Annotated in this window: 103 protein-coding genes, 1 tRNA gene and 1 pseudogene (2 of these 105 only partly in view); 23 read left to right on the top strand and 82 right to left on the bottom strand. The window is 70.6% G+C overall.

The window, feature by feature from the left end; all coding sequences use genetic code 11:
• From ACFQ7C_RS07040 to ACFQ7C_RS07025, 4 genes and pseudogenes are all read right to left on the bottom strand, one after another.
• Positions 1–1606 (bottom strand): annotated as a pseudogene (locus ACFQ7C_RS07040) (HAD-IC family P-type ATPase) (it extends 814 nt beyond the left edge of the window).
• A 79-nt stretch (positions 1607–1685) separates the two neighbouring features.
• Complete coding sequence (locus ACFQ7C_RS07035) at positions 1686–2663, bottom strand: carbohydrate ABC transporter permease (protein WP_378898790.1); 978 nt, start codon at positions 2661–2663, stop codon at positions 1686–1688.
• Positions 2663–4006, bottom strand: coding sequence for a carbohydrate ABC transporter permease (locus ACFQ7C_RS07030; RefSeq protein ID WP_378898789.1), 1344 nt, complete (start codon positions 4004–4006; stop codon positions 2663–2665). Before ACFQ7C_RS07030 ends, ACFQ7C_RS07035 begins: the two co-directional genes overlap by 1 nt.
• A 91-nt stretch (positions 4007–4097) precedes the next feature.
• A complete protein-coding gene (locus ACFQ7C_RS07025) occupies positions 4098–5438 on the bottom strand; it encodes an ABC transporter substrate-binding protein (RefSeq protein WP_378898788.1) in 1341 nt (446 codons plus the stop codon).
• A 243-nt stretch (positions 5439–5681) separates the two neighbouring features.
• Here ACFQ7C_RS07025 and ACFQ7C_RS07020 point away from each other — a divergent pair, with 243 nt between their 5' ends.
• Positions 5682–6731: a LacI family DNA-binding transcriptional regulator gene (locus tag ACFQ7C_RS07020; RefSeq protein WP_378898787.1), complete on the top strand. Its 1050-nt coding sequence runs from the start codon at positions 5682–5684 to the stop codon at positions 6729–6731.
• 77 nt (positions 6732–6808) lie between these two features.
• On the opposite strand, the gene ACFQ7C_RS07015 is transcribed toward ACFQ7C_RS07020, so the two are convergent.
• The 7 genes from ACFQ7C_RS07015 to rplJ form a co-directional block, all read right to left on the bottom strand.
• Positions 6809–7915, bottom strand: coding sequence for a Gfo/Idh/MocA family protein (locus ACFQ7C_RS07015; protein ID WP_378898786.1), 1107 nt, complete (start codon positions 7913–7915; stop codon positions 6809–6811).
• Complete coding sequence (locus ACFQ7C_RS07010; RefSeq protein ID WP_378898785.1) at positions 7912–9768, bottom strand: DUF6807 family protein; 1857 nt, start codon at positions 9766–9768, stop codon at positions 7912–7914. The genes ACFQ7C_RS07015 and ACFQ7C_RS07010 overlap by 4 nt, the downstream gene beginning before the upstream one ends.
• Before the next feature lie 202 nt (positions 9769–9970).
• Complete coding sequence (locus ACFQ7C_RS07005) at positions 9971–11311, bottom strand: ABC transporter substrate-binding protein (RefSeq protein ID WP_378898784.1); 1341 nt, start codon at positions 11309–11311, stop codon at positions 9971–9973.
• A gap of 94 nt (positions 11312–11405) precedes the next feature.
• Positions 11406–12329 (bottom strand): carbohydrate ABC transporter permease, encoded by a 924-nt coding sequence (locus tag ACFQ7C_RS07000; RefSeq protein WP_378898783.1) that lies wholly within the window; start codon positions 12327–12329, stop codon positions 11406–11408.
• The gene (locus ACFQ7C_RS06995) at positions 12316–13242 is read right to left on the bottom strand and encodes a carbohydrate ABC transporter permease (RefSeq protein ID WP_378898782.1); all 927 of its coding nucleotides are present in this window, start codon (positions 13240–13242) and stop codon (positions 12316–12318) included. Before ACFQ7C_RS06995 ends, ACFQ7C_RS07000 begins: the two co-directional genes overlap by 14 nt.
• A 310-nt stretch (positions 13243–13552) precedes the next feature.
• Positions 13553–13942: a 50S ribosomal protein L7/L12 gene (rplL, locus tag ACFQ7C_RS06990; protein WP_159842404.1), complete on the bottom strand. Its 390-nt coding sequence runs from the start codon at positions 13940–13942 to the stop codon at positions 13553–13555.
• 42 nt (positions 13943–13984) lie between these two features.
• Positions 13985–14500, bottom strand: a complete 516-nt coding sequence (rplJ, locus tag ACFQ7C_RS06985; RefSeq protein ID WP_109211493.1) for a 50S ribosomal protein L10 — start codon at positions 14498–14500, stop codon at positions 13985–13987.
• A 401-nt stretch (positions 14501–14901) separates the two neighbouring features.
• On the opposite strand from rplJ, the gene ACFQ7C_RS06980 reads away from it, so the two are divergent.
• The 3 genes from ACFQ7C_RS06980 (at position 14902) to ACFQ7C_RS06970 (ending at position 18376) form a co-directional block, all read left to right on the top strand.
• Positions 14902–16527 carry a M28 family peptidase gene (locus tag ACFQ7C_RS06980; protein ID WP_378898781.1) on the top strand — a complete coding sequence of 542 codons (1626 nt, stop codon included), beginning with the start codon at positions 14902–14904 and terminating at the stop codon, positions 16525–16527.
• Positions 16528–16697: 170 nt separating this feature from the next.
• Positions 16698–17918 (top strand): formaldehyde dehydrogenase, glutathione-independent, encoded by a 1221-nt coding sequence (gene fdhA, locus ACFQ7C_RS06975; protein WP_378898780.1) that lies wholly within the window; start codon positions 16698–16700, stop codon positions 17916–17918.
• A 53-nt stretch (positions 17919–17971) separates the two neighbouring features.
• Positions 17972–18376 (top strand): heme-binding protein, encoded by a 405-nt coding sequence (locus ACFQ7C_RS06970; protein ID WP_378898779.1) that lies wholly within the window; start codon positions 17972–17974, stop codon positions 18374–18376.
• Between the two features lie 96 nt (positions 18377–18472).
• On the opposite strand, the gene ACFQ7C_RS06965 is transcribed toward ACFQ7C_RS06970, so the two are convergent.
• The 3 genes from ACFQ7C_RS06965 to ACFQ7C_RS06955 form a co-directional block, all read right to left on the bottom strand.
• Positions 18473–19108: a 4a-hydroxytetrahydrobiopterin dehydratase gene (locus tag ACFQ7C_RS06965; RefSeq protein ID WP_378898778.1), complete on the bottom strand. Its 636-nt coding sequence runs from the start codon at positions 19106–19108 to the stop codon at positions 18473–18475.
• 70 nt (positions 19109–19178) lie between these two features.
• Positions 19179–20564 (bottom strand): FAD-binding oxidoreductase, encoded by a 1386-nt coding sequence (locus ACFQ7C_RS06960; RefSeq protein ID WP_378898777.1) that lies wholly within the window; start codon positions 20562–20564, stop codon positions 19179–19181.
• A 139-nt stretch (positions 20565–20703) separates the two neighbouring features.
• A complete protein-coding gene (locus tag ACFQ7C_RS06955; RefSeq protein WP_378898776.1) occupies positions 20704–22296 on the bottom strand; it encodes an HD domain-containing phosphohydrolase in 1593 nt (530 codons plus the stop codon).
• 90 nt (positions 22297–22386) lie between these two features.
• Here ACFQ7C_RS06955 and ACFQ7C_RS06950 point away from each other — a divergent pair, with 90 nt between their 5' ends.
• Entirely contained in the window at positions 22387–23094 is a 708-nt protein-coding gene (locus ACFQ7C_RS06950) for a YqaJ viral recombinase family protein (protein ID WP_378898775.1), read from the top strand.
• Between the two features lie 26 nt (positions 23095–23120).
• Here the strand turns inward: ACFQ7C_RS06950 and ACFQ7C_RS06945 are convergent, their stop codons facing one another.
• The 6 genes from ACFQ7C_RS06945 to ACFQ7C_RS06920 form a co-directional block, all read right to left on the bottom strand.
• Positions 23121–23624, bottom strand: a complete 504-nt coding sequence (locus ACFQ7C_RS06945; protein WP_378898774.1) for a 2'-5' RNA ligase family protein — start codon at positions 23622–23624, stop codon at positions 23121–23123.
• A 161-nt stretch (positions 23625–23785) separates the two neighbouring features.
• On the bottom strand, positions 23786–25693 hold the full coding sequence (locus ACFQ7C_RS06940; RefSeq protein ID WP_378898773.1) for a dipeptide ABC transporter ATP-binding protein: 1908 nt from the start codon (positions 25691–25693) through the stop codon (positions 23786–23788).
• Positions 25690–26553 (bottom strand): ABC transporter permease, encoded by an 864-nt coding sequence (locus ACFQ7C_RS06935; protein WP_378898772.1) that lies wholly within the window; start codon positions 26551–26553, stop codon positions 25690–25692. The genes ACFQ7C_RS06940 and ACFQ7C_RS06935 overlap by 4 nt, the downstream gene beginning before the upstream one ends.
• Positions 26550–27506, bottom strand: a complete 957-nt coding sequence (locus ACFQ7C_RS06930) for an ABC transporter permease (RefSeq protein WP_378898771.1) — start codon at positions 27504–27506, stop codon at positions 26550–26552. Before ACFQ7C_RS06930 ends, ACFQ7C_RS06935 begins: the two co-directional genes overlap by 4 nt.
• Positions 27507–27581: 75 nt before the next feature.
• The gene (locus tag ACFQ7C_RS06925; protein ID WP_378898770.1) at positions 27582–29231 is read right to left on the bottom strand and encodes an ABC transporter substrate-binding protein; all 1650 of its coding nucleotides are present in this window, start codon (positions 29229–29231) and stop codon (positions 27582–27584) included.
• A gap of 35 nt (positions 29232–29266) precedes the next feature.
• A complete protein-coding gene (locus ACFQ7C_RS06920; protein ID WP_378898769.1) occupies positions 29267–31012 on the bottom strand; it encodes an amidohydrolase in 1746 nt (581 codons plus the stop codon).
• 165 nt (positions 31013–31177) lie between these two features.
• Between ACFQ7C_RS06920 and ACFQ7C_RS06915 the strand changes: the two genes are divergently transcribed.
• The gene (locus tag ACFQ7C_RS06915; protein ID WP_378898768.1) at positions 31178–31864 is read left to right on the top strand and encodes a TetR/AcrR family transcriptional regulator; all 687 of its coding nucleotides are present in this window, start codon (positions 31178–31180) and stop codon (positions 31862–31864) included.
• A 128-nt stretch (positions 31865–31992) separates the two neighbouring features.
• Here the strand turns inward: ACFQ7C_RS06915 and ACFQ7C_RS06910 are convergent, their stop codons facing one another.
• Positions 31993–32952, bottom strand: coding sequence for a hypothetical protein (locus ACFQ7C_RS06910; RefSeq protein ID WP_378898767.1), 960 nt, complete (start codon positions 32950–32952; stop codon positions 31993–31995).
• A gap of 385 nt (positions 32953–33337) precedes the next feature.
• Between ACFQ7C_RS06910 and ACFQ7C_RS06905 the strand changes: the two genes are divergently transcribed.
• Together ACFQ7C_RS06905 and ACFQ7C_RS06900 are read left to right on the top strand one after the other, a co-directional pair.
• Positions 33338–35092, top strand: coding sequence for an MDR family MFS transporter (locus ACFQ7C_RS06905; RefSeq protein WP_378898766.1), 1755 nt, complete (start codon positions 33338–33340; stop codon positions 35090–35092).
• Positions 35093–35103: 11 nt separating this feature from the next.
• On the top strand, positions 35104–35568 hold the full coding sequence (locus ACFQ7C_RS06900) for a MarR family transcriptional regulator (protein ID WP_116197037.1): 465 nt from the start codon (positions 35104–35106) through the stop codon (positions 35566–35568).
• An 11-nt stretch (positions 35569–35579) separates the two neighbouring features.
• Here ACFQ7C_RS06900 and ACFQ7C_RS06895 read toward each other — a convergent pair whose 3' ends face one another.
• Positions 35580–35876: a Dabb family protein gene (locus ACFQ7C_RS06895; protein ID WP_378898765.1), complete on the bottom strand. Its 297-nt coding sequence runs from the start codon at positions 35874–35876 to the stop codon at positions 35580–35582.
• 184 nt (positions 35877–36060) lie between these two features.
• Here ACFQ7C_RS06895 and ACFQ7C_RS06890 point away from each other — a divergent pair, with 184 nt between their 5' ends.
• On the top strand, positions 36061–37086 hold the full coding sequence (locus tag ACFQ7C_RS06890; protein ID WP_378898764.1) for an NADP-dependent oxidoreductase: 1026 nt from the start codon (positions 36061–36063) through the stop codon (positions 37084–37086).
• 55 nt (positions 37087–37141) lie between these two features.
• Here the strand turns inward: ACFQ7C_RS06890 and ACFQ7C_RS06885 are convergent, their stop codons facing one another.
• The gene (locus ACFQ7C_RS06885; protein WP_378898763.1) at positions 37142–38035 is read right to left on the bottom strand and encodes a LysR family transcriptional regulator ArgP; all 894 of its coding nucleotides are present in this window, start codon (positions 38033–38035) and stop codon (positions 37142–37144) included.
• 68 nt (positions 38036–38103) lie between these two features.
• Between ACFQ7C_RS06885 and ACFQ7C_RS06880 the strand changes: the two genes are divergently transcribed.
• Complete coding sequence (locus tag ACFQ7C_RS06880) at positions 38104–38859, top strand: LysE/ArgO family amino acid transporter (protein WP_378898762.1); 756 nt, start codon at positions 38104–38106, stop codon at positions 38857–38859.
• 15 nt (positions 38860–38874) lie between these two features.
• Here ACFQ7C_RS06880 and ACFQ7C_RS06875 read toward each other — a convergent pair whose 3' ends face one another.
• Positions 38875–39228 (bottom strand): iron chaperone, encoded by a 354-nt coding sequence (locus ACFQ7C_RS06875; RefSeq protein ID WP_378898761.1) that lies wholly within the window; start codon positions 39226–39228, stop codon positions 38875–38877.
• 62 nt (positions 39229–39290) lie between these two features.
• Between ACFQ7C_RS06875 and ACFQ7C_RS06870 the strand changes: the two genes are divergently transcribed.
• Positions 39291–39566: an acylphosphatase gene (locus ACFQ7C_RS06870; protein ID WP_378898760.1), complete on the top strand. Its 276-nt coding sequence runs from the start codon at positions 39291–39293 to the stop codon at positions 39564–39566.
• Positions 39567–39571: 5 nt separating this feature from the next.
• Here the strand turns inward: ACFQ7C_RS06870 and ACFQ7C_RS06865 are convergent, their stop codons facing one another.
• The 10 genes from ACFQ7C_RS06865 to ACFQ7C_RS06820 form a co-directional block, all read right to left on the bottom strand.
• A complete protein-coding gene (locus ACFQ7C_RS06865) occupies positions 39572–40387 on the bottom strand; it encodes an amino acid ABC transporter ATP-binding protein (protein WP_378898759.1) in 816 nt (271 codons plus the stop codon).
• Positions 40374–41042 carry an amino acid ABC transporter permease gene (locus tag ACFQ7C_RS06860; RefSeq protein ID WP_378898758.1) on the bottom strand — a complete coding sequence of 223 codons (669 nt, stop codon included), beginning with the start codon at positions 41040–41042 and terminating at the stop codon, positions 40374–40376. The genes ACFQ7C_RS06865 and ACFQ7C_RS06860 overlap by 14 nt, the downstream gene beginning before the upstream one ends.
• A gap of 71 nt (positions 41043–41113) precedes the next feature.
• Positions 41114–41914, bottom strand: a complete 801-nt coding sequence (locus ACFQ7C_RS06855) for an amino acid ABC transporter substrate-binding protein (protein ID WP_378898757.1) — start codon at positions 41912–41914, stop codon at positions 41114–41116.
• Between the two features lie 121 nt (positions 41915–42035).
• Positions 42036–43082: an NAD(P)H-dependent flavin oxidoreductase gene (locus ACFQ7C_RS06850; RefSeq protein ID WP_378898756.1), complete on the bottom strand. Its 1047-nt coding sequence runs from the start codon at positions 43080–43082 to the stop codon at positions 42036–42038.
• 181 nt (positions 43083–43263) lie between these two features.
• Positions 43264–43956, bottom strand: coding sequence for a 50S ribosomal protein L1 (rplA, locus tag ACFQ7C_RS06845; RefSeq protein ID WP_378898755.1), 693 nt, complete (start codon positions 43954–43956; stop codon positions 43264–43266).
• A 14-nt stretch (positions 43957–43970) separates the two neighbouring features.
• Complete coding sequence (gene rplK / locus ACFQ7C_RS06840; protein WP_378898754.1) at positions 43971–44402, bottom strand: 50S ribosomal protein L11; 432 nt, start codon at positions 44400–44402, stop codon at positions 43971–43973.
• Positions 44403–44556: 154 nt separating this feature from the next.
• Complete coding sequence (nusG, locus tag ACFQ7C_RS06835; RefSeq protein ID WP_378898753.1) at positions 44557–45672, bottom strand: transcription termination/antitermination protein NusG; 1116 nt, start codon at positions 45670–45672, stop codon at positions 44557–44559.
• Between the two features lie 83 nt (positions 45673–45755).
• Positions 45756–46028 (bottom strand): preprotein translocase subunit SecE, encoded by a 273-nt coding sequence (secE, locus tag ACFQ7C_RS06830; RefSeq protein ID WP_045300625.1) that lies wholly within the window; start codon positions 46026–46028, stop codon positions 45756–45758.
• 90 nt (positions 46029–46118) lie between these two features.
• Positions 46119–46191 (bottom strand) — tRNA-Trp (locus ACFQ7C_RS06825).
• A 173-nt stretch (positions 46192–46364) separates the two neighbouring features.
• Positions 46365–46802, bottom strand: coding sequence for a pyridoxamine 5'-phosphate oxidase family protein (locus ACFQ7C_RS06820; RefSeq protein ID WP_378898752.1), 438 nt, complete (start codon positions 46800–46802; stop codon positions 46365–46367).
• A 64-nt stretch (positions 46803–46866) separates the two neighbouring features.
• Here ACFQ7C_RS06820 and ACFQ7C_RS06815 point away from each other — a divergent pair, with 64 nt between their 5' ends.
• Entirely contained in the window at positions 46867–47481 is a 615-nt protein-coding gene (locus ACFQ7C_RS06815) for a hypothetical protein (protein ID WP_378898751.1), read from the top strand.
• Between the two features lie 88 nt (positions 47482–47569).
• On the opposite strand, the gene ACFQ7C_RS06810 is transcribed toward ACFQ7C_RS06815, so the two are convergent.
• The 5 genes from ACFQ7C_RS06810 to gabT all read right to left on the bottom strand — a co-directional run bounded on the left by ACFQ7C_RS06810 (position 47570) and on the right by gabT (position 54236).
• On the bottom strand, positions 47570–48931 hold the full coding sequence (locus ACFQ7C_RS06810; protein WP_378898750.1) for an NAD-dependent succinate-semialdehyde dehydrogenase: 1362 nt from the start codon (positions 48929–48931) through the stop codon (positions 47570–47572).
• A gap of 41 nt (positions 48932–48972) precedes the next feature.
• Entirely contained in the window at positions 48973–50538 is a 1566-nt protein-coding gene (locus ACFQ7C_RS06805) for an APC family permease (RefSeq protein ID WP_378898749.1), read from the bottom strand.
• A complete protein-coding gene (locus ACFQ7C_RS06800) occupies positions 50538–51419 on the bottom strand; it encodes a universal stress protein (protein ID WP_378898748.1) in 882 nt (293 codons plus the stop codon). The genes ACFQ7C_RS06805 and ACFQ7C_RS06800 overlap by 1 nt, the downstream gene beginning before the upstream one ends.
• Positions 51416–52777, bottom strand: coding sequence for a flavin monoamine oxidase family protein (locus ACFQ7C_RS06795; RefSeq protein WP_378898747.1), 1362 nt, complete (start codon positions 52775–52777; stop codon positions 51416–51418). Before ACFQ7C_RS06795 ends, ACFQ7C_RS06800 begins: the two co-directional genes overlap by 4 nt.
• A gap of 97 nt (positions 52778–52874) precedes the next feature.
• Positions 52875–54236 (bottom strand): 4-aminobutyrate--2-oxoglutarate transaminase, encoded by a 1362-nt coding sequence (gabT, locus tag ACFQ7C_RS06790; protein WP_378898746.1) that lies wholly within the window; start codon positions 54234–54236, stop codon positions 52875–52877.
• A 93-nt stretch (positions 54237–54329) separates the two neighbouring features.
• Here gabT and ACFQ7C_RS06785 point away from each other — a divergent pair, with 93 nt between their 5' ends.
• Together ACFQ7C_RS06785 and ACFQ7C_RS06780 are read left to right on the top strand one after the other, a co-directional pair.
• Entirely contained in the window at positions 54330–55865 is a 1536-nt protein-coding gene (locus ACFQ7C_RS06785; protein WP_378898745.1) for a PucR family transcriptional regulator, read from the top strand.
• A 398-nt stretch (positions 55866–56263) separates the two neighbouring features.
• Complete coding sequence (locus ACFQ7C_RS06780) at positions 56264–57682, top strand: NAD(P)/FAD-dependent oxidoreductase (RefSeq protein WP_378898744.1); 1419 nt, start codon at positions 56264–56266, stop codon at positions 57680–57682.
• A gap of 58 nt (positions 57683–57740) precedes the next feature.
• Here the strand turns inward: ACFQ7C_RS06780 and ACFQ7C_RS06775 are convergent, their stop codons facing one another.
• Positions 57741–59219, bottom strand: coding sequence for a helix-turn-helix domain-containing protein (locus ACFQ7C_RS06775; RefSeq protein ID WP_378898743.1), 1479 nt, complete (start codon positions 59217–59219; stop codon positions 57741–57743).
• Between the two features lie 287 nt (positions 59220–59506).
• On the opposite strand from ACFQ7C_RS06775, the gene aceB reads away from it, so the two are divergent.
• A complete protein-coding gene (gene aceB / locus ACFQ7C_RS06770) occupies positions 59507–61147 on the top strand; it encodes a malate synthase A (RefSeq protein WP_378898868.1) in 1641 nt (546 codons plus the stop codon).
• 58 nt (positions 61148–61205) lie between these two features.
• Positions 61206–62801 (top strand): isocitrate lyase, encoded by a 1596-nt coding sequence (locus ACFQ7C_RS06765; RefSeq protein ID WP_378898742.1) that lies wholly within the window; start codon positions 61206–61208, stop codon positions 62799–62801.
• A gap of 72 nt (positions 62802–62873) precedes the next feature.
• On the opposite strand, the gene ACFQ7C_RS06760 is transcribed toward ACFQ7C_RS06765, so the two are convergent.
• From ACFQ7C_RS06760 to ACFQ7C_RS06740, 5 genes are all read right to left on the bottom strand, one after another.
• A complete protein-coding gene (locus ACFQ7C_RS06760) occupies positions 62874–63506 on the bottom strand; it encodes a response regulator (RefSeq protein ID WP_378898741.1) in 633 nt (210 codons plus the stop codon).
• The gene (locus ACFQ7C_RS06755) at positions 63503–64768 is read right to left on the bottom strand and encodes a sensor histidine kinase (RefSeq protein ID WP_378898740.1); all 1266 of its coding nucleotides are present in this window, start codon (positions 64766–64768) and stop codon (positions 63503–63505) included. The genes ACFQ7C_RS06760 and ACFQ7C_RS06755 overlap by 4 nt, the downstream gene beginning before the upstream one ends.
• A 72-nt stretch (positions 64769–64840) precedes the next feature.
• On the bottom strand, positions 64841–65605 hold the full coding sequence (locus tag ACFQ7C_RS06750) for an ABC transporter permease (protein WP_378898867.1): 765 nt from the start codon (positions 65603–65605) through the stop codon (positions 64841–64843).
• Between the two features lie 98 nt (positions 65606–65703).
• Positions 65704–66597, bottom strand: a complete 894-nt coding sequence (locus tag ACFQ7C_RS06745; protein WP_378898739.1) for an ABC transporter ATP-binding protein — start codon at positions 66595–66597, stop codon at positions 65704–65706.
• A gap of 121 nt (positions 66598–66718) precedes the next feature.
• Positions 66719–67054: a hypothetical protein gene (locus tag ACFQ7C_RS06740; RefSeq protein ID WP_378898738.1), complete on the bottom strand. Its 336-nt coding sequence runs from the start codon at positions 67052–67054 to the stop codon at positions 66719–66721.
• 151 nt (positions 67055–67205) lie between these two features.
• Here ACFQ7C_RS06740 and ACFQ7C_RS06735 point away from each other — a divergent pair, with 151 nt between their 5' ends.
• Positions 67206–68408 (top strand): pyridoxal phosphate-dependent aminotransferase, encoded by a 1203-nt coding sequence (locus ACFQ7C_RS06735; RefSeq protein ID WP_378898737.1) that lies wholly within the window; start codon positions 67206–67208, stop codon positions 68406–68408.
• 129 nt (positions 68409–68537) lie between these two features.
• Here the strand turns inward: ACFQ7C_RS06735 and ACFQ7C_RS06730 are convergent, their stop codons facing one another.
• From ACFQ7C_RS06730 to ACFQ7C_RS06705, 6 genes are all read right to left on the bottom strand, one after another.
• Entirely contained in the window at positions 68538–69674 is a 1137-nt protein-coding gene (locus tag ACFQ7C_RS06730) for a UDP-N-acetylmuramate dehydrogenase (RefSeq protein ID WP_378898736.1), read from the bottom strand.
• Positions 69675–69677: 3 nt separating this feature from the next.
• Positions 69678–70091 carry a MaoC/PaaZ C-terminal domain-containing protein gene (locus ACFQ7C_RS06725; protein ID WP_378898735.1) on the bottom strand — a complete coding sequence of 138 codons (414 nt, stop codon included), beginning with the start codon at positions 70089–70091 and terminating at the stop codon, positions 69678–69680.
• Complete coding sequence (locus tag ACFQ7C_RS06720) at positions 70088–70537, bottom strand: MaoC family dehydratase N-terminal domain-containing protein (protein ID WP_378898734.1); 450 nt, start codon at positions 70535–70537, stop codon at positions 70088–70090. The genes ACFQ7C_RS06725 and ACFQ7C_RS06720 overlap by 4 nt, the downstream gene beginning before the upstream one ends.
• 9 nt (positions 70538–70546) lie before the next feature.
• Positions 70547–71386 carry a sulfite exporter TauE/SafE family protein gene (locus ACFQ7C_RS06715; protein WP_378898733.1) on the bottom strand — a complete coding sequence of 280 codons (840 nt, stop codon included), beginning with the start codon at positions 71384–71386 and terminating at the stop codon, positions 70547–70549.
• On the bottom strand, positions 71383–72237 hold the full coding sequence (locus ACFQ7C_RS06710; protein ID WP_378898732.1) for a DUF2510 domain-containing protein: 855 nt from the start codon (positions 72235–72237) through the stop codon (positions 71383–71385). Before ACFQ7C_RS06710 ends, ACFQ7C_RS06715 begins: the two co-directional genes overlap by 4 nt.
• A gap of 172 nt (positions 72238–72409) precedes the next feature.
• Entirely contained in the window at positions 72410–74593 is a 2184-nt protein-coding gene (locus ACFQ7C_RS06705; protein WP_378898731.1) for a heavy metal translocating P-type ATPase, read from the bottom strand.
• 156 nt (positions 74594–74749) lie between these two features.
• Between ACFQ7C_RS06705 and ACFQ7C_RS06700 the strand changes: the two genes are divergently transcribed.
• A complete protein-coding gene (locus ACFQ7C_RS06700; protein WP_378898730.1) occupies positions 74750–76132 on the top strand; it encodes an alpha/beta fold hydrolase in 1383 nt (460 codons plus the stop codon).
• 21 nt (positions 76133–76153) lie between these two features.
• On the opposite strand, the gene ACFQ7C_RS06695 is transcribed toward ACFQ7C_RS06700, so the two are convergent.
• The 8 genes from ACFQ7C_RS06695 to ACFQ7C_RS06660 all read right to left on the bottom strand — a co-directional run bounded on the left by ACFQ7C_RS06695 (position 76154) and on the right by ACFQ7C_RS06660 (position 83314).
• On the bottom strand, positions 76154–76648 hold the full coding sequence (locus tag ACFQ7C_RS06695) for a GNAT family N-acetyltransferase (protein ID WP_378898729.1): 495 nt from the start codon (positions 76646–76648) through the stop codon (positions 76154–76156).
• Between the two features lie 69 nt (positions 76649–76717).
• Positions 76718–78358 (bottom strand): CDP-alcohol phosphatidyltransferase, encoded by a 1641-nt coding sequence (locus ACFQ7C_RS06690; RefSeq protein ID WP_378898728.1) that lies wholly within the window; start codon positions 78356–78358, stop codon positions 76718–76720.
• Positions 78355–79110 (bottom strand): RibD family protein, encoded by a 756-nt coding sequence (locus ACFQ7C_RS06685; RefSeq protein WP_378898727.1) that lies wholly within the window; start codon positions 79108–79110, stop codon positions 78355–78357. Before ACFQ7C_RS06685 ends, ACFQ7C_RS06690 begins: the two co-directional genes overlap by 4 nt.
• Entirely contained in the window at positions 79107–80063 is a 957-nt protein-coding gene (locus ACFQ7C_RS06680) for a lysylphosphatidylglycerol synthase domain-containing protein (protein ID WP_378898726.1), read from the bottom strand. The genes ACFQ7C_RS06685 and ACFQ7C_RS06680 overlap by 4 nt, the downstream gene beginning before the upstream one ends.
• Positions 80048–80881 carry an SAM-dependent methyltransferase gene (locus tag ACFQ7C_RS06675; protein WP_378898725.1) on the bottom strand — a complete coding sequence of 278 codons (834 nt, stop codon included), beginning with the start codon at positions 80879–80881 and terminating at the stop codon, positions 80048–80050. The genes ACFQ7C_RS06680 and ACFQ7C_RS06675 overlap by 16 nt, the downstream gene beginning before the upstream one ends.
• Positions 80878–81894: a glycosyltransferase family 4 protein gene (locus ACFQ7C_RS06670; protein ID WP_378898724.1), complete on the bottom strand. Its 1017-nt coding sequence runs from the start codon at positions 81892–81894 to the stop codon at positions 80878–80880. Before ACFQ7C_RS06670 ends, ACFQ7C_RS06675 begins: the two co-directional genes overlap by 4 nt.
• Positions 81891–82286, bottom strand: a complete 396-nt coding sequence (locus ACFQ7C_RS06665; protein WP_378898723.1) for a 6-pyruvoyl tetrahydropterin synthase family protein — start codon at positions 82284–82286, stop codon at positions 81891–81893. The genes ACFQ7C_RS06670 and ACFQ7C_RS06665 overlap by 4 nt, the downstream gene beginning before the upstream one ends.
• On the bottom strand, positions 82283–83314 hold the full coding sequence (locus ACFQ7C_RS06660) for a zinc-binding alcohol dehydrogenase (protein WP_378898722.1): 1032 nt from the start codon (positions 83312–83314) through the stop codon (positions 82283–82285). The genes ACFQ7C_RS06665 and ACFQ7C_RS06660 overlap by 4 nt, the downstream gene beginning before the upstream one ends.
• A 20-nt stretch (positions 83315–83334) precedes the next feature.
• Here ACFQ7C_RS06660 and ACFQ7C_RS06655 point away from each other — a divergent pair, with 20 nt between their 5' ends.
• A complete protein-coding gene (locus ACFQ7C_RS06655; RefSeq protein ID WP_378898721.1) occupies positions 83335–84087 on the top strand; it encodes a CDP-alcohol phosphatidyltransferase family protein in 753 nt (250 codons plus the stop codon).
• A gap of 4 nt (positions 84088–84091) precedes the next feature.
• Positions 84092–84514, top strand: a complete 423-nt coding sequence (locus ACFQ7C_RS06650; RefSeq protein ID WP_378898720.1) for a hypothetical protein — start codon at positions 84092–84094, stop codon at positions 84512–84514.
• Between the two features lie 55 nt (positions 84515–84569).
• On the opposite strand, the gene ACFQ7C_RS06645 is transcribed toward ACFQ7C_RS06650, so the two are convergent.
• The 5 genes from ACFQ7C_RS06645 to ACFQ7C_RS06625 all read right to left on the bottom strand — a co-directional run bounded on the left by ACFQ7C_RS06645 (position 84570) and on the right by ACFQ7C_RS06625 (position 88131).
• A complete protein-coding gene (locus ACFQ7C_RS06645; RefSeq protein WP_378898719.1) occupies positions 84570–85940 on the bottom strand; it encodes an MFS transporter in 1371 nt (456 codons plus the stop codon).
• 170 nt (positions 85941–86110) lie between these two features.
• Positions 86111–86344 carry a hypothetical protein gene (locus ACFQ7C_RS06640; protein ID WP_378898718.1) on the bottom strand — a complete coding sequence of 78 codons (234 nt, stop codon included), beginning with the start codon at positions 86342–86344 and terminating at the stop codon, positions 86111–86113.
• A gap of 75 nt (positions 86345–86419) precedes the next feature.
• On the bottom strand, positions 86420–86626 hold the full coding sequence (locus ACFQ7C_RS06635; RefSeq protein ID WP_378898717.1) for a hypothetical protein: 207 nt from the start codon (positions 86624–86626) through the stop codon (positions 86420–86422).
• 59 nt (positions 86627–86685) lie between these two features.
• Positions 86686–87516: a zinc-ribbon domain-containing protein gene (locus ACFQ7C_RS06630; RefSeq protein WP_378898716.1), complete on the bottom strand. Its 831-nt coding sequence runs from the start codon at positions 87514–87516 to the stop codon at positions 86686–86688.
• Between the two features lie 93 nt (positions 87517–87609).
• Complete coding sequence (locus ACFQ7C_RS06625; RefSeq protein WP_378898715.1) at positions 87610–88131, bottom strand: SRPBCC domain-containing protein; 522 nt, start codon at positions 88129–88131, stop codon at positions 87610–87612.
• Between the two features lie 102 nt (positions 88132–88233).
• Here ACFQ7C_RS06625 and ACFQ7C_RS06620 point away from each other — a divergent pair, with 102 nt between their 5' ends.
• Complete coding sequence (locus ACFQ7C_RS06620) at positions 88234–88710, top strand: winged helix-turn-helix transcriptional regulator (protein ID WP_378898714.1); 477 nt, start codon at positions 88234–88236, stop codon at positions 88708–88710.
• Between the two features lie 47 nt (positions 88711–88757).
• Here ACFQ7C_RS06620 and ACFQ7C_RS06615 read toward each other — a convergent pair whose 3' ends face one another.
• The 6 genes from ACFQ7C_RS06615 to ACFQ7C_RS06590 all read right to left on the bottom strand — a co-directional run bounded on the left by ACFQ7C_RS06615 (position 88758) and on the right by ACFQ7C_RS06590 (position 96831).
• On the bottom strand, positions 88758–91502 hold the full coding sequence (locus ACFQ7C_RS06615) for a Tat pathway signal sequence domain protein (RefSeq protein WP_378898713.1): 2745 nt from the start codon (positions 91500–91502) through the stop codon (positions 88758–88760).
• A 208-nt stretch (positions 91503–91710) separates the two neighbouring features.
• Positions 91711–92394 (bottom strand): hypothetical protein, encoded by a 684-nt coding sequence (locus tag ACFQ7C_RS06610; protein ID WP_378898712.1) that lies wholly within the window; start codon positions 92392–92394, stop codon positions 91711–91713.
• A gap of 10 nt (positions 92395–92404) precedes the next feature.
• Positions 92405–93307, bottom strand: coding sequence for a carbohydrate ABC transporter permease (locus ACFQ7C_RS06605; protein ID WP_378898711.1), 903 nt, complete (start codon positions 93305–93307; stop codon positions 92405–92407).
• Positions 93304–94266, bottom strand: a complete 963-nt coding sequence (locus ACFQ7C_RS06600) for a carbohydrate ABC transporter permease (protein ID WP_378898710.1) — start codon at positions 94264–94266, stop codon at positions 93304–93306. Before ACFQ7C_RS06600 ends, ACFQ7C_RS06605 begins: the two co-directional genes overlap by 4 nt.
• A gap of 61 nt (positions 94267–94327) precedes the next feature.
• Positions 94328–95650 (bottom strand): ABC transporter substrate-binding protein, encoded by a 1323-nt coding sequence (locus ACFQ7C_RS06595; RefSeq protein ID WP_378898709.1) that lies wholly within the window; start codon positions 95648–95650, stop codon positions 94328–94330.
• Positions 95651–95763: 113 nt separating this feature from the next.
• A complete protein-coding gene (locus ACFQ7C_RS06590) occupies positions 95764–96831 on the bottom strand; it encodes a substrate-binding domain-containing protein (RefSeq protein ID WP_378898708.1) in 1068 nt (355 codons plus the stop codon).
• 90 nt (positions 96832–96921) lie between these two features.
• Here ACFQ7C_RS06590 and ACFQ7C_RS06585 point away from each other — a divergent pair, with 90 nt between their 5' ends.
• Positions 96922–98916, top strand: a complete 1995-nt coding sequence (locus tag ACFQ7C_RS06585) for a DUF2264 domain-containing protein (protein ID WP_378898707.1) — start codon at positions 96922–96924, stop codon at positions 98914–98916.
• Entirely contained in the window at positions 98913–99920 is a 1008-nt protein-coding gene (locus tag ACFQ7C_RS06580) for a hydroxyacid dehydrogenase (protein ID WP_378898706.1), read from the top strand. The genes ACFQ7C_RS06585 and ACFQ7C_RS06580 overlap by 4 nt, the downstream gene beginning before the upstream one ends.
• Before the next feature lie 66 nt (positions 99921–99986).
• Here the strand turns inward: ACFQ7C_RS06580 and ACFQ7C_RS06575 are convergent, their stop codons facing one another.
• From ACFQ7C_RS06575 to ACFQ7C_RS06520, 12 genes are all read right to left on the bottom strand, one after another.
• Positions 99987–101285, bottom strand: a complete 1299-nt coding sequence (locus ACFQ7C_RS06575; RefSeq protein ID WP_378898705.1) for a cytochrome P450 — start codon at positions 101283–101285, stop codon at positions 99987–99989.
• A gap of 6 nt (positions 101286–101291) precedes the next feature.
• A complete protein-coding gene (locus ACFQ7C_RS06570) occupies positions 101292–102473 on the bottom strand; it encodes a zinc-dependent alcohol dehydrogenase (protein ID WP_378898704.1) in 1182 nt (393 codons plus the stop codon).
• A 244-nt stretch (positions 102474–102717) separates the two neighbouring features.
• Entirely contained in the window at positions 102718–103341 is a 624-nt protein-coding gene (gene hxlA / locus ACFQ7C_RS06565; protein WP_378898703.1) for a 3-hexulose-6-phosphate synthase, read from the bottom strand.
• 23 nt (positions 103342–103364) lie between these two features.
• Positions 103365–103937, bottom strand: a complete 573-nt coding sequence (gene hxlB / locus ACFQ7C_RS06560) for a 6-phospho-3-hexuloisomerase (protein ID WP_378898702.1) — start codon at positions 103935–103937, stop codon at positions 103365–103367.
• A 14-nt stretch (positions 103938–103951) separates the two neighbouring features.
• Positions 103952–105220 carry a Glu/Leu/Phe/Val dehydrogenase gene (locus ACFQ7C_RS06555; protein ID WP_378898701.1) on the bottom strand — a complete coding sequence of 423 codons (1269 nt, stop codon included), beginning with the start codon at positions 105218–105220 and terminating at the stop codon, positions 103952–103954.
• Between the two features lie 132 nt (positions 105221–105352).
• Positions 105353–106678, bottom strand: coding sequence for a flavin-containing monooxygenase (locus ACFQ7C_RS06550; RefSeq protein WP_378898700.1), 1326 nt, complete (start codon positions 106676–106678; stop codon positions 105353–105355).
• 183 nt (positions 106679–106861) lie between these two features.
• The gene (locus ACFQ7C_RS06545; RefSeq protein ID WP_378898699.1) at positions 106862–107506 is read right to left on the bottom strand and encodes an amino acid ABC transporter permease; all 645 of its coding nucleotides are present in this window, start codon (positions 107504–107506) and stop codon (positions 106862–106864) included.
• On the bottom strand, positions 107506–108147 hold the full coding sequence (locus ACFQ7C_RS06540; RefSeq protein WP_378898698.1) for an amino acid ABC transporter permease: 642 nt from the start codon (positions 108145–108147) through the stop codon (positions 107506–107508). Before ACFQ7C_RS06540 ends, ACFQ7C_RS06545 begins: the two co-directional genes overlap by 1 nt.
• A 1-nt stretch (position 108148) precedes the next feature.
• Positions 108149–108934 carry an amino acid ABC transporter ATP-binding protein gene (locus tag ACFQ7C_RS06535; RefSeq protein WP_378898697.1) on the bottom strand — a complete coding sequence of 262 codons (786 nt, stop codon included), beginning with the start codon at positions 108932–108934 and terminating at the stop codon, positions 108149–108151.
• 229 nt (positions 108935–109163) lie between these two features.
• Entirely contained in the window at positions 109164–110006 is an 843-nt protein-coding gene (locus ACFQ7C_RS06530) for a substrate-binding periplasmic protein (RefSeq protein WP_378898696.1), read from the bottom strand.
• Between the two features lie 109 nt (positions 110007–110115).
• Complete coding sequence (locus tag ACFQ7C_RS06525) at positions 110116–110838, bottom strand: SDR family NAD(P)-dependent oxidoreductase (RefSeq protein ID WP_378898695.1); 723 nt, start codon at positions 110836–110838, stop codon at positions 110116–110118.
• A protein-coding gene (locus ACFQ7C_RS06520; protein ID WP_378898694.1) for an SDR family NAD(P)-dependent oxidoreductase crosses the window boundary here: on the bottom strand, positions 110835–111034 show its 3' portion. 517 nt of this gene lie beyond the right edge of the window; the window shows 200 of its 717 coding nt (coding positions 518–717); its start codon lies beyond the right edge, outside the window — the gene reads right to left on this strand; its stop codon occupies positions 110835–110837. Before ACFQ7C_RS06520 ends, ACFQ7C_RS06525 begins: the two co-directional genes overlap by 4 nt.

The following is a 111034-nucleotide window of genomic DNA, read 5'->3' as shown; positions in this document are numbered from 1 at the left end:
ACCCGCCCGAACACGACGTTCCGTTCGAGCACGTCCGCCAGCTCGGCGTCGTCCTCCGGGAGGCCCCGAGCGTCGAACCCGTCCGCGACGTCGAGGCCGACCTCGCGGGCGATCGCGGCGACCGTGCGGGGATTGTCGCCCGAGATGACACGGATGCCGACACCCTGGCGCGAGAAGTACTCCAGCGTCTGCGCGGCGTCGGGGCGCACCTGCTCCCGGAAGGTCACGACGGCGGCCGGCGTGAGCGCCGCCGGCAGCCGCTCCCCCTCGACGTCCTGGTCGTGCAGCACCGACGGGGCGTACGCGAGGACCAGCGTGCGGCGACCGGATGATGCGAGCGCGACGATGGCGCGGCCGAGGTCGGTGGCGGCATCCGTCGCCGTGTCTCCGAACACCATCTCGGGGGCGCCGAGCACCCAGGTCCCGACGGGGCCGGTGGGGAACGAGACCGCGCTCCACTTCCGGGCAGAGGAGAACGGGATGTACGCGGACGCATCCAGCGAGACTGCGCCGGGAAACGGCCCACGCAGGCAGCGGGCCGTCGCGTTCGCATCCGGCGCCGCGCCGAACCAGGCGAGTGCCTCGTCGACGCCCGCAGCGGCGTCGGGCATGCGGTCGATCGCGTCGAAGGCGATGTCGCCGGCGGTCAGCGTCCCCGTCTTGTCGAGACAGATCATGTCCACCCGCGCGAGCCCCTCCACCGCCGGCAGCTCGTTGACGAGCACCTGACGGGCGGCGAGCTTCGCCGCGCCGACCGCGAACGTGATCGAGGTGATCAGCACCAGGCCGAGCGGGATCATCGCCGTCAGCGCCGCGATCGTGTTCACGACCGCCTGCACCCAGCCGCCGTTCCCCCACGCCTGCGCCCAACCGCCCGCGACCATCATCTGCGCGTTCAGCACGAGGAGCCCCACCGGCCCGATGATCCAGCTCATCCACTTCAGGACGCGGTTCACCGACGCCCGCACCTCGGAGGCGACGAGCGAGAAGCGCTTGGCCTCCCCGGCGAACCGGTTCGCATAGGAGTCGGCCCCCACCGTGAGACCCGCGCGGATCCCTCCCCCGAGACGACGATCGACCCCGAGAGGACGTCGTCGCCGGGCTTCTTGTCGACCGCGTCGGACTCGCCCGTGAGCATCGACTCGTCGATCTGCAGCGCCCGTGTCCGGACGACGACCGCGTCGGCCGGCACCTGATCCCCGGCGCGGAGCACCAGGATGTCGTCCAGCACCACGTCGGGCGGGGCGATGTCGGCCTCGATGCCGTCGCGGCGCACCCGCGCGAGAGGCGCGTTCAGCAGCGCGAGCCGGTCCAGCGCGGCCTTCGCCCGGAACTCCTGCACGCAGCCGATGATCGAGTTCGCGAACGCCGCGAGACCGAACAGGGCGTCCTGCCACCGCCCGAGCACGAACAGCACGAAGAAGCACGCGAAGACGATGCCGTTGAAGAGGGTGAACACGTTCGCACGGACGATCGTCCAGACGCTCCGGCTCGTGTCGGCGGCGTAGGCGTTGGTACGCCCGTCGGCCGTCCGGCGGGCGACCTCCGCGGTGCTCAGCCCCGCGTCGACGTCGGGCAGGGGCGGAGCGTCGGCGGAGGCATCCATGCGATCAGGTTAGCGACACGGTCCCGGACGAACGGATGCTGCGGCCCGCCGCCGGGCCGCAGCATCCGTGTTCCGGCTGTCAGCCCTTCGTCGCACCGGCCATGAGGCCGCGCACGAAGAACCGCTGCAGTGCGAGGAACACGATGATCGGCACGAACAGGACGAGGAACGCACCCGCCGACACGAGGAACCACTGGTTGCCCCACGTGCCGGACAACGAGTTGAGTGTCTGCGTCATCGGCAATGATGTGGTCGGAGCGAAGATCGTCGCGACGAGCAGATCGTTCCACACCCAAATGAACTCGAGGATGGCGAACGACGCGAGTGCCGGCGTCGCGAGCGGCAGGATGATCCGGAAGAAGATCTGTCCGTGTCCTGCGCCGTCCACGCGCGCCGCCTCGATGACATCCGACGGGATCTCGGCGATGAAGTTGTGCAGCAGGAAGATCGCCAGCGGCATCGCGAAGATGACGTGGGCGATCCACACGGTCGCGAAGCTGTGGTCGACCTCCCGCATCTCGAGGCCGGGGAAGATCTGCACGTCGCCGATCTCGAGACCCCTCGAGAACAGGCTCAGCAGCGGGACCAGCGCCATCTGGATCGGGACGATCTGGAGCGCGAACACCGCGACGAACAGGAATCCGCGGCCCTTGAAGTCCATCCACGCGAACGCGTACGCGGCGAGCGACGCCACCGCGAGTGCGAAGATCGTGACCGGGATCGTGATCGCGAGCGAGTTGAGGAACGACTCGCCGAGCGTGAGGGCGGTCCCGCCCGATGTGAGCGCCGCCTGATAGTTGCCGAGCGTGAAGTCGGGGTTGGTGAAGACCGTCCACCAGCCCGTCGTCGCCGAGTCCGCGCCGGGGCGGAACGACGTGATGAGCAGGCCGAGCGTCGGGATCGTCCACAGGAACGCGATCGCGACCGCGATCACGGTGGCCAGGGGCGACGTCAGCCGCTTGTGCGCCAGCGCCTCGTTGCGACGCGTCTCGCGCGCGACCCTTCGCGCCTCGGCCTTGTCGATGCGGGGCGGCGTCTTCGAGTCGACGGCGGTCATCACCGCACCTCCCTCTGCTTGCGCAGCTGCAACACGTTGTAGATGATCAGCGGCGTCACGAACACGAAGATCAGCACGGCGAGCGCTGCGGAGTGGCCGTAGCTCTGGAAGCGCTGCTGCTGGTTCACCATCTCGAAGCCCAGCACCGTCGAATTCGCGCGACCGCCCGTCATCACCGCCACGATGTCGTACAGCTTCAGTGCCGCGATCGTGACGGTCGTCAGGACGACGATGATCGAGGTGCGGATGCCCGGCACCGTCACATTGATGAACCGCTGCCATGCCGAGGTGCCGTCGAGCTGGGCCGCTTCGAGCTGCTCCACCGGCACCGCCTTCATCGCGGCCGAGAGCACCACCATGGCGAATCCGGTCTGCGCCCAGACGAACGCGAACAGCAGGCAGAACGTGTTGACCAGTGGCCAGATGTCGAGCCACGGCACCGGCTGGCCGCCGAACGCCACGATGATCGCGTTGAGTGTGCCGATCTGCTCGCCCTGGCGGTAGTCGTAGACGAACTTCCAGATGAGGCTGATGCTCACCGGCGCGATCGCGAACGGCATGAACACCAGCAGCTTGAGCAGCCGTTCACCACGCGCCCTCTCCATGAAGGCGGCGTAAGCCAGCCCGACGACAGTCGCGAAGATCGGCGCGAAGATCGCCCAGATGAGCGTGTTGATGATCGACCAGAATCCCTGCGGGTTCGTGAAGGCCCAGACGTAATTCTCCATACCGACGAAGTTCTCGCCGGTCTTGTCGTAGAACGACTGGATGATGGTCGCGATGCTCGGATAGACGAGACCGACGAGGATCGCGATCGCGGCAGGCGCCATGAACAGCGTCAGCTGGTACAGGTAGCCGGCGCCCTGGCTCGCTCGTAAGTCGGCCCAGAAGAGCAGACCGCCGGCGACGAGGGCGATCGCGATCACGTAGACGACCGCACCCTGGTACGGGCGCAGCAGCATGAACGCGAGGAACGGGATGGCGAAGCAGGAGATGAGCCGCAGCCAGAAGTAGCCCTTCCCGGCACGCGGAGCGAACTCGATCAGCACCAGGAGGATGCCGACGACGGCGGCGAAGACCACCACGATGATCGGGATCTGGACGATGGGCCCCAGATTTCCCAGCCATTGGAAGAACGAGTTGTACGAGAATCCGAGCGATACGGGTCTCGCGTCGGGGTTGGGAGGGCTCAGCAGGAGGAACACCACGAGCGCCGCGATCAGGATGAGCCCGATCGTGACGACCAGCCGGGTCGTCCGCCGTGACGGAGGCTTTCTTCCTCCGCGTTCCGGCGGTGGCGTCCCCTGCGCCTCATCGGCCGCCGATGTTGTGGTCTGAGACATGTCCTGCCTTCCCCCGTCGACGTCGACGGATGAATCACCCCGGTGCCGGGGCCCGCTCGGCGAGCGCTCCCCGGCACCGGGATGCGGTGCGTCAGTCCTCGTAGCCGGCCTGGATGTCGCTCAGGACCTGCGGCGTGGGCTTACCGTCGATCCAGTCGACCATCCCGCGCCAGAACGATCCCGAGCCGACGGTCGCCGGCATCAGGTCGGAGGCGTCGAAACGGAACACGGTGTTCGGGTCCTGCACGATCTCCATCGCCTCGGTGAGGAACGCGCTCGAGGCCAGGGACGGATCGGCGCCGGTGTTGGCCGAGATCGCGCCGCCCAACGACACGCGCGCGTCGGCGAACTCGGGCGTCGACATGTACTCGAGCACCGCCTGCGTGGCAGCGTCATCCGAGAACGGGGTGACGAACTCGCCGCCGCCCTCGACCGCGAGCTCTCCCGCCTCCGGTCCGGGGAGGATGAACGCGTAGATGTCGCCGTCCGGCTCAATCGTCGGCGTCTGTCCGTCGGCGGTCTGCGCCGTCAGGAAGTTCGCCGTCAGGAACGAGCCCTGGTGCGTGAGCGCGCAGGTGCCGTTCGCCACCGCTGCGGCGATCGGGTCGCCGAACGCCGTCGGGTTGATGCTCTTGACGTCGCCGAACCCGGCGTTGACGTAGTCGGGGTTCAGCAGGATCTCGCCGACCGAATCGAACGCCGCCTCGATGTCGGGGTCGGTGAACGGGGTGTCCCCGGCTGCCCAGCTGTCGTACACCTCGGCGCCCGCCTGACGCAGGACGAGGTCCTCGACCCAGTCGGTGCCCGGCCATCCCGATGCCGCCTCGGAGAAGAACCCTGCACACCACGGGGGCTCGCCGGTCTTCTCCCGGATCGTGTCGGTGAGCGTGATGAGCTCGTCCCAAGTCGTCGGCACCTCGACGCCCCACTCCGCGAAGCTCTGGGGCGAGTAGTACACGTAGCCCTTCAGGTTCGCCAGCATCGGCGCCGCGTAGAAGACGCCGTCGAGCGAGCCGTACTCCTTCCAGGCCGGGGCCCAGTACTCGTCGACATTCGCCTCGACCTCCGCGGTGCCCTCCTGGACCTCTCCGGTCTCGATGAGGGAGCGCAGCAGACCAGGCTGCGGCACGATCGCGATGTCGGGTGCGGATCCTCCCGCGACCTTCGTGACGATGTTGCCTTCGAAGCCCTTGTCGCCCGTGTAGTTGACCGTGATGCCGGTGTCTTCCTCGAACTGCTCGAACGCCTTCTGGAGGTTATCCGCCTCCGAGCCGGTGATGCCGCCGGCGATCTCGACGGTCTCGCCCTCGACCGAGCCGTCGTCGCTGCCCTCGTCGCCGCCTTCGGCGCATCCGGCGAGCGTCAACGCCGCTATGGTCGCCACTCCCAGTGCGATGTAGCCGTGTCGACGGCGGGATCGCAGTGCAGTCATGGTGTCTGCCTCCTCTTCGAGTTCGGAGCCACGCCTCTCGGGCTCCGCTGATGCGAGATCGGGAACCGATTCCATGCTCAAACTAGGGGATGCCGCCAGAGCGCACAATGACCGGGGGTCACAACTCGGTAAACACGTGCACCCGGGCTGGCGCGCGGAAAGCGTTCACGGCATGATGACCTCTGGAACCGGTTCCAGAATCCCGGGTGACGTCGGCGTCCCTGGGGGCGCGAGGAGGACCCGATGGCGGGCATCGCCGATGTTGCGCGGGCGGCAGGCGTCTCGAAGTCGACGGCCTCGCGTGCGCTCACCGGTTCGGGATACGTCTCCGCTTCCACCCGCCAGCGCGTGAGGGATGCCGCGGCCGCCCTCGGCTACGTTCCGACGACGAGCGCCGTGAGCCTGGTGACCGGACGCACGCAGACCGTCGGCGTCGTCATGCCGTCGCTCGACCGCTGGTTCTTCGCCCAGGTGCTCGAAGGGATCCAGGACGCGCTGCTGGAGCGCCGCTACGACCTCGCGCTCTACGGGGCGCCGCCCGAGTCGGCCGCGCGGCGCGAGATGTTCGAGCATTTCCTCGCCCGCAAGAGGTTCGACGGCCTGATCGCCGTCGGCATCGAGCCGAACGCGCGCGAGCTCGAGCGGCTCGTCGCGTTCGGCAAGCCCGTGGTGGCCGTCGGCGGCTACGACATCGGCACGAACGCCGTCACGATCGACGACGAGGCCGCGGCGCGCATCGCGACCGACCACCTCATCGGCCTCGGACACCGCGAGATCGTCTTCCTCGGCGGCGACCCCGACGGGCGTCGCACCAGCTTCGGCGACGGGCGGCGGCTCGACGGGTACCGCTCGGCGATGCGGGAGGCCGGGCTCGAGGCATCCGCCCGTCATATCCACTCTGAGGTCACGCTGCCCGGCGGCTACAGCGCCGCCGTCGAGCTGCTCGGCGATCGCCGCACGCGCCCTACGGCGATCATCGGCGTGTGCGACGAGGTCGCCGTCGGGGCGATCATCGCTGCACGACGGCTCGGGATCCGCGTGCCGGAGCGGCTCAGCGTCGTCGGCATCGACGACCACGCCTACGCCGAGATGTTCTCGCTCACCACCCTGCAGCAGCGTCCGCACCAGCAGGGGCGCGCCGCCGTGCAGCTGCTCATGTGGCAGCTCGACGACCCGGACGCCCCCACTCATCGCCTCTACGAGTCGTCGCCGCTCGTGGTGCGCAACTCGACCGCGCCCGTCGACGACGACGCGTCGGCGGTCATCGGCGTCGGTCCCCTCGGCACCGCCTGAGCGACCGCCCCGCGACCGTGCGGAAACCTCCCCTTTCGCGGTTCCTGGAATCGCGAAAGAGTGAGTTTCCGCAGGGGTCAGAGCACGCCGAGGTCTCGGAAGGTCCGCGCCTCCCACGCCACGCGCTCGACGGCGTCCTCGACGCCGGTCACGACGCGGAAGGTCTCGCCGGCGGATGCCTCGACCCGCACCAGCGCGGACGCGATGGGCGTCGGCGGCGGACCGGTGACGATCTCCTCGAGCACGCGCGTGAAGGCTCCGGTGCGCCCGAGCGGCGCGAGCAGCTCGTCGCCGCCGCGGATGTGCCGGACGAGGTCGGCCAGCAGCTCGGTGCGCTCGAAGGCGTAGGTGCGCGGCAGCGCCGCTCCGTCCCGATGGACGTGGAGCGTGTCGAGCGTGTAGACGTACACCAGGAAGCCCCGCGTGCCTCGCGCCAGCACGTACGGCTCGTGGCGATCCCGGGCCGTCGCCGCGAGTCCGGCCGCCACGCGCGCTCCCCCACGCAGGTCGACGACGAGCGACGAGGTGTCGTCCGTCTCGATGTCGTTCGCGCGGCGGAGGTCGGCGTCGATCGCGACGACGTCCTCCGGTGCGGCGGCGCCGGCGATCGCGAGAGCCGTGGCGATCGCGTGGGCGAGCGGATTGGTCACGACGCCGTCGGCGACCGGTAGCCCGTCGATGACGCGGTGTCCTGCCCACGGCGCCCGGCGCCAGTATTCCTCCGAACGCGCCCACTGGCCCACCGCCCCGTAGTGGAGCACCTCCCCGATGATCCCGGATGCCGCGGCGTCGGCCGTCGCCGCCACACCCGCGCTGCCCAGCGACTGGAAGCCGACCTGCACCGCCCGGGATGCAGCATCCGCCGCCGTCACGAGTGCGTGGTGATCGGCGACCGACGGCACCGGCGGCTTCTCGAGCAGCACGTGGGCGCCGCGGGAGAGCGCGAGCCGTGCCAGGCCCGCATGGGTGGGGATCGGGGTGCTCAGCACGACGATGTCGAGATCGGCGGCGTCGAGCATGTCGACAGCGTCGACGAAGACCCGCGTCGCGGAGGGAACGTCGCCGCCGCCCCGGGGGTCGGCGACGGCGACGAGTTCGAGGTCGGGAGAGGCGAGGACCGCCTCGACGTGGCGGCGCCCGTGGCCGTGCACGCCGGCGACGCCGACGCGGAGGCGTGCGGTCACAGTCCCGCCTCTGCGCGGAGCGCGGGAAGGGCGGCTTCGACGGCCGCCGCGTCTGCGAGCTCCTCGTCGAGCACGTACGCCGTCAGCTCGAGGTTCAGCTCTCCGCCCTCGGGGATCGTCCTCGGCTGGTCCCACGCGACCGAGGGTCCGGCGCCGAGGTACTCCGCGAACCGGACGAACCACGGCAGGCGCTCGTCGCCCTGCGTCAGCACCACGGTCGTGCCGCGCTCGGGGAACGTGAAGGCGAGCCACGGCGTCGCGGCCCCGTGGACATCGCGCTCGGTGTCGCCGGCGGGGCTGAAGACGCGCGCGATCTCCGGCGCGAACCGCCAGAAGATACCGCCGTACCCTGCGCCGTCGCGCCCGTTCGTCGCCGGGGAGCCGAACGTGATCGCGTCGAGCGTGGCCTTGAGGTGGCTGCGCCACCGGAGCGCCCAGCCGTTCGCGAGCTCGGCCGACCGGAGCTCGCGCACCTCGACCAGTTGCGTGGTGCCGTGCTCGTCGACCCAGCTGAGCCGCTCGTCGAGCGCGTGTCCGTCGATATGCAGCCGGTCGCGGCGCTGCCGCCCGTGGTTGGGCACCATCACCGATCCCTCGCCGCGCACGTAGGTGCGCCCGCCCCAGTAGGAGGTGCCGTTGACGTCGGCGATGGCGAGGCTCACCCCGAGGTGGTGCGGGTGGTCCGTCGGCTCGGTCACGGTGAGCGGTGTGCCCGTGCGCGAGATCACCGCGTCGAGGTACGGCCGCGGCGACAGCACCGAGTCGACGTTCACGCCCTCCTCGTACTGGGCGACGACCGTCGACCCGAGGCGCAGGACCGGGCGGGCGGGCCCCACCCAGCCGCTGGCGTGCGATGCCGGGCCGGAGCTGCGGCGCGCCACGAGGACAGGCCGGTAGAAGAGGGGGTGGTCGGCGCTCTCGCCGTCCAGCGCTTGACGCATGCGATTCCAAGCCTGCCGCCCGATCTCGATCCGCGGGACCGACATCGTGGTCAGCGGAGGGGCGGCGAATCGAGATTGCGGGATGTCGTCGATCCCGACGATGGAGAGTTGTTCGGGCACCTCCACGCCGACCTCGCGGAGGCGCGACATGAGTCCGAGCGCGACGAGGTCGTTGAAGGCGATGGCGGCGGTCGCGCCGGTCTCGAGCACGGCGTCGGCGGCGTCGTAGCCCGCCTCCATGCTCGACCCTGCCGCGATGGTGAGGAACTCGAGGTCGGGGTACTCGCGCGCGAGCTCCCCGAGCCCGAGCGCGCGCTGCTCGTTCGCGTAGCTGAGCGGCGGGCCTGCGACATACGCGATACGGCGGTGGCCGAAGCCGCGCAGATGCACGCCCAGTTCCTTGACCGCTGTGGCGTAGTCGACAGAGAGCTGAGCCGCGGGGCTGTCGTCGACGCGACGGTTCACCACGACCACCGGCGTCGTTCGCTGGATCAGCTCGCGCAGCTCGGCATCCGGCATCCGTGGCGAGACCAGCACCAGCGCGTCGCACTTGCTGCGCGCCTCGCTCGCGATGTCGGCCTCGACCCCCACGGCCTCGGCGCTGTCGGCGACGAGCACGCGATAGCCGTCGCGGGCGGCCGCCACGGTGAGTCCCTTCAGCACGCCCTGGAACATCGGGTTCTCGAGGTCGGGAACCAGCAGCGCGATGGTGTGGCTGCTCCCCCGCACGAGGCTGCGGGCGGCCTCGCTCGGCGAGTAGTTCAGTGCGGCGACCGCGCGGTTGACCTTCGCGACGATGGCGGGGTCGACGGTGGCGACGCCGTTGAGGACGCGCGACACGGATGCCTGCGACACACCGGCGTACCGGGCGACCTGCGCCATCGTGATGGGGCGCGACGTGACCTCGCTCAAGGAATCCCCCTCCTCTCTCAATTCTGGGCGCCGACGACGTAGGCAGGGCGCATTCGATCGGTCGACTTCACCGGCGCGCCCTGCGGCAGGGCCGCCGCGGCGCGCCCGCCCGGGACCGGACCCCTCATCACTTCGGTCCGGCCCCGTGCGGAGCTGGGGACGACGGGGTCGCGCTCTCGGAGGACGCGACCCCGTTCGTCGGCTAGATGGCGGCGTCGTCGAGGGCCTGCTGCAGCTCAGCGATGAAGCTCGCGGCGGCGTCCTCAGGCGTCTGCTCGCCGAACAGCACGCGCTGCGTGTGCTGGTCGATGATCGTCTCGATCGCCCCACCGCCCGGCGGGGTCGCCGGCGGCGCGTCGCCGACGCGCGGCGCGATCTTGTCGAGGAAGTCGACGACCTCCTGGTTGACCTCGTCGAGCTTCGGGGTGATGTACGCGCGGATCTTGTCGTTGGCCGGCACACCGCGCTCAGCGAGCAGCAGGTCGGCCGCCTCCTCGCTGTTGGCGAGGAAGTCGAGGAACAGCGCCACCTCGGCGGGGTGCTCGGTCTTGGCCGACGCCGACCAGAACATCGACGGCTTGTAGTACGCGGCCGCGTCCTCGCCCTCGTCGGGAGTCGGCACCATGAGCGGCACGAGGTTCTGGCCGCTCGCGTCCCGCAGCGCCGCGACCTGGTTCGACCACCACGGGCCGAACGCGGACTGGTTCGTGGCGGTGAACGACTCGGCGAGACCGGCCGACTCACGCTCGATCGTCGCGGAGGGCACCGGCGTGCCGCCGGCCTCGGTGACGTCGAGCAGGTTCTGCCACCACGCGGCGAGCGTCTTCTCGCTCGCGGTCACCTCGGGCGAGCCGTCGTCGGCGTACAGCGACTCTCCGTGCTGGCGCAGCCAGTTGTTGAGCCCGCCGTCCTCGAAGCCCCAGGACTGCGAGCCGACGACCGCGCCGCCGCTCGCGGCGGTGACCGCCTCGGCGACCTCGTTGAGGTCGTCCCACGACCACGTCTCGTCGTCGGGCACGTCGATGCCGAGGCTGTCGAGCAGGTCCACGTTGGCCATGTAGGTGTAGGTGTTGATGCCGACCGGGATGCCGTACTGCGTGCCGTCGAGTGCGCCCGTGCCGAGCACCGACTCCGGGAAGTCGCCGGTGGGCAGCTGGTCGCCCAGGGTTCCGAGGTCGAGCAGCACGCCGTTGGCGGCGTACGTCGAGAGCTGCTTCTCGTCCATCTGGATGATGTCGGGGGCGTCGCCGGCGGCGACCGTGGTGGCGAGCTTGTCCCAGTAGCCCGCCCAGTCGGTGTACTGCGGCTCGATGGTGATGTTCTCGTGCTCGGCCTCGAAGGCCGCGATCAGCTCTTCGGTGATCCCGTGGCGGACGTCGTTGCCCCACCACGTGAAGCTGAGCGTCACGGGCTCGTCGGACAGGGTCGGGCCGGTGGCGGCGGGCTCTTCCGCCGCGCCTCCGCACGCCGTCAGCGTCAGCATCGTCGCTGCGCCGACGGAGGTCAGCAGCAACCAGCGCGATGCGGTTGTGGTGCGTCGCATGTCTTGCATCCTTTCGACCGAAGTCGGTGTGTGGTGTTGGTGCGTGTGATGAGGGTGGGCCTGGCGGCCCGCGAAGAAGTGCGTGACGCGAGCGTCACTTGATCCCGGTCGTCGCGATCCCCTTGATGAGGAACTTCTGGCCGAACAGGAAGATCAGGAAGATCGGGATGAGCGAGACCACGCTCATCGCGAACATCTGCGCGTAGTTGGTGGAGCTCTGCGCGTCTTCGAACGACCGCAGCGCCAGTGGCACGGTGTACAGCTCGGGCTTGGTGAGGAAGATCAGCTGCGAGAAGAAGTCGTTCCACGTCCAGATGAAGGTGAAGATCGCGGTCGTCGCCAGGGCGGGGACCATGAGCGGCAGGATGATCTGGAGGAAGATCCGCGGGTGGCCCGCGCCGTCGATCCGCGCCGCCTCATCGAGCTCCTTCGGGATGCCCCGGATGAATTGCACCATCAGGAAGATGAAGAACGCGTCGGTGGCGAGGAGCCTCGGCACGATGAGCGGCAGGAACGTGTTGACCCATCCCAGCTGGGAGAACAGCACGTACTGCGGGACGATGATCACGTGGATCGGGAGCATGATGCTCAGGAGCATCACCGCGAACCAGAAGCGCTTGCCGGTGAACGAGAGCCGTGCGAACGCGTACGCGGCCATCGAGCACGACACCAGGTTGCCGATGATGCAGCCGATCACGATCAGCGCAGAGTTCCACATGTACACGTTGAACGGGTACGCGAGGGCGTTCCACCCGTCCGTGTAGTTCGAGATCTCGAAGCTGTCGGGGATGATGCTCGGGTCGCGGAAGATCTCGTCGTTGGGCCGCAGCGAGCTGACGACCATCCAGATCACCGGGTAGAGCATCCCGAGCGCGAGCGCGATCAGCAGGGTGTGGCGCACGATGCTCGTCAGCGGCTTGCGGAACGGGCTGCGCCGGCGTGCGAGAGCAGGGCGGCCGGTGACGATCGTCTCGGTCGCGGGCGGGGCCGTCATGGCGGCGTCGTCAATCTTGGTCATCGTAGAAAACCCAGAATCTCGAGGTCCAGAACATCAGGACGGTCAGAATGCCGATGATGACCAGCAGCAGCCACGCCATGGCCGATGCGTAGCCCATGTTGTAGTTCGTGAAGCCCTGCTGGTACAGGTACAGCGTGTAGAAGAGGGTGGAGTCGACCGGTCCGCCGGTGCCGCCCGAGACGATGTACGCCTGCGTGAACGACTGGAACGTGCCGATCAGCTGCAGCACCGCGTTGAAGAAGATGATCGGGGTGAGGAGCGGGATCGTGATGCGGAAGAGCTGCTGGCGCCGGCTCGCGCCGTCGACGTCGGCCGCCTCGTAGTACATCGTCGGGATCTGGCGGAGACCCGCGAGGAAGATCACCATCGGCGATCCGAATGTCCAGACGTTCAGGATCATCAGCGTTCCGAGGGCTGTGTCGGGGTTGGAGATCCACCCCTGCCCCTGGATGCCGAAGGCCCCGAGCACCTGGTTCACGAGGCCGTCGACGCCGAAGATCTGCCGCCAGAGGATCGCGATGGCGACGCTCGCGCCCAGGAGCGAGGGCAGGTAGAAGGCCGAGCGGTAGAACGCGAGGCCGCGCAAGCCCCGGTCGAGCACGATCGCGAGGAACAGCGCCACGGCGAGCTGCAGCGGCAGCGAGACGAACACATACGTGAAGGTGACCTGGAGGGCCGTGTGGAGCCGCTCGTCCTCCCACATGCGGGCGTAGTTCTGAAAGCCGATCCACTTCGGCGGGCTCAGCAGGTTGTAGCGCGTGAACGAGAGGCCGAACGACGCGACCATCGGCCCGATCGTTATGAGCACCAGCCCGATGAACCAGGGGGCGAGGAACAGGTACGCGGCCTTGTTCTGCTTCTTGCCGTCGGACTTCGCGCTCTTGAGCTTGCCGAGCTCGCTGATCGCACTCATGCGCGCGCTCCGCGTGCGCGGCGCGGGGGCCTCGTTCTGGGGCGGTGCGTCGTCGTCACCGTAGCCTCCGGTCTCGTCTTCGAGGGTGAGAATGCGCTTTCTGGAATGCGCATTCTCATTCTTGCCAGAACCGCTGCCGGAACGCAAGTCCTCCGACAAAATCAAGGCTCCGCTGGGCCGACGAGGCTAGAAAGGGATTTCGCAGAATACGCAGTCTCAGCCCTAACCTGAGCCCACCGCGGGCACGACGAAGGCCCCGGATGCGCAGCATCCGGGGCCTTCGTTGAATCGCTGCAGAAGCAGCGCGGGATTACTTGAGGGTAACCGTCGCGCCGGCCTCTTCGAGAGCGGCCTTCGCCTTGTCGGCGGTCTCCTTGTTGGCGCCCTCGAGGACGGCCTTCGGAGCACCGTCGACGACGGCCTTCGCCTCACCGAGGCCGAGCGAGGTGAGCTCGCGGACGACCTTGATGACCTGGATCTTCTTGTCGCCGGCGGCCTCGAGGACGACGTCGAACGAGTCCTTCTCCTCGACCTCGTCGGCGGGGGCACCACCGGCGGGAGCGCCGGCAGCAGCCACGGCCACGGGGGCGGCAGCGGTGACGTCGAAGGTCTCCTCGAACGCCTTGACGAACTCGCTGAGCTCGATGAGCGTGAGCTCCTTGAACGCGTCGAGCAGCTCCTCAGTGCTGAGCTTTGCCATGATGTTTCTCCTTGATTGTGGTTTCTACGCCGAGGCCCGATATCAGGCCGCGGACTCCTGCTTCTCGCGCAGCGCGTCGACCGTGCGGACGGCCTTCGACGGAAGCGCATTGAAGACGTATGCCGCCTTGGTCATCGAGGCCTTCATCGCACCGGCGAGCTTCGCCAGCAGGACTTCACGGCTCTCGAGGTCGGCGAGCTTGTTGACCTCGTCAGCGCTCAGGGGGTTTCCGTCGAAGAAACCGCCCTTGATCACGAGAAGAGGGTGTGCCTTGGCGAAGGCACGGAGACCCTTCGCGACGGAGACCGGGTCACCGTGCACGAACGCGATGGCCGACGGACCCTTGAGGTCGTCGTCCAGCGACGTGATCCCCGCGTTGTTCGCGGCGATCTTGGTCAGCGTGTTCTTCACCACGGCGTATTCCGCGTCCTGACGGATGCTGTTGCGCAGCTCCTTGAGCTGGGCAACCGTCAGACCGCGGTACTCGGTCAGCAGAACGGCGGTCGAGTCCTCGAAGTTCTTCGTGAGCTCGGCGACCGATGCTTCCTTCTGCGCCATGGCCACTCCTTGTGTGAATGAGACGCTCCGCGGTGGCGGGGCGCCGGCCGAAGGCATCCGCTCATCTGCTCGTCGCGGCAACAAAAAAGCTCCGGCGCAAGCGCACGGAGCGGGATTCCTGAATCAGGAGAATCGTTCGTGACACCTGCGCGGGCCCCTGCGTTGCAGAGCTTCGATCTCCATGCGTTCGCACGCACGTCGATGACCGGCGGTCTTCGGCTTCATCAAGGGTAAGGGATGCTGCGCCCTCCGCCAAATCGAGCCGGAAAGCGTCTGCTCGGCGATGTGCGAAGAACGCCGCTCCGATTCTCACACTTTCTTCACTTCCCACAGCGCGAGGCTTTGCATATGCTCCCTCGCGACGGGTGTCAACGGTGACGCCCGCGTTGGAGGGGAAGACGATGTACCCATCTAGAGCACTTTCCAAGCGCGCCCGGACGGCGGTGATCGCGACGACGGCGGTCGCCGCCCTGGCGCTGGTTCCCGCAGGCGGCGCTTTCGCAGCTCCTACCCAGGCATGCGAGACGCGCACGAACAACACGTACGAGAAACTCCTCTCGTGCGTGACCGTCGACGGGGTCCTCGAGCACGAACGCGCGCTCCAGGCCATCGCCGACGCCAACGACGACACCCGCGCGGCCGGCACCGCGGGCTATACCGCGAGCGTCGAGTACGTGGTCGACACGCTCGAAGCCGCCGGCTGGAACGTGGAGCTCGACGAGTTCCCGTTCACGTTCGTGCCGCCGCCCCTTCTCGAGCAGCTGGCCCCCGTCGCCGCCGAGTACGAGTCCGGCACGTTCACCGGAACCGGATACGGCGAGGTCACGGGCAACGTGATCCCGGTCGACATCGTCCTCACCCCGCCGCGGGACCCGGTCACGAGCGCGTGCGAACCGGCTGACTTCGCGGGTCTCGACTTCACGGGGCCGAACGACATCGCCCTGATCCAGCGCGGAACGTGCGAGTTCGGCGTCAAGGCGATCAACGCGCAGAACGCGGGCGCCGAGGCCGTCATCATCTTCAACCAGGGCAACACACCGCTGCGCGAGGGGCTCGTGACGGGCACCCTGTTCGGCGTCAACCAGACGCCGCTCAGCATCCCGGTGGTGGGCGCGAGCTTCGCGGACGGCGCCGCACTGGCCCAGGCAGGGTCGACGGCGCACATCGTCGTGGACGAGCCCGAATCGCGTCCGCAGGTCAACGTGATCGCTGAGCTGCCCGGAGCGAACGACACGAACGTCGTGATGGCCGGTGCACACCTCGACTCCGTGCTGGCGGGCCCCGGCATCAACGACAACGGCAGCGGCTCGTCCGCGCTGCTCGAGATCGCTCAGCAGATCTCCAAGCTCAAGCCTCAGAACACCGTCCGCTTCGCCTGGTGGGGTGCCGAGGAGAGCGGACTGCTCGGCTCGCACGCATGGGTGGACGAGCAGGTGGCGGAAGGCACCCTCGACGAGGTCGCGCTGTACCTGAACTTCGACATGGTGGCGTCCCCGAACTACATCTTCATGGTGTACGACGGTGACGAGTCCGGGTGGGATGCGCCCGCCGGCGTGCCGATCCCCGATGGCTCCATCGCGATCGAGGACCTGTTCGAGAGCTACTACACATGGGCCGGTGTGCCGTACGACGACGCGCAGTTCAGCGGCCGCAGCGACTACCAGGGCTTCATCCAGGAAGGCATCCCGGCGGGCGGTCTCTTCACCGGCGCCGAGGTGGTCAAGACGCCGCAGCAGGCGGCCATCTGGGGCGGTCAGGCGGGCCAGCAGTACGACCCGTGCTACCACCTCGCGTGCGACGACATCGACAACCTCGCGCTGGATGCGCTCGACGTCAACTCCGACGCGATCGCGGCGGCCGTGATGACGTACGCGTACTCCACGGAGACGGTGAACGGCGTGGTCGGCAAGAAGGTGCCCGGGAACTTCACGTTCCCGGCTCCGGCGGGCCCCGAAGGCACCGTCAACCTTCCCGGTGGCGGGGGCCTCGCTCCCGACCACGACCACGCGCACGGCGACGTCGACTGAGTCGATGAGCTGAGCGGGGCGGGGGTGCCGGTTTCGGCGCCCCCGCCCTTCCGCTGTGGCCGCGACGGCGAACCCATTGCGCCCATCCGCGGGGAGGACGATGCTCGAACCCGAGCCCCCGCACGACGAAGTCGCACGGCCACGCCTGCCGAGGGGCGGAGAGGACGACGATGTCTGCAAACAGGGCGGTGGCCTACAAAGGCCCGGGTGAGGTCGAGGTCGTCGACACCGACTACCCCGAGTTCGAGCTCAAGGACGGACCGGGGGTGAACCCGGCGAACGTCGGCAGGAAGGTGCCGCACGGCGCGATCCTCCGCACCGTGAGCACGAACATCTGCGGCTCCGATCAGCACATGGTGCGCGGGCGCACCACCGCTCCCGCCGGGCTCGTGCTCGGCCACGAGATCACCGGCGAAGTCGTCGAGGTCGGTCCCGACGTCGAGTTCATCGACGTGGGCGACATCGTCTCGGTGCCGTTCAACATCGCCTGCGGACGCTGCCGCAACTGCAAGGAGGGCAAGACCGGCATCTGCCTCAACGTCAACCCCGACCGCCCCGGCTCCGCCTACGGATACGTCGACATGGGCGGGTGGGTCGGCGGGCAGGCCGAGTACGTCCTGGTCCCCTACGCCGACTGGAACCTGCTGAAGTTCCCCGACCGCGACCAGGCGCTCGAGAAGATCCTCGACCTGACGATGCTGTCCGACATCTTCCCCACCGGCTTCCACGGCGCCTACACCGCCGGCGTGCGGCCGGGGTCCACCGTCTACATCGCCGGTGCCGGGCCGGTGGGTCTCGCGGCGGCCGTCGGCGCGCAGCTGCTCGGCGCGGCCGTCGTCATCGTGGGCGACCTCAACGCCGACCGCCTCGCCCGCGCCCGTTCGTTCGGCTGCGAGACCGTCGACGTGTCGAAGGGCGACCCGAAGGACCAGATCGAGCAGATCCTCGGTGTCCCCGAGGTCGACTCCGCGGTCGACGCCGTCGGCTTCGAGGCGAGGGGACACGGCGCGGATGCCTCGCACGAGGCCCCTGCGACGGTGCTCAACTCGCTGATGGATCTGACCGCCGCGGGCGGCGCGCTCGGCATCCCCGGCCTCTACGTGACCGGCGACCCGGGCGGCATCGACGAGGCCGCGAAGGTCGGCTCGCTCTCGCTGCGCCTCGGCCTCGGCTGGGCGAAGTCGCTGTCGTTCACCACCGGCCAGTGCCCCGTGATGCGTTACAACCGGCAGCTCATGATGGCGATCCTGCACGACAAGGTCGCGATCGCCGACGCCGTCGGCGCCACCCCGATCGGCCTCGAAGACGCCCCGCAGGGCTATGCCGACTTCGACCAGGGAGCGGCGAAGAAGTACGTGCTCAACCCCAACGGGTACATCAAGACCGCTTGACAGACACGGATGCCTCGGCCCGAGGCATCCGTTCCCGCAGGAAAGGAACCCCCATGTCCGTCACCCTCGCAGACGCCCGTCGCGTGATCGAGGCCGCCGAGAAGCGCGCCGACGAGATCGGCCAGCCCATGAACATCGCCGTCGTCGACGCCGGCGGAAACCTCGTCGCGCACGTGCGCCAGGACGGCGCCTGGATCGGCAGCATAGAGATCTCGATCAGCAAGGCCTGGACGTCCAAGGCGTTCGACATCTCGACGAAGGACCTCGGCGACAACTCGCAGCCGACGCAGCAGTTCTTCGGCATCCACACCACCAACGCGCACGGCCGCGGCGTCGCGATCTTCGCCGGGGGCGTGCCGCTCACCCGCGACGGGAAAGTCGTCGGCGCGGTCGGCGTCAGCGGGGGCTCGGGCGAGCAGGACCAGACCGTCGCGGAGGCCGGCGCCGCGGCCTTCTGACGCCGGCCGGATCGTTCGGGTGTCGCGACACGCGGCGTGCCTGCGGCGATCCCGCGTGTTGCGCCACCCGAGCCGGTGGCCCGTGGCCCGGGTGGCTTAAGACCGCCAGGGGCAGAGGTCGACCTTGTGGCCGTCCGCGTCGGCGAGCGTCCACCACTCCGGCGCATGCGAGTCGTCGGCGATCACGCCGCCTGCGGCGAGCGCCGCCTCGAGGCGTTTCTCGATGACGTCGCGCGGCCCGTTGACGTCGAGGTGCGACCGGCCGCGCAGCGGCTGGTCGACGGGTTGGAACCAGATCAGCGGGCCACGGCCGTCGGGGTCGATGAGCACGCCGTCCCGCACCTCGGAGAAGCCCGTCGCCGCCTTCCAGAACGGCACGACCGCGCCGGGGTCAGGCGTGGCGAGGGCGAGCATCACATCGAGCATTCGTCCGGTCTCGGCGGGGATGTCGAGCTCGCGCGCGGCTTCGGAGATCCGGGCCGCGAGCTCGGCGTCCTTCGCCGTCAGCCCGCCGGCCGAGTGGGTGAGGAGCCGCACGCGCACGGTGGTGTAGCGCACGTCGACATCGGGATGGTGGTCGGCGGCCTCCGCCAGTTCCGCGATCGCGGCGAACAGCTGGGCCCCGGTCGCGAACGTCCCGGTGCGGAAGAGCGCGAACGCGCCCGTCACGCGCGGATGCCAGTCCTCGACACCCGGGAACGCGCGGAACTCGTCTCTCGTGATGGTGTCCATGCCCCCGAGGATGCCACCGTGGCCGCCGACCGCAACCCCCCTTGCGCAGCAGGGGAAGACGACCCCGCCGTCAGGGCTGCCGCGCCGCCTCGTCGAACAGCCCGTCCGGATCGTACGCGCGGCGGATCCGGTCGACGCGCCGGGCGTTGCGGCCGAGGACGCGATCGCGCACACCGTCCTCACCGAAGCCCGCGAAGTTCAGGTAGACGCCGCGCGACACGGGCTCGAGAGCGCTCCACAGGCCCCGGACCCACCCGATGCAGGCCTCGTCCAGCGCGGGATCCGTCCAGATGCCGTCGATGCTCACGTTGAAGCGGGCACCGCGGTGCGCGTAGGCCGTACCGTCGGGGCCGACCCGGTCGATCGCCCCGCCGAGGGTGCGGACGATGACGGCGCACCTCGCGTCGGGACGACGGCTCGCGTGCTCGGCCAGCGTCGCGATCGTCGCGGGATCGATGTCGTCGACGAAATGCGACTTCCAGTAGTAGCGCGCACCAGCGGGCAAGGTGGGGTCGTACGCGCTCTGCGTCTCCACCCACGTGCTCGTGCCGCTGAGATCGAGGAGCGGATCACCCAGCCGTGAGAAGGACTCGAGCACCGGTGTCGCGTCGTCGGGATCGCCGATGAACGTGCCGAACGCGAGCGCCACCGATCTCCCCACGAACTCCTCCGGCAGGCCGGCGAACGGCGGCAGCGACCACAGGGCGAACTCCGGCGCCACCGACTCGGGCGCAGCGAGCGCCACCTCACGCCACGCGGCGAAGACGGATGCTGCGTCCTCTGCCTCGAACGCGAATCCGGCGGTCGCGACATCGGGGCCGACGGGGTGCAGCGCGAACGTGAACTCCGTCACCACCCCCACGCCGCGCCCCGCACCACGCAGAGTCCAGAACAGATCGGGGTTCTCGATCGCACTCGCTGTGCGGACGACCCCGTCCGCGGTGACCACCTCCATCGAGACCACGTTGTCGCACGCGAGCCCGAACGCGCGCTGCAGCAGCCCGAGACCGCCGCCCAGCGTGAGGCCCGCGACGCCCGTCTCCGACACCTCGCCGCCCGGGGTGGCGAGTCCGTGCACCTGGGTCGCGGCATCCACGTCTTGCCAGAGCGCTCCTCCCTGCACGCGCGCCAGGCGCGCCACAGGGTCGACCCGCACTCCGCGCATGCGCGAGAGGTCGATCACGAGGCCGTCGTCGCACACGGCGCTGCCGGCGACCTGATGACCGCCGCCGCGGATCGAGACCGGCGGGCGATGGCGGGCGGCGGCCTCGACGCACGCGACGACATCGTCCGTGTCGACGCATCGGACGATGAGCGACGGATGCCGGTCGACCAGCCCGTTCCATACGGCCCTGGCGCGGTCGTACTCCGCGTGGTCGCGCCCGATCACCTCGCCGCGGACCCGGGCACGCAGCTCGCTCTCCAGAGTGGAGCGCTGGGCGGTCGTGGTGTCCATGATCGCCTCTCCCTCCCGCCACCGCGTGGTGGCGTTGCCAGGCTAGGTGTGAGGACGCGCCCGGTTCATGGGGGGAACGCCCCATCTTTCCCGGGGCGTGCGGGCGCAGCATCCGCCGCTCCGTCACTCCGTCGCTCCGTCACTCCGTCCCGTGCGCGGTCACGGCCTCGTCCAACAGAGAGTGCCTGGCCGCGAACAGCGCGACCATCGCGCGGTTGCGCGCGCCGGTCTTGGTGTAGATGTGCTCGAGGTGATTGCCGATCGTCTTGGGCGACACGTGGAGCTCCCGCGCCATCTCGGCGTTCGAGCGCCCGCGTGCCGCGAGCCGCAGCACGTCCACCTCGCGCTCGGTGAGCCCGGCCGGCCAGGCGCGCCGGCGCGAGCGACGGTGGCCCGCCGCGGCGAGCACCGCCTCGACGGCGTCGGCGTCGAGGCGCCCTTCGCGCACGTCGGCGCGCAGCACCGCCGGCAGCTCCGAGACGGGGACCGCAGGACGATGGGGCCGCTTCACGGACCGGGAGCTGTACGAGTCCGCCGCGGCGAGGAGCCGGCCCTCGGGTGAGATGCCGGAGCCGCTGAGACGGCGCGGGTATCCGGAGCCGTCGAGTCGCTCGTGGTGCTGGCCGGCCAGTCGCCCGAGTGCGTGCAGCGACGGGAACGGGTCGAGGATCACCTCGGTGAGGTAGGGGTGCAGCCGGACCTGCTCGGTCTGGGCGGGCGTCAGCGCGACGCGCGAGTCCCACACGGCGGTGGGCACACCGAGCCTGCCGATGTCGTGGAGGAGCGCCGCCCTCCGCACCCGCGTACGCCCCGCCTGATCGAATCCGAAGCCCTCGGCCGCGGCATCCGCGATGGCCGCCGTCGCCGACTGATGCCCGAGTCCCGACGGCGACTTGAGATCGACGTAGTCGGCGAGCACGACGAGCGCGTCGTCGAGCCGTGCCGACGCCAGGGCGTCGTCGAGCGGCGGGCACAGCCGCAGTGTCCGCGCCCACACGTCGGCGCTCCCGACGTCAGCGAGGACCTCGTCGGCGTCGTCGCAGAACGCGTCGACGAGGTCCGGGTCGAGCTCGGTGCCTCGACGAGCGCGCAGCACGGCGACAGCGGCATCCGTCCCGCCCGTCTGGGCGATCGCCAGCGCGATGTCGCCGAGGGCGGCCGCGCGTGCCGAGAACGTGGTCTCGGAGCCGCGACGCCCGTCGGGCTCGCCGCCGCCGTCCCACCGCTCGAACACCTGGTCGGCGCCGAAGCGGTGCTCCGGGAGGATGCCGAGGCCCTCCGCCACCATCGCGGCGGCCGCGCGATGATTGCCGAACATCTCGTCGGTCTCCCGCTGCCCGTCGAGCCGGAACGCGGCGAGTGTGCGCCGGCGCTGCGGCCACGGCTGCCCCGCCCCGATGCTGCGCACCATGAAGGCCAGGGCGGCGGCCTCGTCGCCGAGGTCGACGACGCGGATGTCGGCCTTCACGCGGTGATCGTCTCCGAACCAGCGAGCCTGCTCATACGAATCCACATGGCAGCCCACCCACGCGAGCATCGACGTGTGGAACACCTCGCGCCGCTCCTCGGCGTCGAGACCGAAGCGCTCTGCGAGGCGCAGCGCGATGTAGGTCTGGCCGGCGATGTGCCCGATCGGCTGTCCCATGCACAGGTCGATCCCTCGCGACAGCGCCGCGAGGAGCTCGTGCCGGTGAACCGCCTCGCCCGTCCCGGCATCCTCGGCGGGGACCATGGGGCGATTGTCCCACCGGAGGCACCCTCTCATCACGGCCGCGGTGCGTCGCAGGCGGCGGATGTCGGGTCGACGGCGTAGCCTCGAGGAGTGAACCCCGAGCACGCCGTCGCACGCCCTTCCGGGCTGGCGGCGCAGGCACCGGAGGTCGCCGCCCGCATCGTCGCGGACTCGCGCGACCGCGTGGCCTGGGTGCGCGCCCGCTCGAGGGGCATCACCGCGACGGACGTCGCCACCCTCACCTCCGACAAGGCGATCACCCGCGCGGCCGACGCGAAGCTGCTCGGCTCGGGCTTCTCGGGCAATGCGTACACCGCGCACGGACGCGCGCGCGAGCCCGAGATCGCGGCCTGGGTGGCAGCGACGCACGGTATCGAGCCGTCGTCGGCCCTCTTCCACGCCGTCGTCGAGAAGCGGCACCTCGCGACCCCCGACGGCATCGCCGTCGACGCGGTGGGGCGCATCACGCTCGCCGAGATCAAGACCACGAACAAGGCCTGGCGCAGCATCCCCAGGTCGTACCTGCGCCAGGTGTGGTGGCAGCAGCACGTGCTGGGCGCCGAGCGCACGCTGGTCGCCTGGGAGCAGCACGACGGCTTCGTGCCCGTCGGCGACGAGCCGCGCTGCGCGTGGGTCGATCGCGACGACGCCGAGATCGCGAAGCTCGTGCGCCTCGCGACCGCCCTCATCGACGAGCTCTACCTGCGGACCATGCGCGCACGCCAGCAGCCGCAGCGGATGCCGCAGCCCCCGGCCGCACCGCGCGAGCCGTTCCGCGCGCTCGCGCTTGCGGACTGACCCGAGTCCATTGCCCGGGCCGCGAGTCACCGGATCGTCGTGACGCGCCGGGCCTCGGAATCCCATACCCGCGCGCCCGTCGCCTGCCCGCTGACGTGCGGTGCCTTGATCAGACGCATCGCCGTCGCCAGTCGCACCGCGGTGAGTCCCCGCGCGAGGGTGATGTGCGGCGTCCAGTGGTCGATTCCCGTGGTCGAGTAACGCGGCTCAGGCCTTCCGGCCAGCTCGGCCACGACGTGGTGGACCTCCATCAGGGCTGAGGTCATGACGACCTGGCGCGTGAGCACGTACCGGTCCCGGTGGCCGAGGAGCAGCACTCCTCCCAGCTCGAGGGGAATGGGAAGCATCTCGGCGATGCCGGCGAAGGCCGTCGGCTCGAGATGCTCCCGCACCGCGAGCGTGACGTGCGGCCGGTTGCTCGGCGCCGGGTTTCGTCCCGAGCTCGGCAGGTCGCCTCCCAAGAGCCGGTCCCAGTCGTCCCGCACGACGTGGTCGATCTCCGCATCCGGGAGCAGTTCGACGCTGAACACGGGTCCATCTTTGCGCGCGAGGGCCCGGCCCGCAGTGCTCTCGTGCCGCAGGGGCGCGACTGCGCCCCTGCGGCACCCTCCGAAAAGCTCGATGAACTTCCGACTCACACGACCCCAGGGCGGGTCGCGCGGGCCCGCGCACGGGCGACCCAGTCCACGCGCTACCGCGCCTGTCCGGCAGCCTCGACCTTCGCCGTCTCCACCGCCGCGGCCTCCGACTCGCCGGCGTCCGCACGCGCGTCGGGCCTGCTGCCGTCGACACCTGCAGCCTCGACACCGGCGGCCTCGACCTCGGCGCCCGCTGCCTCCGCGTCCCACCCGGGCTTCGGCACCGAGTCGATGAGCAGCCGCGTGTACTCGTGCTGCGGAGAGGCGAGCAGTTCCGCCGTGCGACCGCGCTCGACGATCTCGCCGCGACGCATCACGACGGTCTCGTCGCACACACGTCTGACGACCGCGAGGTCGTGGCTGATGAAGAGCACCGTGAGCCCGCGCTCGCGCCTGATGCGGTCGACGAGGTCGAGCACCTGCGCCTGCACCGAGACATCGAGCGCGCTCGTCGCCTCGTCCATCACGAGCACGTCCGGTTCGATCGCGAGGGCACGGGCGATCGCGACGCGCTGCCGCTGACCGCCCGAGAGCGTCCGCGGCCGCGCAGCGGCGTGCTTCTCGCCCAGCCCCACCTGGGCGAGCAGGTCGAGCACCCGCGATCGAGCCTCTGCCGTGCTCAGTCGGGTGTGCAGCCTCAGGGCGTCTTCGATCGCCCGCCCCGCGGCGATGCGCGGGTCGAGCGACAGGTAGGGGTCCTGGAACACCATCTGCACGCTCCGCGCGTGGGCGAGCCGCTCGCGCCTGTTGCGAGGAACCGCCGTGCGCTCGCGGCCATCGATGCGGATGTCGCCGGTGTCGGCGGCTTCGAGCCCCACGATCATGCGCGCGAGCGTCGACTTGCCCGAGCCCGACTCCCCCACCACGCCCAGCGCGCCGCCGCGGGCAACCGCGACCGACGCGTCGATCACCGCGCGCACCGGCTCCTTGCCGCGGCGCACGTAGGTCTTCGACACCCCGGTCGCCTCGAGCATCGGCGATGCGGGCTCGGCCGTGGCCGCAGCATCCGTCCCCCGCTCATCGCGCACGGAATCGGAGGTCGTGGGTGACACGCCGGTGGACGGATGCTGCGCCCCGGCGTGTTCCGCAGAACCTCCGATTCTGTGACCCGCGGTCGCGCCAGGCGCGGCGCCGAGGAGCGTCGGGGTCGCCGCCACGAGGCGTTGGGTGTACTCGGCGCGCGGGTCGCGCAGCACGTCGTGCGCGCGGCCCTGCTCGACGACCTGTCCGCCGCGCATGACGTAGACGCGGTCGCACAGTGATGCGGCGAGGTTGAGGTCGTGCGTGATGAAGAGCATGCCCATGCCGCGGCTCGCGCGCTGCTCGGTGAGCACCCTGATGATCTCGGCCTGGGTGGTCACGTCGAGGGCCGTCGTCGGCTCGTCGCACACGAGGAGCTTCGGCGACGTCGTCAGGGCTCCCGCGATCATGACCCGCTGCAGCATGCCGCCCGAGAACTCGTGCGGGTACTGGCGCAGGTGATCCTCGGGGCGCGGGAGGCGCACCGCCTGGAGCAGCTCGACGGCGCGCGTGCGCGCAGCATCCGTCGACCATCCCTCCGCGAGGCGCAGCGCCTCGGTGAGGTGGTCGCCGATCGTGCGCATCGGGTTGATGCCCGCCCGCGGGTCCTGGAAGATCATCGCCGCGCCGCGGCGACGCAGCTGCCGAAGCTCGGACGCGGGAGCCGACAGCACCCCCGCCCCGTCGAGCACGACGTCCCCGGCGACGACCGCCCCGTCGGGGACGAGCCCCAGCACAGTGCGCGCGGTCAGCGACTTGCCCGACCCCGACTCGCCGACGAGGCCGACGGTCTCCCCCGCGGAGACCGTCAGCGAGATGCCGTGCAGCAGGCGTGTGCCTCGGATGTCGAGCGTCAGGTCGCGGATGTCGAGCAGTGTCGTGCCCGGTCGTGCGGACGTCGCCCCCGCGGCCGGATCGACGATGATCTCGGGCGCACTCATGCCGGGATCTCCCCACCGATGCGGTCGGAGAGCTCTTCTCCGATGATGTTGACGGCCACGACGACCACGACCACGGCGACCGCCGGCACGATCGCGGGCAGGATGTGCCCTCCGATGAGCCCGGCCTGCGCCTCGTTGATCATCGCGCCCCAGTCCGCAGTGGGAGGCTGCACGCCGAGACCGAGGAACGACAGCGCCGCGAGCTCGGCGAGCACGTAGCCGAAGTTGAGCGTCGACTGCGCCCCGACGATCGGCGTGACGTTCGGCAGCACGCGTCGCAGCGCGATCCACGCGCCGCCGAAGCCCTGCACGCGATACGCCGCGACGTACGGCCGGGTGCGCTCGGCAGCGATGAGCGAGCGGGTGAGCCGCGCGACGAAGGGGGCGTACGCGATGCTCATCGCGATGACCGGGGCGACCAGGCCCTTTCCGAACAGCGCGACCGCCATGATCGCGATGAGCAGCGATGGGAAGGCGAACAGCACGTCGAACAGGCGACCGAGAACGGAGTCGACCCAGCCGCCGCGCCAGCCGGCGACCAGACCGAGGAGGATGCCGAGCACGGTCGACGCGATCACCACGAGCAGCGGCCCCAGCAGGGCCGTGCGCGCGCCGTAGACGAGGCGGCTCAGCGTGTCGCGGCCGAGGCCGTCTGTGCCCAGCCAGTGCGCAGGGCTCGGCGGCGCGTTCACCGCAGCGAAGTCGACGGCGTCGGGGTTGTACGGCGCGAGGAACGGCGCGAAGATCGCGGCCAGCGTCATCGCGGCGAGGACGCCCAGCGCGATCGCGAAGGTGAGGCTGGTGCGGGGCAGCCGCGGTGCGCGGAGCACCTTGACGGCGAGGGTGGGCGTTGCGGTCATCGGGCACCGGCTCCGGCAGCGGATCGAGGATCGATCCAGGGTTCGAGGACGTCGATGACGGCGTTCACGAGCACGAACGCGGTCACGACGAGGAGGACGATCGCCTGAACGACCGGGAAGTCGAGCCGGTCGACCGACTGCACGAGGAGCGACCCCATACCGGCGAGGCCGAAGGCCGCCTCGACGATGGAGCTCGCCACGAGAAGTCCGGCCACCAGCATCCCGCTCACCGTCAGGATCGGCCCGACGGCGTTGCGGAACACATGACGGCGGATCACCGTGCCGCGCGTGATGCCGCGGCTGATCGCGACCTCGACGTGCTCGCGGTCGAGCTGGTCGATCATCGACGAACGCGTCACCTTGCCCACCAGCACGACGAACACGATCGCGAGGGCGATCGACGGAAGCACGAGGTGGTAGACCGTGTCCCAGAAGCCCTCTCCCGACCCGAACGACGGGAACCAGCCGAGCTGCACCGCGAAGACCGCGATGAGCACGATCGACCCGACGAACGACGGGACGGCGCCGAGCACCGTCAGCCCGATGAGGATCGAGCGGTCTGCGAGGCGGCCTCGGTGGAGTGCGGCGATCGCGCCGGCGAAGACGCCGACGACCGCGATCATCGTTCCCGCCATGACGACGAGCCCGAGGGTGACCGGCAGCCGCTCCCCGAGCACCACGGTGACGTCCTGCCGATACTGCAGCGACCGCCCGAGGTCGCCCCGCAGAAGCCCCGCCACCCAGTTCAGGTACTGCTGCCAGGGCGGCAGGTCGAGGCCGTACTGCGCGGTGATCTGCGCGACCGCCTCGGCGCTGGGCTTTCGGCCCCGCAACAGGAAGGCGACGGGGTCGCCCGGCACCAGGAAGCGCGAGAAGAACACGAGCACCGATGCCAGGAACAGCGTCAGCAGCAGCCCGCCGAGCTTGCCGGCGATCCGGCGGACGGCGATCATCGCTCCCCCGCCTCTCCGTCAGGGCGACGCACCCCGAGGGGGTGCCCGGCGTCGACCGCGGGGCACCCGCTCAGCTCAGCGGGAGCCAATGGTCGCCGCCCACGGGAAGTACATGAACGCAACGGAGGGTGCCACACCGGTCACCCGGTCGCCGAGGAACAGCGTCATCGGCCCTTGGAACAGGGGCAGCCACGGCAGCTGCTCGTTCGCGATCCGCTGCGCCTGGGCGGTGAGCTCGCTGCGCGCCGCCGGGTCGTCGATCGCGACCGCCTCGTTCACGAGGGCGTCGAACTCGGGGTCGCTCCAGTTGCCGTAGTTGCTGAACTCGCCGGTTCGGAGCACGCCGTACATCTCGAGCGGATCGGGGCTCGACAGGTACCACGACGTGTAGAACAGGTCGATGCCCTCGCGAGCGCCCGGGTCGGAGAACAGCGCGGTGTACGCGCTCGGGCTCACGGTCTCGATGGTCGCCTTGAGCCCGATCGACTGCGCGGCCGCCGCGGCGCCCTGCGAGATCACGGCGAAGTCGTTGCTGATCGGGGCGGTCGCGATGACGATCTCCTCGCCCGCCACGCCGGCCTCGTCGATGAGCTTCTTCGCGGCCTCGACGTCGTACGGGTACTCCTCGAGCCCGTCGAACGCCTGCTCCAGCGCGGCTTCACTCGCGCCGACCCACACCGACTCGGTGGTGAGCACATCGGTGACCTCGCCGTAGCCCTTGGCCGCAGCATCCAGGATCCCCTGCCGATCCATCGCCATCAGCAGCGCCCGGCGCACGCGCTCGTCGCCGAGCGGGCCTTCGAGGTTGCTCACGACGAGGCTGCCGACGGCGGTGTTGAGCCCGAAGTACATGTCGCCCTTGCCGGAGGATTGCAGCTGCGCGATCGCGTCGGCCGGGATCATCCAGCCGCCGTCGACCTCGCCCGACTTCAGCGCGTTGACCCGCGCATTCGGGTCGGTCATGAAGAGGATGTCGACCTCGCCGGCCTTGGCGCGCAGCGTGTCGTCCCAGTAGTCGTCGTAGCGCGTCAGCGTGACCGACTCGCCGGACTCCCACTCGGTGAGCGCGAACGGGCCGGTGCAGTTCACCAGACCGGACGAGTTGCCGTAGTCTGGGCCCTTTTCGGCGAGCGTCGCCGCCGACTCGACGACACCCGCCGAGCCGCCCATGGCGAGGTTGAACTGCGAGTCGGCCTGGTTCATGGTCACGGTGACCTGGCGGTCGCCGGTCTGCTCGATCGCGGCGACGTTCTGGTACACGGAGTACCACGACGAGCCGACCGCGGGGTCGAGGTGGCGGTTCATCGAAGCGACCACGTCGGCGGCGGTGAGCGGCGTGCCGTCGTGGAACGTGACGCCGTCCCGGATCGTGTACACCCAGGTCTCGGGCGTCGGGTGCGCGAACGCCTCGGCGAGACCCGGCGACAGCGTGTAGTCGGGGTTGAGCCGCAGCAGGGACTCGCACACGTTCGACAGCACCTGGTTGTCGGCGTAGTCGAAGGCGTACGCGTAGTCGAGCGAGTACGGCTCGGAGTAGCTCACCCACGAGAACGAGTCGATGTCACCCGACGGCGCTGCTGTCTGGGCGGTGTACTCCCACTCGGGAGCGGCGGTCGCATCGGGGCTCGACGTGTCAACGCTGCACGCAGACAGGGCGAGCGCGCCGGCGACGCCGATGCCCGCGAATGCGAGCAGACGGCGGACAGTGCGTCGGGTGCGGATCATGGTGCTCCTCGGTGTGACGGCGGTGGAGAAGGGACTCAGGACAGGACGGATGCTGCGGCCTCGGCGCCCGCGTCGGTGTCGGCGCGCGCGAACACGCGCTCGCCGTCGATCCACGTCGACGCGACGCGGCAGAGGTACAGGTCTTCGGCGGCGACGTCGAACGGGTTCGGCTCGACGACGACGAGGTTCGCGAGGTAGCCCTCGCGGAGGTAGCCGGTGTCGTGGTCGCGGTGGTTCACGTAGGCAGTGCCCGACGTGTAGGCGGCGAGAGCGGTGGCGAGATCGAGTCGCTGGTGGGGTCCGCCCAGCGGCTCGTCGTCGGACAGCGGCGCAACGCGGTTCACCGCGATGTGGACACCCGCGAGCGGGTCGGCGCTCGACACGGGCCAGTCGCTGCCGCCGGCGAGGCGCACGCCGGCCCGCTGCAGATCGCCGAACGGGTACTGGCGAGATGCGGCGGACTCGGCGAGGAACGGCAGCGTGAGCTCGTCCATCTGGTCTTCGTGGCAGGCCCACAGCGGCTGCATGTTCGCGACGGCGCCTACTGCCGCGAAGCGCGGCACGTCCGCGGCGTCGATCACCTGGATGTGCGCGAGGTGGTGGCGCCCGTCGGTCGGCCCGTTGGCCTCCGCCGCTGCTTCGACCGCGTCGAGCGCGTCGCGCACCGCCCGGTCGCCGAGGGCGTGGAAGTGCAGCTGGAAGCCCGCGGCGTCGGCGGCGATCGCGTACTCGCGCAGGCGATCGGCCGGGATGAACGACAGCCCGAGGTTGTCGGTCAAGTGGCCGTGGCCGTCACGGTACGGTTCGAGCATCGCGGCCGTGTGGTTCTCGGCGACGCCGTCGACCATGAACTTGATCGAGCCCAGCGAGAAGCGGTCGGGGCTGCCGAGCGCGGCGACCTCGTCGCGCGTGCGGATCATCCCCTCGAGCTGCTCGATCCCCTCGCCGCGCTCCCACCACTGCGCCCCGACCACGTGAGCCTTGAGGGTTCCCTCGGCGAGCGCGCGGCGGTACGAGGCGAGCGCACCGGGGATCCCGGGGAAGTTCCCCACCAGTGCGTCCTGCCAGCCGGTGATGCCCTGCGCGATGAGGTCTTCCTGTGCGCGCAGCAGACCCGCGTAGGCGAGGTCCTCCGAGACCTTCGGGCGCGCCCCGGCGAACAGATCCGCGGCACCTTCGTGGAAGGTGCCGGCGGGGAAGCCGTCGGCTTCCCGCTCGATGCGCCCGTCTGCGGGGTCGGCGGTCGAGGCATCCACTCCGGCCGCTCGCATCGCGGCGGTGCTGGCCCACGTCGAGTGGTGGTCGCGGCTCGCGAGCAGCACCGGCCGGTCGGGCACGATGGCGTCGAGCGCGCTGCGCAGCGGAGCGCCGCCCGCGAAGTGGTCCATCGACCAGCCGCCGCCGACGATCCACTCGACGTCGGGGTTCTCGGCGGCGTAGCGAGCGATGGTGGCGAGGGTGTCGGCCGCGTCCTCCGCCCCGGTGAGGTTGCACTGCAGCAGCTCGACGCCACCCGACATCGGGTGGATGTGCGCGTCTTGGAATCCGGGGGCGAGCAGCGCGCCGGCGAGGTCGACCACGTCCGTCTCGGGACCGATGAGGACGGATGCCTCGTCCTCGGCGCACACCGCCACGATCCGTCCATCCCGCACGGCGACGGCCACCCCGCTCAGGGCTTCATCGCTTCCCGCGCGCACGAGGTCGGAGCTGAACACCGCGCCACGGATGAACACGGTGTCTGCGAACGGGGTGTCTGCGTCTGCAGGAACGGCAGCGGCCACGGGGCCTCTCCTTCGTCGTCGAACGGGTCGCTTGACCATAGACCGATGTCAGCGAGCCTGTCAACGCTGTTGACAGATGTGCTGACAGATCCGATAGTCTCAGGACGTCACGACGCGGCGACAAGTCTCCGTGGCACGATGGACGCGACGGCGAAAGCGGGGATCATGGCGGCACGCATCGGGGCGACGCCCGAGAAGACGGGCGCGAAGCGCCTCGATCGTCCGACGATCATCTCCGCCGGCCTCGAGCTCGCCGAGGCGACCGGCGCCGCCTCCCTCTCGATCCGCGACCTCGGCGCGAAGCTGGGCACCGACCCGACCGCGATCTACCGGCACTTCCGCAGCAAGGACGACCTCATGCGGGCACTGCTCGACGAGCTCGCCGTGCGCAGTCTCCGCGAGGTGACCGCCCCGCCCGAGGACTGGCGCGAGCGCCTGCGCCAGCTCGCGAACGCCACGCTCACGCAGTTCGCGCAGTACCCGGCGGTGGGCCAGGAGGGGATCGTGCTGACCACCCGCGGGCCCGGCGAGCTCGATGTGATCGAGCTCATGCTCGATGCGTTCTCCCGCGCGGGTCTGACCGGCGACGACCTCGTGCAGCACTACGCACTGATGGCGACGCATGTGCTGTCGACCGCCGCGGGCGTGGCCCGCTCACGGACCGAGCGCGCCGCCGCCGGCGCGGCAGGATCCACCCCCTGGTTCGAGGGCCCCCTGCTCGTCGACCCGATCAAACATCCCCACGTCGCCGCGATCTCCGCGCAGCTGCTCGCCCTCGAAGACCGCGAGCTCTTCGCCCTCGGCGTCGAGTCGGTCATCCGCTCCGCCGAGCGCGTCGCCCACTCCGCCTGAGGAGGGTGCCGCGCGCCGCAGCATCCGTCCCTATCGCTCGTTCACATCACGTGCTCTCACCGAGCGCACGCGTTATGACCGTACACGACGGGTGATCTCGGTGAGAGCACACGATGTGAACAGCAGTGTCACCGGCGCGGCGGGGTGATCCCGAAGGCGGCGAGGCGGCGACCGAGCGCCTCGGGCGTCACGATGTGCGGAGCCTCGGCGCGGACGAACCGGCGCTGGGTCGAACCTCGGATCCAATCCTCGCGGCGCTTCTCGTCGAGAAGCACCTGCTTGACCGTCTTCCCCGACGCGACCGCGAGTTCTTCATATTTGCCCATGCCATCGAACTCGTAGAAGGCCCGGATCTCCTCGATGCCGATGTCGACGCGAAAGGTCCGCCCGTCGGGGCCTGGCACCGGCACCTGGAGCCGCAGCTCGCGGAATCCGAGCCGACTCAGCTGCAGCCGGCTGACGGCCTCGCCGGGGGACTCCGACCGCCCATCGGCGAAGCGGATCACCGCCTCGGCGTGTCGAACGCCCCGGCCGCCGCGCGCGGCCTCGCATCGTTGCAGCATCCGCTCGCGCCAGACTTCCGCCGCACGCTCGTCGTACTCGGATCCGCGCATCGCCTCGCGCCGCAACGCGGCATCCGCCACAGCGACGGCAGCCTCCATGCTGAGGGTGCGCACCAGGTCGAACACGGTGCGATCCAGCGTCGTGCATCGGATGCCGTCGACCACCGTGATGTCGCCGGCGGGAAGCAGATCGGCATGGTGTTGCAGCCCGACGCGACTGGACCCTCGTCGCACTTCGGGCTTGAGGAGGTGGACCGCCGACGGCGTGTGCCGATACAGGGGCAACTCCGCCAGAACCCCGGCCGATTCATGGGAGACGACGCCATCGCCGTCGCGCATCTCGGCGACCGCGGCGCATACCTCGATGAGATGACGCGACTCCGGCCAGAGATCGTTCCAGAGCCTCACCCCCACATACCGGTTGCGCTGCAGCCGCCGCAGCTCCCCGCGCACCACCGCGTCACCGATCGCCCGCGCGGTCATTCCGCTCGCCCGCAACTGCTCGCGGCTGCGGACCGCGGCCATCGCCTCGTCGAGAGTCAGGTGGCGGGGCACGCGACCCACCCTGCCCCGCGACGGCCCCGGCCTCTCGACCCATCCCGCAGCCTGTGCGCTACTCGTCCCCGCAACCACCTGTGGAGGAACGGATGCGGCGGGCCGCAGCATCCGTCCCTATCTCTCGTTCACATCACGTGCTCTCACCGAGCACACGCGTCATGAACGCACACGACGGGTGGTCTCGGTGAGAGCACCCGATGTGAACATCCCGCGCGTGCGCGTTGACCTCAGCCAATAGTTGACGCAGGTCAACCATTGACGTATAGTTGACTCAAATCAACTGTTGACCCTTGTCAACCTTCTTCCGCGCCGCTGTCGCCGCATCCCGCCCCTCCTCTGTCGAAGGACTCCTATGGCCACGTCCACCCCCGCGACCGGGTCGGTCGCCCTTGCCTACGAGAAGCGCCGGCACCGTCAGGTGCTGCAGGCGCTCACCGGCCTGCTGCTCGGCATGTTCGTGTCGATGCTCGCGTCGACCGTCGTCTCGACCTCGCTTCCCGTCATCGTCCACGACCTGGGCGGCGACCAGGCCGCGTTCACCTGGGTCGTCACGGCGACGCTGCTGACCACGGCGATCTCCACCCCCATCTGGGGCAAGCTCGCCGACCTCTTCAACCGCAAGCTGCTCATCCAGATCGCCATCGTGATCTTCGTGCTCGCCACCGCGGCCGCCGGCTTCTCCCAGGATCCCGGCACGCTCATCGCGTTCCGCGCGGTGCAGGGCATCGGCGCCGGCGGTCTCGCCGCGCTCAGCCAGGTCATCATGGCCGACATCATCAGCCCGCGCGAGCGCGGCCGGTACATGGGCCTCTTCGGCGCCGTCATGGCGGTCGCGACCGTCGGCGGCCCGCTCCTCGGCGGCTTCATCACCGACACGATCGACTGGCGCTGGAACTTCTTCATCGCCCTGCCGTTCGCCGTCGCCGCGCTCATCATGATGCAGCGCACACTGCACCTGCCCGCCCGCCCCAAGGTCAAGGCGCGCATCGACTACTTCGGCATCGTGCTGCTGTCGACCGCCGTCTCGCTGCTGCTCATCTGGGTGACCAACGCCGGCAAGGACTACGACTGGTGGAGCACCGAGACCATCCTCATGGTCGGTGGCGCCCTGCTCGCGGCCGTGGTGTTCGTGATCGTCGAGCTCCGCTCGAAGGAGCCGCTCGTGCCCCTCACGATGTTCCGCAACCGCACCTTCACGCTCGCGGTCATCGCGTCGATCTCCATCGGCATCGCGATGTTCGGCACGTCGGTGTTCCTCAGCCAGTACATGCAGCTGGCGCGCGGCGCGACCCCGACCGAGGCGGGCCTCATGACGATCCCGATGATCGGCGGCCTCCTGCTCGCATCGATCGTGGTCGGCGGGCTCGTGACCCGTCACGGCCACTGGAAGCCCTACCTCATCGTCGGCGGCGTGCTGCTGATCGCGGGCTCCTACCTGCTGTCGACCATCCACTACGACACGAACTTCGTGCTGGTCTCGCTGTACATGTTCCTGCTCGGCGCGGGCGTCGGCATGACCATGCAGAACCTCGTGCTGATCGTGCAGAACACGGCGAACCCGAGCGAGATCGGCGTCGCGAGCTCCGGAGTCACGTTCTTCCGCAGCCTCGGCGGCACCATCGGCGTCTCGGTGATGGGCGCAGCCCTCGCGACCTCGGCGACGAACCTGTTCGCCGACCGCAAGGACGACATCGGCGCGGCCCTCATGGCGCTCGGCGAGAAGGGCGCCGCCATCGGGCAGCAGCTCGCGTCGGGCACCATTCCCCAGGTCTCGGCGCTGCCCGAGTCGATCCGCGTGATCGTCGAGGACATCTACGCACAGGCCATCGCCCACTCGTTCCTGATCGCCGTGCCGCTGGCCGTGATCAGCCTCATCGCGATCGTCTTCCTGCCGAACAAGCCGCTCACGCGCATGACCACGAGCGAGCGCGTCCAGGCGAGCGAGGCCGACCTCGCGACCGTCTCGGTCGCCGAGGGCATGGAGACGCTGACGGCCACCGCGACGGTGGACACGGATGCTGCGGCCCGCGGCTCTGCGGCCGGCACCGTCGAGCCCGCCGCGGACGCGGCGGACGCGGCGGACGAGGCATCCGTCACCCGACGCTAATGTCGAAGCTGATGACCTCCGACGACACCCGAGCGGCGCGCACCGAGGCGGTGCGCGCCCTCGAGGCGGAGTTCTCCGAGCTGATCAACCGCATCCGGCGGATCCTCATCGACAACGCCAACCGCGTGAGCCCGGGCATGCTGCCCGGCGCCTACAAGGTGTTCACCACCATCGTGCGGCGTGAGGGCATCACGCTCTCGGCGCTGGCCGAATCGCTCACATCGGACAAGGGCCAGATCAGCCGAACGGTGCGCGAGCTCGAGCAGCTGGGCCTCGTGCAGCGCACACCCGACCCCGACGACGGGCGGTCGAGCCTGCTCTCCCCCACCCCGTTCGGGCTGGAGCGCCTCGCCGAGGCGCGCGCCCCGCAGGAGAACCTCCTCGTCGACGCGCTCGAGGAGTGGCCCGTCGACGACATCCTCAACCTGACGCGCCTGCTGCACGCGCTCACCCTCGGCGAGCGCCCGGCGTCCTGAGGCCCCCGGGCTCAGGCCTCGGCGAAGTCGTACTCCTGGAACTCCGCGACCTCGGGAACCCAGCGATCGGCCACGAACGCGACGTGCGTGGGGTGGTCGTTGTAGGACTGGTACGCGGCGTCGTCCTGGAACACCATCGAGAACTGGTGCGCGAGGTCGCTCTTCGCGCTCACCTGTCGGCTGATGCGGAAGTCCTCGACCCCCGGGATCGAGGTCAGCGCGGCGCGCGCATCCGCGAGGAACGCCCGCTCCTCGTCGGAGCCGGCGGGATGGGTGAGACGGAAGACCACGGTGTGCTGGATCGGCATGCTCCGAGTCTTCCGCATCGCCGGGGGCCGAGGCGCTCGCGAGGATCGATCGTCCGCGGTGCACGCCCGACGTTTGCGACGCCGGTAGCACCCGTGTAACACGGGCGAGACGAACGCACGCTTGACTGTACCCACGGGGACAGTTCTGGTGCCGAAGGCGGCACACCCGCGGAAGGAGCGCACGATGAGGATCCGACCGCTGCGATCGGCCCCTGAGACCCCGCTCGCGCCCGTCGCGGCACCGCCCGCCGAGATGCAGGCGATGGTCGTGGACGCCCCGGGCGCGGCGGATGCGCTGCACGCAGCATCCGTTCCCGTCCCCTCTCCGGTGCTGAGCGAGGTGCTGGTCCGCGTCGTCGCGGCGGGTGTCAACCCGATCGACGCCAAGACCCGCGCCGGCGCGGGCGTGTCGGGCGCGATCGGCTCGTACCCGGCGACCCTGGGCTACGACTTCAGCGGCATCGTCGTGAAGAGCCCGTATGAGGCGCACGCGTTCCCGCCCGGCACCGAGGTGTTCGGCATGGCATCGTTCCCGCGCACCGGCGGCTCGTACGCCGAGTACGTCGTCGCCCCGTCGCTGTCGGTCGCGCGCAAGCCCGCCTCGCTGTCGCACGTCGAGGCGGCGGGAGTTCCGCTCGCGGCGCTCACCGCGTGGGGGCTCGTGGTCGAGACCGCACACGCCCACGAGGGGCAGCGCGTGCTGATCCACGCCGGAAGCGGCGGAGTCGGGCACTTCGCGGTGCAGTTCGCCGCCTACTTCGGCGCCCACGTCACCGTGACCGCCTCCGGGCGCAACGCCTCCTGGCTGCGCGAGCTGGGCGCCGCGGTCGTGATCGACTACACGACGACGCGGTTCGAGGAGGTCGTCGGCGAGGTGGACGTCGTCATCGACCTCGTCGGCAACGTCCAGGCCGAGACCGGCACGCGTTCGCTCGAGGTGCTCCGGCCCGGCGGCCTCTACGTGCTCGTGCCGACCGGATCGTGGCCCGGTTACACCGAAGCGGCTGCCGACGCGGGCGTGCGCGCGACGTCGTACAAGGTGATCCCCGACGGCGGCGCGCTCGCCACCATCGGCCGCCTGCTCGACTCCGGCTCGGTGCAGGTCTACATCGAGCAGGTCTTCGACCTCGCCGAGGCGCCGGCCGCACACCGCGCGATCGAGACCGGGCACACGCGCGGCAAGACGGTGCTCCGCGTGAGCGACGGCTGACCCGGCCCCGCAGCGCGGCCGGCGCAGCGGCACCGCCGCGCCGCACCCGCCCGTGTCAGCGCGAGGGGGCGAGCACGCGGCGCCCCTCGGCGACGATCGCGTCGGCGATCGCGTCGAGCAGGGGCGAGCGCAGGTTCCACTGCTGCCAGTGCAGCCCGACATCGACGGGTGGTCCGCCGAGCAGCACCAGCTCACCGCGTTCGAGGGCGTCGTGGGACTGGAACCGCGGCAGCATCGCCCAGCCGAGGCCGAGACGCACCGCCGACGCGAAGTCGTTCGACGCGGGCACGTAGTGCCGCGGGGGCTGCGCGGGATCGACGCCCTGCTGAGCGAGCCACTCGTTCTGCAGGTCGTCGCGCCGGTCGAAGTCCACGAGGGGCGCGTTCGCGAGGACCGTCGCGCGGTCGCCGTCGAGCCACCTCGCCACGTAACCAGGCGTCGCAACCGCCTCGTACCGCATCGCGCCGAGCGCCGAGGAGCGGCATCCCGCCACCGGCGCGGCGCGCGAGGTGACGGCGCCCATCACGGTGCCCGACTCGAGCAGGCCGGCGGTGAAGTCCTGGTCGTCGCGGTGCAGATCGAAGACGACGGGATGCTGCTCCGCCAGCCGCGCGAGCGGCTCGAGGAACCACGTGGCCAGCGAGTCGGCGTTCACAGCGAGCGGCACCACCGTGAGCGCGGCCTCGTCGTCACCGGCGCCGAGCTCGGCGAGCGCGTCGTGCTCGAGCAGCGCCGTCTGCCGCGCGAGCCGGATCACCGACATACCGGCCTCCGTCGGGCGTACCGGCTTGGAGCGCACCAGCACCAACCGTCCGAGCTGCTCCTCGAGCGTCTTGATGCGCTGGCTCACCGCCGAGGGCGTGACGTGCAGCCGCCGCGCGGCCGCGTCGAGGGTGCCCTCGTCCACGACGACGGCCAGGGTCTCTGCCAGCTCGAACGGAATGCGCATCTTCAGTCGGGCTAATGGTACTGAAGATCCATGAGCTGGACTACGGATGCGGCCGCTCTTACCGTCGAATGGTGCTCACTCCCGTCCTTGCCGGCCTCGGCCTCGGCTTCTCGCTCATCATCGCCATCGGCGCCCAGAACCTGTTCGTCCTGCGACAAGGCCTGCGCCGCGAGCACGTCCTCGCCGTCGCCGCGATCTGCGCGATCTCGGACGCCGCGCTCATCGCGCTCGGCGTCTCGGGGATCGGGTTCGTGCTGCAGGCCGTGCCCTGGCTCGTCGACGCGGTGCGGTGGGCGGGCGCGCTGTTCCTCGTGGCGTACGGCGTGCTGGCGGCGCGACGCGCATGGCGCCCGTCGGGCGAAGCGCTCGGCGCGGGCGGCGCGGACGAGTCCGCCCCCACGGCGGCCGCCACGTCTCCGGCGCGCGGTGCGACACCGCCTGCGCACACCCACACGGGGGAAGCGCTCGAGCCCGATGCCTCCGCATCCGCCGTGCGCAGCGACATCCGCACTGCGGCGACTCCCGCCACACGCGCTCGCCTGATCCCCGTGCTGCTCACCTGCCTGGCACTGACGTGGCTCAACCCCCACGTCTACCTCGACACCGTCTTCCTCCTCGGCACGGTCGCCAACACGCACGGCGACCAGCGCTGGCTGTTCGCGGCAGGAGCCATGGCCGCGAGCGTCATCTGGTTCTTCGGCCTCGCCTTCGGCGCGCGCCTCCTCGGTCGATGGCTGTCGACGCCGCGGGCCTGGCGCATCCTCGACGCGGTGATCGCGGTCGTGATGATCGCCCTCGGCGTCTCGCTCGTACTTCCCCACTGACGAGCCGTCGCCGCGTCAGCCGTCGATCTGCTCCTTGCGGGCGAGCACGAGGGCGCGCACGACGTCGTCGGGCAGCGGGTGGTCGGGCTGATAGCGGATCGTCCCCTTGTCGAGCCCGATGCCCGGGTGGCCGGCGAGCGCGTCCGCCACCGCCGACACCGCCGCCGGACTGAACGGATACACCCCGATGTGCTTCTTCGCCCGCATGACCGACACCAGCGGCTTGCCGCGGTACACGAGCGCCGGCATCCCGTATCCGAGCCCCTGCTCCGCGTCCGGCGCCTCTTCTCGGGCGATGGCGTAGATCCGCTCGACCGACGGCCGGTCGGCCGCGTCGAGTCCTTCCAGGAGTTCGTCGACGGTTCCCATGGCGGCATCCTGGCCGAGATCCCCTGGTCGCGGCAAGGCGCGCGCGGCGGCAAGATGGGCGCATGAGACGCGTGCACGTGACGGTCCGCGGCGACGTGCAGGGCGTCGGCTACCGCTACACGATGCTCATGGTCGCGCGCGAGGCCGGCGCCGCCGGCTGGGTGCGCAACCGCCGCGACGGCTCGGTCGAGGCCGAGGTCGAGGGCACCCCCGGTCAGGTCGACGAGGTGCTCGCGTGGATGGCGGCGGGACCACCCGGTTCCCGCGTCGAGGCCGCGCAGGTGACGGATGCTGCGCCCACCGGTGAACGCGGCTTCGAGGTGCGCTCCACCGGCTGAGCGGGTCAGCCGTCGAAGGGGCGCAGGATCCTGTCGATGAAGCGACGCGTGCGCTCATGCTGGGGGCGGCTGAACAGCTCCTTCGGCGCGCCGCGCTCCAGGACGATGCCGTTGTCGAAGAACAGCACCTCGTCGGCGACCTCTCGCGCGAACGCGAGCTCGTGCGTGACGATGACCATCGTCCACCCCTCCTCGGCGAGCTCCTTGAGCACGAGGAGCACCTCGCCCACGAGTTCGGAATCCAGGGCGCTCGTCGGCTCGTCGAAGAGGAGCAGTGACGGCTGCAGGGCGAGCGCCCGCACGATCCCGACGCGCTGCTGCTGTCCGCCCGAGAGCTGGAACGGGTACGCGTCGCGCTTCTCGCTCAGTCCCACGCGATCGAGGAGCGCCTCCGCACGGGCGATCGCCTCCGCCTTCGGCACGCCGTGCGCGTGGACCGGCCCCTCCGTGACGTTCTGCAGGACGGTGCGGTGCGGGAAGAGGTTGTGGTGCTGGAACACCATCGCGGAGCGGTCGCGCAGGGCGATCCGATCCGACTTCGAGATCGGTGCGGCGAAATCGACGCGGGGTCCGTCGGCGAAGGCGACCGTTCCCGCTTCGGGCGTCTCGAGCCCGTTGAGCGAACGGAGCACCGTGGTCTTGCCCGAGCCGCTCGGGCCGATGAGGGCGACCACCTCGCCGCGACGCACCTCGAAGTCGACGCCGTCGAGCACGCGGTTCGTGCCGAAGGTCTTGGTGAGGCCCGACACCTCGAGGAGCGGGCGATCGTCCGCGGGAGCGGGCGGGGCGAGCGCGTCGTCCGTGGGATCAATGGGCGACATAGCGGTCGAGCCTCCTCTCGATCGCGCTCTGCCCGGTGGAGAGCACGAGACAGATCAGCCAGTAGATGAGGGCCGCCTCGAGGTAGACCGCGAGGACCTCGAAGGAGAACGCGGCGATCTGCTGCGCCCTGCGGAACATCTCGGTCACGAGGATGGTCGACGCCAGCGACGTGTCCTTGACGAGCGAGATGAAGGTGTTCGACAGCGGCGGCACCGACACCCGCGCCGCCTGCGGCAGGACGATACGCGCCAGGGTCTGCGTCTGCGAGTACCCGACGGTGTGCGCGGCCTCCCACTGGCCCTTCGGAACGGACAGGATCGCGGCCCGCACGATCTCCGCGGCGTAGCCGCCGACATTGAGCGAGAAGGCGATGATCGCGGCCGGCCAGGGGTCGATCACGATGCCCACCGACGGCAGCCCGTAGAAGATGACGAACAGCTGCACCAGCAGCGGAGTGCCTCGGATCACCGATACGTAGAACCGGGCGATGTTCGAGAGCACGGGATTGCCCGACAGCCGCAGGAGCGCGATCCCGATCGCGATCACGAGCCCCAGCGCGAATGAGGCGAGCGCGAGCGGAATCGTCCCGGTGATCGCGGCGAGCAGCAGCGGCCAGAACGAGTCCACCAGCAGCGCCCAGGTGGTGCCATCCATGCGCGTCCTCCCTCTGCGACAGACGACGCCGCCGCCCGCCCACGGTAGGACGAGCGGCGGCTCGCGGGCTACTACTGGGTGACGTCGGCGCCGAAGTACTTCTCGCTGATCTCGGCGAGGACGCCCTCTTCGCGCAGCTCCGCCAGCGCTCCGTCGATCGCCTCGGCCAGCGCGTCCTTGTCCTTGGTGAACGCGAAGGCGCTGAGGCTCGGCTCATCGGTCTCGGCGGCGATCTTGAGGCCGGTCGGTCCCTCGCTCTTCTCGTAGTCGAGGAAAGTCAGGCTGTCGTTGATGGTCGCGTCGACGCGCCCCTGCTGCAGCAGCGCAACAGCCTGCGCCCAGCCGTCGACCGCCTCGACGGTGGCGCCGCTCTCCTCGGCGAGCTCGTACCAGTTGCTGGTGAGCGACTGCGCCGTCGTCTTTCCGGCGAGGTCGTCGAAGCTCGAGATCGAGTCGTCGTCCTCGGTCACGACGATCACACCGGGCGACACGGTGTAGGGCTCACTGAAGAGGTACTTCTCCTCGCGCTCCGGGTTGATCGACACCTGGTTGCCGATGACGTCGAAGCGGCCGGCGTCCAGGCCGGCGAAGATCGCGTCCCACTGCGTCTCCTGGAATTCGACCTCGAGGCCGAGCTTGTCGGCGACCGCCTCGGCGATCTCGACGTCGAAGCCCACGAGGTCGCCCGACTGGTCGTGGAACGAGAACGGGCGGTAGGTGCCCTCGGTGGCGACCGTCAGGGTGCCGGCTTTCACCAGGCCGTAGTCGTCGCCCTCGCCGCTGGCGGCGGGGTCGGCGGCGCCGCCGCTGCACGCGGTGAGGGCGAGGGCGGTGGCGGCGGTGAGGACGAGAGCGGTGATGCGGCGTGACATGTGTGAATTCCTGAGTGGTGCGGCGTGCTGTGTGTGCGATCCGCCGTGAGGGGCGGACTTTCCAGTACAACACGGTCGCGGCGGTTCAGGGCCGTCTCGTTGCGCTTTGTTGCCGGCGCGATCAGGCGGGCAGGCCCGCGACGAGCTCGGCGAACACCTCGGCCGCATCGTCGCTGGGTGCGAGCCCGGCGGCCTGGCCGGCCCACAGCGAGACGAGATCGCCGTCGCCGCGACGCCCGGCTTCGGCGCGGAAATGCCCGGTGAGCCAGTTCTGCGCGGGGAACCCCGCGATGATCCCCGTCGTCTCGATCTCGCGCATGGCGCGATTCGGGATGCCGCGGGCCAGCCGTCCGCTCATGGCCCGGGTGAGGACGGTCGCGGTGTCGGAGGCGTCGGCGATCGCCTGACGGTGGGCGTCGGTGGCGGCCGACTGGCGTGTGCGGAGGAATGCCGAGCCCACCTGCACGCCCGACGCCCCGAGCGCGAACGCCGCGGCGACCCCGCGGCGGTCGGCGATGCCGCCCGCCGCGATCACGGGGACGTCGACGGCATCGACGACCTGCGGGACGAGGGCGAAGGTGCCGATGAGCGACTGCTCCGCGGGCCGGAGGAACGACACCCGATGGCCGCCCGCCTCGGCGCCCGTGGCGACGACCGCGTCCACTCCCGCCGCCTCGAGCGCGACGGCTTCGGCGACGGTGGTCGCCGTGCCGATGACACGGATGCCTCGGCTCCGCGCCGCCGCGACCACGTGCTCCGACGGCACGCCGAAGACCACGCTCAACGCCGCGGGCGCAGCATCCATCACCGCCGTCAGCTGCGAGTCGAGGTCGGGCAGGAACTCGATCGGGGGCGTGGGATGAGCAAGGCCCAGCTCGTCGTACAGCGGCGCGACGGCCTGGATCGCCGGCGCGAGGTCGACATCGCCCGGCGTGACCTCGTCGCCCGTCGGCAGCCAGAGGTTGACGGCGAAAGGACGCCGCGTCGCGGAGTGCAGCGCGGCGATCGTGTCGCTGATGCGGTCGGCGGAGTAGCCGTAGAGACCGTACGAGGCGAGCCCGCCCAGGTCGCTCACCGCCGCGGTGAGCTCGATCGACGACAGCCCGCCGAAGGGGCCGAGCACGATCGGCGCGTCGATTCCGAACAGGTCCTGGAGCGTCTTCGGCATGTCTCAGACGCTACTCCCGCCGTCGCAACCGCACGCGGGACGTTACACGGCCCGGCCGCTCAGCTCCCCTGTCGCGAACTGCCGCCTGTCGCAGCACATCATGACAGGTGAGCCGCTCTCTCGTGCCCCGGGGAACGACGAAGGCCCCACCCGGACGGGTGAGGCCTTCGTGCGAAACGACTCAGACGAGCGCGTTGACGTCCAGCGGGATGCCGGGGCCGAACGTGGTCGACACGGCGCCCTTCTGGATGTAGCGGCCCTTCGAGCTCGAGGGCTTGAGGCGCACGATCTCTTCGAGCGCGGCCTTCAGGTTCTCGTCCAGCTGCTCGGCCGAGAACGAGGCCTTGCCGACGACGAAGTGCACGTTGGCGTGCTTGTCGACGCGGAACTCGATCTTTCCGCCCTTGATCTCCTCGACGGCCTTGGCCGGGTTGGGGGTCACGGTGCCGGTCTTCGGGTTGGGCATGAGGCCGCGGGGGCCGAGCACCTTGCCGAGACGACCGACCTGGCCCATGAGCTCGGGCGTCGCGACGGCCGCGTCGAACGCGGTCCAGCCGCCGGCGACCTTCTCGATGAGCTCGGCGCCGCCGACCTCGTCCGCACCCGCGGCGATCGCGGCCTCAGCGGCCGGACCCGTCGCGAACACGATGACGCGGGCGGTCTTGCCGGTGCCGTGCGGGAGGATGACGGTGCCGCGCACCATCTGGTCGGCCTTGCGGGGGTCGACGGAGAGCTTGAGCGCGACCTCGACGGTCGAGTCGAACTTCGCCGAGCCGGTCTCCTTCGCGAGCGCGACGGCCTCGGTCGGGGTGTAGAACTTGTCCGCCTCGATCTTGGCGGCAGCGGCCTGGAAGGCCTTGGACTTGGTAGCCATGTTTCCTATCCCCCTCAGTCCTCGACCGTGATGCCCATGGAACGGGCGGTGCCGGCGATGATCTTCGAGGCGGCCTCGATGTCGTTCGCGTTCAGGTCGGGCTGCTTCGCCTCGGCGATCTGGCGCACCTGCTCCTTGGTGAGCTTGGCGACCTTGACCGTGTGAGGGGTCTTCGAGCCCTTCTGGACGCCCGCAGCCTTCTTGATGAGCTCAGCGGCCGGCGGGGTCTTCAGGATGAACGTGAAGCTGCGGTCCTCGTAGACGGTGATCTCGACGGGGATGACGTTGCCGCGCTGCGACTCGGTCGCGGCGTTGTACGCCTTGCAGAACTCCATGATGTTGACGCCATGCTGACCGAGCGCGGGGCCGATCGGCGGCGCCGGGTTGGCTGCACCGGCATTGATCTGAAGCTTGATCAGGCCGGTCACCTTCTTCTTCGGTGCCATTCTTTTTCCTTTCAACGAACGGATTCAGTTCTCTTTACAAGCGGTAAAGGGATCCATAATCCGGTTCTCCCGCGATTCCGGCCGTTCCGGAACGCGGTGTCGAGCGCGCACGCTCAGGGCGTGCGCAAACCTGCAGAGTCTACCAGCAGAAGGCTTAGAGCTTGGTGACCTGGTCGAACGACAGCTCGACCGGGGTCTCGCGCTCGAAGAGCGAGACGAGGACCGTGAGCTTGCCGCTCTCGGGCTTGATCTCGCTGATCGTGCCGGGCAGGCCCGCGAACGAGCCTTCCTTGATCGTGATGGTCTCGCCCACCTCGAAGTCGACCTCGGCGGGAATGACGCGGGCCGCGGCGGCGGCGCCCTTCTTGGCCGCACCACCCTTCGCACCCGCGACCTCCTTGACCTCGACCAGGCTCTTCAGCATGTTGAAGGCCTCTTCGAAGCGCAGAGGAGTCGGGTTGTGGGCGTTGCCGACGAAGCCGGTCACACCGGGCGTGTGACGCACGACCGACCACGTGTCTTCGTTGAGCTCCATGCGCACGAGCACGTAGCCGGGGATCCGGACGCGCGTGACCATCTTGCGCTGGCCGTTCTTGATCTCGACGACGTCCTCCATGGGGACCTCGATCTGGTAGATCTCCTCCTCGACCTCGAGCGTCGACTTGCGCTGCTCGATGTTGGCCTTCACCTTGCGCTCGAAACCGGCGTAGGAGTGGATGACGTACCACTTGCCCGGGAGGGTGCGCAGGTCGGCGCGGAACGCCTCGTAGGGGTCCTCGTCCTCGTCGTCGACCTCGGGAGCCTCGGCGGCGTCGGCCGGCGAGACGGAAGCCTCGACGTCGTCCACGACGGCGGCGGCGGCATCCACCTCCGCGACGAAGTCCTCGTCGAGCTCGGGCTCGTCCTCGTCGCCGTTCACGTCGGGACCGTCGTAGGGGGTCACCTCGTCGGCGGCCTCGGCCTCGCGCTCGGCGACCTCCTCTGCGATGGAGTCGTTGATGACCTCGGCCGCGGCCTCGGTCTCTGCCGTCTCGTCGAGATTGAGAGCGTCGTTCACGATGGCGTCCGCCTCCGGGTCGTCGATGTCGATGTCGTCCAGGTCGGCGTCGTCCTCATCGGAGTCGTCGACGATGTGGATCGCGAGGTGCTCGGCGGCCTCGACCGACCGCTCCTCCGCCGCGAGGACGTTGCCCTCCTGAGCTTCGTCGTCCTCCGACGACTGCTCGGCGGCCGTCGCCCAATCGGCGTCGTCGACATATCTTTCAGTCACGTGAGTTCTCTTCCGTTCCGTCCGCTGCCGGACCTGCGGTCCGCCCGTGTCATGCTCCCGCTGCGGGCCGGGAGCGCTCGGGATCAGGCGCCGGGCACTCCGAAGACGTACGACGTGATCCACACGAACAGCACGTCCAGGCCGTAGACGAGCGCCATCATCACGACGACGAAGCCCAGCACCACCGCCGTGTACTTCAGCAGCTCCTGGCGCGTCGGCGTGACGACCTTGCGGAGCTCGGCGAAGACCTGGCGGACGAACAGGGCGATACGAGCGAAGACGTTGGGCTTCTTCTCGCGAGGCGCGGCCGTTCCCTCTGCGGGGACGACTTCGCCCTTCGGCTCGTCCTGAACCATCGATGCCACCTGATTACCTTCCGTGAGCCGACACGGATCGGCACACTGTGTTGTCAACTACCAGCATGTCACCGGCGTTGCGCTGACGCGCAGGGCGGACAGGAATCGAACCTGCAACCTGCGGTTTTGGAGACCGCTGCTCTGCCAATTGAGCTACCGCCCTAGAGACCCGGGGGTCTCGCGAAACCCGCACTCTTCCCCTCTCACCGCGGCTTGAGGATCCGTACCCGAGGACCGGGCACAGCGAAAGAATGCAGATTTCGACTGCACGATCCAGTGTACGGCATGCCCGCAGGCCCCGCGAACCGGGGCCGCTCCGCAGGCGCGCACATGGGGTCAGTACTGCTGCACCCCGTACCGGTCGGGCTCGGGCGCGCGCTCGAACGCCCGACCCGACAGCGAGGTCGCCTCGACCCGCACGTACGTGTACTTCAGGGTCGGGATCCAGGGCTTGAGGCCCAGTCCGTCCGCGCGCTCCACGTCCGCGGAACGGTCGAGCGGGTGGGCGCGCCCCCGCAGGATCACGCTCCACGCGTCGGTGTCGGTGTGATCGTCGACCTCGAAGAGCACCTCGTCGTTGACCGTCAGCTCGAACAGCTTGCTCCCCTGCGCCGTGCGGAACAGCACGCTCTCGCGGTCGACGACGTAGTTCACGGGGAAGATGTCGAGCACCTCGCCGACGTGTGTGACGAGGCGGCCGAGCTCCTGCCCGCGCAGGCGCTCCCAGCACTCTTCATCGGACAGGGAGACGACGGGGTCCGGTGTGTCTGCCATGACTCCATCCTCGCGCGCGCGCCTCGTCCGCGACACCCCCGGATGACGGCATTACCATTCCGGCATGACCCTCTCCCAGACCCGGCTCGACGAGCTGTGGGACTTCTTCGACGCGGCCGGCTCCGAGGCGCGCCTGCGCGCCGCGGCGGAGGACGAGACGGATGCTGCGACCCGCGCGGAACTCGAGACGCAGGTCGCGCGGGCCCTGGGGCTGCAGGAGCGGTTCGACGAGGCCGACGGGGCCCTGGACGCCGTCTCGATCGAGGACGCCGCCGTGGCCGCACGTGCGGCGCTGGAGCGCGGTCGCGTGCGCAACTCGGCAGGCGACCCCGCGACGGCGGTGCCGTACTTCCTCGCGGCGGTGGATGCGGCATCTGCCGCGGGCCTGACGTTCCTGCGGGTCGACGCCCTGCACATGCTCGCGATCGCCGAGCCCGATCAGGCCGAGGAGTGGACGGCGGCCGCCTTCGGCGCCCTCGACGGCGTCGAGGACCCGCGCACGCTCCGCTGGAGGGTGTCGCTGCACAACAACGCCGGCTGGCGCCTGTTCGACGCCGGCCGCTTCACCGAGGCGGTCACCTCGTTCGAGGCGGCACGGGAGGCTGCGACCCGCTGGGGCACGCCGCAGCAGGTCCAGTGGGCGGATGAGGCCCTCGCCGAGGCCCGCGCAGTGCTCTAGCGTTTCGTCCCGCTTCGCTCGCTCGACGACCGATCCTCCGGTCGTCGAGCGAGCTTGCGAGTCGAAACGCGCGCACCCGGCGCAGCCGTCAGGCGCCGATGCGGATCAGCTTCTTGTTGACGAACTCGTCGGCGGCGAGCAGGCCCATCTCGCGGGAGGTGCCGGAGCGCTTCACGCCGCCGAAGGGCAGACCAGGCTCGTCGGCGAGGACCACGTTGACGTAGACCATGCCGGCGTCGATCTTGTCGGCGACGCGCTTGGCCTGCTCCTCGTCCGTCGTGAAGACGTACGAACCGAGGCCGAAGCTCGTGTCGTTGGCGATCTTGACGGCCTCGTCCTCGTCGGCGGCCTTGTAGACCACGCCCACCGGGCCGAAGAACTCCTCGCGGTACGCGTCCATGTCGCTGGTGACGCCGGTGAGCACGGTGCCCGGGTAGAACGCACCGTCACGGGTGCCGCCGGCGACGAGGGTCGCCCCCTGCTCGACCGCCTTGTCGACCTGCTCGGCCAGGCGCTCGGCCGCGGTGAGCGAGGACAGCGGCCCGAGCACGGTGTCCTCGGCGAACGGGTCGCCCACCTTCGCCTCCGTCATCTTCGCGGTGAACTTCTCGAGGAACGCGTCGTACAGGCCGTCGACCACGATGAACCGCTTGGCGGCGTTGCACGACTGGCCGGTGTTGTCCAGGCGCGCGTCGACCGCCGCCTGCACGGCGCCGTCGAGGTCGTCGGTCGAGAGCAGGATGAACGGGTCGGACCCGCCGAGCTCGAGTGCGACCTTCTTGAGGTTGCGCCCGGCGACCTCGGCGACGGCAGCGCCGGCGCGCTCCGAGCCGGTCACCGAGACACCCTGCACGCGCCGGTCCGCGATGATCGCCGCTGCTTGCTCGTTCGTGGCGTACACGTTGGTGTACACGCCCTCGAGACCGGCGTCCGCGTACATCGCGGCGATCGCGGCGGCGGACTCGGGGCACTGGCCGGCGTGCTTGAGGATGATCGTGTTGCCGATCACGATGTTCGGCGCCGCGAAGCGGGCGACCTGGTAGTACGGGAAGTTCCACGGCATGATGCCCAGCAGCACGCCGAGGGCGGAGCGCCGGATGACCGCCGTGCCCTCGCCGTCGATGTCGATCGGCTGGTCGCCGGTGATCTTCTCGGCGTGGTCCGCGTAGTACTCGGTGATGTCGGCGGCGAAGTCGACCTCGCCGAGCGCGGCCTCCAGTGGCTTGCCCATCTCGCGCACGATGATCGCGGCCAGGTCGTCGCGACGCTCGCGGTGGAGCTCCGCCACCTTGCGGATGCGTGCGGCGCGCTCGGCCACGGGCTGGTCGCGCCACGTGCGGTACGCGGCATCCGCTCCCGCGATCGCGGTCTCGAGAGCCTCGTCGGTGATGGTCGGATACGTGGCCAGGGTCTCTCCCGTGGCCGGGTTCACGACAGCGTAGTCGGTCATGCTTCCTCTTCCGATCGGATGGATTGGGGACAGTCTGCCCGTCAGCGCCGGGCGCGACGAAGGCTCTCGGGTGCGTCGATACTGAGTGTCTCACCGCGGAAGAACGCCGGACGCTTGATCGCCTGCCAGATCATGATGACGACACCGGCGAGGATGACGACGACGCCCAGCACGAACACGAGGCCCAGCCCGCCGATGCTCGATCCGCTGCCGTACGCCGGGTCCATCGAGTCGATGAGGGTCGTGACGAAGAGCACAGCCAGGATCGCGCCGCCCACGAGCGGGAACAGGAACGTGAAGAAGAAGCTGCGCACAGAGTCGAACCACTGCTTGCGGAAGTACCAGACGCATGCGAACGCGGTGAGGCCGTAGTAGAAGCAGATCATCATGCCGAGCGACAGGATCGTGTCGGTGAGCACGTTCTCGCTGACCACGCGCATGACGGCGTAGAAGACCGACGCCACGATCGCCGACACCACGGTGGCGTAGCCGGGCGTGAAGAAGCGCGGGCTCACCCTCGCGAACTTCGGCGGCAGCGCGCCGTAGTGCCCCATCGCGAGCAGCGTGCGCGCGGGACCGACGGCCGTCGACTGCAGCGAGGCGGCGGAGCTCGAGAGCACCGCGAGCGACACGAGGAACGCCAGGGGCCCCAGGATCGGGTCGGACAGCGCGAAGAACACGTTCGCCGAGATGTCCTCGTTGGCGAGGCCCAGCGGGCCGTCGCCGACGCCGGCGAACATGATCAGGCCGATCGACAGCAGGAGGTACAGCGTGACGACGATCACGACGGTGAGCATCGCCGCGCGCCCCGGCGTCTTGGCGGGGTTCTTGGTCTCCTCGTTCATCGTGAGGACGACGTCCCAGCCCCAGAAGATGAAGATCGACAGCGACAGGCCGGCCGCGAAGGCGCTGAACGTCGGCACCTCGAACGGGTTGAACCACGACCACGAGAACGCCGTCGGGTCGGGTGCGTCGCCCGAGACCGCCTTGGCGATCGCGACGACGGCGAACAGCAGCAGCACGACGACCTGGAAGGTCACCAGGACGTACTGGAACTTCTGCGTGGTCTGCATGTCGCGGTACGAGATGAGCGTCGCGCCGAGCATGAAGAGCAGGCACACCACGACGTTGACGAACGGGTCGAACGCGAGCTCGGCGATGTCGGGGTTGCCGCTCAGCTGCGAGATCAGCAGGAACAGGAACTCCACGGCGATGCCGGCGAGGTTCGAGAGCACGATGACGGTGGCGGCCACGAGTCCCCAGCCGGTCATCCAGCCGATCCAGGGGCCGAAGGCCCGCACGCCCCAGGTGAAGGAGGTGCCCGAGTCGGGCATCGCGCGGTTGAGCTCGCGGTAGCCGAACGCGGTCAGCAGCATCGGGATGAAGCCGACCAGGATGATCGCCGGCACCTGTGTGCCGACGACCGAGACGGTCGGGCCGAGCGACGCGGTGAGCGTGTAGGCCGGGGCGATGGTCGACACGCCGATGACGACGGCGCCGAGGACGCCGACCGCTCCCGCGCTCAGGCCCTTCTTGGACAGCTCACCGGCGTGCGCGCCGGCGGACGGGGCCAGCGGCGTGGTGCCGCGGCTCTCGGAAGCGCTCATCAGCGTGCGCCTTTCTTGCCGCGCGTGCGGGGCACCACGACCATGGGTACGGGAAGCTCGTGCAGCATCTTCGCCGCGGTCGAGCCGAGGAACAGACGCCGGCGCCGGGCCAGCCGGCTCGAGCCGACCACCGCGAGTTCGCCGGGCTCCCAGCCGAGGTGGGCGACGGCGTCTTCGATGCTGTCGCCGCGGGCGACGACCACGTCGGCCTCGACGCCGTCGGGCAGCGCCTCGAGGGCCTTGCCGAGCACGTCGTCGGCGTGGGCGGCGCCCGCGATGCGGATGACGCCGGTGTCGACCCCGGCGGGAAGGTCCACCGAGACGAGCGACAGCAGCCGCAGCTCGGCGCCCGTCGCGGTGGCGAGGGCCACGCTCTCGTCGAGCAGTGCGCTCGCCCCGGGGCGTGTGCCGATGGCGGCCGTGACGCGGCTGATCGAGGTGGCCTCCAGCCGGCGCGAGCCCTCGGGGGCGAGCACGACGGGCACGTCGGACGAGTGCAGCAGCTCGTTCGCGACGGTGCCGAGGCGGTGGCGTCCGCGCAGGCCGCCGTTCGCGGCTCCGACGACGATGTGGGATGCCGCGAGCTCGTGCGCGGCGGCGATCAGGCCCTCGGCGAAGGAGTCGCCGAAACGCACGTGCGACGTGTGGGTCACAGCATCCGGAATCGAAGCGGCAGCCTCGGCGAGCCACGTCTCGGCCTGCGTCACGAGGTAGCGGTCGTAGCCCGCGTCGGGCGGGGTGATGACGCTGCGGTCCTCGGCGGGGAGCACCAGCACGAGGTCGAGCGGTGCATCCATGGCCGAGGCCAGGCGTGCGCCCAGGGCGACGGCATCCGCTCCCGCGTCCGTCGCCGTGTAGCCGACGACGATGCGGTCGCTCATCGGCGTGCCGCCTCGACGATGTTCGCGGCGACGAGGCGCCCCATGCGGATCGCGCCGTCGACGTGCTGGTAGCCGGCGCCGGCCATGTCGCTGCACGCGAAGTGGATGGGGCCGACGGGGGTGCGCAGGTCCGCGCCGTAGCGGGCGAGGCCGCCGAGGTCGAAGCTCGCGGCGTACGCGCCGCGCGTCCACTCCTCCGCGCCCCAGTCGCTCTCGAAGTACACGAGCGGGGTCTTGGCCTCGGGGCCGTAGTAGTGCGACAGCGACTCGAGGATGCGCTCCTTGCGCTCCTCGGCCGAGACGCGGAACAGGTCGTCGGCGTTGCGGTCCGACACGAAGCCGACGAGGGTGCCCCGCTCGTCGCCGTGGTTCGTGTTGTCGTACGCCTCGTGGGAGATCTCGTACGGACTGAACGCGGTCCCCGACAGGCCCTGCTCACGCCAGAACGGACGGTCGTAGACGGCGTGGACCTTGATGACGAAGCCCATCGAGATGTGCTGGTGCATCTGCTGCTTGAGGCGCGGCAGCGGCGGTGCGAACTCGATCCAGGGGTACAGGATCGGCGCGTGCGCGAGGATCACGAACCGCGCGCGCACCTCGAGGCCGTTGTCGGTCACGACGCGCACGCCGTCCTCCGACCGGTGCACCTCCGTCACCGGCTGGCCGAGGATGACGTCGTCGCCCAGACGCTCGGCGAGCAGGAGCGGGACCTGCTGCAGGCCGCCGACCACGCGCTCGTCGAGGATGAAGTCCGCGTCGACGAGGTGCGAGAAGCTGCCGGCACTGGCCGCCATGAGGAGTGCCTGCAGCGCCGAGAACGCGTACGCGGGCTTGGTGAGCATCGCGCCGGCGATGAAGAGGGCGATGTTGTCGCGCGCCTCCTGGTCGTCGGTCTGCTCCTCGAGCCACGCCTCGAACGAGATGCGGTCGAGCGTCTCGGCGTCGGGGTGCTCCCACGGCTTGTCGGGGTCGATCTGCGCGACGAGCCCGTCGAGCACCTCGATGAGGCGCACGATCTCCTTCTCCGTCTCGGGCGCGACGGGGAAGATCTCGCCCGTGAAGCGGGTGAGCTCGCCGTCCTGGCCGATGTAGACCGAGTCGCCCTCGCGATACCGGCTGTACGTCTCGAGACCCAGCTCTGCGAGGGTCTCCTTGAGGGCGTCCTGGTCGGGCGACACCCACTGCCCGCCGATCTCGAGCATCGCACCGTCGACGACGTCGGTCCACAGGCGCCCGCCCACGCGGTCGCGCGCCTCCAGCACGACGACCGACAGGCCCGCCTTCTTCAGTTCGTTGGCAGCGGTCGTGCCGGCGGCGCCGGCGCCGACGATGACGACGTCGCGGGTCAGCTCGGTCATTCGGACTCCTTCGTCAAGCGGGGTTCGTTCGTCTTGTGCAGACAGTGCGAGGCGGATGCTGCGACCACCGCGCGGGCGGCGGCCGCAGCATCCGTGATCAAGAGGCAGCGAGCGCTGCGGCGACGACGTCCAGGCCCTCGTGGAGCAGGTCGTCGGTGATCGACAGCGGCGGCAGGAAGCGGATCACGTTCCCGTAGGTGCCGCAGGTGAGCACGATGACGCCCTGTGCGATGGACGCCTTCGCGACCGCGGCGGTGAGCGCGGCGTCCGGCTCGCCCGTCGCGGGGTCCACGAACTCCGCGGCGATCATGGCGCCGTGCCCGCGCACGTCTCCCACGCGCGGGTCGGAAGCCTGCAGCTCGCGCAGCCGGCCCTTCAGGATGGTCTCGATCTCGCGGGCGCGCTCGAGCATCCCGTCGTTCTCGAACACGTCGATCGCGGCGAGCGCGGCGGCGCACGCGATGGGGTTGCCGCCGTAGGTGCCGCCGAGGCCGCCCGCGTGCGAGGCGTCCATGATCTCGGCCCGGCCCGTCACGGCCGCGAGGGGCAGGCCTCCCGCGATGCCCTTGGCGGTCGTGATCAGGTCCGGCACGATGCCGAACACGTCGCTCGCGAACATCTCCCCCGTGCGGGCGAAGCCGGTCTGGATCTCGTCGGCGATGAACACCACGTCGTTCGCGCGGCACCACTCGACGAGGGCGGGCAGGAAGCCGTCGGCGGGCACGATGAAGCCGCCCTCGCCCTGGATGGGCTCGATGATGATCGCGGCGAGGTTGTCGGCGCCGACCTGCTTCTCGATCATCGAGATGGCCTTCTTGGCCGCGAGGCCTCCGTCGAGCCCGTCGCGGTAGGGGTACGACAGCGGCGCGCGGTAGATCTCCGACGCGAACGGGCCGAACCCGCTCTTGTAGGGCATCGACTTCGCGGTGAGCGCCATCGTGAGGTTGGTGCGGCCGTGGTAGCCGTGGTCGAACGCCACGACGGCCTGCTTGCCGGTGTACTTGCGGGCGATCTTGACCGCGTTCTCCACCGCCTCGGCGCCCGAGTTGAACAGCGCGCTCTTCTTGGCGTGGTCGCCTGGCGTGATGCGGTTGAGCGCCTCCGCGACCGACACGTACGAGTCGTACGGCGCGATCATGAAGCACGTGTGGGTGAACTGGGCGACCTGCTCCTGCACGGCCGCGACGACCTTGGGGTGCGCGTTGCCGATCGTCGTGACGGCGATGCCCGAGCCGAGGTCGATGAGCGAGTTGCCGTCGGCGTCGACGATGACGCCGCCGCCGGCCGCGACGGCCTGCACGGGCGCGGTGTGGCCCACGCCAGCGGCGACCGCACCCGCCTTGCGGTCGAGGAGCTCCTGCGAGCGGGGACCGGGGATGCTGGTGACCAGGCGGCGCTCCTGCGGAAGCGTCGGACCGCCGAGGGGCGTTGCGGTGATGGTGTCGGCTGCGCTGCTCATGCTCGGGAGCGTATGTCGCGGTCGGGAACCGGCGCACCCGCCTCAATGTACATTCTGTCCGGCCTAGTGTACGAGCCGTACACTCGGAGCATCATGGACGCCGACGCCCCCACCCTTCGCGCCCTCCTCGCCCGGCGGGATCTGAAGCTGTCGCTCGCCGGCGACGACCTCGACCCGAGCGCCCTGGACCGCGGCATCCGGTGGGTGCACAGCTCCGACCTCGCCGACCCGACGCCGTTCCTCTCCGAGGGGCTCGTGCTGCTGACCACCGGCACGCAGTTCCCGTCGGGCGACGACGCCGACGCGGCGGCGGTCTATCGTTCCTACGTGCACCGCCTGGCCGCGCGCGGCGTGGTGGGCCTCGGCTTCGGCACGGAGGTCGTGCGCGCCGGCATTCCGCCCGCCCTCGTCGACGCGTGCCGAGACGAACGGATGCCGCTGTTCGAGGTCCCGTACCGCACGCCGTTCATCGCGGTGGCCCGGGCCAACGCCGAGGCGATCGCCGCCGAGGCGTACGCGCGGCGGAGCTGGGCGCTGGCGGCGCAGCGGGCGATCGCCCTGGCGGCGCTGCGCCCCGATGGACTCGGGGCGACGGTCGCCGAGCTGGCGAAGCAGCTCGACACGTGGGTGGGCATGTTTGACGCGGCGGGCGAGCTCGCGCGCGAGCATCCCGCCGGGGGGCTCGGCGCCGAGACGGCGGCGGCGCTTCAGCGAGAGGTGACCGGCGTGCTGCACCGCGGCGCGCGGGCGGGCTCCTCGCTGCACATCGGCGACACGCCGTTCTCGCTCCAGACCCTCGGCCGCGGGGGGCACCTGCGCGGCGTGATCGCGATCGCGGCCGGCGATCTCGACCAGGAGGGACGGGTGGTCGTGACCGCCGTCATCGCCATGGCCGGACTCGCGCTCGAGCAGCAGCAGGGCCTCGGCCGCGCGCGCAACGCGCTGCGCGCCGGCCTCGTGCAGTCGCTGCTCACCGGCGACCCGGCCCTCGCCCGTCGCACCTCGCGAGAGCTGTGGGGACCGCTGCCGTCCGCTCCGGTGGTCGTCGGAGTGACGGATGCTGCGACCGCACGCGTCGACGGCATCGCCGAGCTCCTCGAGCTCTGGGCCGACGAGCGCCGCGGCGCGCTGTTCTTCGGCCGTGGCGAGGACGGGCTCGTGCTGGTCGTGCCCGCGGACGACAGGTCGAGCATCGACGAGCTCGTCGGTCGCTTCGACGTGCGCGTCGGGCTGTCGGACCCGACCGGCTACGACGGGTTCGCCGCGGCACTCGGGCAGGCGCGCGTCGCGCGGGACCGCGGCATCCGTCCCGTCACGGAGTTCGCCGAGGTCGCCCGCACCGGCGTCCTGTCGGCGCTCACCGACGAGGCCCGCGCGCTGGCGAGAGCGGAGCTCGCCCCGCTGTACGACCACGACGCCGCACAGGGCACGCGCCTCGTCGAGACGCTGAGGGTGTGGCTCGACGAGGACTGCTCGCACGAGGCATCCGCTCAGGCCCTCGGCGTCCACCGCCACACCGTGCGCACCCGGCTCGCCCTCATCGAGCGCGTGCTGAGTCGCGATCTCTCGTCGTTCGCGACCCGCGCCGAGCTGTGGGCGGCGCTGCGCGCCCTCGACTCGTCGGTCTGATCCCCGTCGGAGCTCGGCGTCCGCGCTGTTCCGGGCGCTCGAACACTCTCAAAACCTCGATGAACTTCCGCCTCACACGACGCACCCCCACCCGGCGCCCAGACCCGATGAACTTCCAACTCACACGACGCACCCCCACCCGGCGCCCAGACCCGATGAACTTCCGGCTCACACGACGCACCCCCACCCGGCGCCCAAGCCCGATGAACTTCCGGCTCACACGACGCACCCCCACCCGGCGCCCAAGCCCGATGAACTTCCGGCTCACACGAAGTCGCTTGTGTGAGCCGGAAGTTCATTGACCGAAAAGACAGGTGGCGCACGATCGGTCCGAGGGCGCCGGCGTTCGCAACACTCCGTTTCGGCGCACCGGCGACGCGACCGGCAAGGATGGGGCTATGACGGAACCCGGTGGCCGCTCGCAACTCGATCACGCGCCGGTGCACAACGGCGAGGTGTCGTGGTGGTGGCGGAGCCTCGGCGGCACGCCGGCGCCGCGCGCGCCCCTCCCGGGCGACACCGACGTCGACGTCGCGATCGTCGGCGGCGGCTACACCGGCCTGTGGACCGCGTATTACCTGAAGCGCGCGCAGCCCGACCTGCGGGTCGTCGTGCTCGAGCAGCGGTTCGCCGGGTTCGGCGCGTCCGGTCGCAATGGCGGGTGGCTCACCAACACGGTCACCGGGGGCCGTGAGCGGTATGCCGAGACGCACGGCCGCGACGCCGCGATCGCGCAGCAGCGGGCGCTCAACGAGACCGTCGACGAGGTGATCGCCGTCGCGGCCCGCGAGGGCATCGACGCCGACGTCGTCAAGGGCGGCGAGTACGGCGTCGCCCGCACGCCGGCGCAGCTCGCGCGCCTGCGTGCGGCCGTCGCGGCCGAGCAGGCCTGGCCGCACACCGACATCGAATGGCTGGATGCTGCGGCCGCAGCATCCCGGATCCGCATCGCCGGCTCGCTCGGCGCCGCGTGGCACCCGCACTGCGCCCGCGTGCACCCGGCGAAGCTGGTGCGCGGGCTCGCCGAGGCGGTGGAGCGACTCGGCGTGCCGATCCACGAGCAGACCCACGTGCGCGAGATCGCGCCCGGGCGGGCGATCACCGACCGCGGCACCGCGCGCGCGGCCCACGTGCTGCGGGCCACCGAGGGATTCACCGCCGACCTCCGCGGCGAGCACCGCACATGGCTGCCGATGAACTCATCGATGATCGTGACGGAGGCGCTGCCGCGGTCGTTCTGGGACGCCGTCGGCTGGGACGGGCACGAGACGCTCGGCGACTTCGCCCACGTGTACATGTACGCCCAGCGCACCGCAGACGACCGCATCGCGTTCGGCGGGCGCGGCGTGCCCTACCGCTACGGCTCGCGCGTCGACACCGACGGCACCACCCAGGAGCGCACGATCGCATCGCTCACGCGGTTGCTGCGGGAGTTCTTCCCGGATGCTGCGGGCGTACCGGTCGCGCACGCCTGGGCCGGCGTGCTCGGGGTGCCACGCGATTGGTCGGCCACGGTCGTCCATGACCGGGAGACCGGCCTCGGCTGGGCCGGCGGCTACGTCGGGACCGGCGTCACCGCGACGAACCTCGCGGGCCGCACGCTCGCCGACCTCGTGCTCGAGCGCGACACCGACCTCACCCGGCTCCCTTGGGTGGGCCACCGCACCAGGCGCTGGGAGGTCGAGCCGCTGCGCTGGACCGCCGTGAACGCGATCTACACCGCGTATCGGATGGCGGATCGGGCCGAGGCATCCGGATCCTCCGCCCGCACCGCATGGCCCGCGCACGTCGCGGATTTCGTCGCCGGCCGCCACTGACCCGCCTTGCCTCGCACACCGCGTCGTCCGGATCAGGAGACAGCGTGCCAGGGCCGACTCAGCGCGGCGCGTGCGCCTCGAGGAACTCGTACACGTCGGTCGTGTCGACGCCGGGGAACGAGCCGGTCGGCAGGGTCGCCAGCAGCGTACGCGGCGTGCGCACGTTGGGCCACGACTGCTCGCGCCACGACGCCTCGAGCTCGGCCGGCGCGCGACGGCAGCAGACCTCGACGGAGTGCTTCGACACCCCGCGGTTGGGGGTGTCCCGGCCGAGGAACCACTTCGTGTCGTCGAAGCGCACGCCGACGCTGATCGAGTGGGCGCCCTCGCTCGAGAGCTCGACGCGGGCGGTGCACCAGTACGTGCCGTTGCCGGTGTCGGTGTACTGGTAGTACGGGTTGAAGTGGTCGTCGACGTCGAAGACGACGCGCGAGGTCCACTTGCGGCAGCACATCTGGCCCTCGATCGCGCCGAGACGGTCGGTCGGGAAGTTCACGTCGTCGTTCTCGTAGACCTTCGTGATGACGCCGGACTCGTGCACCTTGAGGAAGTGGACGGGTAGCCCGAGGTGCACCGTCGCGAGGTTCGTGAAGCGGTGCGCTGCCGTTTCGTACGACACCGAGTAGGCGTCACGGAGGTCCTCGATCGAGAGCGAGCGGTCCGCCTTGGCCTCCTGCAGGAACGGCACCGCGTGCGACTCGGGGATGAGCAGCGCGCCGGTGAGGTAGTTCGTCTCGACCCGCTGACGGAGGAAGTCCGCGTACGAGGTCGGCTCGCGGTGTCCGAGGATGCGGCTCGACAGCGCCTGGAGCACCGCCGTGCGCGGGTCGCCCTTCGTGGTGAGCCGGCTCGACAGGTACAGCCGGCCGTTCTTGATGTCGGCGACCGACCGGGTCGTCTGCGGCAGGTCGGGCACATAGTGCAGGGTGAAGCCCAGGTGAGCCGCGATATCGGACGCCGTGCGCTGGGTGAGCGGACCGCCGGGGTGATCCACCGCTTCGAGGATGCGCCGCGCCTGCTGCTCGAGCTCGGCGAAGTAGTTGTTCTGCGTGCGCATGAGCTTGCGCAGCGCCACGTTCGCACGGCGCGCCTCCTCGGGGGTCGCGGCGCGCTCGTCGCGCAGCCGCTCGATCTCGCCCTGCAGCGCCAGCATCGCCTTGAGCGCCTCGGTCGGCACCGTCTTGCCGATGCGGAACGGCGGGATGCCGAGCGCCTGGAACGTCTGACCGCGCATCGCCCGCTCGAGCGAGATCTCGAGGGTCGCGCGCTCGTCGAGCGGCTCGGACTCGAGGATCGCGTCGATCGAGGAGCCGAGCGCGCGCGCGATCGCCTGCAGCAGCGTGAGTTTCGGCTCGCGCCGCCCGTTCTCGATCATCGACAGCTGGCTCGGCGCACGGTCGACGGCGGCGGCGAGCTCTTCGAGCGTCATGCCGCGATCGGTGCGCAGCTGCCGGATCCGGCGGCCGATGGTGAGGGGGTCCACCTCATCATCGTCCGGGACTTCACCGCGCAGATCGGAGGTCAACGTCGTCGTCATGCCGCGATTCTGTCACGAAAGCAGAAATACCGGAAAACTTCACACCCGAATTCGTCGGTTCAACCCCCGAACTTCACCCCAGAGTGGTGTCACGACGAACCACCGATCCAGCCAGACGCGGATCACGGATGCCTCGACCCGGCCGACACCGCCGGTTCGGAGGCATCCGCCCCAGAACTCGACACCCCGTTCACCCGTCACGATGTGGCACTGACTCCGGCACTTCGCGACAGGTGGACATACCCACACAGGAAGGCAGGGACATGACACCTGCGACCGCCACCCCGATGCGTACGCGCACCGGCCCCATCCCCACCCAGACGCACGAGCCCTCGATCGAGATCGCCGGCCGTCTCGCGCCGCGCTACGACGAGATCCTGACGCCCGAAGCGCTCGCGTTCCTCACCGAGCTGCACCACCGCTTCGGCGCCCGCCGCCACGACCGGCTCGCCGACCGCATGCGCCGCCGCTTCGAGATCGGCAACGGACACGACCCGCAGTTCCGCGACGACACCCGTCACATCCGCGAGGACGCCGACTGGAAGGTCGCGGGCGCCGGCCCCGGCCTCGAGGACCGTCGCGTCGAGATCACGGGCCCGACCGACCCGAAGATGACCATCAACGCGCTGAACTCCGGCGCCAAGGTGTGGCTGGCCGACCAGGAGGACGCCACGAGCCCGACCTGGCAGAACGTCATCGAGGGCCAGCTGAGCCTGCGCGACGCGATCCGCGGCGAACTGTTGTTCACGAGCCCCGAAGGCAAGCGCTACGAGGTCACCGCGACCGAGACGCCGACCATCGTGATGCGCCCGCGCGGCTGGCACCTGCCCGAGCAGCACATCCGGTTCACCGACCGCACCGGCCGCACGATGGCCGCGTCGGGCTCTCTTGTCGACTTCGGGCTGTACTTCTTCCACAACGCTCAGCAGCTGATCGCGAACGGCCGCGGCCCCTACTTCTACATCGCCAAGCTCGAGTCGAGCGAAGAGGCGAAGCTGTGGGACGACGTGTTCACGTTCAGCGAGCAGTACGTCGGCGTCCCGCACGGCACGATCCGCGCGACCGTGCTCATCGAGACGCTGCCGGCCGCGTTCGAGATGGAGGAGATCCTGTTCGAGCTGCGCGACCACATCGCGGGCCTGAACGCCGGCCGCTGGGACTACATCTTCTCGATCATCAAGAACTACCGCGGCCGCGGCGCGCGCTTCGTGCTGCCCGACCGCAGCGAGGTCACGATGACGGTCCCGTTCATGCGGGCCTACACCGAGCTGCTCGTGAAGACGTGCCACAAGCGCGGCGCCTTCGCGATCGGCGGCATGAGCGCCTTCATCCCGAACCGCCGCGACCCCGAGGTCACCGAGCGCGCGTTCGAGAAGGTCGCCGCCGACAAGAAGCGCGAGGCCGGCGACGGGTTCGACGGCACGTGGGTCGCGCATCCCGACCTGATCCCGGTGGCCCGTGCCGAGTTCGACGCGGTGCTGGGCGAGCGCCCGAACCAGCTCGACCGTCAGCGCCCTGAGGTGGAGGTGTCGGCGGCCGACCTCATCGACGTCCACATCGGGCGCCCGGTCACGGCGGCCGGCGTGCACGGCAACGTGTCGGTGGCGGTCCGCTACATCGAGGCGTGGCTGCGCGGCCTCGGCGCCGTCGCGATCGACAACCTCATGGAGGATGCCGCCACCGCCGAGATCTCGCGCTCGCAGGTATGGCAGTGGATCCACCAGGACCAGACGACCGATGACGGCACGGCGATCACCCGCGACTACATCGAGGGCCTGATCGACCAGGTGCTGGGCGAGGTGGAGCGTCGCGAGGGGGATCGCTTCGACGATGCGGCGGACATCTTCCGCGAGGTCGCGCTCGGCCAGGACTTCCCGGCGTTCCTCACGCTGCCGGCCTACACGAAGTTCCTGGTCGACGGCGACTGATCCGCCGACGACGGATCCCCCCACCCCCGACCACCACGACGAACAGCAAGGAAGAGAAATGACTGCCTACCAGGACGACATCGAAGCCATCCGGGCGCTCAAGGAGCAGCACGGCTCGAGCTGGGATGCCATCGACCCCGAGTCCGCCGCCCGCATGCGGGCGCAGAACCGGTTCCGGACCGGACTCGAGATCGCCCAGTACACGGCCGACATCATGCGCCGCGACATGGCCGAGTACGACGCCGACTCGTCGGTCTACACCCAGTCGCTCGGCGTCTGGCACGGCTTCATCGGGCAGCAGAAGCTCATCTCGATCAAGAAGCATCTCAAGAGCACGAACAAGCGCTACCTGTACCTGTCGGGGTGGATGGTCGCCGCGCTCCGCTCGGAGTTCGGACCCCTTCCCGACCAGTCGATGCACGAGAAGACCGCGGTGCCCGCGCTGATCGCGGAGCTGTACACGTTCCTCCGCCAGGCCGACGCCCGCGAGCTCGACCTGCTCTTCACCCAGCTGGACGACGCCCGGGCCGCCGGCGACGACACCGCGGTCGAGTTCATCCAGTCGCAGATCGACAACCACGAGACCCACGTGGTGCCGATCATCGCCGACATCGACGCCGGCTTCGGCAACCCCGAGGCCACCTACCTCCTCGCCAAGAAGATGATCGAGGCGGGTGCGTGCGCCATCCAGATCGAGAACCAGGTGTCGGACGAGAAGCAGTGCGGCCATCAGGACGGCAAGGTCACGGTTCCGCACGAGGACTTCATCGCGAAGCTCAACGCGGTGCGCTACGCGTTCCTCGAGCTGGGGATCGAGAACGGCATCGTCGTGGCCCGCACCGACTCGCTCGGCGCCGGCCTCACGCAGAAGCTCGCCGTCACGCGTGAGCCCGGCGACCTCGGCGATCAGTACAACTCGTTCCTCGATGTCGAAGAGATCTCGGACGCCGACCTCGGCAACGGCGACGTCGTCATCAAGCGCGACGGCAGGCTGCTGCGCCCGAAGCGTCTCGCGAGCAACCTCTACCAGTTCCGCTCCGGGACCGGCGAGGAGCGTGTCGTGCTCGACTGCATCACGTCGCTGCAGAACGGCGCCGACCTGCTGTGGATCGAGACCGAGAAGCCGCACGTGGAGCAGATCGCGGGCATGGTCGACGCGATCCGCGAGGTGATCCCGAACGCGAAGCTCGTCTACAACAACAGCCCGTCGTTCAACTGGACGCTCAGCTTCCGCCAGCAGGCGTACGACCTTCTCGCGCAGCAGGGCGAGGATGTCTCGGCGTACGACCGGGGCGACCTGATGAGCGTCGAGTACGACGAGACCGAGCTGGCGCGGCTGGCCGACGAGAAGATCCGCACGTTCCAGCGCGACGGCTCTGCCCGCGCCGGGATCTTCCACCACCTCATCACGCTCCCGACGTACCACACGGCGGCTCTGTCGACCGACAGCCTCGCCAAGGGCTACTTCGGCGACGAGGGCATGCTCGCCTACGTGAAGGGCGTCCAGCGTCGCGAGATCCGCGAGGGCATCGCCACGGTGAAGCACCAGAACATGGCCGGAAGCGACATCGGCGACAACCACAAGGAGTACTTCGCCGGCGACGCCGCCCTCAAGGCGGGCGGCCAGCACAACACGATGAACCAGTTCAACTGAGTCCCACCAGGACGAAGAACGACGGATGCCGCAACCCGACCCGGGTTGCGGCATCCGTCGTCCGTCGCGGCGCTACGCGAGCAGGCCGCGCTCCATGGCGAGGGTCACGGCGCGGGTGCGATCGGCGACGCCGAGCTTCTCGAAGACCTTGAGCAGATGCGTCTTCACGGTCGACTCGCCGATGCCCAGGGCGACGGCGATCTGCTTGTTGCTGTGCCCGGTGGCGACCAGCCGCAGCACGTCGAGCTCTCTCGCCGTGAGGACGGTCTCGGGCTCGGGCCGCCGCATCCGCTCGACGAGCCGCACTGCGACCTGAGGCGACAGCGCGGACTGCCCCGCCGCCACCGAGCGGATGCCGGCGACGATCTCGGCCTGCGGCGCGGCCTTCAGGAGGTACCCCGTCGCGCCGGCCTCGATGGCCGCGAGGATCTGGTCGTCGGACTCGTACGTGGTGAGGATCAGCACGCGGGGCGGCGGTTCGCCCGCCTCCCCGCCGGCGATCCGGGCGGTGGCGGCCACGCCGTCGACATGCGGCATGCGCAGGTCCATCAGCACGACATCGGGACGGGTCGCGGCCGCGAGACGCACGGCTTCGTCGCCATCGGATGCCTCGGCCACGACCTCGAAGCCGGGCTCGTCCGAGAGCAGCCCCGCGAGACCGGCGCGCACCACCGGGTGGTCGTCGGCGATGAGCAGCCGGATCACGGGCGATCTCCCTTCGTCCGCACGGAGTCGCTCACCGCATCCCCCGCCCCGCTCGACGCCACGGGGACCGACGTACCCGCGGCGTCCTGCGCGTCCTGCGACGCCGCGGGAAGCCTGACCGTCAGTGTCGTGCCCTCGCCCGGCGCCGAGGCGACGTCGAAGGTTCCGCCCGCGAGCGCCACGCGCTCGCGCATGCCGTCCAGTCCGAACCCGCTCCCCGGCTTCGCGGTGTCGAACCCGCGTCCGTCGTCGCTCACCTCGAGCACCGCCGCGCCGTCCGCCGCGACCGCCACGCGCACCGCGACGTTCGCGGCTGCCGCATGCTTGGTCACGTTCGACAGCGCCTCCTGCAGGCACCGCAGCAGCACGACCTGTGCTTCGCGATCCAGCCGACCCCGCACGCCGGCGGTGTCGAGCTCGATGCGCGAGGCGCCGTGCTCGCGGAACCGCTCGATGAGCCGCTCGACCGCGGCGCCGAAGGCCGGCTCCCGGGGAACGGCCGCCGTGCGGGCGACCAGGGCGCGCGCCTCGGCGAGGGCGTCGCGCGCGACCTGCTCGACCGTCGCGATCGTGGTGGCGGCAGCATCCGTCTGTCCCTCTCTCGACTGCCGGCCCGCCCGCTCGGCGAAGATCACGAGCCCTGCGAGCGTCTGCGCCAAGGTGTCGTGGATGTCGCGGGCCAGGCGCTCGCGCTCCGCGGACGCGCCGCGCTCTCGGCTGAGGGCCTCGACCTGGCTCTGGGCCGCCGTCAGCTCGGCGAGCAGGCGCTCCCGCTCCTCGCCGTACTCGGCGATGCGGGCGATCCACAGGCCGATGGCGATCGCGAAGGAGAGGGAGAAGACCGCGGTGGTCCCACCCGCGAGCAGGGAATCCAGGTTCATGCCGTACCCGAAGCTCGCCCCGACGAAGACGCTCCCCGCGATGACCGCGGATCCGCCGATGCCGCGACGCCGGGAGTCGCCGATCACCCACACGAGGGGGTACGCCAGAGTCTGGAGCATCGCCATGAACGGAGCCGCGCCCGCGCCGATCCCCGCGGCGACGGCCGCCACAGACAGGAAGGCGGGGTACCGCCACGCCGCGCGCGGCGGCTCGATCGCGTCTCGGCCGATCATGGCGTAACCCAGGACGAAGAGGCCGATCGATCCGAGCGCGATCGCGGTGCGCGCGGCCGTCGCGGGTGGGAAGAGGAAGACGAGCGCGATGGCGATGACGGCGCACACGATCGACACGATCGTGTCCCATCCCCGCTTCGTCAGCATCGCTTCCCTCTCCCCTTCGTCGATGCGGCGCCCGGTGTCCGCGCGTTCCGCGGACGCCCGGGCACCGTCAGGCTATGCGTCGCGCCGGATCCAGCGGAAGGTGACGCGCGAGAGCACGAGCCCCACGACCAGCCAGATCCCGAGCGCGATCGCGACTCCGGCGAGGTTCCACTCGCCGTTCTGCTCGAGCGTCGCGTACGCGTCGGGCAGGAACACCGCGCGCATGCCCTGGGCCATCCACTTGAGCGGGAAGAGACCGGCGACGTTCTGCAGCCACTCCGGCAGCTGCGAGAACGTGAGGTACACGCCCGAGATGAACTGCAGCGCGAGGGCGATCGGCACGACCACCGCGGTCGCGCTCTTCGCGGTGCGCGGCACGGAAGACAGGGCGACACCGAGGAGGGCCGACGTCGTGATGCCGAGGACGAACACCCACGCGAACGTCGCCCACCGCTCGGGCTCGGTGGGCAGCTCGACCCCGAGCACCGTGGACGCGAACACCAGCAGCAGGGCGGACTGCAGCACTCCCGTGACCAGCACCTGGCCGATCTTGCCGATGAAGTAGCTCACCGGCGACAGCGGCGTGCCGCCGAGTCGCTTGAGCATGCCGTCGGACCGCTCGATCGCGATGTCCATCGCGAGGTTCTGGAATCCCGAGAGCAGCAGGCCGGCGGCGATCATGCCGGGCAGGTACAGCTCGGCCATCGAGATCGGCGGCACGCCGGGGGCGATCTGCACGTCGCCGTCCGACCCGAACGCGACGCTGAACAGCCCGAGCATGAACACGGGGAAGAGGAACGTGAAGAACAGCGTGTCGCCCGAGCGGAAGTACTGCATCAGCTCGAACCGCGTGCGCCAGACTCCCACGCTGATGACGTTGCGGCGTCCCCGCCGCAGACGGCTGCCCGCGGTGCGGGTCCTCTCGACGGTGGCGCTCATCGCACCGCTCCCTTCTTCTCGGCGGCCGCCCCCGCGGCCGCGTCGGTGGTCGTCTCGCCGACCATCCCGAGGTAGACGTCCTCGAGGCTCGGGCGCACGATCTCGAGCTCGGCGGGTGCCTCACCCAGCCGCGCGGCCAGGGCGGTCGCGAACGCGAACGGGTCCTCGGAGCGCTCGTGCCGCAGCATCCCGTTCTCCACCCATCGCACGATCGGAACACGCGCGGCCTCGCCGCCGAACCCCGCCACGGGCCCGATGGCCCTCAGCCGGCCCTCCGCGATCACCGCGACGCGGTCGGCGAGCTGCGCCGCCTCGTCGAGGTAGTGGGTGGTCAGCACGATCGTCGTGCCCTCGGCCTGCAGCCGCCGGATCAGCTCCCAGAACTCGCGCCGCGCGTGCGGGTCGAAGCCCGTCGTGGGCTCGTCGAGGAAGAGCAGCTCGGGGCGTCCGATGATGCCGAGGGCCACGTCGACCCGCCGCTGCTGACCGCCCGAGAGCTTCGAGATGCGGGTCCTCGCCTGCGCCTCGAGGCCGACGGCCGCGATCACCTCGTCGACGTCGCGCGGATCCGGGTAGAAGCCGGCGAACTGCCGCAGCTGCTCGCGGACGGTGACGAGGCCGGACTGGCCCGTCGACTGGAGCACGATCCCGAGCCGCGCCTTGAGGTCGAGGCCGCCCGTGGCGGGGTCCACGCCGAGCACCTCGACGTCGCCGCCGGTGCGCCGCCGGTACCCCTCGAGGATCTCGACGGTGGTCGACTTGCCGGCGCCGTTCGGCCCGAGGAGTGCGAAGGTCTCGCCGCGCTCGATCTCGAACGACACGCCGTCGACGACCGTGCGGTCGCCGTAGGTCTTGCGCAGGTTCCGCACCCGCACCGCTTGTGTCTGCATGCTTCCAGCGTCGCGGAGGACGGATGCTGCGCCCAGCGGTCATCCGCAGGAGAAGGCATCCCCCATTCGGTGGATGCCGGCGTCCACCGTGCGCTCCCGCGCGACGGCGGGACCGACCCGGTCAGTGACCGTGTGCGATCGTCACCGGTACGGGGACGGCGGCCTCGGCAGCCGCCCGCTCCTCCGCGCGGAGCAGGCGCTGGCCGCGGATGCCGCCCGCCAGCGCCCAGGCGAGCAGCCACACCCCCGAGCCGACGGTGACGATGAACGCCACGCGCAGCCCGACCTCGGGGTCGAGCAGCAGCACGAGGCTGACGAGGGCGACGAGGCCACCGACGATGGCACCCGTGGCGCCGATCATGGTGAGCACGCACCCGCGCGCCAGCCACCAGGCGATCCCACCGGCGATGACGAGCACGATGGCGAGCACGACGGCTCCCCAGATCCAGGCGTCCACGACGCACAGGGTATCGCGCGACCGGGCCGATCCGGAAGAGCGCTTACCGACCGGACGTTCCGTCGTGCCGCGCGCGCATCGCGCACACCCGCAGGCCACGCGTGCGCGATCAACGGCTGAACCCCTGCGCCGCGCGGACTACGCTCGAAGCGTGACAGAACGCGCACCGCTCTCCCGCAAGCTCTCCGCCATCGCCGAGTCCGCGACCCTGAAGGTCGATGCCAAGGCGAAGGCCCTGCAGGCCGCCGGCCGGCCCGTCATCTCGTATGCCGCGGGCGAGCCCGATTTCGCGACGCCGCAGTTCATCGTCGACGCCGCCGCCGAGGCGCTGCACAACCCCGCGAACTTCCGCTACACGCCCGCCGCCGGGCTTCCCGTGCTGCGCGAGGCGATCGCCGCGAAGACGCTGCGCGATTCGGGCCTCGACGTCGACCCGTCGCAGATCATCGTCACCAACGGCGGCAAGCAGGCCGTGTACCAGGCCTTCCAGACCGTGGTGAACCCGGGCGACGAGGTGCTGCTGCCGGCACCGTACTGGACGACGTATCCCGAGGCGATCGCGCTGGCCGACGGCATCCCCGTGGAGGTGTTCGCCGGGGCCGACCAGGACTACAAGGTGACCGTCGAGCAGCTCGAGGCCGCTCGCACCGACAAGACCACGGCACTCGTGTTCGTGTCGCCGTCGAACCCGACCGGCTCGGTGTACACGCTCGAAGAGACCGAGGCGATCGGCCGCTGGGCTGTCGAGCACGGCATCTGGATCATCTCCGACGAGATCTACCAGAACCTGGTCTACGAAGGCACGCGCGCCGTGTCGATCGTGGAGGCGGTTCCGGATGCTGCGGCCCAGACGATCCTCGTCAACGGCGTCGCGAAGACCTACGCGATGACCGGCTGGCGCCTGGGCTGGATGGTCGGCCCCAAGGACGCGATCAAGATCGCCGGGAACCTGCAGTCGCACCTGTGCTCGAACGTCAACAACATCGCGCAGCGCGCGGCGCTGGCGGCCCTCAGCGGCCCGCAGGACGAGGTCGAGCAGATGCGCCAGGCCTTCGACCGCCGCCGGCGGACGATCGTCGCGGAGCTGTCGAAGATCGACGGCGTCGAGGTGCCCACGCCGCTCGGTGCCTTCTACGCCTACCCCGACGTGCGCGGACTCCTCGGCCGCGAGTGGGCGGGCGTCACGCCGACCACCTCGCTCGAGCTGGCCGACCTCATCCTCGAGAAGGCGGAGGTCGCGGTGGTGCCCGGCGAGGCCTTCGGCCCGTCCGGCTACCTGCGCCTGTCGTACGCCCTCGGCGACGACGCCCTCCTCGAGGGCGTGCAGCGCCTGCAGCGCCTCTTCGCGTCGTAACCCCGCGCGTCCTTTCCGGAACGCGGATGCCTCGCCCCGAGGCATCCGCGTTCCTGCGTCTGCGCCCGCCCGGCCACGCTGTTCGAAGGAGGACGACGGCCCCACTCGGACGCAGCAAACAGCCGAGTGTCAGAGCTCGACGTTCACCAGCACCGGCTCGGGCTGCAGGATCAGGCCGAACTCGGACTGCACGCGGCCCTGGATGAAACGGGCGAGCTCGGCGAGCTCGGCCGCGGTCGCATGGCCTCGGTTCGTCAGCGCCAGGGCGTGCTTGGTCGACAGTCCCGCGCGCGAACGCGGCAGCTTGAACCCCTTGCGCACGCCGGCGTGCTCGATGAGCCAGCCGGCGCTGACCTTGACGTCCGACTCGACCGTGGTGGGCGCGGGCACGTAGCCGTCGAAGTTCGCCAGCGGGATGACGAGCACGGGATCCAGGTCGGGGTGCACGGGCCACCGCGGGCACGCCTCGGGAAGCGTGCGGGCGAAGGATGCCGACACCACCGCGTTCTGGAAGAACGACCCGGCGCTGTACGTGTCGGGGTCGTCGGCGTCGAGCACCATCCCCTTGGCGCGGCGGGTCTCGAGGATGCGGTCGCGCACCCACGCGAGGGTCACCTCGTCGTCGGGTCCGAGGCGCAGCGCGGTGCGGAGCTGGTCGCCCGCGATGCGGCGCGCGCCCTCGCCGATCTCGGGCAGGTCCAGCGTCACCGTGAGGATCACCGCGCGCCGCGCGGGAACCGAGCCGTAGTGATGCTTGAGCACCGAGGTGCGGAAGCCCAGCCCGAGCTCGGAGGCCGGCACGGTCGAGACCTCGCCGGTCGACTCGTCGAGGAGCTCGACCTCGCTGAGGGTCTGCACGATCTCCTGCCCGTACGCACCGATGTTCTGCACCGGTGCGGCGCCGACGGTTCCAGGGATCCCCGACATCGCCTCCACGCCGCCGAGCCCCGCCGACACCGCGTACGCGACGAGGTCGTCCCAGTCGTGGCCCGCCTGCACCGTGAGGCGCACGCGTCCGGGCAGGGGCGACGGCATCCGTTCGATGCCCTTCGTGAGCACCCGGACGACGGTGCCGCCGAAGGGCTCGTCGCCGACGAACAGGTTCGACCCGCCGCCCAGCACGAGCCAGTCGTCGCCCGACGCCCACACGTCGCGCAGGGCGGCGACGAGCTCGTCGGTCGTGGCGGCGTCGATCATGCGCTCCGGCGCGCCGCCGGTGCGCAGCGTGGTGAGCCGCGAGAGCGGGACGGGTGTGACTTCGCGCATCTGTCAGGTGGTCCGGACGCGCACCTGCGCCTTGACCAGCACGGTCGCGCCCTCGAACGACACAGTGAGGTCGATGCGCGCGGAGTCGTCGTCGACCGCGCCGACCTTCGCGACGACGGTCACGTCGGCGCCGGTCTCGGGGTCGACGACGACGGGCTTGGTGAAGCGCACCCCGTACTCGAGGATGCGGCCGGTGTCGCCCACCCACGACTCGAGCGTGCCGACGGCGAGCCCCATCGTCAGCATGCCGTGAGCGAGCACGCCCGGCAGGCCGACGGCGGTGGCGACGTCGTCGCGGTAGTGGATCGGGTTGAAGTCGCCGGAAGCCCCGGCGTAGCGCACGAGGGACTCGCGGGTGAGGTGCACGGTGCGCTCGGCGACGACGTCGCCGACGGTCAGGTTCTCGAGCGCGCTCACTCGTCGCCCTCCCCCACCAGCAGGACGGACGTGGTGGTGACGACGTGGCCGCCCGCGGCGTCGGTGATCTCGGACTCGCTGGTCACCATCGCGGCTGCGCCCATCGCGCGGATGCCCGTGACCGACAGCCTCGCCGTCAGCTCGTCGCCCGCGACGATCGGCCGCGAGTACCGGAACCTCTGCTCGGCGTGCAGCACGTTCTTGAGGACGATGCCCGAGTCGGGCTCGCCGAGCAGCTGCTGGAGCGTGGCGTCGGTCACGACGATCGCGAAGGTCGGCGGCGCCACGACGTCGGCATAGCCGAGCGCCTGCGCGGCGGAGGGGTCGGTGTGCTGCGGGTCGTCGGCGAAGACGGCGCGCGCGAACTCGCGCACCTTCTCGCGACCCACGAGGTAGGGGGTCGTCGGCGGGAAGTCGCGGCCGACGAGCTCGGGGTTCACTGGCACCAGGCCATCCTACCGAGCGGGCTCCCCCGCCCCGGCCGGCCCGGTCGCCGGGCGGGGACGCCCGCGCCATGCGCGCATGCCCATCTGCACGGCGATGACCACGAGGTACGCCGCGAACAGCATGTTGCCGACGAACGGGTCGATGAGCGTCGCCGCCCACGCGCCGAGAGCCGTCGTGGTGCACGCGGCGAGGCCGACGACCGCCGCCGCCACCAGATCGACGTTGCGCCGGCGGATGTTGCCGACGGTGCCGGACACGGCCGTCGGGATCATCATGAGCAGCGACGTGCCCTTGGCGACGAGGTCGCTCGTGCCGAACAGCACCATCAGCGCGGGAACCACGATGATGCCGCCGCCGACGCCGATGAGTCCCGACAGGATGCCGGTGACCACACCCAGCACGACCAGCAGGGCGCCGCTCAGCCAGGTGAGCGAGAGTTCGGCGTCGCGGGAGGGGATCACGACGAAGAGGCTGACGATCACGGCAGCGAGGAAGCCGACGAACGCCCACCGCAGCACCGTCAGCGAGAGCCGGGGCAGCAGCCACGTGCCGATCTGGGCGCCGAACACCGCGCCGGCGGCGAGCAGCAGGGCGGGGATCCACGCGACCGAGCCGTGCACGGCATAGGAGATGACCCCCACCGCCGCCGTGGGCACGATCGCCGCGAGCGAGGTACCCGCGGCGAGGCGCTGATCGAAGTGGAGGAACAGCACCAGGAACGGCACGATGACCGTGCCGCCGCCGACGCCGAACAGACCCGACAGGAGGCCCGCAAGCAGGCCGATGCCCACGCAGGCGAGGATGAATCGGGCGTCGTGCGGGGGTCGCGCCGTCTCGGGCGCGGTCATTCCGTGTCGATGGCGTCGATCAGCCAGTCGCCGTCGGACTCGACCAGCGTGTACTGATACCCGAGCGAGCTGTCCGTCGGCTCGCTGGGATCGCCGTTCTCGTCGACGAGGGCCGTGTAGGTCTCGTCGGTGATCACGGTGATCTCGTCGCCGATCGTCTCCACGTCGGTGACGTTGATCCGGTAGTCCTCGACACCGGCACTGAAGGCAGCGGCCTGGTCCTCGAAGACGGTGCAATCGGTCAGCGAGACCGTCTCACGGAAGCCCTCGGTCGTGGCGGCGCCGAGCTTGTCGCAGTCGCCCTCCTGCCACGCTTCGTCGTACAGTCCGACGGTCGCGACGGCGGCGCGCTCGTCGTCGGACTGGCCGGCGCTGTTGGCGGTCGACGCCGACAGGAGCAGCAGCGGGATCACGACCGCCGCGGCGATCACGATGCCGAGCAGCACGACGCCCAGCACCACCCACACGATCCACAGCTTCGACTTGCTGCGCGGTTCGGTGGCCGCGGTGAATCCTCCTCCGGTGGGTGCGACCCCGGCGGGGGTGCCCGGGTAGACGCCCTGCGGGTACCCCTCCGCCGGCGGCGACCCCGCCGCGGCGGGGTCGCCGGGCCGACCCGAAGGCTCGGGCTGCGCCGCGTACGCGGACGCCTCGGGCTGACCCACAGGCACCGGGCTGCCGTCTGCGCCCTGCTGCTCGAAACCGAGGTCGCTCGCGAGGATCTCCGCCTCGGTCGGCGCCGGCGAGGTCTCCGCGTCGGGCTGGGCGACGTGCTCCGTCCACCGCGCTCCGTCCCACCAGCGCAGTGCGCCATGACCGTCGTCGTACCAGCCGGGAGGAGTCGTCGTCATCCTCAAACCCTATCCCTGCGACCCTGGCGGCACGGGCGACGGTCCCCACGCCCCTCCACGCATCGCTGGCGCGCTGCGCGGAGCCTCTGGCGCGTGGGCCCAGCTGCGACCCCGGGCGGCATGGACGAAGGATGCTGCGACCCGGCGCCGGGCCGCAGCATCCGTCATCCGGTCAGCGGTCGAGGACGGCGCGGGTGCTCTGCTCCGGACGGAGGTCGAGGCGGCGCAGCAGCTGGGCGTTCAGCGCCACCACGACCGTCGACAGCGACATCAGGATCGCGCCGACCGACATCGGCAGCACGAACCCGATGGGGGCCAGCACGCCGGCGGCGAGCGGCACCGAGATGAGGTTGTACCCGGCGGCCCACCACAGATTCTGCGTCATCTTGCGATAGCTCGCGCGCGACAGCTCGATCACCGACAGCACCGAGCGGGGGTCGCTCGACGCCAGGATGACCCCGGCCGACCCGATCGCAACGTCGGTGCCGGCGCCGATGGCGATGCCGACGTCGGCGCGCGCGAGCGCGGGTGCGTCGTTGACCCCGTCGCCCACCATCGCGACCTCGAGCCCCTCGCTCTGCAGCTCGGCGACCTTGCGCTCCTTGTCTTCGGGACGCACGCCGGCGAAGACGCGACGGATGCCGAGCGCCTCGGCGACCGACCGGGCGACGGGTTCGGCATCGCCCGTGATCATCACGACCTCGACGCCGAGCCTGTGCAGGGCGTCGACCGCCTCGCGCGACTCGGGTCGGATCTCGTCGGCGAGCGCGAGGCCTCCGACGACCGTGCCGTCGCGCACCACGTGGAGCACGATCGAGCCCTGGTCGCGCCAGGCCTCCGCGGCCGCCAGTTGGGTCGCGTCGACCTCTTCGAGCAGGCGCGGGCCGCCGACCCGCACCACCCGTCCGTCGACGGTCGCGGTCACACCGACCGCCGGCGACGACTGAAAGCCGGTCGCAGGCGGGAGGGAGACACCGCGCTCGTGGGCGGCGCGCACGATCGCCTTCGCGAGCGGGTGCTCGCTGTCGGCCTCGGCCGCCGCGGCGAGCGCGAGCACGCCGTCGGCGTCGAGGTCCTCCACGGCGGCCACGTCGACCACGATCGGCTCGCCCTTGGTGAGCGTGCCCGTCTTGTCGAACAGTACGGCGCCGATCGTGCGCATGCTCTCGAGCGCGAGGCGGTCCTTGATGAGCACGCCGCCGCGCGCGGCCCGCTCGGTCGCGATCGAGACCACCAGCGGGATCGCGAGGCCCAGCGCGTGGGGGCACGCGATCACGAGCACCGTGATGGTGCGCACGACCGCTTCGTCGGGGATCCCGAACGCGGTCCACACGATGGCGGTGAGGGCGGCGGCCCCCAGCGCGAACCAGAACAGCCAGCCGGCCGCGCGATCGGCCAGCCGCTGTGCGCGCGACGTCGAGCTCTGGGCCTCGGCGACGAGCCGCTGGATGCCGGCGAGCGTGGTGTCGTCGCCGGTCGCGGTCACCTCGACCCGAAGGCCGGAGTCGGTCGCGACCGTGCCGGCGGTCACGCGATCGCCGACGCCGCGCGCGACCGGGCGGGACTCGCCCGTGACCATCGACTCGTCCATGTCGGCGCCGCCGTCCACGATCCGGCCGTCGGCGGGAACGCTGCCACCGGGGCGCACGAGCACGACATCGCCGAGCCGCAGCGCCGAAGGAGCCACCGTGAGGATGCGGTCGCCCTCCACGCGCTCGGCCTCATCGGGGAGGAGCGCCGCGAGCGAATCGAGGGCGGACGTGGTCTGCGCGAGCGAGCGCATCTCGATCCAGTGGCCGAGCAGCATGATGACGATGAGGAGGGCGAGCTCCCACCAGAACTCGAGCTCGTGGTGCAGCAGTCCGAGGCTCGCGCCCCACGACGCGAAGAAGGCGACCGTGATGGCGAGGCCGATGAGCAGCATCATGCCGGGCTTGCGCGCCCGCAACTCCGACACGGCGCCCGACAGGAAAGGCCAGCCGCCCAAGAAGTACATGACGGTGCCCAGCACCGGCGAGATCCACCGCACCCAGGGCGCGTCGGGCAGCGTGTAGCCGAGCACCATCGCGAACATCCCCGAGGACGCCACCACGGGCACGGCGAGCGCGAGGTTGATCCAGAACAGCCGGCGGAAGCGCGCGACGTGGTCCGCGCCGTGGCCGGCGTGGGCGCCGTGGTCCATGCCGCCGTGGGCGCCGTGATCCATGTGGCGGGCGTGCGCCCCGTGGTCGGCGTCCTCGTGCGCGGCGTCGTGGTGGGCTGTGTGGTCGGCATGGTCGGGGTCGTGCGCCGTCTGGAGCGAGCTCGGACCGGGGACGGCGGTGCCGTCGGCGTGGTCGCGATGCGGATCGGTCACGGTGATCTCCTCGTCGAAGTACGATTCCGTTATACCCCCTAGGGGTATCATCCACAATCGCAGGGAGGATTGACGTATTCCCGATCCACCGGAATCGTGGCGGATGTCGGCGGTGCGGGCGACACTGACGACACCGGCGAGTCGCGAGGAGCGCGCATGGACATCATCCTGGTGGCAGGCCTGTGGATGGGCGGGTGGGCGTGGTACGAGGTGGCTCCCGCGCTGGAGCGGGCCGGCCACCGCCCCGTGCCGCTCACTCTTCCCGGCATGCAGTCCGCCGACGCCGACCGCTCGGCGATCACGCTCGCCGACCACGTCGCGGCGGTCGTGGCGGCGATCGACGAGGCGCCCGGCGAGAAGGTCGTCCTCGTCGGGCATTCCGCCGGCGCCGGCATCGTCTACGCTGCGGCCGACGCGCGCCCCGATCGGGTGGCCCGCCTCATCCTCGTCGGCGGCTTCCCGACGGCCCACGGCGACCCTCTGCTCGACGGGTTCGCGACGGAGGGCGGCGAACTCCCGCTGCCGCAGTGGAGCGAGTTCGAAGAGGCCGACCTCCGCGATCTGGGCGAGGGCGGCATGACCGCGTTCCGCGCCTACGCCATCCCGTCGCCCGCCGGCGTCGTCACGGGCGTCCAGCGCCTCTCCGACGAACGCCGCCTCGACATCCCCGTCACCGCCGTCGCGACCGAGTACACGGTCGCCGACCTGCGCGGCTGGATCGACTCCGGCGCGCCGCCCGTCCGCGAGTTCGCGCGCCTCCGCGACGTGACCTACGTCGACCTGCCGACCGGTCATTGGCCGCAGCTGACGCGGCCGCAGCAGCTGGCCCGGCTCATCCTCGCCCAGCCGCCTCTCGGCGACGGAACCCTCGCAGCGGAGGTCCAGACCATCAGCGCGCTCGACTTCCACGCTTCCGACGGCGTGGAAGACTGGCGCGTCCTCTACTGGGGCGCGCACGCCTTCTTCCGCGCCGAGTCGCTCGCCCATGCCGCCCGGCTCGTGGCGGAGGTCGTCGCCATCGCGGAAGGACTCGACCATCACCCCGACATCGACCTGCGCCCCGAAGGCGTCTTCGTCAAGACGTTCAGCCGTCGCGACGGTGCGCTGAGCAGGGCGGATGCCGATCTCGCCGCATCCGTCTCACGCGCGGCGCGCGCACTCGGCCTCGAGCCCGACCCGTCCGTGCTCACCGTCGTCGGCATCGCCGTCGCACAGGGGCCCGACGCGCACGTGCGCCCGTTCTGGAGCGCCGCGCTCGGCTACGACCCGCTCGGCGGCGAGGACGCGGTGGATCCCCTCCGACGCGGTCCGCACGTGTGGTTCCACCCGCTCGACCCGCCCAGACCCGGCCGCGGGCGCACCCACATCGACATCTCGGTGCCACGCGACCAGATCGAGGCCCGCGTGGCGGCGGCGCTGGCCGCGGGCGGGCGGATGGCCGACGACTCCCACGCGCCGGAGTGGTGGACCCTCACCTCGCCCGACAACCACGGCGTCGACATCGCCGCCTGGACCGATGACTCGGACTTCTCGGGCTGAGCTCGCGTGCGGGCGGGTCGGTCACCGCACCATTCGCACGTCGATGATCGACGGCACCATCGGGTCGGTCTGCTCGGCGCCGTCCAACTCGAACCCGTTGCGCCGGTAGAACGCGATGGCGCGAGGGTTGTCCTTCGCCACCCACAGCACGGCCGGCCCGGCGTCCAGCACCGCGTCGAGCAGCGCCTGTCCGGCTCCTCCCCCGTGATCGGCCGCGGCGACGTAGAGCATGTAGAGCTGCCGCTCGCAGGGTGGCGCCTTCCCGTCGAACTCGAGGCCCGGGCCCGAGGTGGCGAAGCCGATGATGCGACCTTCGCGCTCCGCGATCCGGATGCGCCATTCGTCGCGGGGGTCGTCGAGGATGCGGGTCCACATGCTCCGTCGTCCCTGCGCGAACTCGGCGTCGAAGAATCCGGCGGGCAGCAGGTGGGTGTACGTCTCTCGCCACGTCGCCACGTGCAGCTCGGCGATCTCGGCCGCGTCGCGTGGCTCGGGCACGCGCAGGGTGAACGTCATGTCGTCATCCTGCCAGCGGGCGCGGCGGCCGGACAGGTGCACGACGACCGCGGACCGCCGGAGGCGAGGTCACCCGGCGGCGCGGAAAGCCGCGAAGAAGCGGTCGCGGAAGGCATCCATCCGCCACACCGGCGACGCGTCGGACGGCCGCAGCCCGGGAGTCCAGTTCCAGCCGGAGATCGTGTCGAAGACCGCAGGATCCTTCGCGATGACGCTGATCGGCACGTCGCGACCGGCGTCGTCCCCGCTCACGATCGACGCCGGCTGATGGTCGCCCAGCATGACGACCACCAGGTCCGGGTCGTCGGCGTTCCGGAGGAACGAGAGCATCGACCCCAGCGCGTACTGGACGGACTCCCCGTAGAACCGCCGCACCGTCTCGGGGTCCTTCCAGACCTCGTCCGCCTGGGGGCTGCGGGCAAGCTGCGCGTCGTAGATCGAGCCGTCGCCGACCTCGGCCCAGGGCACGAGCTCGGGCAGCGGCGCCCACGGGGTGTGCGACGACACGAGGTCGATCTCGGCCATGACCGGACGCGCCGCCCCGGCGAGCTCGTGGTCGGCGAAATGCTTGAGCGTGTACTGATCGGGGATCCGCGCGTAGCCGAACGACGGGCCGCGATAGCCGACGTTCGTCGCGTCGAGCAGGGTGTCGTAGCGGTAGAACGACGACCCGATGTCCCACGGGTGCCGGTTCGAGGGCACGTCGCTGACGGTGCGCCATCCGGCGCGGGCGAACGCCGAACTGAGCGTCAGCCGGTCGGTGCGCACGACGAGGTCGTACACCGCCTGCGAGTCGATCCAGACGCCCGTCTGCAGCGTCGCGTGGGCGAGCCAGCTGACGCCGCCGAAGGTCGGCGACGTGAGCCATGCGCTCCGCGACGCGTACCCGTCGGCGGCGAGGGCGTCGTCGCCGCGGCGCAGCACGTCGCCCACGCCCTCCGAGATGCGATCCCCCTCGAGTGCGACGCGGCCGTAGCTCTCGACGAACACGACCACGACGTCCTTGCCCTCCAGCGCCGCGAGGAGCTCGGCCGCCGGCACGTCGGCGTAGGGATCGTCGGCGACGTCGCGCGCGACGCGGGCCCGCGTCTCGAGTGCCGACACAGCGCGCGACACGGCCGAGCCGACGGACGAGGCGGATGCTGCGGCCGCGACCGGGTCCGCGATCCGCAGCGGTGCCGCGACCGACGCCATGACGATCCAGGCGGCCGTGACGACGGCCAGCGCGCGGCGTCCGCGGTCGGCCCGGCGACGCAGAGCGCGGTCGACGCGCAGGGCGGCCCAGCCGGCCGCGACCCCCACCCCGACGATGACCGCGATCGCCGCGGTGAACACCGCGGTGGCCGGCGCGGAGCCGATCGCCGAAGCGACGACGCCGTACGCGTCCGCGAGCTGAGGCCAGTCCAGCGGAACGAAGTGGACGCCGAGCGCGGCCTGGTAGCCCCGGTCGATGGCCGCGAGGAGCACCGCGACACCCACGAACGCGCCGAACACGGTCGCGACGGCGAGGCGCAGCATCCGCCACGGCACGAGGCTGAGCACCAGCAGCGCCACGATGGACTCGGCGGGAATGCGCACGAGGTCGCCGGCCGAACCCGTCGCCAGCGCACCGGGCACGAGCGGCAGCACGACCAGCACCGCCACGGCGCAACCGAGCGTCAGGCGCTCGCGCCACATCGGCGCCGCACGCACGGCCCGCATGGCGCTCACGGCCGCTCGGCGGCGACGCTCCCCCATCCCGCTTCCGCGTGCCGCGGATCGGGGTCGAGCAGGCCGAAGCGATCCGACAGGGCGTAGCGCAGGAGCACCACATCGCCGATCTGGCGCGTGTCTGCCAGATGCGCCCGGCGGGATGCCGTCCACGGGAACGCCGACGGGCCGACCACGCGAGGAGCACCGGCCTCGCCGACGAAGAACGGCGCCACGACGAGGTGCAGCTCGTCGACGAGGTCGGCGCCCAGGAACTGGGTGAGCACCGTGCCGCCGCCCTCGACCATGAGGCTGCGCACGCCGTGGTGGGTCCCGAGGTCGTCGAGCAGCGCATCCATGGTGACGCACTCGTCGCCCAGGCCGACGACGATCGCGCGGTGCCCCAGTCGCTCGCGCAGCTGCGACGCGCGTCCGCGCGGGCAGTAGACGATCCGGGGCCCCTCCCCCGCCGTGAAGAACGCGGCCTCCGCGGGCAGGTCGCCGCTCGCCGTCACCGTCACCTTCGCGGGCGACTCCTGTCGCCCCGACGCCAGCCGGCGGGCACGGCGCTCGGCGTCCCGCACCAGCAGGCGCGGGTTGTCGCGACGGACGGTCGAGGCACCCACCATGATCGCGTCGTGCTGGGCGCGCACGTCGTCGACGCGGTCGAGGTCGGCCGCGTTGGACATCGCGAGCCGGGCGGGCTCGGCGCTGTCGAGATAGCCGTCGATCGACATCGCGCAGCTGAGAGTGACGTAGGGTCGCTCGCTCATGCGGATCTCCTCCCCCCGATGATGCCCCTCGGGTGAAGCGAACGGAAGCGGTCCGCGAGCAGGGCGAGGGCGCCGGGCAGGACGGCGACCACCGTGAGCACGCCGAACGCGGTCGACACGGCGAGGCCCGCGCCGGCACCCAGTCCGGCGAGCGCGAACGCCGACGCGGCGACCGCCTCGCGCGGTCCCCAGCCGCCGAAGCTGACCGGGATCGCGGCGGCGCCGAGCACGATGAGGGCGACGACGGCGAGTTCGGAGGTGCCGGCGTGCACTCCCGCCGCCAGCCCCGCGACGACGAATGTCGTGGCGTGCGCGGCGACCACGACGACCGACGCGGCCGCGATCGCGAAGAGCGCCGACGGCCGCGCGAGCAGGGGGCGCAGCATCCGGTACTCGCGCCGCAGCGCCGCCCGCCCGCGCCGGGTGAGGGCGACGACACCGACCGACGCGACCGCGAGTGCGGCGATCGCGCCGCTGATCCAGGCGAGGGGCGCGAGCGGCGACGCCAGGCCGAACGGCAGCAGGATGGCGAGCGTGAGCGCGATCTGCACGAACTGCCCGGCCACCCGCTCTGCGGCGACCGCCCGGGCGGCGAGATCGACGCGCTCGTGGTGCTGCCCGTGGACGTAGGCGCGATGCACGTCCCCGACGACGCCGCCGGGCAGCACCGTGTTGAGGAACTGCGACCGGTAGTACGAGGCGAAGGCCTCGCTCCACGGGAGGGGCAGTCCGAAGCCCGCCGACACGATCCGCCAGCGCCAGGCTGCGGCGGCGGTCGCGACGGCGGCGAGCGCGATCGCGGCGAGGATCGTCGCCGGCGAGATCGACGCCACGCCGTGCACGAAGGGCCCGACGCCCACCACGGCGACCGTGCCCGCCACGACGGCCAGGGCGGCCACGATCCTGACGGCGGATCGCAGACGGGGAGGCATCCGGCTCAGCGCGGCGGCCATGCCAGGAGATCCTCGTGCGAGACGGTCACGCGCAGCCGCCCCTCCGCAGCCTGCGCGATTCGGCGTTCGCGATACGCGGCGGCGTCCCGCGCGAGCTCGGGACGCTGCTCGACGGCGGCGCCGATCCAGCCGTCCAGCCATTCGTCGATCAGAGCGGTGTCGCGGCGAGCGAGGCGCCACGGCGTCGCCGCGGTGCGGACGTTCCAGCCTGCGTCGGCGAAGAGCGACCCCACCACGGCGACAGCGTCGGGTCCCAGCATCCGTCGCCCTGAGGCATCGCGCCGCTGATGGTCGTTGAAGGCGGACTCGATCGCGTGCTCGATCTCGTCGTACCGGTCGGAGGGGCGCACCCTGACCGAGCCCGCGACCGACAGGCTGAAGAGCGCCGGAGTGCCTGCGGCGACGCACGCGGCGACGACGTGGGTGGCCTCGGCTTCGGTGATCACATCGAGGAGGGCGGATGCCGTCACCGCCGCCGCCCCGTGGAAGGCGTCGCTCGGCAGCGAGGCCAGGTGCTCGACGACGATGTCCGCCTCGATCGGGTGGCCCATCGCGTCGGCGACCGCGCGCAGATCGAGGTGCTCGACGATGTCGGCGTCGCCGTCGCGGAGCACCCACCGCTGCGGCCCTGGCAGCCTCGGGGCGAGCCAGCGGGTCATCGAGCCGGTCCCCGCACCGAGGTCGTGCAGCAGCACCGGCGCCGGGGCGTTGCCGAGCAGGCGCGCGAGGTCGTGCGCGAGCTCGGCCGAGCGCGCCTCGTCGTCGGCGGGTGCGCGCAGCGCGAGCCACCCGGCGGTCGCGGTCGAGATCGAGGTCATGCCGCCTCCAGCGCACGGGCCACGGTCGTCACGGTGTCGCGCCAGGTCGGCAGCAACCGGCGCGCCTCGAGCGCCTCGCGGCGCAGGCGAGCCCGCAGCGCGGGTTCCGTGAGCCACGCGTCGAGGGCGCCGGCGAGCGCAGCCGGGTCACCGGGACGGACGAGCAGGCCCCCGCCGCCCGCGAGCGCGTCCGGGATGCCGCCCGTGTCGGCACCGAGCACCGGGATCCCCCGCGCCCGCGCGTCGGCGATCGCCATGCCCGAGCTCTCGACGCGCGACGGGGCGATCAGGAGCGCACTGCGACGGTACGCCTCGGCGAGGGCGGCGTCGTCCAGCACCCCGGCGAGCCGGACCCGGCCGTCGAGGGCGGTCGCCTTCCGGGCGATCCGCGCCGCGAACTCGGGGAAGGACTCGCTCGAGCCGACGAGGGTGCAGCTCCAGTCCGCCGTGCGCAGGCGGGCGAGCGCATCGAGCAGCGTGTCCTGTCCCTTGTGCGGCGCGATCACGCCGATGCACAGCATCTCCCCATCGTCGGACGGCGGTGGAGCGGGCTCTGCCGGAAAGGTCCCCGGCACCGCGACGACCGTGCGATCGGGGTCCGCGAGCCCGCGACGCCCCAGTTCCGCCGCGGCCCAGGGGCTCGTGGCGATCACGTCGTGCGCCGACGCGAGGGCGCGGCGTTCCGCGTCGATCGCGGCATCCGTCGCGTCCGGGAAGGCCGCCGTCACCATGTGCGCCAGCACCGTCAGCCGCAGCCGCGCCGCGGCCTCCTCCACCGCCGCCGGCGCCCACCCCGCCACGAGGCCGTCGATCAGCACGCGCGACCCGTCGGACGCCTCACGCAGGACGGATGCCGCGTGCGCGGCGTCCGCCGCCTCGCACACGTCCACGTCCCAGCCGCGGCCGCGCAGTCCCTCCCGGAGGTGCCGGTCGTAGACGTTGCCGCCGCTCACGCGCCGGGGGTCGTCGACCCCCGCGGGGACGACGAAGCGGAGGGACGGAGCATCCGTCACAACGACACCTCGTACGAGGCCCACGCGACATGCGACTCGTGCAGGGTGACGACGATCCCGCTCAGTCGCGCATCCCCGAGGCCGCCGTCGTGCACCCGCGCGGCGAGGCGGTCGCCGATGATCTGGCACAGCCGCTCGGTCGTGGTGTTCACTCCCGCGAGGTCGGGCTCGTCGTCGAGGTTGCGGTAGGTCAGGGCGCCGACGATCTCCCGCAGCGCGTCACCGGCCCGGCCGATGTCGACGACGATCCCGTGCGGATCGAGCTCCTCGGCCCGGAACGTCGCGTCGACGAGATAGGTCGCGCCGTGCAGCTGCTGCGCAGGTCCGAAGACGTCGCCGCTCAGGCTGTGGGCGATCATGAGGTGGTCGCGGACCGTGAGGCTGAAGGTCATCCGGCACTCCAATCGATGGTGTGGCACAGTTCGCCGGCAGTGCCGGCGGCGAGCGCGGCCGTCACGTCGGGCAGCTCGCGCCACGTCGACGTGCCGCCGAGCAGTGCGTCGAAGGCAGGATCCTCCAGGAGCCGCAGCGCGAGCGCAAGACGGTTGCGTGTCGTGCGCGACGACCGGCGGCGCATCGCGACCGCGCCGACCTGGCTGGGGCGGATGGCGACGCGTCGCGCGTGGAAGTCGGCGCCGAGATCGAGCGTCACGTGACGGCTGCCGTACCAGCTCGCGACGACGACCTCGCCGTCGGTCGGCGCGAGCCGCACCGCGGCTTGGAGCCCCGCTCCGGCGCCGCTCGCCTCGATCACGACATCCGCCTGCGGGATCTCATCGCCCGTGAGCGCGAACTCGACGCCGAGCGTCTCGGCGGTCGCCGCTCGCGCCGGCTCGACGTCGACGAGGGTGACCTCGGCACCCGGGATGCTGCGCGCCACCCTCGCGATCGCGCACCCGATCATGCCCGCGCCGACGACGACGACGCGATCGCCGACGAGCGGGCCGGCATCCCACAGCACATTGACCGCGGTCTCGACCGCGCCGGAGAGCACGGCACGGCGCGGCGGAACGGCGTCCGGCACCGCGAGCAGAGCGTCCGCGGGCACCACGTAACGCGACTGGTGCGGGAACAGGCAGAACACCGTGCGGCCCCGCACTGTCGATGGACCGTCTTCGACGGTTCCGACATTGAGATAGCCGTACTTCACGGGGAACGGGAACTCGCCCGCCTGGAACGGCGCGCGCATGCGCTCGCGCTCCGACTCCGGCACCTCCCCCCGGGCGACGAGCGTCTCGGTGCCGCGGCTCACGCCGGTGAAGAGCGTGCGGACCGACGCCTGGCCGTCCGACACCCCCGGCAGCGGTTCGGTGCGGAACTCGCCCTGCCCGGGGCCGACCGTCCACCATGCGGTCGCAGCATCCGGAATCTCGCGGTGAACCTCAGCGGGTGTCTGCGTCGTGTTCCCGGTGACCGCCATGAGGAGTACACGGAGCGCGCATGGGAAAAGTTCAGTGGGTGCCGTGGTGGTGGGTCGCCGCCGGCGTCGCCGGCCTGCTGGCGATCGGGACGGCGGTGCCCCTGTCTCCGGCGGCCTGGGCGGCCGGTCTCGCGTATCTGACGGCGTCGTCGCTGCTGCTGACGCGGGGTCTCCGCCGTCGGCGCGCCGAACGGTTCGGACCGGCGAACGCCGTCACGGCGACGCGGTCGGTGCTGGCCGGGATCGTGACCGCGCTCGTGGTGGCGTCGTTCGGGGGTCCGACGGCGACCGCGCTCCTCGTGACGCTCGTGGCCGTGGCGCTGCTCCTCGACGGCGTCGATGGGATCGTCGCGCGCCGCACGGGCAGCGAGAGCGAACTGGGCGCCCGGTTCGACATGGAGGTCGACGCCTACCTGCTCCTGGTGCTGTGCGTGTACGACGCGCGGTACGTGGGGTGGTGGGTGCTTGCGATCGGTGTGCTGCGCTACGCGTTCGTCGTCGCCGGATTCCTGCTGCCGTGGATGAGGCGGACCTTGCCGCCGCGGTACTGGCGCAAGGTCGTGACGGCGGCGTGCGGCGTCGCGCTGGCGGTCGTCGCAGCGCGGGTGCTGCCGCCCGCCGCCGATGTCCTGATCGCGGTGGCGGCGCTCGTGCTGGTACTGGAGTCCTTCGGCCGGGACGTGCTGTGGCTCCTGCGGGTGAACCGTGACCGCTCCCGGCTCGTTTCCCTCGAGAAGGCGTCGACCACCTCACCTCAGGAAGAGAGCAGGTAGGACCATGACCGATTCCAGTGTGCGCGTGCTCTGGACCATGCGCATCCTCAGTGCGATCGCCCTTCTCGCCGCGGGCGGTATCCATTTCTATCTGGCGCTGAACGGCGTCGGCGGCATCCTGGGGGTGATGTTCATCCTCAACGGCGTGGCCGGGCTCGTCCTGGCGCTGGGGATGCTGCTGCTCCGTGGGCGCCTGCTGCAGGTCGTGACGGTGCTGAGCCTGCTGTTCCTCATCGCGACGCTGGGCGCACTCGTCCTCGCACTCACCGTGGGGCTGTTCGGCATCCACCAGACGTGGGACTTCACGCTCGTGCCCCAGACCGTGATCATCGAGTCGATCGGCATCGTCATCCTCGGGATCACGACGGCGATGGTGCTGCGGCCGCAGCCGGTGCCGGGCATGCGCCGGCACGCGACGGGGGTGTAGGCAGTCCGCCGGCGGACCGCCCCGCCGCTGGGGGGCGGGGCGGTCCGGCTGTGGCTCAGGCGCCGGTGGACACCTTCTCGGCCGCGAGCTTCTCCTCGTCGAGACGGTCGAGCTCGTGCAGCGACGATCCCTTCGTCTCGCGCATGGAGATCACCGCGATGAGCGTGATCCCCGCGGCGATCGCGAGGTAGACGGCCACCGGGATGTACGAGCCCGTGTTGGCCAGCAGCGCCGTCGCGATGATGGGCGCGAGCGAGCCGGCGACGATCGACGTCACCTGGTACCCGAGCGAGACGCCCGAGTAGCGCATGCGCGTCGGGAACATCTCGGACATGATCGCCGGCTGCGGCGCGTACATGAACGCGTGGATGAACAGTCCGAGGCAGATCGCCGCGACGATGATCACCGGGTTGCGCGTATCGAACATCGGGAAGGCGATGAAGCCCCAGGCCGCCGCTCCGAGTGTGCCGATCAGGTACACCGGCTTGCGGCCGATCTTGTCGGTCAGCCCGCCGATGAGCGGGATGACGATCATGTGGACGATGTGCGCGATGACGAGGAGGCCCAGGATCTCGGCCGTGTCGACCTCGAGAGCCACTGCCAGGTACGTGATCGAGAACGTCACCACGAGGTAGTACATGATGTTCTCCGCGAAGCGGAGGCCCATCGCCGTCAGCACGCCGCGCGGGTAGCGCTTGAGCACCTCGAGCACGCCGAAGCGCAGCGCCTTGGACTGCTCGACCTCCTTCTGCACCTCGAGGAAGATCGGTGCATCGGTCACTCGGGTGCGGACGTAGTAGCCGATCGCGACGATCACGACCGACAGCCAGAAGCCGATGCGCCAGCCCCAGGAGAGGAACTGCTCCTCGCTGAGCGTGCGGCTCAGCATGAGCAGGACGACGGTTGCCACCAGGTTTCCGATCGGCACGGCTGCCTGCGGCCACGACGCCCAGAATCCGCGCGTCTTGTTCGGCGAATGCTCCGCGACGAGCAGCACCGCCCCGCCCCACTCGCCGCCGACGGCGAAGCCCTGTGCGAAGCGCAGCGCGACCAGGAGCGCCGGAGCCCAGTAGCCGATCATGTCGAACGTGGGGAGGCATCCCATCAGGAAGGTCGCCACGCCCACCAGGATGATCGCGAACTGCAGCAGCTTCTTGCGGCCGTACTTGTCGCCGAAGTGACCGAACACGATGCCGCCGAGCGGCCGGGCGACGAAGCCGACCGCGTACGTGACGAACGCCGCGATGATCGGCGCATACGGGTCGTCCGACGGCGGGAACATGATCTTGTTGAAGACGAGCGTCGCGGCGGTGGCGTAGAGGAAGAACTCGTACCATTCGACGACGGTGCCTGCCATCGAGGCCGTGACGACGCGCCGCAGGCTCGACTGCTTCATCGAGACCGGGGGTGTCTGGGGTGATGCCATAGCGCTGGTACCTCCTTGTAGAGCGCGGGAGCGGCTCGGGGGGAACCGCCCTGCGGGACGTTACCTGACGGACGATTCAGGTTTCAAGGGGGTTGACGCCGACGCCACAGTGAAGTTCCCCGGATCTTCTCTCTTTCAGCAGGCATCACGCCGATCGAGCGGCACAGGAGTCACTCCCACGCGGCCACGAGCATCCAGTGACCGTCGACCTCTTCGACGTCCATCACGCGCGTGCGGTGGTCGACGTCGCTTCGCGCCGTGAACCGCCAGCTCTGGAACAGCCGCCCGCCGTCGCTGCGGGTCGGGGTGTCGATGATGCGCCACCGCTCATGGTCGACGACGAGGCGCACGGGGCGTCCCTGCTCGCACCAGACCTGAACATCCTCACGTTCCAGCATCCGCATGATGCCCTCCTTCATAGAATCTATGTTCGATAGTAGGACGCGAGAAGCCTGGGCGCAACAGCGAATGCGTTCGGTTTACGCGGTGCGGCTGTCGACCTCGGCGGCGGCTCCTACCGCTGCGAGATGGATCGCGGCGACACCGTCGCGAAGCGCCCCGACAGGCACCTCGACGGTCTCGTACTGGGACGTGAATCCGTTCTCGTCGACCACCGACACGGTCACCAGAACGTGGCCCCGGCGCGGCAGGCGCGACGCGGTGCGGGCGAGTTTCTTCGTCTTCATGTCCCCTCCGCGACCACCGTAGCGACGACCTCCGACACGCGCGCGCCGCACGCGCGGGCTCACCTCAGGTAGGCGTCGACAAGAAGCGGACCACGGATGCTGCGCAGCGCGTCGACGAGGAGCCGGCTGCTGCGCGTGGTCCAGGCCGACATCACGATGTCGTGCGGGCCGATCGGCTCCAGTTTCCCGGTCCGCACGCGGACGACCTCCCACCCCGCCGCCCGGACGGCGCGGTCCTTGCGGCGGTCGGCTTCCTCGCGCTTGCCGACGTGCTCGAGCCCGTGCCTGCCGACGGTGTCGTACTCGAGCGCGATCCGGAGCTCCGGAAGGAGGATGTCGGGCCACACCTCCAGGTGGTCGAAGAAGGGTCGCGCCGTTCGGATCGCGGTGAAACCCGGCGTGACCGCCAGCCTCGCGAAGACGTCTGCGCGCATGCGCGCCTCGACGGCCGACGCCGGCTTCGGCGCGCACACGCTCGCGAACGGCTCTCCCACCGGAAGATCCGGAGTCTTGGCGCACAACGTTCGCGGGGGCTTGCGGCGCGGCGCGCGCTCGGCGCCCGGCTGGCGCGTCGCGATGCGCGGCGGGTTCGCCAGCACCGAGCACTCCGGGCACCAGGCCGAGCGGCGCCGCTCGCGGCCGGGGCGATCGCGCTGCTCCGACGGCGTGGCTGCGAACATGTGCCCGGCCTCGCACTGCCACAGCAGCAGCACGTCAGCCGCCGGCGGCACCTGGGTGAGGGTGATGCCGGCATTCAGATCGGGGTGGTACTGCCTGATGAGCGCCGGATACGCCGCCCATTCCGAGCGGTAGGTGCCCACCGGGTACGGCACGTCGACGCCCTTCGAGAACTGGCGTCTCGCCCACCACAGTTCTACGCGCTCCGGCATATGCGCACTCTAGGCATGGCCGCCGACACCTGGCGCGCGGACTTCTGCCCTTCGCGACTCCCGGGAATCGCGAAACGGTCGAGGTCCGCTCGACTACTGGGCAGCCCGCGCGGCCGCGGCCTCCGCGACCTGGCTGTGCAGTTCGCCGTGGTCCTCCGCGGTGAGCTCCTCGTCGCCGCTGAACACGTACGGCGCGCCCTCACCCGTCTCGATGCGCGCCTTGAGGCTGCCGTTCACGAACATCGCCCACGCGTTGGTGCAGATGTCGTAGCAGTCGTCGTCGGATGTGAGCCCGTCGTGCGTGAAGATGATTCGCGTGCCGCCGTCGTCCTCGAGGATGTCGAACCGGACTGTCGTGCCGTTCCACTCCTGCTTGTCGGCGACGAAGTCGAGGTGGCTGCCGGTGACGAGCCACGCCACGCGGCGGCCGGGCTCCAGCTCGGTGACCCGGAATCCGCTGTAATGCAGTCCCGGGACGACATAGACGAACTCGCCGCCCACCTCGGTGGTCGAGCCGGTGGTCCGGCCCCACCATCCCGCGACGTCGTTGATCGCGTCGAACGCCTCCTGTGCCGAGGCATCCACGGTGATCGTGGTGGTGAAGCTCGCGGTCATGCTCCTGCTCCTTTGCTCGCGACCCGGATCGAGTCGGTGACTTGCGTGATGCAAGCGACCATAGCGACGCTACTTGCATCACGCAAGTGATAGATTCGACGCATGCTCGGGAAGACGTACGACACGCAGGTGTGCTCGATCGCCCGCTCCCTCGAGATGGTCGGGGAGCGCTGGAGCCTGCTCATCATCCGCGACGCCCTGTTCGCGCGCGTGACGCGCTTCGGCGACTTCCAGCACAACCTCGGCATCGCGAGCAATGTCCTGACGTCACGGCTGGAGGCGTTCGTCGCTGCCGGCATCATGGAGCGGGACGACGCAGCCGACTACCGGCTCACCCCGAAGGGGCACGCGCTGGCGGTCGCGCTGATCGCACTCACGGAATGGGGCGACGAGTGGGCGTCGCCCATCGATCCGCCGATCCTCTACCGTCACTCCGTGTGCGACGGTGCGATCCACGCGACCGCGACGTGCGACACGTGCGGCCCCGTGCCCCCGGATCAGGTCGCCATCCGCATCGGCCCCGGAATGCCGGCCGAGTACCTCGCGGCGCGACGCGGGGGTGCTCGCGCCGCGTCGTAGCGTCGGCGGAATCGCGACACCTTCCGCCTGCCGCCGAGCGGTTCCCGTCAGATCTGGTCGCCGACGAGCGCGAGGCACTGGATGGCAGCGAGCCCGTACTGCGCGCTCGCGTTCGTTCCGAACGGCGCGTCGTCGATGGGGTTGAGCACCGTCGGCCCCTCGATCCGCGTCGACGTGAAGGCGAGGCCCTCAGGGTAACCGGCGTGCCCCGTGCGGAACTCCCGCCACGCGCGCTTGGCGAGCGTGACGTCGCCGAGCTGGTGCGCCGCATACGCCGTCGCGCGCGAGTACGCCTGCCGCAGGTTCTGGCTCCCCCACGAGACCCCGGTCGCCGCCGCCTGCTCGGCGGACGTGCCGTTGTAGAGACGGCAGTAGGTGACCCACTGCTCCGTCACCCTCGGGTCGTCGATGAGATCGATGAGCTCGGTCATGAGCTCGAAGAGCCCGAACACCGAATCGAGCGAGCCGACCGACACGGTCTTCCCGGTCTCCTCGCCGAACGTGCCGTCCGCCAGGTTGTAGCGCGGAGTGCCGCCCTGCGCCCAGCCGTTCGGCATCGCGGCGATCGTCCTGGCGCCGTTGACGAGCTTCGACTGGGCGATCGGATCGCCGTTGCGCTCCCACTCCGCGAGCCACGCGAGCGCCAGCGCGCCCCAGTCGGTCGTGGTCGAGACGCTGAGCGCGTCGGGCTGCGGGTCGTACTCGTCGGTGCGGATCTTGCGCGAAGGGTCGAGCACGAGGAACGTCTTGTCGGCATCGACGAGGTCGCGCATCAGGTCGCCCACGCGCTCGTCGGCGGTGAGGAAGTAGTAGAACCGCCGGTAGCCGGCGTTGCTGATGCGCTGCTGCTTCGCGCTGTCCCCCCAGTGCATGATGCCGTGACGAGTGCCGAGGTCCGCCCACTTGCCGAGGTGGTACACATCGACCTCGCCGGTGTGCCGCGTCATGGCCTCGGCGAAGCGGAACGCGGCGGCATCGCCCGTGCGGAGATAGTGGTACCACAGCCACATGTCGGTGCTCAGCTCGGAGTTGTCCCACGCGTAGCCGCCCACGTCGTAGCGCCACACGTGCCGGTCGCGGTCGAAGTCGTGCATGACGTCGCCGTAGTCCCAGAAGCCGTACCAGGAGCGCTGGTCCACCTGCTGCACGTACCAGGCGTGCATGAAGGCGAGCTTGTCCTCGATCGTGGTCTTCGCGAGGTTGGAGCGATCGACCGGTGCCCAGGATCCGAACACGCCCGCGGAGTGATTGTGCTGCGGACTGCTCACCAGAAGCGGTGGCGTGGCCGCAGCATCCGCCATCGCACTGAAGTCGGTGGCGGACGGCGTCGCGCCGAGCGCCCAGAAGCTCAGCTCCGTCGTGCGTGCGACGCCGTACGGCGTGCCGAAGCCCGGCTCGTAGTCCTCGTAGGTGATCTCCAGCGCATCGAGCTGCTTCTCGTACGTGTCCTGGCCGAGGCCGTCGTGGTAGAACCGCAGGTCCATCGCCTCGGCGCGCGGAGACCACATCCACACGGTCGCGGTCGCACGATCCGTCGCCGCACCCGTGATCTCGAGCTCGGTCGGGTGCAGCTGCCAGAAGTTGCGCATGCCGAATGCGAGCCCACCGCCGGGGGTGCCGACGTAGGCGAGACCGCGGGAGCGCGTGCCGCCGTCGGCGCGGATCCACGAGTGGCCGGCGGAGGTGCGCTTGCGGATCTCGAACCCGTGGGCCGTCAGCTGGCTGAGGCTGTAATCGCCGAATGCGGGGATCCACTGCAGCCGCGAGGTGACCCGCTGATCCCACGTGGCGGGATCCGGCGTCCAGGTGCCGGCGACCTGCGCGTTCCGCGCGGCGGCACCGGGGTCCCGCCGCTGTCCCGTGATGCCTCGCACGGCTTCGCCCAGGACGCCCTGACCGGCGCCTGCGAGGCGCACGTGGCGGTCGTGCAGCTGCGCGGCGAGCGGGACCGTGAAGCGCATTCCGAGCCCGTTGATGAAGTCCTTCTTCTCGTCGCCGTCGAAGACGAAGGAGTGGACGACTCGGATGCCGTCCGAGCCTGCGTACAGGTAGAAGCGCAGGTCGAACGGCAGCCACGACCGCTTGCCCTTCGTGTGGGTCCCCTTCACGCGGATGACCGCGCGCACGGGGCCCGACTGCTCGACGACGACTTCGCCGACGTCGCTTTGGAACCACTCGTTGTCGATCTTGTCGCCGGCGTCGGTGTCGGGCACGTTCTGACGCCCCGCGACGAGCCTGCCCTCCTCAGCGATGATGGTGCTCCCGCGGCGGATGGCCGAGACGATGCTCTTGCCGTTGCGGGGGAACTCGATCGTCACCACGCCCGTGTCGACGACGACCTTGCCGGGGTTCTCGGTGACCTTCACAGGCGCGGAAGGCGCAGCCGGCGTGCCGGGCTGCAGCGAGTACGTCGTCGACCGCTCGGCCGCCGCGCTGACCGCGTGCGCGGTCCACTTGACCGATCCGTCGGGCCACCAGCCGGTCGGCCACGTCTGCACCGGGACGGACGCGCCGCTCTCGGCGACGAGCGTGAAGGACTGGTCGGGCGCGAGCGCGCCCTTCGGCCACGGCACGCCCCATGTGGCCCCCGCGGTCAGCTGCGAGGGCACGCCCCCCTCGAGCCAGCGCAGCGCCACGGGCCCGTGCCCGCCGAGCTCGGCAGGCACGATCCGCCCGAATGCGTCGCGCACGGCCGGTACGGCGCCGGCGGCGCTCGGCGACGCGAGCGTGAACGCGGTGGCGACGCCGGCGGCGAAAGACGATTGCAGCAGTCCGCGACGGCTGATGTCCATGTGTGTGACTCCTCATCGAATCCTGCGGAGCCGCCTCGGCTCCGACAGGCACCGACCTTAGAGACGACGCGGCCGCCGACGTGCACAACCGGACAAAAGCGGTCACGATCTGGGTTTCATGGCGATGAGCGTGGGCACGCCGAAGCCCCCGGCCACGATCCGGCCGGGGGTGTGACCGGCGCTCGGCGCCGGGGTCCGCGCTGGGCCGTCAGCGTGTGCGGGCGACCACCGCGCGCGCCGCGAGCACGAGCATTCCGGGCACGAGCACGACCATCGGGGCGAACATCCACACCACGAGTCCGCTCATACCCAGGGCCAGCACGAGGAGGAACGACCCCGGCACATCGCGCATGCACTCGTCCGCGGCCGCGCGGAGCAACTCGCTCCAGGGCGTCGCCGGCCGCCACTGGGCGATCGCGCGGAGCAGCACAACCCCGATGCCGACGCCGATGATTCCCGAGGCCCAGCGGTAGAGTCCGCCGCCCGGCATCCCGAGGATCGCCGGACTGGTGAGCGTCGCCGCGATCGCGGCGACCGCCGCCGCGGTGAGCACGCCCCACAGCCAGCCGTGCCTGAGCGCCCGCAGGAAGTCGCGCCCGAGCTCGAGCAGCGAGTCGGACTCGCCCTCGACGTGCCGCCGGAAATGGGCGGCGCCCGCTGCGAAAGCCGGCAGCGCGGTGACGGCGGGGATCGCCAGCACCGCCACCGCAAGGCTCACCACGATCGTCTCGGAGAAGAGGCCCAAACCGCGGCTCGACAGCACACGGGCGATGCGCTGGGCGCCGCGCGGTGGCTGCCGGGTCGCGGGTGCTCTCCCCCGGGTCTCGCCGGACAAGCCGCGGCGTCCTCCGGTGTCGCCCGCCGCAGTGGGGCGTGCGGTTCTCTCGGTCACGGTCATCGCCTCAGCCCTTCAGCCCCTGGGTGGCGACCCCGTCGACGAGGTAGCGCTGGAAGATGAGGAAGAAGAGGAACACCGGGATGAGCGCAAGGACTGCCATCGCCATCTGACCGCCGTAGTCGGCCGACGAGCTCTGGTCGACGAACAGCCGCAGCGCGATCGGCAGCGTGTAAAGGTCGGGATCCTTGAGGTAGAGCAGTGGGCCGAAGAAGTCGTTCCACGTCCAGATGAACGTGAAGATCGCGCTCGTGACCAGCGCCGGCTTGAGCAGGGGCAGCATGATCGACCCGAACGTGCGGTAGTGACCGGCGCCGTCGATGCGGGCCGCCTCGTCCAGCTCGCGTGGCAGGCCGCGCATGAACTGGACCATGAGGAACACGAAGAAGGCCTCGGTCGCGAGGAACTTGCCCAAGAGCAGCGGGGTGAAGGTGTTCACCATGCCGAGCGCGTTGAACATGATGTACTGCGGGATGATCACGACGTGGAACGGCAGCAGGAGCGTCGCGATCATGATGCCGAAGTACACGGTGCGGCCCGGGAAGTCGATGCGGGCGAACGCATAGGCGGCGAGGGCCGACGACAGCACGACGCCGATGACCGACAGCACCGCGAGGATGGCCGAGTTCTGGAAGAACGTCCAGAACGACACCCCGCCGATGCCGCTCAGCGCCGTCTCGTAGTTCGCCCACGTGACCTCGCGCGGGAGGAGCTGGGCGTTGCCGACGATCTGCTCGGAAGGCTTGAACGTCGACAGCAGCATCCATGCCACGGGGTAGAGGATCACCACGAGCAGCGCGAGCACCACGACGTGGAACACGACCTCCTTGCCGGTCCAGCGGCGCCGGGTGCGGGCGCGGCGCGTGCCCTTCCCGGGGTCTGCGGTCACGAGCAGCTGCGTTGCGCTCATCGTCCTTCGTCTCCTGCGTAGTGGACCCAGAACTTCGAGCTGCGGAAGAAGATCACCGTGATGAAGGCGATCACGAGCACGAGGACCCAGGCCATGGCCGAGGCGTACCCCATCTGGAAGTCGCGGAAGCCGCGGAAGTAGAGGTACAGCGTGTAGAAGAGGGTGGACCGCGCGGGCCCGCCCGTTCCGCCCGAGATGATGAACGCGGAAGCGAACACCTGGAAGGCGTTGATGGTCTCGAGGAGCAGATTGAAGAAGATCACCGGCGACAGCATCGGGATCGTGATGGCGCGGAACTTGCGGATCGGGCCCGCGCCGTCGACGGATGCCGCTTCGTAGAGCTCGTGCGGAACCTGCTTGAGTCCGGCCAGGAAGATCACCATCGGGGCGCCGAACTGCCACACGGCGAGCAGGATCAGCATCGGCATGGTCTTGTCGGGATCGCCGACCCAGCCGCCGGCGGGGAACCCGAAGAACTGCTGGATGCTGTCGACCGGCCCGTCGTCGATGAACATGGCCTTCCACACCACCGCGATCGAGACGGACGCTCCGACCAGTGACGGCAGGTAGAAGGCGGAGCGGTAGAACCCGCTCCCCCGGAACGCCGCGTTGAGGATCAGCGCCACACCGAGCGCAGCCGCCAGCTTGAGCGGCGTGCCCACGAGGACGTAGACCGCGGTGACCCTCCACGCCTGGAGGTAGTCGGGGTCGCTCCAGAGCCGGACGTAATTGTCGAAGCCCACCCACTGCGGCGGGCTGAACAGGTTGTAGTCGGTGAAGGAGAGATAGAGGGAGGCGACCATCGGCCCTGCGGTGAGCAGGAGGAAGCCGAGCAGCCAGGGCGCGAGGAAGACGTATCCGGCACGGATGTCCTCCCAGCGACGCCGGCCGCGGCGTGGGGACGGCGTCGGGGTCAGCACCTCCGGCGGGGCCGGCGGAGCGAGTGTTTCGGCGGTCATGACGGTTGCTCTTCCGAAAGCCGCGGGCGGCGTGCAGCCCTGCACACCGCCCGCGTGGTGGTCACTTCAGTGCGTTCTCGGCCTCGGCGAACCAGCGGTCCGCTGCCTCTTCGGCCGTGGCGGCCCCGTACGCGACGTCCTGGCTGATCGCCACGAAGGTCTGCTCGAGCGTGCCGAGCCCCTGTACGGCCGGGGGTGCCTGGCCGTCGAGTTTGTCGGCGACGGACTCCTGGTAGGCGAGGATCTTCTCGTCGAGCTCGTTCGCCTCGATGCCCTCAGCCGCGGTCGCCGACGCCGGCACGCCGCGCGACATTCCGAAGATGGCCCCCACCTCGGGGTCGTTCACGAGGAAGTCGATGAAGGTCGCCGCCTGCGCGGGGTGCTCGCTGTTGGCGCCGATCGAGAGCATCAGGCCGGGCTTGAGGAACATGCCCGTGTTGTCCTCGTCGTCGTACGGCGGGATCGCGAGCGACAGCTCGGGGTTCGCGGGCCCTTCGCTGAAGCGCGCCAGGAAGTTCGCCCAGCTGATGTCGGAGGCGATCTCACCGGCGCCGAGAGCGTCGACGCCCTCGAGCTGCGCCTGGCGCTCTGCGGGCATGACCGCGCCGGACTCCTGGATGGCGGCGCTGCGCGACCACCAGTCGGCGAGGTCGCTCTTCTCGAAGCCGAGCTCGCCGTCGTCGATGAGCGACAGGCCCTGCTGGCCGAGCCAGATCTGGAAGAGCCAGAAGTACTGCGTGTAGTCGAGCGAGCCGTACACGACAGGGCTGCCTGTCGCGCCCGCCTCGGACACGTCGGCGAGGAGGTCATCGTATTCGTCCCACGTGAGCGGGCCCTCGGGGACGTCGACGCCCAGCTGCTCGAGGAGCGGGCCGTTGTAGAGGGTCGCCAGCGTGCTGCTCGACGAGGCGAGGCCGAAGATCTTCTCGTCGACGGCGCCGGCCTGCACGAGCGACGGCTCGATGGCGTCGGTGGCGATGGCGTCGCCGAGGTAGTCGTCCAGCGCCAGAACGTGCCCGAACCCGCCGTACTCCGCGAGGTAGGCGAGGTCCATCTGGAACACATCGGGGAGCGTCCGGCTCGCCGCCTCGGTGTTGCGCGACGTCCAGTAGTCGCCGAAGCTCGCGTAGCTGGTCTGGATCGTGATGTTCGGGTGCTCCTCCTCGAACAGGTCGATCGCCGCCTCGTAGCGCTCGGCACGGCTCGCGTCGCCCCACCACGCGAAGTTCAGCGTGGCCTCCTCGTCGGGATCCGCGGTCGAGGCGGGTTCGGTGCCGCCGCCGGCGCAGCCGGTGAGGAGCGTCAGCGCGCCGACCGCGAGGACGGCCCCCGCGGTGAGTGCGCCTCGCCGTGCCGTGGCGTTGGTGAATGCTCGGGATGTCATCGGAGCCTCCTTGCTCGTTGCCTCTCGTCGCTCACCCGGCGATCGCACCGGGGGCCGTGCAGAGACAATGTAGGTCGGGGCTCGACCGGTCGTGAGCAAGCGGACAAAAGCGATCACGACTCTCCGCCGCAGGACTCGCGGACCGTCAGCCGCGGCAGCATGGTGATGTGCCGCGCCGCGCTGTCGGGCGCCGCGATGCGCTCGGTCAGGATGCGCATCGCCTCGTGCCCCAGGTCGCGTCCCGGAGGGGTCACACTCGTGAGCGGTACCATCGCGAGCCCCGCGGTGTCGTCGTCGAACGCCACGACGGCGAGATCGTCGGGAACACGGATGCCGCGGTCCATGGCGAGCTCGACGAGCCGGGCGGCATGCACGTCGGTGTGCACGAGCGCGGCGTCCGTGCCCGCGTCGCGGCAGGCCTCGAGGAAGGCGATCAGTGCGTCATCGAGCGGGTCGCCCTCGCCGTCGCCGCCCTTCGGGAGCGCGACGGACGGAGCCTCCGCGAGGCCGAGCCGCGCCACGGCGGCACGGTGGCCGACGCGGACGAGCGGCGCCGTAGGGGTGCGATCGAACAGCGCGAGGCCGACCGAGGCGTGCCCCAGTCGCGCCAGGTGCTCGACGGCGAGCTCGGCACCGCGCTCGTGGTCGGTGCGGGCGCTGTCGTACGCGGCTAGGGCCGTGGATTCCAGGCGCCGCTCCAGGAACACCACCGGCACCGGGATCGTCCGCACCCACTCCGCGAGTTCCGCCTCGGTGCGGTTGCGCATCGTCGGCGCGAAAACGATCCCGGCCACGCCGATCTCGATCAGCCGCTCGACCTGGCGCTGCTCGAGGTCCTCGCGGTACTGCGAGGTCGCCAGCACCACACGTGTGCGCACGCCGTGGGACGCGGCATCCATCCCCCGCACGATCTGCGGGTAATGGCTGACCGATCCGGGGACGACGACGCCGACGTTGGTGCGCGCCGCCTGCGGGACGGCGGGGGCGCCGACGGCGATCGCGCCGCCGTGGACGCGCGCGAGCTTGCCCGCCTTCTCGAGCTCCACGATGTCGCGGCGCACCGTCACCTGTGAGACGCCGAGCTGCGTCGCGACGTCCGCGGCGCTCACGCTTCCGTGCAGCTCGACCTGGCGCAGCAGGTGTTCGTGACGCGTCCTCGGCAGTGAGTTCTGTCCAGTCATGTGTTGCGAAGTCCGTTCGTCGCAGTCTGATCCGGTTTGACCGATCGATGATCGGAATTGTCCGAAAGGGCCGATGGCTACAGGATCGTAATGCACGATCGACGCGTGACGATGACGTACGGGGAAGCCGAAGTGGCGAAGACGACAGCACGGGACCGCTGGCAGAGCCTCGCGGACCGACTGCTGGGGGCCACGGCGCCGTTCGCGTCCCCGAGCGGCTCTCTCGTCGTGCTGCCGGGCCCGGCGAGCGCGTCGGGACGCTGGAGCGACGGGCTGGAGGGATTCGCGCGCACCGGTCTGCTCGCGGCCTTCCGGGTCGGCGGCGCAGGCGGCGACGACCCCGCCGGCGTGCTCGAGCGCTTCTCCCGCGGGCTCGCCGCGGGAACGGACCCGTCCCACGCGGAGCGATGGCCCACCGTCGCCGAGCGTCGTCAGGCCGTCCCCGAGGCGGCCTCGGTCGCGATCCTGCTGTCCGAGACGCGTCCATGGCTCTGGGACCGCCTCGATCCCGCCGTGCAGGAGCGCACGATCGCGTGGCTGGCGGGGGTGGTCGGAACGAGCGGCTACACGAACAACTGGACGTGGTTCCAGACCGTGATCGAGACCTTCCTGCAGTCGGTGGGCGGTCCGTGGAGCCAGGACGACCTCGACCGCAACACCGAGATCCAGGAGGGCCTGTACCTCGGCGACGGCTGGTACTCCGACGGTGCGGGGCCCGACGGATCGCGCCAGAACTTCGACCACTACGCCGGCTGGGCATGGCACGTCTACCCGCTGCTGCACGCCCGCATCCTCGGCGCCGAGCTCGCGCCGGTGCACCGCGACCGCCTCCGCTCCTTCCTCGGTCAGGCGCGCGACCTCGTCGGCGCCGCAGGCGCACCGCTCTTCCAGGGGCGCTCGCTCACGTACCGCTTCGCAACGCTCGCGCCTTTCTGGGCCGGGGCGTTGGCCGGCGAGACCCCGCTGCCGACGGGTGGCACGCGGGCACTCGCGGACGGCGTGCTAGACCACTTCCTCGACGCGGGCGCGATCGACGAACGAGGCCTGCTGTCGATCGGCTGGCACCGCGAGTACCGCTCGATCCGGCAGGCGTACACGGGCTCGTCGTCGACATACTGGGCGAGCAAGGGGCTGATGGGTCTGCTGCTTGCCGAGGACCACCCCGAATGGTCGGCGCAGCCGGCGCCCGTCGAGGAGGCGCCCGTGCGCACGCGGCTGCTGATCGCGCCCGGCTGGCTCGTGGTGCGGTCCGAGGTCGACGGCATCGTGCGCGTGCTCAACCACGGCTCCGACGGATTCCGCGGGCCTGCAGGCGGAGTCCGCGCCGACAACCCCTTCTATCACCGGGTCGGCTATTCGACGGCGTCCTCCCCTGACCTCTCGGCGGGCGGGATCGCCAAGCCCTTCGAGTCTCACGTCGCGCTGCTGGACGGTACTGGTGCACCGTCCCACCGCGACCGCATCGAGCGGGTGCACCTGGACGACCGCGTCGCGGTGTCGCGGTCGCGGGTGCATTGGCTCGACACCCCCGGAACGGGGAGCACGGCCGACGTCACGGGGTGGGCGGCGCTGCGGCGCGGGCCCCAAGTGACCGTGGCGTCGGTCGTGCACGGTGTGGAGGAGCTGCGACTGGCCTGGTGGGATGCCGCACCGCAGGTCGCGCACCCGTCCGCCGCCGATGACCTCGATTCCGCGTGGCCCGAGGACGCCGGCCCGTGGCGCTTCCGCATCGGCGGGTGGGCGCTGCCCGTCGAACCCGGGCGGTGGCGCGCGACCGCCCCCACCACCGCGACCCGCGACGACGGCGTGGCAACGGCGGTGATTGGCGTGCGGGGGCTGCCGGTCCCCGGGATCGCGCACCGTTCGGGCGGCGATCCGTTCGGCGCAGGCTCGGCGACACCCTGGGCGGCGGGTGCCACCCCGGTGGCCGAGGGCGACGTAGTCGCCGCGCTGGTCGCGATCGGCGCGGGGCACACGCTCGACCTGGACGCGGTGCCGGCCATCGAGGTCGGCTCCGGCCGGATCGTGGTGCGGTGGAGCGACGGCGTCGTCGACGTGGTGCCGACCGGCGGGGGGCGCTCATGAGCGCCCAGCGCCCGAAGGCGCTCTTCGCGATGGAATCGCCCCAGCTCGTGTCGGACCTGTTCGGTGCCGCCGCGCGCGCCGACCTCGAGCGGTTCGTGCGGCTCGACGATCTCGTCCTGACCCCGGACCTGCTGGGCGTGCCGCCGTCGACGGCCGACACCGAGATCCTCATCACAGGCTGGGGCGCGCCCTCGCTCGACGAGCGGACGCTCGCCCACTGGCCACGGCTGCGCGCGGTGGTCCACTCCGCGGGATCGGTCAAGCGCCTGGTGACCGCAGCCGTGTGGGAACGCGGCATCCGTGTCTCCAGCGCCGCCGGCGCGAACGCGGTCCCGGTCGCCGAGTACACCCTCGCGACGATTCTGCTGAGCGCCGGCGATGTGCTGCGCTCAGCGCGCGACTACGCGAGGACCCACGACATGCTCGCCGCCCGCCCGCGCGGCGGAGTCGGTGCGTTCGGCATCACGGTCGGGGTCGTGGGCGCTTCCCGCATCGGACGGCGGGTGATCGAGCTGCTGCGTCCCTTCGACATCCGCTGCGTCGTGTTCGACCCGTCGCTCGACGCCGATCAGGCCGCCGCGCTCGGCGCGCAGCTCTTGACCCTGCCCGAGCTGCTCGCGCGCTCGCAGGTCGTCACCGTCCACGCGCCCGCGCTCCCCGAGACCTACCGCATGATCGGCCGCGACGAGCTGGCGCTGATGGCCGACGGCGCAACGCTCATCAACACGGCGCGCGGATCCCTCGTCGACACCGACGCGCTCGTCGCCGAGCTCGCCGCCGATCGGCTGCGGGCGGTGCTCGACGTCACCGATCCCGAACCGCTGCCGCCGGGGCATCCGCTGTTCTCCCTGCCGGGCGCGACGCTCACGCCCCACATCGCGGGATCGATCGGCAACGAGCTGCGCCGGCTCGGCCGCCACGTCGTCGACGAAGTGGAGCGATTCGTGCGCACCGGCGACCTCGCCGACGAGGTGACCTCGCCCGACCTCGCGCGCATCGCCTGACGCGCCCTGCGGCGGTCCGCCCGGTCGCTCCGCCGGCATCCGATGACCCCATGGAGCGACGGCGCTCTAACCCCTGTGGAACGGACACCCCTCCGGTGATCGCGCTGCTCGGATGCGCCCGCCCGACAGCGGCTTGGTGGGCAGACGTCGGTGGTTCACCCGCAGCCCGACGCCCGAGATCGAGATCCGGGGGTCGCTGAGCACGGTGATCGCCGTCGCGAGTCCGGCGATCGCGAGCTTCTCGCCGGGGCAGCGGTGGCCCGTGCGCACTTCGGCTCCGCCGTGCGGGATGAACGCCGTCAGCGCTTCGTAGTCCGCCACGCCGCGGAACCGCTCCGGGTCGAACTGCACCGCGTGGTCCCACGATCGGTGGTCGAGGTCGGTGCCGAGGATGTCGAGAACCACGCGTCCCCCTTTCGGCACTGTCACAGCGTCCATCTCGATGTCTCTGAGCGCCCACCCCGGCAGCAGCGGCACGAACGGTGCGGTGCGGCGAACCTCCTGCGCGAACATCGTGGCGATCGGTCCACCGGCTCGGAGACCGCGCTCGGCGGTCTCGGTCGCGATGCGCTCCCGCCACACGGGGCGATCGTGAAGCTCCTTCGCCGCGAACGCGACGAACCGCGCGACGGCGATCATCGGCCTCATGCTGTTCTGCAGCTCCACACCGGCTACTCGCGACGGCAGAAGCTCGCCGTCCTCTGCGCGATGCCAGGCCCAGGCGAACAGCGCCGTTCCCTCACGCGGCGCGAGTGCGCCCGAGCGGGTGGCATCGATGAGCTGCTGTGCGTTCCGGTCCGACCACCAGCGGTTCATCATCGCGAGCGGGAACGCGGGCGAGTACGGCGCTCCGAATCCGTCGACGATCTGCGCGAGGCGCCGCGCCCATCGGGTCTGCGCGTCGCGTGTGCCCGGCAGACCGGCCCACTGCATGATCGCCCGGCCGAACGCGCCCACCGCCGCGTCGTACGCGCTGCGGCGCCCACCCTCGACCCAGTCGTCCAGCTCGCGGCGCCACTCCCGCTCGAGCGGCGGCACGAGACGTTCCACCTGCGCGTCCTCGTACGCCACATCGACGAACGTCGCCTTGCGGTGTCGGTGCTCATCGCCGTCGAGGCTGTGCACGGAACCGCGCCCGAACAGCGTCTCCTGAACGATCGCAGGCATCGCACCGTGCCGCGCGATGCGCGCCGGGTCATAGAACAGCGCGACACCCTCCGCGCCGCGAACCAGCATCGCCTTCTCGCCGAGAAGCCGAACGGGTGCGACGCGCGCGCCGGGTTCCACTCGACGCCAGATGTCCTCGCCGAAGCCGTAGCCCCGGGTCAGCAGCCCGAGCGAGTCATCGATCCTCCGGCGTCCCACGTCGTCTCACGCTCCCGGCCGCAGCACGACCTTGATACAGCCGTCGGCCTTCTTCTGGAACGTCTCGTAGAGCTCGGGCGCCTCCTCGAGCGACGCCGTGTGCGTCACCAGATCCATCACTCCGAAGGGATCACTCGGATCCTCCACGAGCGGCAGGAGCTGGTCCGTCCACCGCTTGACGTTGCATTGGCCCATCCTCAGCGAGATCTGCTTGTCGAACATGGTCTTCATCGGGAGGATGTCGGCGTCTCCTGCGTAGACACCACTGAGCGATACGGTTCCACCGCGCCGGACGACGTCGATCGACGCGTGCAGGGCGGCCAGGCGATCCATGCCGGCCTTCTCCATGAGAGCGCGTGCCGCGGCGTCCGGGAGCAGGCCGATCGCGTCGTGCGCGAACTTCACCCCCGGGTTGCCGTGCGCTTCCAGCCCGACGGCGTCGACCACTGCGTCGGCACCGCGACCGTCGGTGAGATCGCGCAACTCGTCGACGACGGTGTCCGTGAGGTCGAACGACTGGATCCCATGGCGCTCGGCCATCTCGCGGCGCTCCACGACCGGGTCGACCGCCAGCACACGATATCCCCGGTGCACGCCGACGCGTGCGGCGAACTGGCCCACAGGGCCGAGCCCCATGACGACGAGCGTGCCACCCTCCGGAACAGACGCGTACTCGACGCCCTGCCACGCGGTGGGAAGGATGTCGCTCAGGAACAGGTACCGCTCGTCGGGCAGTTCGTCGCCGACTCGCACGCTGTTGTGGTCGGCGAGCGGCACGCGCAGATACTCCGCCTGACCTCCCGGCACCTGTCCGTACAGCTTCGTGTAGCCGAAGAGCGACGCGCCACTGCCGTACTCGCGCACCTGTGTCGTCTCACATTGCGACTGGAGTCCGTTGCGGCACATGAAGCACTGCCCGCAGGCGATGTTGAAGGGAACCACGATGCGGTCCCCGACGGCCAGGGTGGCGACATCCGATCCGATCTCCACGACCTCGCCCATCGGCTCGTGCCCGAGGACATCGCCCGGATCGATGAACGGGCCGAACAGTTCGTAGAGGTGAAGATCCGAACCGCAGATCGCAGTCGAGGTGATCCGGACGATCGCGTCGGTCGGCTGCTGGATGACCGGGTCCGGCACCGTCTCGACGCTCACGTTGCGCCGCCCCTGCCACGTGAGCGCCCTCACGAGGCGGCCCTCCTGGGCTCTTCGAACGGATCGCCTGGACGGAGCCGCTTCTCTCCGGCAGTCATCTCGTCTGTGGGCGCGGGCACTGGGGTTCGGGCATCCATGCGCGGGACGATACGCGGGCCTCGGCATGCGACCGACCCGGTGGCGCCGATCCGATCGGACTGCTATGCGCGGCGACGATCCTCGAACACGCGCGTCCCCCTCGCGGCAGGGACCGCGAGGGGGACATCCCGTCCGTCGCTCAGACGATCGCCGCACGCAGGCGAGCGGCGGCTTCCTCGACGTCGTCTGCGCTGTAGATGGCGCTGCCGGCGACGGCGATGCGCGCGCCCGACGCTTGCACGGAGGCGATGCTCAGTGCGTTGACGCCGCCGGCGACGGAGAAGGGCACGCCCGCGGCCTCGCCGTCGCGCAGCAGGCTGTCGAGCGAGTACCCCTCCTGGGCCTGCTCGTCGAGGCCGGCGTGCATCTCGACGAACTCGGCGCCGAGCCGGACGACCTCCCTGGCGCGCGCCGGCTTGTCGGGCACGCCGATGAGGTCGACGACGACGCCCTTGCCGTGCTTCTTCGCCGCCTTGACGGCGCCGGCGATGGTGCTGTCGTCGGCCGAGCCGAGGACGGTGACCAGGTCGGCGCCGGCGCCGAAGGCGATGTCTGCCTCGAGCTCCCCGGCATCCATCGTCTTCAGGTCGGCGAACACGACCTTGTCGGGGTGCGCCTCCTTGATGGCGGTGATCGCCGACAGGCCCTCGCTCTTGATGAGCGGCGTGCCGAGCTCGAGGATGTCGACGTGCGGCGCGGCGGCCGCGGCGAGTTCGAGGGCGTGCTCCGTCGACAGGGTGTCGATGGCGAACTGCAGCTTCATAGGGTTCCTTTCGTGTGCTGCGGTCATTCGAGGTTGGCGTGGCGGGGCCACAGGTCGTCGGCCGTGGCGCCTGAGGCAAGCCACAGCGTGTGGAAGACGGCGTCGCCGACGACCACGACGGATTGCTCGAACAGGCTCCCCGCGTACTGCGCGGACTTCGCGCCCGAACGGTCGAGCTTGCCCGCAGCCGGCACGATCACCGTCGCGACGGAGGCTGTCGCGAGTGGCGACGCCGGATTCGCCGTGATCGATACGACATGTGCGCCGGCCTTGACGGCATTCTCGGCGGCGCGCACGATGCCGCCCGTGGTGCCGGAGCCGCTGGCGACGAGCAGCACATCGCCGCCTTCGATCGCTGGGGTGGTGGCATCGCCCACGATGTGCACGGTGAGGCCGACGTGCATGAGTCGCATGCCGGTCATCTGCAGGGCGAGGCCCGAGCGGCCGAGGCCGAGCACGAAGACGCGGCGAGCGTCGCGGAGGACCGCCGCGAGCTCGGCGATCTCGTCGGCGCGTTCGGTCGCAAGCGTCTCGGTGACAGCGCCGAGCTCCGAGTCGATGAGCTTCAGCGCGTGCGCGGTGTGAGAGGGAGTCATCGGTTTCCTTCGATTCAGGGGTAGAGGCCGCGCAGGCGGTGGGCGTCGGCGACACGTTCCACGGCGATCACCGTCGCCGTCTCGCGCAGCGAGCGCCCGGTGCGCTGCGCCTCGGCATGCACACGGGCCCAGCTGTCCGACATCCGTTCCCGGAGCCGCTCCTCGACTTCGCGGCTGGTCCAGCGGTAGGCCTGGTTCGCCTGCGCCCACTCGAAGTAGCTGACGATGACGCCACCAGAGTTCGCGAGGATGTCGGGAACCACGACGACGCCGCGCTCGCGGAGCACCTCGTCGGCCTCGGGCGTCGTCGGTCCGTTCGCCCCCTCGACGACGATCCGCGCCTGCACGCGGTGCGCGTTGCCCGCGTGCAGCACGCCTTCGATCGCGCATGGCGCGAGCACGTCGACGCGCAGCTCGAGCAGCTCCGCACCGTCGATGGGCTCGCCCCCGGCGAAGCCGACAACCGAGCCGGACGCCGCGACGTGCGCCTCGAGCGCATCGATGTCGAGTCCGTCGTCGGCATGGACGGCGCCGTACTGGTCGCTCACCGCGACGACGCGGACACCGGATGCTGCGAGCAGGCGTGCCGCGCCGGCGCCGACCTTGCCGAAGCCCTGCACCGCGGCCGTCGGCCGGTACGGCAGCAGCCCGTAGGCGCTCAGCGCCTCGAGCGCGACGACCGTCACGCCCACAGACGTGGCGTCGGCGCGCCCGAGCGAGCCCCCGAGTGCCAGCGGCTTGCCGGTGACGGTGCCGGGGAGCGTGACCCCTCGGCCGGTCGAGACGGTGTCCATGATCCACGCCATGGTCTGCTCGTCCGTGCCGATGTCGGGCGCCGGGATATCGCGCTCAGGGCCGATGAACTCGCCCAGCTCGCTGGCGTAGCGGCGGGTCACGCGCTCGAGCTCGGCCCGCGAGTGCGAGCGCGGGTCGATCGTGACGCCGCCCTTCGCCCCGCCGTAGGGGATGTCGACCAGGGCGCATTTCCACGTCATCCACATCGCCAGGGCGCGCACCTCGTCGAGGTCGACGCCCGGGCTGAAGCGGATGCCGCCCTTGGCGGGGCCGCGCGACAGGTTGTGCTGCACGCGGTGGCCCGTGTACAGCGCGATCGACCCGTCGTCGCGACGCAGCGGCACGCTGACGGTCATCTCACGGCGCGGCCGGGAGAGCATCTCGTAGAGGCCGTGGTCGAGCTCGAGGTACGCGGCGGCGTCCGAGAGCTGGCGCCGGGCCGAGGCGAGCGGCGGGGTGATGATCGGGATGGGGGCGGTGAGCGTCATTGCAGTTCCCTTCTTCGTGTCGATCTGGTCGGTCGGCCGGGCGAGGCGGCGGTCAGTCGTAGCCGAGGACGACGACCGCCTCGGTGATCGGGACCCACTGCTCCTCGATCACCGACGCGTCGTGAGGCTCCATCACGCCACCGCCTCGGGCACCGGATCGCTCTCGCGGGCGTCGCGCGCCTCGGTCTCGCGGGCGGCCGTGAAGGCGTCGAGCAGGCGCTCGGTGTCGGCCATCTGGTCGTTCCAGATCGCGCGCACGATGTCGATGCGGTGCTCCTCGTCCTGCAGCCCGCCGAGGTAGCCTGCGACGCCCGCGAAGCCGCCGTCGGCCGCCTCGTGGAGCTCGATCATCCGGATCGCGAGTTTCGCCTGCACGCCGTAGACCGGGATCTGCGGACCGCGCGGGGCCGCCATGCCGATGTAGTAGAGCTTCTCGAGGCCCTTGGGCACGACGCCGCCGGCGTAGCGCAGCGGTGCGCCGTGACGGCGCTCGACGAGCTCGTCGGCGAGGAACGGCAGGCTCGAGTGGAAGCCGGTGGCCCACAGGATCGTGTCGTACTCGCGCGCCGTGCTGTCGGTGAAGTGCACAGTGGTGCCCGCGATCCGCTCGATGCCGGGCCGGACCGTGACGCGACCGTGCTGGAGCCAATAGAGAAGAAGGCTGTTGACCACGGTGCTGCCCTCCGCGAGGGTGCGGTGCTTCGGCACGGGAAGGCCCGGGTAGTCCTTGGCCTCGCCGATCGAGACGCGAGCCAGCAGGCGCGAGATGAGATCCTGCTCGTCGGGCGAGAACTCCGCCAGCCACGCGACCTCCTGTCGCGGCACGCCGAAGTACGACTTCGGCTGGAAGTACGTGCCCTCGCGGATCACGATGTCCACCTCGTAGCGGTGCTGCGCGGCGTCGACGGCCAGGTCGCAGCCCGAGTTGCCAGCCCCCACGACGAGCACGCGCGTGCCGTCGATGTCGCCGGTGTTGCGGTACGAGCCGGAGTGCACCTGCTTCCCGGTGAAGTCGGCGGCGACCGGCGGGGTCTTCTGGTCCCACAGGTGGCCGTTGCCCACGAGCACGCCGTCGTAGTCGATGCGCTCGCCGGTGCCGAGGGTCACGGTCCAGCCCGCCGATCCGACGGGGCCGTCGGTGGAGATCGGCTGGACCGACGTCACGGCGGTGTTGAAGCGGATCACGTCGTAGAGGCCGTGGTGCCGGGCGTACGACTCGATGTATTCGCGCACCTGGTCGCGGCGCGGGAAGTGCGGGTAGTCCGCCGGCATCGGGAAGTCCTCGAAGTGCGTCATGTCGCGCGAGGTGATGAGGTGCAGCGCGTCGTAGTCGGTGTGCCAGTGGCCGCCGACCCGGTCCGTCTTCTCGTAGCAGTCGGCGTCGTACCCGGCCTGTCGCAGCTGCTGCAGGGCCGAGATGCCGGCGGCGCCGGCACCGATAACCGCGTAGCGGGTCATGTCGTGTCCTTCGTTCGGAGTGGGTTTTCGAAGCTTGAGAATGACGTTATGAGCGCTTGATCCAGAGGGAAAGGCTCACTATCTGATGACAGATAAAGGTTTCTCCTATGGTTCCTTCCCGGCGGGAAGACGGATGCTGCACCCCGCCCGATCGGCGGGGTGCAGCATCCGTGAATCGGCGTCTCAGGCGTGTCCGCGCGACAGCCGGCGTTCCACGCCCACGGAGAGCCACGTGGCCGGAACCGCGATCGCGGCGTAGATCAGGCCGGTGACGGAGTAGACGGCGAGGTACTCGAAGGTGATGTTGCTGATCTGGTACGCCTGGCTCATCAGCTCGTTGACCGAGATGGAGTAGGCCAGCGACGTCGCCTGGAACGACATGATCGCGAGACCCATGAGCGCCGGGATCGCCGATCTCAGCCCTTGCGGCAGCACGATGCGCGTGAACGACGTGGAGCGCGGCAGGCCCAGCGCCGACGACGCCTCGGTCTGCCCGCGCGGCACGGACTGGATGCCCGCGCGGATCATCTCGGACGAGTACGCGGCCGCCGAGAACGTCAGGCCGATCACGGCGGCCCAGAAGTTCTCGAACAGGATGCCGAGGGCCGGGAGCCCGAAGTACACGATGTACAGCACGACGAGGGCGGGGATGCCGCGGCCGATCTCGACGACGATGAGCGCGGGCCAGCGCAGCCACGGCCGCACGGAGCTCACTCCCAGCGCGAAGACGAGGCCGATCGCGTAGCCGAAGACGACGGAGAGCACCGTGAGCTGCAGGCTTACGACGAGTCCTTGCAGCAGTCGCGGGAGGTATTCGACGATGTCCATCACTGCGCCTTCCTCAGTCGCGTGTCGAGTCGTCGCGCCGCGATCGCGATCGGAATGCTGACGATCAGGTACACCGCCGCGGCGATGAAGAACGGCAGGATGCCGGCGGTCGCGGGATTCTGCCGGGCGAACATGTTCGCCGCGAAGACCATGTCGGCCACGCCGATCGTCGAGGCGATCGAGGAGTCCTTCAGCAGCGACAGCAGGAATGTGGTGATCGACGGGAGCGCCGTGCGCAGCGCCTGCGGCGCGAGGATCCTGCCGAATGTGGTGCGGGTGCCGAGGCCGAGCGCCGCGGCGGCTTCGCTCTGACCTCGCGGCAGCGTCGTGAAGCCGCCGCGGTAGATCTCGGCGAGGTATGCGCTCGAGATGATCCCGAGACCGATCACCGCGGCAGTGAGCGAGTCGAGCCGGATCGAGCCGATCTGCACCCCGAAGTAGATGAGGAACAGCCACACGATCGGCGGGATGCCGCGGATCAGGTCGACGACGAAGCGGATGGTCGCGCGCAGCGGCGCCCACTTCGACCGCAGGCCGAGCATGATCGGGATGCCGCCGATCGCGCCGATCACGAAGGCCAGGGCCGTCACGAGCAGCGTCATCGGCAGTCCCATGAGGACGGCGACGAGTGCGTCCTGCATGTCAGCGATCCAGCACGGCGCTGAGGAAGCGGCGGGTGCGCTCCTCGCGGGGGTCGGCCATGATCTGGGCGGGATCGCCCTCCTCGATGATGTGACCGTCGGCCATCACCACGAGGTGGTCCCCGACGTCGCGGGCGAACGACATCTCGTGTGTCACCACGATCATCGTCATGCCCGCGTCGGCGAGCTCGCGCATCACGGCGAGCACCTCGATGCCGACTTCGGGGTCGAGGGCGCTGGTGGGCTCGTCGAACAGCATCGCGCGGGGGTCGAGCGCGAGCGCCCGCACGATCGCGATGCGCTGCTGCTGGCCGCCGGAGCACCGGGCGGGGTGCTGGTGCGCCTTGTCCTTCAGCCCGACGCGCTCGAGGAGTGTGAGCGCGCGCGCCTCGGCCTCCTCGCGGCTGCGGCCCAGGATCTTCTCCTGAGGGAAGGCGACGTTGCGCAGCACCGAGAAGTGCGGGAACAGGTTGAAGGACTGGAAGACCATCCCCACCTGCCGGCGCAGCTGGAGGAGCTCGCGGTCCTTGACCTTGCGGCCCGCTTCGATGGTCTGGGTGCCGACGGTGACAGTGCCCTTGTCGGGGGTCTCCAGCAGGTTCACGCAGCGCAGCAGCGTGCTCTTGCCGGAGCCGGAGGGGCCGATCAGCGCGGTGACACTGCCGGGCTTGACCGAGATGGAGATGTCGTCGAGCACCAGGTGGTCGCCGTAGCTCTTCGACAGGTGCGAGATCTCGACTCCCGCGTGGGCGATCGCGTTGCTCTGGGTGATCAGTCCGGGGTTCATGGGGACTCCTCGGGAAATGGTGCCGGGGGCCGGCGGGGGGCCCGCGCCCCGCCCCGGGGCCCCGGGGGGGGGGTGGGGGGCGGGGGGGGGGATGTGGTGGGGCTGGCCGCGGGCGGGGGGGGGGGGGGCGTGGGGGGGGAGGGTGGGGGGGAGGGCGCGGGCGGGGGGTGTGGGGCCCGCGGGGGGACTGGGGGCGGGGCGCGGGGGTGCCGCCGCCCCCCGGCGCCTGTCAGCGGATGGAGGTCTCGGCGACGTCGGCCGGCACGAGCAGGCTGGCCGGCAGGTCGTAGTCGGCGAGCACCGCCTCGAGCGTGCCGTCCTCACGGAACCGGTCGATGTGCTCGCTGATCGCATCCGACAGCGCGATGTTCTCCTTCGCGATGGGGAAGGCGATGATGGGCATCGAGGTCGTGATGGCGATCCGCTCGTCGACCTCGGCCGGCTCCACCGTGAAGTCGGTGCCGGCGTAGGCGACCGTGGCCACGGCGTAGCCGTCCAGGGCCGCCTGGATGCGGCCGCTGACGAGGTCCTGCTTGGTCTCGACCGTGCCCGGGTAGGTCTTCAGGTGGTCGCCGAGCACGGCGCTCATGTCGCCTTCCCACGAGAACCCGGCGACGCTGCCGACATCGCCGGCCGACTCCAGCTCGGTGACCGTGGTGAGGCCGTCCTTGGAGATGATGCCCATGCTGTCGTAGAAGGTCGGGGCGGTGAACCCGACCTGCTCGGCGCGGGCTTCGGTCACGTACCAACCGCCGGTGATCAGGTCCGCCTTCTTCTGCTCGCTGATCATCGGGATGCCGTTCGCGTACGTGATCGGCACGAACGCGATGTTCAGGCACTCAGCGGCCGCGACCTTCTTGATGAGATCGATCTCGAGCCCTGCTGCGTCAGACCCCTTCGTCTGGGTGTAGGGCAGGTTCTCGGGCACGCCGACGGTGAGCGTTCCGGCGGTGTAGGTGGTGAGGCCCTCGTGCGCGGGCTCGCAGCTCGCATCGACGTGGGATGCTGCGGCACCGGCGCAGCCGGCGAGGGCGAGGCCGGCCAGGCTCAGGGCGGCGATGGCGGCTGACATTCGCCGCGGGAGGGTTCGGGTGTTCATCGGGTTTCTCTTCTCTGTGGGGGGTGGAGCTGTGGATGCGGGTGGTGCGGGTTTCTGATCGAGGGGCGGACGGTGGCTCGGGTCAGACGGCGGTGAGGCCGCCGTCGATGGTGAAGACGGATCCGGTCACGAACGACGCGGCGGGCGAGATGAGGTACTCGACCAGCGGGGAGATCTCGTCAGCGTGCGCGCGGCGGCCGAGCGGCGTGAGCGAGGACGTCCCTCCGGCGGGCTCGTCCTCGTTCATGGCGGTCGACACACCTCCGGGGCAGATGACGTTGACACGGGCCCGCGGTGCGAGCTCCACCGCCGCGACGCGGGTCAGGGCGATCACAGCTGCCTTCGAGGCCGCGTAGGCGCCGTATCCGGCGCTGCCGACGAGGGCGGCGGTCGACGACACGTTGACGATCGATCCGCCGGTCACGAGGAGCGGCGCGATGGCCCGGATGCCGAGGAACGCGCCGTGCACGTTCACCCGCTCGTGCAGCCGCCAGCTGTCGAGGCTCGTGTCGGCGATCGCGGCGTAGCGGAGGACGCCCGCGTTGTTGACGAGCGCGCGCACCCGGTGCTTCGCGCCGGACAGCTCGGCCGCGAGCGCGGCCCACGAGTCCTCGTCGGTGACGTCGAGGTGGCGGTACACCGCGTCGCCGCCGGAGGCCCGCAGCACCGCCGCGGTGTTCTCGCCCTCCGCATCGAGCACGTCGGTGAGCACGACGCGGGTTCCTCCGCGGGCGAGGTGGGCGGCGTGAGCGGCACCCTGACCGCGGGCGGCTCCCGTGATGATGATCGTGTCGGGCGTGCTCATCGGATCACGTCCCCGCCGGAGAGCACGACCGTCTCGCCGGTCATGAACGCGACCGCGCCCGGGGTCGACAGCAGCAGCACCCAGTCGGCGATCTCCTCGGGCTGCGCGACCCTGCCGAGCGGGATGCCGGCGGCGGCAGCATCCATGCGTCCTGTCGCTGCGTTTCCAGGCGTCGCGACCCAGCCGGGAGCGATGC

Origin of the sequence: Microbacterium sp. NPDC056569 (assembly GCF_042793475.1) — a bacterium.
Taxonomy (GTDB): domain Bacteria; phylum Actinomycetota; class Actinomycetes; order Actinomycetales; family Microbacteriaceae; genus Microbacterium.
This window is presented reverse-complemented; position numbering and strand designations above follow the sequence as displayed.

What these genes read in the sequence shown, in the direction of transcription:
- ACFQ7C_RS06855 (WP_378898757.1), bottom strand. Translation starts at nt 41,914, where the DNA reads ATGTCACGCCGCATCACCGCTCTCGTCCTCACCGCCGCCACCGCCCTC.
- aceB (WP_378898868.1), top strand. Translation starts at nt 59,507, where the DNA reads ATGCGTACGCGCACCGGCCCCATCCCCACCCAGACGCACGAGCCCTCG.
- ACFQ7C_RS06675 (WP_378898725.1), bottom strand. Translation starts at nt 80,881, where the DNA reads ATGACCTCGATCTCGACCGCGACCGCCGGGTGGCTCGCGCTGCGCGCA.
- ACFQ7C_RS06680 (WP_378898726.1), bottom strand. Translation starts at nt 80,063, where the DNA reads ATGGCCGCCGCGCTGAGCCGGATGCCTCCCCGTCTGCGATCCGCCGTC.
- ACFQ7C_RS06900 (WP_116197037.1), top strand. Translation starts at nt 35,104, where the DNA reads ATGACCTCCGACGACACCCGAGCGGCGCGCACCGAGGCGGTGCGCGCC.
- ACFQ7C_RS06655 (WP_378898721.1), top strand. Translation starts at nt 83,335, where the DNA reads ATGGGAAAAGTTCAGTGGGTGCCGTGGTGGTGGGTCGCCGCCGGCGTC.
- ACFQ7C_RS06940 (WP_378898773.1), bottom strand. Translation starts at nt 25,693, where the DNA reads ATGAGTGCGCCCGAGATCATCGTCGATCCGGCCGCGGGGGCGACGTCC.
- rplA (WP_378898755.1), bottom strand. Translation starts at nt 43,956, where the DNA reads ATGGCTACCAAGTCCAAGGCCTTCCAGGCCGCTGCCGCCAAGATCGAG.
- ACFQ7C_RS06545 (WP_378898699.1), bottom strand. Translation starts at nt 107,506, where the DNA reads ATGGACATCGTCGAATACCTCCCGCGACTGCTGCAAGGACTCGTCGTA.
- ACFQ7C_RS06885 (WP_378898763.1), bottom strand. Translation starts at nt 38,035, where the DNA reads ATGCGCATTCCGTTCGAGCTGGCAGAGACCCTGGCCGTCGTCGTGGAC.
- ACFQ7C_RS06605 (WP_378898711.1), bottom strand. Translation starts at nt 93,307, where the DNA reads ATGAGCGCAACGCAGCTGCTCGTGACCGCAGACCCCGGGAAGGGCACG.
- ACFQ7C_RS07030 (WP_378898789.1), bottom strand. Translation starts at nt 4,006, where the DNA reads ATGTCTCAGACCACAACATCGGCGGCCGATGAGGCGCAGGGGACGCCA.
- ACFQ7C_RS06665 (WP_378898723.1), bottom strand. Translation starts at nt 82,286, where the DNA reads ATGACCTTCAGCCTCACGGTCCGCGACCACCTCATGATCGCCCACAGC.
- fdhA (WP_378898780.1), top strand. Translation starts at nt 16,698, where the DNA reads ATGTCTGCAAACAGGGCGGTGGCCTACAAAGGCCCGGGTGAGGTCGAG.
- rplK (WP_378898754.1), bottom strand. Translation starts at nt 44,402, where the DNA reads ATGGCACCGAAGAAGAAGGTGACCGGCCTGATCAAGCTTCAGATCAAT.
- ACFQ7C_RS06820 (WP_378898752.1), bottom strand. Translation starts at nt 46,802, where the DNA reads ATGGCAGACACACCGGACCCCGTCGTCTCCCTGTCCGATGAAGAGTGC.
- ACFQ7C_RS06595 (WP_378898709.1), bottom strand. Translation starts at nt 95,650, where the DNA reads ATGACATCCCGAGCATTCACCAACGCCACGGCACGGCGAGGCGCACTC.
- ACFQ7C_RS06750 (WP_378898867.1), bottom strand. Translation starts at nt 65,605, where the DNA reads ATGCAGTACTTCCGCTCGGGCGACACGCTGTTCTTCACGTTCCTCTTC.
- ACFQ7C_RS06535 (WP_378898697.1), bottom strand. Translation starts at nt 108,934, where the DNA reads ATGAACCCCGGACTGATCACCCAGAGCAACGCGATCGCCCACGCGGGA.
- ACFQ7C_RS06895 (WP_378898765.1), bottom strand. Translation starts at nt 35,876, where the DNA reads ATGCCGATCCAGCACACCGTGGTCTTCCGTCTCACCCATCCCGCCGGC.
- ACFQ7C_RS06525 (WP_378898695.1), bottom strand. Translation starts at nt 110,838, where the DNA reads ATGAGCACGCCCGACACGATCATCATCACGGGAGCCGCCCGCGGTCAG.
- ACFQ7C_RS06775 (WP_378898743.1), bottom strand. Translation starts at nt 59,219, where the DNA reads ATGACGACGACGTTGACCTCCGATCTGCGCGGTGAAGTCCCGGACGAT.
- ACFQ7C_RS06875 (WP_378898761.1), bottom strand. Translation starts at nt 39,228, where the DNA reads ATGGGAACCGTCGACGAACTCCTGGAAGGACTCGACGCGGCCGACCGG.
- ACFQ7C_RS07000 (WP_378898783.1), bottom strand. Translation starts at nt 12,329, where the DNA reads ATGACCAAGATTGACGACGCCGCCATGACGGCCCCGCCCGCGACCGAG.
- ACFQ7C_RS06730 (WP_378898736.1), bottom strand. Translation starts at nt 69,674, where the DNA reads ATGCGCGAAGTCACACCCGTCCCGCTCTCGCGGCTCACCACGCTGCGC.
- ACFQ7C_RS06925 (WP_378898770.1), bottom strand. Translation starts at nt 29,231, where the DNA reads ATGATCCGCACCCGACGCACTGTCCGCCGTCTGCTCGCATTCGCGGGC.
- ACFQ7C_RS07020 (WP_378898787.1), top strand. Translation starts at nt 5,682, where the DNA reads ATGGCGGGCATCGCCGATGTTGCGCGGGCGGCAGGCGTCTCGAAGTCG.
- ACFQ7C_RS06810 (WP_378898750.1), bottom strand. Translation starts at nt 48,931, where the DNA reads ATGACCGACTACGCTGTCGTGAACCCGGCCACGGGAGAGACCCTGGCC.
- ACFQ7C_RS06960 (WP_378898777.1), bottom strand. Translation starts at nt 20,564, where the DNA reads ATGGACACCACGACCGCCCAGCGCTCCACTCTGGAGAGCGAGCTGCGT.
- ACFQ7C_RS06795 (WP_378898747.1), bottom strand. Translation starts at nt 52,777, where the DNA reads ATGACCGAGCTGACCCGCGACGTCGTCATCGTCGGCGCCGGCGCCGCC.
- ACFQ7C_RS06995 (WP_378898782.1), bottom strand. Translation starts at nt 13,242, where the DNA reads ATGAGTGCGATCAGCGAGCTCGGCAAGCTCAAGAGCGCGAAGTCCGAC.
- ACFQ7C_RS06530 (WP_378898696.1), bottom strand. Translation starts at nt 110,006, where the DNA reads ATGTCAGCCGCCATCGCCGCCCTGAGCCTGGCCGGCCTCGCCCTCGCC.
- rplJ (WP_109211493.1), bottom strand. Translation starts at nt 14,500, where the DNA reads ATGGCGCAGAAGGAAGCATCGGTCGCCGAGCTCACGAAGAACTTCGAG.
- ACFQ7C_RS06970 (WP_378898779.1), top strand. Translation starts at nt 17,972, where the DNA reads ATGTCCGTCACCCTCGCAGACGCCCGTCGCGTGATCGAGGCCGCCGAG.
- ACFQ7C_RS06695 (WP_378898729.1), bottom strand. Translation starts at nt 76,648, where the DNA reads ATGACGTTCACCCTGCGCGTGCCCGAGCCACGCGACGCGGCCGAGATC.
- ACFQ7C_RS06890 (WP_378898764.1), top strand. Translation starts at nt 36,061, where the DNA reads ATGAGGATCCGACCGCTGCGATCGGCCCCTGAGACCCCGCTCGCGCCC.
- ACFQ7C_RS07005 (WP_378898784.1), bottom strand. Translation starts at nt 11,311, where the DNA reads ATGCGACGCACCACAACCGCATCGCGCTGGTTGCTGCTGACCTCCGTC.
- ACFQ7C_RS06555 (WP_378898701.1), bottom strand. Translation starts at nt 105,220, where the DNA reads ATGACGCTCACCGCCCCCATCCCGATCATCACCCCGCCGCTCGCCTCG.
- hxlB (WP_378898702.1), bottom strand. Translation starts at nt 103,937, where the DNA reads ATGACTCCCTCTCACACCGCGCACGCGCTGAAGCTCATCGACTCGGAG.
- ACFQ7C_RS07035 (WP_378898790.1), bottom strand. Translation starts at nt 2,663, where the DNA reads ATGACCGCCGTCGACTCGAAGACGCCGCCCCGCATCGACAAGGCCGAG.
- ACFQ7C_RS06585 (WP_378898707.1), top strand. Translation starts at nt 96,922, where the DNA reads ATGCACGATCGACGCGTGACGATGACGTACGGGGAAGCCGAAGTGGCG.
- ACFQ7C_RS06685 (WP_378898727.1), bottom strand. Translation starts at nt 79,110, where the DNA reads ATGAGCGAGCGACCCTACGTCACTCTCAGCTGCGCGATGTCGATCGAC.
- ACFQ7C_RS06910 (WP_378898767.1), bottom strand. Translation starts at nt 32,952, where the DNA reads ATGGCCGCGGTCCGCAGCCGCGAGCAGTTGCGGGCGAGCGGAATGACC.
- ACFQ7C_RS06800 (WP_378898748.1), bottom strand. Translation starts at nt 51,419, where the DNA reads ATGAGCGACCGCATCGTCGTCGGCTACACGGCGACGGACGCGGGAGCG.
- ACFQ7C_RS06615 (WP_378898713.1), bottom strand. Translation starts at nt 91,502, where the DNA reads ATGGACATCAGCCGTCGCGGACTGCTGCAATCGTCTTTCGCCGCCGGC.
- ACFQ7C_RS06785 (WP_378898745.1), top strand. Translation starts at nt 54,330, where the DNA reads ATGGACGCCGACGCCCCCACCCTTCGCGCCCTCCTCGCCCGGCGGGAT.
- ACFQ7C_RS06865 (WP_378898759.1), bottom strand. Translation starts at nt 40,387, where the DNA reads ATGTCGCCCATTGATCCCACGGACGACGCGCTCGCCCCGCCCGCTCCC.
- ACFQ7C_RS06815 (WP_378898751.1), top strand. Translation starts at nt 46,867, where the DNA reads ATGACCCTCTCCCAGACCCGGCTCGACGAGCTGTGGGACTTCTTCGAC.
- ACFQ7C_RS06635 (WP_378898717.1), bottom strand. Translation starts at nt 86,626, where the DNA reads ATGAAGACGAAGAAACTCGCCCGCACCGCGTCGCGCCTGCCGCGCCGG.
- ACFQ7C_RS06805 (WP_378898749.1), bottom strand. Translation starts at nt 50,538, where the DNA reads ATGAGCGCTTCCGAGAGCCGCGGCACCACGCCGCTGGCCCCGTCCGCC.
- ACFQ7C_RS06625 (WP_378898715.1), bottom strand. Translation starts at nt 88,131, where the DNA reads ATGACCGCGAGCTTCACCACCACGATCACCGTGGATGCCTCGGCACAG.
- ACFQ7C_RS06930 (WP_378898771.1), bottom strand. Translation starts at nt 27,506, where the DNA reads ATGATCGCCGTCCGCCGGATCGCCGGCAAGCTCGGCGGGCTGCTGCTG.
- secE (WP_045300625.1), bottom strand. Translation starts at nt 46,028, where the DNA reads ATGGTTCAGGACGAGCCGAAGGGCGAAGTCGTCCCCGCAGAGGGAACG.
- ACFQ7C_RS06745 (WP_378898739.1), bottom strand. Translation starts at nt 66,597, where the DNA reads ATGCAGACACAAGCGGTGCGGGTGCGGAACCTGCGCAAGACCTACGGC.
- ACFQ7C_RS07025 (WP_378898788.1), bottom strand. Translation starts at nt 5,438, where the DNA reads ATGACTGCACTGCGATCCCGCCGTCGACACGGCTACATCGCACTGGGA.
- ACFQ7C_RS06700 (WP_378898730.1), top strand. Translation starts at nt 74,750, where the DNA reads ATGGACATCATCCTGGTGGCAGGCCTGTGGATGGGCGGGTGGGCGTGG.
- ACFQ7C_RS06955 (WP_378898776.1), bottom strand. Translation starts at nt 22,296, where the DNA reads ATGGTCCCCGCCGAGGATGCCGGGACGGGCGAGGCGGTTCACCGGCAC.
- ACFQ7C_RS06915 (WP_378898768.1), top strand. Translation starts at nt 31,178, where the DNA reads ATGGCGGCACGCATCGGGGCGACGCCCGAGAAGACGGGCGCGAAGCGC.
- ACFQ7C_RS06660 (WP_378898722.1), bottom strand. Translation starts at nt 83,314, where the DNA reads ATGGCGGTCACCGGGAACACGACGCAGACACCCGCTGAGGTTCACCGC.
- ACFQ7C_RS06600 (WP_378898710.1), bottom strand. Translation starts at nt 94,266, where the DNA reads ATGACCGCCGAAACACTCGCTCCGCCGGCCCCGCCGGAGGTGCTGACC.
- ACFQ7C_RS06710 (WP_378898732.1), bottom strand. Translation starts at nt 72,237, where the DNA reads ATGACGACGACTCCTCCCGGCTGGTACGACGACGGTCATGGCGCACTG.
- gabT (WP_378898746.1), bottom strand. Translation starts at nt 54,236, where the DNA reads ATGAGCAGCGCAGCCGACACCATCACCGCAACGCCCCTCGGCGGTCCG.
- rplL (WP_159842404.1), bottom strand. Translation starts at nt 13,942, where the DNA reads ATGGCAAAGCTCAGCACTGAGGAGCTGCTCGACGCGTTCAAGGAGCTC.
- ACFQ7C_RS06640 (WP_378898718.1), bottom strand. Translation starts at nt 86,344, where the DNA reads ATGCGGATGCTGGAACGTGAGGATGTTCAGGTCTGGTGCGAGCAGGGA.
- ACFQ7C_RS06765 (WP_378898742.1), top strand. Translation starts at nt 61,206, where the DNA reads ATGACTGCCTACCAGGACGACATCGAAGCCATCCGGGCGCTCAAGGAG.
- ACFQ7C_RS06850 (WP_378898756.1), bottom strand. Translation starts at nt 43,082, where the DNA reads ATGCCGAAGACGCTCCAGGACCTGTTCGGAATCGACGCGCCGATCGTG.
- ACFQ7C_RS06590 (WP_378898708.1), bottom strand. Translation starts at nt 96,831, where the DNA reads ATGACTGGACAGAACTCACTGCCGAGGACGCGTCACGAACACCTGCTG.
- ACFQ7C_RS06935 (WP_378898772.1), bottom strand. Translation starts at nt 26,553, where the DNA reads ATGACCGCAACGCCCACCCTCGCCGTCAAGGTGCTCCGCGCACCGCGG.
- ACFQ7C_RS06965 (WP_378898778.1), bottom strand. Translation starts at nt 19,108, where the DNA reads ATGGACACCATCACGAGAGACGAGTTCCGCGCGTTCCCGGGTGTCGAG.
- ACFQ7C_RS06620 (WP_378898714.1), top strand. Translation starts at nt 88,234, where the DNA reads ATGCTCGGGAAGACGTACGACACGCAGGTGTGCTCGATCGCCCGCTCC.
- ACFQ7C_RS06755 (WP_378898740.1), bottom strand. Translation starts at nt 64,768, where the DNA reads ATGCTGACGAAGCGGGGATGGGACACGATCGTGTCGATCGTGTGCGCC.
- ACFQ7C_RS06860 (WP_378898758.1), bottom strand. Translation starts at nt 41,042, where the DNA reads ATGGATGGCACCACCTGGGCGCTGCTGGTGGACTCGTTCTGGCCGCTG.
- ACFQ7C_RS06540 (WP_378898698.1), bottom strand. Translation starts at nt 108,147, where the DNA reads ATGCAGGACGCACTCGTCGCCGTCCTCATGGGACTGCCGATGACGCTG.
- ACFQ7C_RS06780 (WP_378898744.1), top strand. Translation starts at nt 56,264, where the DNA reads ATGACGGAACCCGGTGGCCGCTCGCAACTCGATCACGCGCCGGTGCAC.
- ACFQ7C_RS06905 (WP_378898766.1), top strand. Translation starts at nt 33,338, where the DNA reads ATGGCCACGTCCACCCCCGCGACCGGGTCGGTCGCCCTTGCCTACGAG.
- ACFQ7C_RS06715 (WP_378898733.1), bottom strand. Translation starts at nt 71,386, where the DNA reads ATGACCGCGCCCGAGACGGCGCGACCCCCGCACGACGCCCGATTCATC.
- ACFQ7C_RS06630 (WP_378898716.1), bottom strand. Translation starts at nt 87,516, where the DNA reads ATGCCGGAGCGCGTAGAACTGTGGTGGGCGAGACGCCAGTTCTCGAAG.
- ACFQ7C_RS06580 (WP_378898706.1), top strand. Translation starts at nt 98,913, where the DNA reads ATGAGCGCCCAGCGCCCGAAGGCGCTCTTCGCGATGGAATCGCCCCAG.
- ACFQ7C_RS06870 (WP_378898760.1), top strand. Translation starts at nt 39,291, where the DNA reads ATGAGACGCGTGCACGTGACGGTCCGCGGCGACGTGCAGGGCGTCGGC.
- ACFQ7C_RS06980 (WP_378898781.1), top strand. Translation starts at nt 14,902, where the DNA reads ATGTACCCATCTAGAGCACTTTCCAAGCGCGCCCGGACGGCGGTGATC.
- hxlA (WP_378898703.1), bottom strand. Translation starts at nt 103,341, where the DNA reads ATGAAGCTGCAGTTCGCCATCGACACCCTGTCGACGGAGCACGCCCTC.
- ACFQ7C_RS06550 (WP_378898700.1), bottom strand. Translation starts at nt 106,678, where the DNA reads ATGACCCGCTACGCGGTTATCGGTGCCGGCGCCGCCGGCATCTCGGCC.
- ACFQ7C_RS06880 (WP_378898762.1), top strand. Translation starts at nt 38,104, where the DNA reads ATGGTGCTCACTCCCGTCCTTGCCGGCCTCGGCCTCGGCTTCTCGCTC.
- ACFQ7C_RS06645 (WP_378898719.1), bottom strand. Translation starts at nt 85,940, where the DNA reads ATGGCATCACCCCAGACACCCCCGGTCTCGATGAAGCAGTCGAGCCTG.
- ACFQ7C_RS06650 (WP_378898720.1), top strand. Translation starts at nt 84,092, where the DNA reads ATGACCGATTCCAGTGTGCGCGTGCTCTGGACCATGCGCATCCTCAGT.